This is a genomic window from Paenibacillus sp. IHB B 3415, from assembly GCF_000802655.2.
Taxonomy (GTDB): domain Bacteria; phylum Bacillota; class Bacilli; order Paenibacillales; family Paenibacillaceae; genus Paenibacillus_AQ; species Paenibacillus_AQ phytohabitans.
The window spans coordinates 1-115,343 of sequence record NZ_JUEI01000060.1 but is presented as its reverse complement, the minus strand read 5'-3'; the positions used below and the strand labels follow the sequence as shown (position 1 = coordinate 115,343).

Sequence of the window (115,343 nt, the reverse complement as noted above, 5' to 3'; positions counted from 1 at the left end):
CTGCGACAGCGGCTCGATAATATATTGGCTGATATAGGTAGAATCACAAATGGTCTCTATATAAAAGAGAGTAATGACAGCATCGTTCATCACGATATCCCGCTTAATGAAATCAAAACAGCCGCTTAGTATAGAGGAAAGCTCACTCACCTGTACGCTCATCCGGAATGAGCTGCTGGTCAACAATGTCAGCCTGATCCGCAAATTGCCCTGCTGTTCATTATCCAGATGCAGATCTTCTCAATGCTTGGCGTCCTTACTACCTTCGGGCCGGACCGGGCGGTCAATCTGCTGTTCCCCAAGCTGACACAGACCCAGATTATCAGCGCCTTCGGCTTCCTGGAGGCGGGTGAGCTATTCGTCATGCTGCAGGTGGTCGCCGGCTGGTTCATCCGTTATATCGTCTGCTTCTTTGCACTGATGGAGCTGATCCGGCTGTCGGGCCTCAAGATCCGGTTCAAGGAGCATTATGTCTGCGCGCTGACGATCATCTTCTCGTACCTGTTCTCGCGGGATTTGTTCGATATGTTCAAGCTGCTCGACTATCTGCTCTATATTCATCTGGCCAACTTCCTGGTCATTCCGCTGATCCTCTATAGTATTTATTATTTCAAAAAGACTCCAGCTCAAGGTTGATTGTCTCCAGTATTCTGCCAATCGTATTTGTATCAAAGAATAAGCCCACACCGGCCGGTTTCGGCTCAGCGGTAAGGTGATTGAAGCGGGCAAAATCCCCGTCCGGCGGGATATGGTACACCCGGGCCTCTTCATGCAGATCAGCCCAGGTCTCAAGCTTGGCCTGCTTGCTCAGATCGACTACATATACGAGCTTCCTGCCGAGATCCAGATACAGATAATCCCCATTCCTGCGCGGCGGCTTAGGCCATCCCGAGCGCAGCAGAACCGGACGGCTGAATTCCTCCTGGGACAGATGAATGCTAATGACTTCCATGGTGCCGGAATCCACAGCAAGCGTCAGATGCGGTGTGAATCCTGCCAGGAAACGCAGCATCAGGGAATCCTTAAGGGAATCCTCAAACTTCCAGCCCAGCGGGGCCAGCCCAAAGTCCTCCCCTGGCGGATCAAGATACAGCTTATGCAGCAGGGCTTGCAGCTTCTCTATTTCCGGCCCTTCACAGGGTTCAAGCTCCGCACGGTTAACGGAATAATTCACAATACTCCGCTTGCCGGCATCCCATACACCGATATCATGATGCCGGTACAAGTCTTCCATTAACGGCAGCGCTGCGGTGCCTGCAGCCCCGAAGAGTGCTTTGGACGCCGGCTTCAGCTTCTGCAGAACTATCCCACTTCCTCTGTCCGCAGCAGTGTACTGCAGAACCTTGTTGAAATGCGGGCTAACCTCTTCCAGCACCCGCTTCGCGGCTTCTTCATTGCGCATGGGGATCGTAATAGACATATTCTCCGTTAGCCAGGCACTGGCAGCTATGAAATATTGCGCGAGTGCAGTCATTTCAGCAGGCTGCTCCTGCGGCTCCATTCTGCGGATACGCTCCTGCTCCGTCACGCTGCTGAAATCGAAAGGCTCCAGCTCCGTGATATACTCAAGTCTCGTATGATTCTGAATCCAGTTAAACACAGACTTACCTCCTCTTAGCGAAAAGTCTCAGACATACATCTCTCAACCTCAGCTATATACTTCGCCTGCTCTTCATCCGGAATCATATGCCTGGACTGTGTAAATTCGACTACAGTGCAGCAGGGCACCAATGTGCGGTACTTCTCCATTACTTCATCTGATATATCGGATGGGATCATAGATTCAGGATTCCTGCCGACAAACAGCGTGACGGGAATTGCAAGCTGCGGCAGTTGTGCCGAGAAGTCCACTTCACGGGCTTCCCGCCCCATTCCCTGCAAAGCCTCCCGGCGGATATAGTTCAGAAGAGGCACCTGCTGATAGACAAGGCTGCTCCAGAACTCCACCGTTTCAAGAGACATGGCCCTGTGAACCGGCGGTTGATCAACCAGGATAAGGCCCCTCATCTGATCCTGATGCCTTAGGCTCCAGCCAAGAGAATAGGCAGCGCCCCGGGAGAAGCCGAGTACAATATAGTTTGTAAGACGGCTATGGTTAACTACAGCCTCAATATCGGATAAATGATCTTCCAGATCATAACCTGAATCCGGTGTAGAGCTTAAGCCGCGGCCGCGGAAGCTGAAAGCCACTACATGACCCGGTAAATGGCTGAGCAGCGGAATCGCCCGCTCCGCCGGCTCCCACAATCCGCTGACCACGAGCAGGGACGGCGCTTTAGCACCCGGCATCCCGCTCTCCAGCACATGCAATAAAGCAGTTCCATGATGAACAAAATAGCTTTTCATCGTTGTTCCCCCTGCTATGTATGATAAAACTCTTTTTTCTATAATTTCACATTTCGCTTAAACGTACAAGGAATCATATCTATTATTCTGTATAGTAAAAGGCACGCCCCGTATAGAACAGGGCGCGCCGGCCTTTTAGAAACGGGCTACAAAGAACTCACGGTTTGCAGGGATGAATTTCTGAGTACGCTGAACATTATCCGCGTCAATAATTCTAAGGGTGTAGCTGATAGTTGTCAGAGTGCTGATTGTGTTAAATTGGGCTACACCGAATTCATCAAACTGTGCGGTGGTAACCGTGCCTGAGCTTCTGGTCAACGTAGCGGTCCAGCCTTGCGTTTCATAAGGAACATTGTTGTTATTTACTGCGAGCACGATGAAATTGCTGAGAACCTGTTTGATCCGCCGTCTCTTGGGTCTTACTACCGCCGATGATTTTGCTTTTTTGGCCATGAGGAGACGTTTTGCCATGAGTGCTTTCTTCTCTGATTCTTTCAATTGCTTCACCACTTTCTGTTGGAATACAGTAGTAAATGCAACTGAAGAACCGGCTGACACGCGTTATTGCCTGGTATTCATAGAAATGTAGCACTGTCCTATATTAATAGATTCGTACCCACTGATCACCCGGCCGCATACTATGCTTCCATAGAGGTGATCACATTAATGACTGATAAGTTATGGGTTCAGCATCATGCCGCCAAGCTTAACCGTCCGCTGAAGCAAAAGATCCGCAAGTCCTATACATCCACCGTGAAACCGGCTGCCATTCCGGTCATTATACAGTTCAAGCATCCGCTGACTCCAGCCAGAATGAAAGCTCTGCAGAAGCATCTGGGGACACACGCTTTTCCTGTTAAACATCTGTTGCCCCTGCACCGCGCGGTTGCCTCACATATTACGCTGAAATGTCTGGAGCAGGTATGCTGCTGGAACGGGGTCCATAAGGTATATCTCGATGGCATCAAAAAAACTACCTTAAATATCGCTACTCCGTCCATTGGTGCCACCGCCGTTCAGCGTTCAAGAGGGCTTACCGGCAAAGGCATCAATATCGCTGTGCTCGATACCGGTGTGTATCCGCATCCCGATCTGACCCGGCCTGTGAACCGGATTATTGCCTTCAAGGATTATATCAATCACCGGAAGTGTCCGTATGACGATAATGGGCATGGCACACATATTACCGGCGATGCCGCAGGGAACGGCTGGTCCAGCAAAGGTAAATACAGAGGGCCGGCGCCCGAGGCAGGGATCGTCGGAATTAAGGTACTGGACAAAAACGGAGACGGTTATGACTCCACCATCATTAAAGCCATTGAATGGTGCATTGTCCGGCGCAAAAAGCTGAAGCTGCGCATCCTGTCCATGTCCTTCGGCGGACCGGTGAACCCTTCTGCCAAGGAAGATATTCTTGTCCAGGCGGTTGAGAAAGCCGTCAAAGCCGGACTCACTGTAGTTATCGCCGCAGGCAACAGCGGCCCCGGACGCAGAACGGTTGAGTCGCCCGGAATCAGTCCCTCCGCCATCACCGTCGGAGCCGTGAATGACCGCCGGACGGTGACGCAAAAGGACGACCGTATCGCCGTCTACTCCAGCCGCGGACCTGCTCCCGGCGGTAAGGTGAAGCCTGATCTTGTTGCCCCCGGCGATTCGGTGATCTCACTGCGCGCACCCGGCTCCCAGCTGGTCCGCGAACTGCCGGGAAATAAGGTTGGCAGGAAGTATTTCAAGCTGTCCGGCACCAGCATCTCCACACCGATCGTGTCCGGTGCAGTTGCGCAGCTGCTGCAGCTCCGCCCTTGCCTGACGCCCGGCCAGGTGAAGGCATTGCTGAAGCGGAACGCCTTCTCCCTTGGCCTGAAGCCCAATACTGCAGGCAGCGGCGAGATCGATGTGCGCTTCCTGAAGCGCTGCGCCTCTAAGCCTGCCGGCAAGTAGAAATAGCCCTTAAGCGTAATGGAAGCAGCCCGCTTCCGTTATGCTTAAGGGCATTTTTTATCCCAAAAAAACAGTGAATGGCCCGTAGTCAAACGGGATGTTGCTAAATGTTGTACGGATTACAACTCGAATGCAGAGTTACCTGAGAGTTTAGGAGAATTGTTGTACGAAATACAAGAATCGTCCCGTTAATTAGCTTGACGGAGAGGAATTGCTGTATTTCATACAACAATTCTGGATTTTCACACCATATTACAAAGGGAAAGTTGCATTTCGTGCAGGATTTTCGCGATCCGGGCCGGCATAGCGGGCAAAGTTATGTATGGAGCGCAAGCCGGGGAGATTCGGGGTAACCGTCCCTGCGAACAGATTCATAATAAGCCGTATCCAGAAAAGCCGACGTTCTTCAGCTCACACAGCCTTGTTAAGCATTTAATGCATCGGTATAATCCAGGCATATTTCAGCGATCCCCGGCCTATTCTCCACATTGAGCACTCTATCTCCGGCAACAGCTCATCTAATTTTCAAGCACCAGCAATTTCTGTCCGGCATTCCGCTGCAGGCTTCGTTATAATTGTGGATAATTCTATTAGCCAACTGGAGTGAAGGTCTATGATCAATATTCGCAAAGCTATGGCCGAAGATGCCGAACAACTGGCTGCGGTTATGAAAAGAACATTTGACCGGGAAATGCAGCGCTGGCTACCGGGGGAAGAGCTGCTGCTGGACAGCAATCTCCGCCCTCCTGGCTATGCTTCCATTGAGTTGCACCGGTATGCCATCAGAGAAGCCGATTATTATGTCATTGAAGACGGTGCGCAGATCATTGGCGGCGCAAATGTGCATGTTCTAGGCAGGCATGCCCGGGTGGACAAGATATTTATAGATCCCGTCCGCCAGGGCACCGGCTTAGGTTCTAAGACCCTGGTATTCCTGGAAGAGCAGTATCCTGAAGTGCGGGCATGGAAGCTGGAAACCTCAAGCAAACAGCTAAGCAACCACTATTTCTATGAAAAATCCGGGTATGTGCGAATCTACGAATCCCCGGATGAATACGGCTATGAAAAAATAACCGTATCTCTGGCAGCTCCAGAGGAGCAGGGAATCCGGTTTGAAGATCAGCAGCTCTCCGGAGCGGAATTTGAGAACTGTGCAATGGATAAGGCTGATTTCTACAACATGAATCTTGCGACGGCCAGCTTCAATAACAGCAATCTATACGGCAGCCTGTTTACAGACTGCAACCTGAGCGGTGCGAAATTCACGAATCTGAATCTGGGCAGCGTCCTGATTGCCGATTCCCGGTTAAGCGGCAGCGAAATTGCTCTGGTTGCATTGGATGGTGTGCATTTTCATGACACGAGTCTGGGGGCCTCTGGTAAGCCCGCTCAGTTCGAGCGCTGTGATCTGTCAGGAAGTCATTTCACCGGCTGCGATCTGTCCGGCGTGAATATCTCGCAATGTGAAATCTCCGGCCTGCGGATTAATGATATCCCTGTGGAGAAATTGCTGGAGGCTTATGCTCAAGTGGAGAAATTGAATTAAAGCTAGTCAGCTAGAATCCGAAAACCTCCACATTAGCGGGAATTAAGAGTTTCTGCACTATTGTAAGCAATGTGCGGCCAGAGCTCCCGCGCCCAAGCTAACAGTGCCTCGTCCTCCCCGTAGGTGCCGATGCACTGGAAGCCGAGCGGCATACTCCCGATCATTGCAGCCGGCAGACTGATTGACGGCGCACCGGCGAATCCCCAGATAGCCGGCATTCCTGCCCAGCCTGTATTGTTCTCCTCTACCTTGGGCGCCGTGCCTCCTTGGGCCGGCGACACCCACAGGTCGATGCCCTCCTGAGCCATAAGATCTTGCAGATCACGCCGCAAAAGCTTCTGCTGGCTGCGGCACTGCACCAGCTCCTCATCCGGAATCTGCCGGCCTCTAAGAATAGCCTCCTGAACCGGGAGGCCGTATTCTCCCCTATGCTCCGCGAACCAATGCTCATGCTCCCGCGCCAGCTCTCCCTGGATAAACCGAATCATGGCATCTCCATAGATGAATTCATCCTTCCAGGGCATATCCACGTGGCGGACTTGGTAACCCAGCTGTTCGAGTATCCCTATCTGAGCGATGAAGACAGCTTTTACTTCCGGACTCATTAACTCCATGTATACCCCGGCGGGAATGCCGAGGACCGGCTTGCGGGTAGATATAGCGGGAATGGCCTCCCAATCCGGTACAAGCAGAGCTGCGGCGGCCTCCATTCCAGGCAAATCTTGAGTGAAGAAGCCGATGGTGTCAAAAGAAGGCGAGAGCAGCAGCACCCCGTCCAGCGGAACCCGGCCATAGCTCGGCTTGAATCCGACCACGCCGCAGAAGGATGCAGGCGCGATCACCGAACGCAGCGTCTGGGTACCAACCGCCAGCGGGCAGATTCCCGCAGCAACCGCAGCGGCTGAACCTGCACTTGACCCGCCGGGAGTATGCGCGATGTTATGCGGATTACGCGTTGCAATAGGCCCGTTATAGGCAAATTCCTCGGTTACTGTCTTCCCGGCAATCAGCGCGCCGAGGAAGCGGAGTCTTAGGACCAAAGAGCCCTCTGGTCCGGTCAACAGATCCGCGGGTAGCTGCGAACCGGCCCGGGTAGGCAGTCCCTCCACATGCAGCAAGTCCTTAACCGCCACAGGAACGCCGAATAAAGCCGGTTTGCTGTCCGCTTCGCTGTAAGTATGCAGCAGCAGAGCTTTTTCCCGGCCAAGCCGTTGTTCAGCGTCCGCTTCAGGAACAAAAGCGCGGATCTGCGCCTCAAGCTGTCCGAACCGCTCCAGGTACAAATCAAGTGATTTCTCAAGCCGGACTTCTGGTTCACCCGTACCATTCATCATCTCTATCAGTGATGATCTGTTAAGCAGCATGATATCAGCTCCATGGAAGATTATGTATAACACCGTCTTAGTTACGCTTAACTTGCAGAATGGTAACAGGATTTTTGTGTGTTTTCTAAATACAATAAACCAAATAAAAAGCCTCCCTGGCAGATCCGGCACCGGGGTGGCTTTCGAATATTCGCTTATAAGGCTGCACTTGTTGAGGCTAACCGCTAACTTCTTACTGCTTATTTATCCCCGTCCTTCTTATACTCCTCCAGCTTCTGATTCAGCTGCTTGGCTTCCCTTTTGCCGTCGATGTGCATCATAGTGTACACCATGGCTTTAACCACCAGAATCACGATGACGAACGGCACCAGCACCCCTTTATCCATCAGCGGGCCGTCAGCGAACAGCCACAGCCAGAGTATAACCCTAATTTGTGTTTAAGCACAGGGATATATTGTCTGGAGATATAGACCTTTTCACCGTTTTGCAGCAGCGCCTCATATCTGCCGTAGAGCACCGGGCTGAGTGATTGGATTGTGGCAACATTCAGGATGGTCGATTTGGATGCTCTGAAAAAATCCCCATGCTCGTAATCCATCTCCAGCTCATACAGCTTCATCCGGGATTCGTACACCTTCTCGTGGCAATAAATGAACACCTTATGATCAACCGCCTCGAAGTAATACACATCCCGTGGACTAATGATATGCAGCTGCAAATCACTCATCCCGATCAGCTTTCTGGAGCTGGAGTTCACAGAGTAGATCAGCCTCAGCAAGGATTCATCCGGGTCGTTGCACCTTAGAATAATTCCAGGCTCACCGCCCTCCGGAACGTTCTCAATTGTATTTTTCATCGCCCATCGCCTCCTGCGCTTCTCCTTACAGTTACAGTATATTTTTGCAAAAAGACTTATACAATGGCCTTTGCTCAAGCTGCGCTGTGGCGCCTTTAAGCTGCATTTTCAGCAGGTCAGGATACTTGTATACAAAAAGAAACGGCAGCACCGTCCTTTGGATTAGGATAGTCCGCCGTTCAATCTCAGCTTCCGCTGCAATCGCTAGTGTGCCGCACAGAGAACGTACGCTATTGCGGTAATTTAGCCCATGTCTCGTTCAGCCACTGTGCAAACTTCTCTTTCTCTTCGAACTGCGGATAATGCGCCGACTGGTCGAACACCACGAACTCCTTCTGCGGCGCCTCCAGCTCATCCAGGTATTTACGCGCCTCGCTCACCGAGGTCATCAGATCATACTTCCCCATGACAAAATATACGGGGATATCCATGTGATCCACCAGCTCCGTAATATCATGCTCTGACAACTCTGGCTGCAGGTTAAGCTCCGAGATCGAATTCCCCTTGAAAAAGCGGACGGCATCCAGCAAATTATACTCCGTTCCGAACAATAAACCTTTGAAAAGATCGGTGATGTCGTCAATCTGTCTTACTGAACCGCTGTATTTGCTGATTTTGTCACGGGGACTGATCGCGTCTCCTGTTGTAACCGGTTCCCTCAAGTGCTCCAGTTCCTCCGCCTCTGCGTTATTGCCGGCAAGCCTCGCCTGATCGATCATGAATTGCAGACTTTCCAGCTCGCTGTTAACCCAATTGGCCGTCTGGCCAATCCCGATATAGGCACTGAACTTGTCCGGCGCCTTGCTTGCCGCCTGTGTTGCTATGTATGTACCGTAGGAGTGGCCGATCAGCAGCACTTTCTTCTGGCCAAACTCCTGCTCAAGATATTCTGTGAGGGCCAATAAGTCCTCCACCAATAACTCTGAAGTCAAATTCGAATAATCCTCGGAGAAATGATAGGACTTCCCGCTGCCCCTCTGATCATACTGGACGACCGTGAAATTCTGCTCCAGCAGATTCTGATATTTCCGTACATACGGAGTCTCCGGTACCCCTGGCCCGCCATGCACAAAAATCACCAGCGGATTGCTCCGGTCCTTCCCCCGTATCATCACTTCCTGCCTGGTGCCGTTAATCTCAATCTGCTGCAGGGTACTTACACTGTTGCTTCCTTTAATGCCTGGAGTCCATGTCGGGAAGACGAATCCCACTCCAATTAGCAAGACGATTAGCAGCAGGCCAATCATCAATATCCGCAAAGCGGTTCTCCGCTTACTTCTGTGTTTCTTCAATCTTGAATCCTCCTTAGTATTTACTAAGTCCTGATTTCCCACCTTATCACATCATTGGCAGATCAAGTATGATCCAAGTCGCTTTCTGGCCTGAATATGGGGAGGTATAATAACCGGTATAGGTCGTGAAGCACACGCCGCCGCAATAGAACGTTTGTCTGGAGCTAACCTTCCAGATGCGTTGTATTGCGGCGGCTTTTCTTGTATTCGGATCGGATTGGATCAACTCAAACTCGTGGGTCAAACTATTCGCAAGGGAGATACGGCAATGTCGAGATTTGAACAGCACTATGATGAATGGCTGCAGGAACAGATTCATGTGGAGACAGGTGCAATACGCTTGGAGCTGCTCCAAAAAGGCCTAGGACACGGAACCAGAGAATTTCTGCGCTCTGTCTGGTTTCCCGCTATCGGGAATTTCAATCATCTCTTTCCGGAATGGGAGGTCCGGGATTTCAATAACGGCTACCGCTATTTGGATCTGGCGTATATGCCCGGTGGAGCAAAAGGCGGAATCGAGATCCAGGGCTTCGGCCCTCATGCCAGAGATCTGGATTTCAGAAGATTCAAAGACCTGTGCAGACGGCATTGTCTACTCGCACTGGATGGCTGGACCTTTCTGCCGATCGCTTACCCGTCCATCACCGAAGAACCTCAGCTATGCCAGCAGCTGGTGCTCGCTTTTATTGGCGGATTCATAGCCACGGACGTATCAGCATCCTTATCCTGGCTGGAGGCAGAGACCGTCCGCCTGGCCCGGCGTATGCTGCGGCCGCTGACTCCGCTGGAGCTTGCCCGGCACCTCAAGATATGCGACCGTCAGTCCAGACGCATTCTTCATGATCTCGCTTACGCTGCAGATCCTGGATGTCGCGAGTGGTTCACATCGGGCTCGGGCTTACAAGCTTCGGCTGTAACGGCGGGAATCCCCCGCAAGCGCAGGAGAGTACCGCCAGCAATGGATACGACTAAGCAATGGGTACACCTAGGAGTAACTTGGAGTAACTAAGAGTAACTAGGAGTATATTGGAGTATATAGAGTATGTTGCAGTATGTAGAGTCGTAAGCAGTATGTAGCAGTATGTAGAGTATATAGGAGTAACTATTGAGTAACTTGGGGTATCTAGTAATGAGGTAACACTCGAGTAATAGGCAAGAAATTCCTGAGCCGCAATCAGATAACTGTTGAGCTGCACCACCCTTTAGGTACGCCCCTCCAATGAAGCGGACTGAGATGCGCTTATTTTGCTGAAAGCGGGGCTTTTCCACTAGCTCGCGGACTGAGATTCCTTTATTTGCTCCTGAATCACTCCAAAACACCCCTCAGAGCAGAAATAACGGATTTTCAGTCCGCGAACAACCTAAAAACGCCCATAAATTCAAAATAACGGAATCTCAGTCCGCGACTTTCGGCGGCTTTCCGCCACTGTGCAAATTCAACTACTATACTCTCTATATATGATTTTTAGCCCGACTGCGACGGCTAAGTGGCGCTGGATACCTGTCTCTGTCCCTGTCCCTGTCCCTGTCCCTGTCCGTGTCCCTGCCCCGCTGAACATTCTGGACTGTTTAAGTTATCATACAGTTGAGCCTGGGCTGCAAAAGACTCCCCCTATCCCCTAGGAGGAGAGTCCGCACTATTCTCCGTAATTTCATTCCCGTATTTTCATTCCCGCAATTTCATTTCCTGTGTTTCATTCTCCGCATTTTCATTCCCGTAATTTCATTCTCCGCATTTTCATTCCCGCATTTTCACCCGCGTTCTTTCTCCCAGATGGTCATCTCTGCCTCCAGCGCAAAGCCAATCCTCCGGTAAAAAGGCTGCATAGGACCCGTATAAGCTTTGACCATGCCCAGTGTCCTCAGGCGGTTCAGGCCTTCATATATCACGGCTCTGCCCAGCCCCTGTCTTCTGTAATTCACATGTGTTCCAACCGGTTCGAGCATGCCAATCCTATTCGCTTCATCCACAAAAATATTGCAGAAGGCCACGACCTCTCCCGCAGCGTTCACCAGCGACAGATCCAGCCCGGGGCGGTACCCCGGTGCTTCACGAAGTCCGCCATAATGCTGCAGCGTCTGCTCCGCTTTCTTCGTCCCTGCATAGTCAAAAGCCATAATATGCCCCTGCGCCTTCGCACGGTCACTGACTTCATCCCCGCAGCAAAGGGTGAAGCCATGGGGAAGGTCTGCCCGGAATTCCTGATCCAGCGCGACCGAAATGATATTATCACTTTCATTTCGCAGCAGCTTATATCCCCGGCTGCGCGCCATCGCTTCCAGCGCGGGCATGAATTTCGGAATGGCCAGCTTAGGGCTGTCCGGACTGGAACTCTTTTCTATGAATCCGAACATTTCGCCCAGTAACTCCTCCTGCGGCTCCAGCGTATCCAGCTGAAAATAGTAGTCTCCGTCACGGCAGACAACGGCGGCCAGCTCACCTGCCTCATCTTCCCACAGTCCTATATGCTGCTCCCAGCCGGGCAACATGCCCGCTCTCTTGTGAATAAAGAATATTTCAAACTCCCAGCGGGCAATGGACCAGCTGTTCGGCCGTTTCAGCCTGGAGTAGACCCGCGAAATATACTCCCGCACCTTCATCATATCTTGCGGAGTATAGGCTCTATATTCTGCTCTACCTGTTCTACCTGTTCTACCTGCCCTACCGGCTCTCCTATTCATTTCATCCTCCAGAGGCTCTGTCATTCCTTTATTCTACGGAACAGGCAGAGGACATTATATACCAAGCTCTTCTAGAATTGTTTTATCTCACAGCAAGAACCCGCAGATCAGCTCTGCGGGTTCTTGGAATATACGATTTTTCGGATGCTGTCTATGGATAATCCATATTGCTCACACAACTGGCTCATGTCTGCGCCTTCACGGAAGCATTTGCGTATCTCCCCGTTCCGGATCTTATAGTAACCGGCTGCACCGGAGCTTTCGCCCCATTTTCTGCGGCTGCTCGGACGGGTGGGGATATACAAGGCTTCCCCATGAATATATTGCTGAATTTCCTTCAGCAGGTGGTCTGGCAATAACGTTGCTGCATTTACACATTTCATCTTTGGCCCGCCTCCTTAAAATAAATTGATCTTTTAAGGGCAAAGCCTGTATGAATAACTGTACCTATCTGTTACTTCAGGCGAATACTATCCGCTCCATGCCAAGCTTTCGCCTTAGTTATTCCACAGGCTTTGCATGGAGCGTGCCGTTCACATAGTGGTTCATTCTATACATGGTCCTTCACCTCCCAGGGCAGCGCTGACTGCCACCGTATACAGTTACATTTTATGGATGCAGATCATTACTATTCTAAAATAATACTATCCGCAACACAACGTGGAAGTTTCATTGTCCTTTCACCCTAGAAATTAAATATAATTAAACTTTACTGTCTAAAAGTTGGTTTTTTGCGGGAGTCGATTATATAATGGGGTTTATATGGTAAAGAAAGGGTGCTGATAATCCAATGAAATTCTCAGAATACCGTTATGAACGTCCGGATGTGGAGCAATTTAAAGCCGATTTCACAACCTTGTTGAAAGGCCTGGAGAATGGCAGTTTGGAGGAGCAGAAGGCTGCGGTTGCCGCCATGAATGAGCTCCGCAGCAAATTTGGTACGATGGAGACCCTGGTCAGCGTCCGCCACTCGATTGATACCGAGGATGAGTTCTACAAGGCTGAACAGGATTACATGGACGAGATCGGTCCGGTGGTCCAGGAGTACATAACGGATTATTACAGAGCACTTGTAAATTCCAAGTACAGAGCCGAATTTGAACAGGAATGGGGAACGCAGCTGCTAAGCTTGGCCGAAATTTCCCTGCGTACCTTCAGCCCTGAAGTTATCGGAGACTTACAGCTTGAGAACAAGCTGTCCTCTGAATACGCCCAATTGATCGCCTCTGCCAAAATTAGTTTTGACGGTGAAGAGCGTACCCTGGCCCAGCTGATCCCTTATGATTCATCGACTGACCGTTCTGTGCGCCAGGGAGCTTTTGAAGCCAGATATGCCTTCATGTCAGAGCATGAACCGGAACTCGACCGGATTTATGATGAGCTCGTTAAGGTACGTGCCAGCATAGCTGCCAAGCTTGGATACAGCAGCTTTGTGGAGCTGGGGTATGAACGGATGATGCGTACGGATTACAATGCCGGGATGGTTGCTAATTTCCGCAAGCAGGTGCTTGAGAATATCGTTCCTCTTGCAACGAAGCTGAAACAGCGCCAGAAGGAGCGTCTGGGTCTGGATGAATTGAAATTTTACGATGAGGGCATTAGCTTCAATTCCGGGAATGCTACACCCAAGGGCGATCCTGACTGGATTGTGGCTAACGGAGCGAAGATGTACAAGGAGCTGTCACCGGAAACCGATGAGTTCTTCACCTTCATGCTGGACAATGGGCTGATGGATCTGGTCAGCAAGAAGGGCAAGCAATTCGGCGGTTACTGTACCTACTTCAGCGACTATCAGGCACCGTTTATTTTCTCCAACTTCAACGGAACCTCAGCGGATATTGATGTGCTGACCCATGAAGTGGGGCACGCCTTCCAGGTGTATTCCAGCCGCAACTCCGGTGTTCCGGAATATGCTTTCCCAACCTTTGAAGCCGCAGAAATCCACTCGATGAGTATGGAATTCTTCGCTTGGCCGTGGATGGACCAGTTCTTCGAACAGGATGCGGACAAATACCGCTTCAATCACCTGGCAGAAAGTCTGTTGTTTATTCCTTATGGTGTCTCTGTTGATGAGTTCCAGCATTTTGTCTATGAGCACCCGGAGGCGACTCCGGCTGAACGTAAGCAGGCCTGGCGGGAAATTGAGCAGAAATATCTGCCCCACCGCGATTATGACGGCAACGTCTATCTGGAGCAGGGCGGCTTCTGGCAAAAGCAGGCGCATATCTACCGTTCCCCGTTCTACTATATTGACTATACGCTGGCCCAGCTCTGCGCCTTCCAGTTCTGGAAACGCTCGAATGAGGATTTCAAATCCGCATGGTCGGATTATCTGCGCCTCTGCAAGGCTGGAGGAAGCCAGTCCTTCACGAAGCTGGTAGAGCTTGCCGGACTGATCTCACCGTTCGAGGACGGCTGCGTCAGCTCCGTCATCGGGGATATTGAGAGCTGGCTGAACAGCATTGATGATAAGGCGCTGTAAGTAGAGTACCTCCTATGGCAACAAGGCCACTGAACAATTAACTTCAGGTAGCCAAGCTATACCCCAAACCCCAAAAAGCACTCCCGGCCAGTACCAGCGGCGGAGTGCTTTTTGGATGTAATCTATGTATAACAGCTCTATTCCAGCGGCGGCTCCTGCAGGGCAAACAGAGTCTCCACCGGTTTGAAGTAGAGATGGCCGTCCGGCCATGGCTGGAAATGCAGATCCATCCGTGAGTCCGCCCACACTTCCGGAGTTCCGGATGTAGCCAGCTTCCCCAGTAGCACGGGTACCTCCACCACTGCCGGGAACTCCTGATAGCCGAACAGGAGGTTCTCATGTATACCGATCACCTCGTATTTCGGTCCATGGAAAGCCTGTTCCTCCTGCAGCTGATAGTGGTAATAGACATAGCTCGCTACCCTCTCCGGCTTCAGATGCGCCACTCTTCCGACCATCTGCTCAGGCTTGGTCTTGCGCCGCCAGTGCGCAGCATCCGCTGGTGCATTGAAGTGAAACACATCGATCAGCGGAATCCATTGGCGGGGCTGAGCTTCTCCCGGCCAGTCGGCCAGATACCGCGCCGCCTGCGGCAGCAGTTCTTCCGGCAGGATCGCTTCGTCCATACATTCATAGTAGAGGAATACATTGTGATTCCAGCAGAATCCCGCAGCCGTCATCAAGCGGCCCTCCCGGATCAGTCTTGCCGCTTCGCCGCCGGACCGCAAATAATCCTTGCCCGCTTCACCTGAATCCTTCAGGCATGCTCTTGCCATTACCCTGATCATACGTTTTGTTCAGCCTCCCATTCTGCCTGAAACCACTTATTTCTTCTTCTTTGCCTTACCCGCTGTCTGCTGCTGATTCTCTTCCACTCTGAATTTAACGATCCTCGTAATGAGTTCATACGGAAGCGGCTCTTGAATCGGAAATTGCACAGAGCCTTTGGCCCCTTTATATTTCGCAAGTTCCTGTTTGAACGCTTCAATTCCCTGTGGTGCCGGATAGAATCCAATGTGATTCTTGAATGCGGCGAAATGCACCAGGTTTTTATGCAGGAAGAAGGTCGGCATCTGATAGCTGATCTTCTCCTCTGCCTCTGGCGCTGCCTCCCGGATTACCTTGCGCAAGGTCTGCAGAATCTCCTGGACCTCTGGTGCATAAGCCGAAATATATTGATCGACAGATTCATAGGTGACTTTATTCTCTTCCATCGGGGCCCAACTCCTTTTAGTTCATACTCAAGTTCGTAAGCCATTGCAGGCAAAGCGGAATGAACGCTTCGTAATCCTTCAACGCTTGCAGCGTAGGCAGCACCTGGCTTGTCCCAAGCTCCCGCTCCGCTTCATCCGGGCCTTCCAGCCCCAGAGACCGCCGGATGCTGTAATCCAGCCAGCCTAGCTTCCCGTGGTAACCGCTGCTTAGCACCTCCGGCCAGGGGTCACGCGTCTCTCCACCATGATTACGGTAAGTCTGAATCAGCGTACAGAAAGCCTCCTTGCGGATGTGACCACTCTCAAAGTCTGACCAATAGAGTGCCACTTCAACCAGCTCCTGCGCCGGGTTGATCCAGCCCGCAGCCTCCCAGTCAATAATAACGGGCCGGCCGTCATGATCCCACAGCACATTCTTGGGGTCCAGATCCCGGTGGCTGATGATCCTGTTGCCATTAAGGATCGGCATAGCAGCATTCACCAGCTCCTCATAGCGGTAGAGCTTGTCCAGAGCAGCCATAAGGGAAGCGGACCATGGAAGAACCATCGCCTGACCCTGTATGGCATACCCTTTCCAATCAGTCTGCAATTGTTCCGCTGTGCTATCCCTATGGAGCTCATTATGGAGCGGAGAGAAGTCCGTGGCATGTATAGCCGCGAGAGCTTTCCCCATAGTGATGCAGTGCTCCAGGCCCGCGTTGCCTGCAGATATAGAGCGGCCTTGAATCCATGGAAACAGCAGATAATACTGCCCGTCCACTTCATGTACACAGCTCCCCTCATGCAGCAGAGCCGGGAGAGCATTTATTCCATGTCTGCTTGCCAGCTCCGCGGCCTTCTCGGCGGCTGTCAGGTTGTTCATCACTGATTCCCGGAGCATAATCTGCGGATTCAGCGCTTTCACTGCGTACTCTGCCTGATCCGTGGTCATCCGGTACATCCGGTGCAGGAACCCGCCGAAGATTTGCTCCGGCTCAGTGCGCAGTGACCCCAAGTTATATGTAGCACATAGCTTTTCAAAATTCAATTTATAATTCGTAAGCATCATCGTCAGTTAGTCCTTCCGGCATAAAAAATTAAATACTCATCCAAGTGGGCTCTCCAGTACTCCCCGTCATGTTTCCCTGCTCTTAAGTGATATTCAACCGGCACGCCCTTATCCTTAAGCAGTGTATATAATTGCTCTGCACCTTCATAGAACCGATAGCTGTCCTCTTCCCCGCAATCCAGGTATACTGCCAGACCCCTTAAATCCCTATCCTTCGCCAAAATAAGCGGATCACGTTCCTGCCGCTCCGCTTCTGTCGGATACAGGAATCTGATCAGGCCGTATTCACCGCCCACCGAAGACCAGTCATCCAGAAACAGTGCCGGGCTATGCCCGCCTGCCCTGCTGTAAACATCGCTGTGCAGCAGCGCGGCATGCAGGCTGACAAAGCCGCCCATTGAAATACCGCCAATATAGCGCGAATCCCGCTCAGCTAACGTGCAGAAATGCGAATCCACATAATTCACAACATCCTTCACCAGATAATCTTCATACATCCCGTTATAGGTCGTCAGGGGATCACCCGGATCATTTACTGCATATGTAGGAGAAGAATTCAGCCCATAGCTGTTATCCATCTGCGGGGAGACGATAATGAGCGGATTGATCTGACCGGTTTGGGCCAGCCTTTCTGCATTCAGATGCAGCCCGAGGCCAGCGATCATATCCGTTTCTTTGCCGCCGTAGCCGTGGATGAGATAGAGGACCGGATAACGCTGCTCCGTGCTGTAGCCTTCGGGCAGGTAGATACTGAGCCGCATCTCCTGATCCAGCGCCTCACTGTGAAACGTTAAATTTTGAATTCCGGGGGTCTGCAGCGGTGCTGCCGACGCAGTCCCTTCAGCTGCGGTTGCGGACGCTTCCGGGGAAGCTGTCTGGACGGCCGCTGAATCAGTACCGGAAGAACAACTCACAAGCGACATGCAGCATATTAGCATGATTAGCATCGTTAGCACCATTAGCTTAGACCTGGCATTTCCGCGGCTTTGCATAAATCGCCTCCAATATTCTATTTATTCCACCGTATAATAACGCTTACATTAAACATTATCATATCAATGAATGTATGTGGTATAACTATTCTGCCGGCTGGAGCTGGATCAAGCTGGAACCCAGTCCGCTTCAGCAAGAACATCCATTTTGAATAATATTATTTCTAATACAAGCACGTACAAGCATATACAAGCACGAAAGACCGCAGCTTCCGCGGTCTTTCGTCCCTATCTATAAACAATCTCCATTCGCATCCCGGTCTGAAGAGCAGGAAGGCAGTATGGACCTTAGGTTTTTTCGTCCCTATCTATAAACAATCTCCATTCGCATCCCGGTCTGAAGAGCAGGAAGGCAGTATGGACCTTAGAGTTAGCGCAAGGCTTCTCTAGTTAATCTTCGTGAGCAGCCACTTCTGGGCATCTGTTCCGTTGTCGGTCCATTGCTGCACTGCCGCACCATCCGCTGTAGAGGACGAGGAGACATCCATAGCCAGCCCGCTCGCTTTGGATATAAGCTTGTAGTAGCCGCCGCCTACATCGATGATGCTCCAGCGCTGGGCATTGCTGCCATTGTCATTAGCCTGCTGCAGCTGGACTCCGCTTGAAGTGGAGGCATTCGGAACATCCAGCACCTTCCCGCTATGCATCGCAGTAAGCTTGTAGAAGCCATCCCCTGTACTCTCCACTCTGAATTGCTGGTTGCTGGCAGTATAATTAGTCCACTGGTGCATTTTGGCCCCGTCTGCCGTGGAGACATCCTTCACATCCAGCACTTTGCCGCTTACTTTGGACATTAATGTGTATACTCCGCCGCTGACAATGCCGGTCGATGGAGCGCCTGCCTGATACACACGCACATAGTCAACCAGCATTTGTGCCGGGAAGCTGGTAGCACTGTTCGGTGCACCCGGCCAATTGCCGCCTACCGCAAGGTTCAGCAGCAGGAAGAACGGTTTCTGGAATTCCTCTGTATTGCCTGTTCCGTTCTCAATATAGAATTGATTGAACTGGTTGCCGTCAACGAACCACTTGATATATTTTGAATCCCACTCCACGCTGTACACATGATACTGGGAGAAATCCAGATTTCCGGACACCTGCCCATATTCGGCATGCCCGCCTGCATCCCAATGCACTGTACCGTTGACGAAGGCGTTATTATTCACCCGTTCCATAATATCCGTTTCCCCGGAGGCCGGCCAGCCGGCCGTGGTGATATTGGAGCCCAGCATCCAGAATGCAGGCCATAACCCCTGACCGGAAGGCAGCTTGATTCTGGCTTCTATTTTGCCGTAGGTGAAATTCTTGAGGCCCTGCGTCTTGATCCGTGCTGAGGTATAGTTCATGCCGCCATAGGATTCCTTCTGCGCTGTGATTACAAGGTTGCCGCCGGTAACCTGCAGATTCTGTGCCCGGTTCGTATAATATTGCAATTCATTGTTTCCCCAGCCGCCGCTGCCGGTGCCGGTCTCGGCAGTCCAGTTGGCGGTGTTCAGGGAAGAGCCGTCGAACTCATCGCTCCAGGCCAGATTCCAGGTTGAAGCTGCGCTGGAATTCCCCGTAGGCACCAGTGCGATCAAAAGCGTGAACAGCAGAAACAAACGTAAGACTTTTCCTCTTCTCAACATCGTTGTCCTCCTCTTTGCTATTCAAGGTTGCCCATCCTATTTCAATGCACGCGTACGTTCGTGCAGTTGAAACCTAACCCAACCGGTTTCGAAAATGGCATTTGAGAACGTCTTCATCCGCTACACCCCATATATATCGTTTTTACTCCCAATAAGAACTGTAATTTTGACAATTCAGCGAACCCGGCAGAAACGGAAGGAGGAGTGACCGCATGGAACCTATAATCTCTTATCTTTGCAGCAAAAGACCGCTTCCATAGAGGAGCGGCCTGTGCTTATCTTATGCTCTTACCTGTATTTCTACTCCATTCCGTGCTCTTCACGGATTTTGTACAAGCCCTGCAGCAGCAGCTCCGAAGGATCGCGGTTCAGCTGCAAATGCGTCAGCAACAGATGAAGCGGGATCGCGCATACGTTGTTCCCATCAGTGATTGCAGGGAATCCTGCTTCAAAGACCGGTCCGTGCTCCGGGTTAAAGGCCAGGCCTGCATGGACCTGCTCCGGTGCGAACTCTTCACGGACAGCGGCGATGCACATGGGTACCAGCACATTATCAACAACAGCCTTGGCTTCCTCTTCACTCGGAAGAGGTTTAGGCAAGGAGTTGCCTCCCTTGGTCTTCATCAATTCGTGGAAGAAGGAGGCCATCCAGATCTCCGGACTGCTTCCGGACTGGAATCTGCCGGCCAACTCACGAAGGAAGAACCCGCAGTAATAATCATCGTTGGCACTGTCCTTGACACGATACACAAACACCGGGCCGTAAGTATCCAAATTCAGAACCTGGCCTTCCACTTCACTGAAACTCATTTTTAGAGCTACAATGCCGTTATGAAAAACAGCCTTCAGCAGCTCGTTCCATTTCTCTTCGGTCATGACCTTCTCGGCAGCTTCTGCTTCCCCGTTTGTTGCCTCATTGGTTGTCTCATTGGCTGTCTCATTGGTTGTTTCATTTGTCATAATTATTTTCACCCCGCTTCCTATCATACCATCCTATTGAACAAGGTAACATATCATATCTCTCAACTCAAATGGAAAGCTCTGCTGGCTCAAATGTATGTCCCTAACCAAAAGTGCTATACTAAACAGATGGAGTCACCATTTCATTTCGTAGAAGGGAAGGACAAATATCCATGAATACGAAACAATTGGACAGAATTCACACAGGCAAGGGCTTTATAGCTGCTCTGGATCAGAGCGGGGGAAGCACACCCAAAGCGCTGCTGCAATACGGCATTAAGGAAGACCGCTACTCCGGTGATGAAGAGATGTACGCGATGGTCCACGGGATGAGAACACGTATTATTCAGAGTCCCGCATTTAATTCGGAGCATATCCTCGGCGCTATTCTTTTTGAGAACACGATGGACCGTTTCATAGACGGACAATTAACCGCCGATTATTTATGGGAACAGAAAGGCATCGTGCCTTTTTTGAAAATCGATCAGGGACTAGCCGAGCTGGAAAATGGGGTTCAGCTCATGAAGCCCATTCCCGGTCTTGATGACCTGCTGAAACGGGCGGTCAAGAGGAACATCTTCGGCACCAAGATGCGCTCAGTAATCCATGAAGCTAACGCGGAGGGTATCCGGCAAGTCGTAGAACAGCAGTTTGCTGTCGCGGAGCAAATCGCCGGTTACGGGCTGGTTCCGATTATCGAACCGGAAGTAGACATTCTCAGCCCGGACAAAGCAGAGTCCGAGCAGCTGCTGAAGCGCGAATTAGCCGCCCGGTTAGCTGCCCTTGAGGATGGCGTCAAGGTCATGCTGAAGCTGTCACTTCCGACTGAAGATAATCTGTACAGCGAACTCGCCGCAGATCCGCATGTAGTCCGCATCGTGGCATTATCCGGGGGCTATACCCAGGCAGAAGCGAATGAGAAGCTGGCCCGCCAGCATGGACTCATCGCCAGCTTCTCGCGCGCCTTGTCCCAGGGCCTCAGCGATCAGCAGAGTGACGATGAATTTAATAGCATACTTGCTGCGTCCACCCTTGCGATCTACGAGGCTTCCATAACTTGAAGCCTCCACCGCTCCGCCTTTTCTCTTAAGTTTCCCACCCAATCTATAGAGTTGCTTGATTAGCAGACGAAGACCCCCGGGCGGGGTCTCTTGGTTATATAAGCCAAACATAAGACCAACCCCAAAGCAGTAACCGCCCCATTGCTAAAGGTCCATCGGAACGGAATAATCTAAAATGTTGTAAGGATTGCAACTTTGAGCCTGCGATGCCTGGGGCTACGGGTGAATTGTTGTATGAAATACAGGAATTCTCCCGCTAAACCGCTTGGAGAAGGAGTAATGCTGTATTTCATACAACATATTCCATATTAGCGCCGGTTAGTGAAGAAAATGTTGTACTTTGTGCAGGATTTTGCGATCAACGAGAAGTTTCTCGCGGCAACAGCAGCTATACGTTCTTCAAACGAGCGGCTTCCGCCCGCACAATTGGCGCTACTTCAGTTCCGAAGAGGCGAATGGCCTCCATGACCTCCGCATGCGGCATGGAGCCGTGCGGCACATGCAGCAGGAACCGCGTAATCCCCACGTGCTGGTACAGGTGGATGATTTTGCGGGCAACCGTCTCCGGATCGCCAACATATAACGCTCCGTCAAAGCTGCTCGCCACATCATAATCCGCACGGTGATAAGGCGGCAGCCCCTTCTCCACAGCCCGGACATTCGTCCGCGCGTGAGTGGACGGGAAGAATTTCTCTAGCGCCAGCTCATTGCTCTTCGCGATGAAGCCATGGGAGTGCGAGGCAATCGGCAGCTGTGACACATCATGACCGGCCTTGGCCGCTGCTTCCTTGTACAGCCGTACATGCGTAGCATAATCCGAAGGATTCACATTGCCGATAATCGCCAGGGCAAACGGCAAGCCCAGTGTGCCGGCACGGACCGCAGACTCCGGACTTCCGGCACTCGCAATCCATACAGGCAGGGGATTCTGCTCCGGACGCGGGTAAATCCCCAGATTATGTATCGCTGGACGATGCTTCCCGCTCCAGGTCACCTTCTCCGACTCGCGGAGCTTCAGCAATAAATCCAGCTTCTCGTCAAACAGTGCTTCAAAATCCTTCAGATCATAGCCGAATAACGGAAACGACTCCACAAACGAGCCACGGCCTACCATTATCTCGGCACGGCCGTTCGAAATCCCGTCCAGTGTGGCGAAATCCTGAAATACACGCACCGGATCAGCTGAGGACAGAATCATGACTGCACTGGTCAGGCGGATTCTGTTCGTCAGCGGTGCAGCAGCAGCCATTAGAACCACAGGCGATGAAGCTGCAAAATCAGGCCGGTGATGCTCACCTACGCCGTATACATCCAGTCCCACCTGATCCGCGAGCACGATTTCCTCCACCACTTCACGCAGCCGCTGCGCGTGGCTCAGGGTCTCACCGGTATTCACATCAGGCGTTGTCTCGACAAAGGTGCTTATTCCAAGTTCCACTTGTTGTTCCTCCTAAAAGTTATGTTAGCATCTGCTCCATGGGAGTCCCCTTCGCAAAACTTGCTTCGAAAGCATACGCTTAGTCAGTAATCCTTATATTTTAAATCTAAATAGTTAAATATTCAAAAACTAAATTTCCGCGCGGCAAAAAACCGGAGTCCCCCGCCGCCTTGGGCTGCCTTGCTGATTAACCTAGGGCGAGTTCGGCATAACCGGCGGTCTGTAATAGCCTTCTGGAGATACATCACCGCTACTCTATAACCTGAAAACAGTCCCGGTTATATTAACCGGGACTGCAGAAGAATACGCCAATTACTTCACCAGTTCCTCCAGGCTGCCGAATAGATCCCGGACCGATTTCAGCTTCGACTCGTTGCCGACCACACAGAAGTAATTCTGCTGCGTCACCGTCTGAAGCAGGCCGGCATATTGCCTGATATCCCCTGAGGTTGTTGACAGAATTTCATTCCGTTCCTGCTGCAGGTCTGCACCGGTAATCTGCTCGAAATAATGCCGGTCCGCCTGCCGGCCCTGTGCGCCGGGACTCAGCGGCTGGTCTACCATCGCCAGCGTGCCGATGATCGCCTTCGTCATCTCTTCTTCATCTGCTGCAAATTCCCCAGCAAACAGATATGCCCGGTCATAAATCTCCAGCGTCTCCTGCAAATTCGGATCACGGTAAGAAGTAAACAGGAGCACACCGTCTCTGCGCAGAACGAGATTGCCGCCATAAGCTCCGCCCTTGACCCGGACAGCATTCCACAGGTAGGTCAGGCTGAGGATTCTTTTGAGCACCTGCAGCTTGCCGGAATAAGCAAACCCAAGCTTCGTGAAGTCATACCCTTTGACCACATACTGCACCTGGCTGGCAGACATGAACCCTTCGTTGCCCGCCTGGTCCTGCGCAGACAGCAGCGGCATGAACTGAACCTGCTGGTCCCGCAGGTCCAGCTGCGCCAGGTGTGCAGTGAATTCCGCATACGTATCCAGCGTTCCGGTTACGGACAGTGTTACATTCTGCGTATTGAACAGAACCCCGCAGATTCCCTTCAGAGTATCCGCCAGCTGATCAGCCTCCTGGTCAATCCGGCTGGCCAGCTCTTTGATGAAGCGGTAATAGGCCATACCGCCGAGCTGCTCCTCATACATACCTCTATCCGTGAAATAAGAGAGCACCCGGCCGGCTGCGATTTCATTGCCTTTCTGGTTCAGCATTGCTTCCATGCCGGAGGCTTCCCGGCGGACAATCTCCTGCAGCTTGGATAAATTATTCAAGTTGCTATTGTAGAGCAGCTCGTGCAGCAGCTTCAGGGAACCGCCAATGTTGCCCTGCATGACTTTGATGCGGGCGCTGAATTTGGGCTGGTAGCTTCCTTCGCCAGCTTTACCGGCCCCAAATATCTCATTCTGAAACCGGATGCCGCCGGTTGTGATCCCGATTTCACTGGTCAGCTCTTCAATGCTGTAGGCCGCAGTCTCCAGTTGCCCCAGCACCCTCCCCAGCAGTTCCAGATAAGGAATCTGTTCTGCCTCCAGAACCCGGGTGTCCCAATACAGCTTAATATAGGCGATGGTTCCCGCAGCCGCTTCATGATGCAGCACTCTGATTCCATCCAGCCTATGCTCCTGGGTGGGCACCCCGGGCGGAGCGCTGCGGTCAATGTCCTGAAGGGACAGCTTCGGAAGCTTCTGCAGATCCTCCGCGGCATCCGGACGGTTCTGCCGGGCCAGCAGCTTCTGCGTATTCAGCACCAGCTCTTCGAGCTGTACCGGCGTCAACGAGGCTTTATACTCAGCCAAACAGCTGCGGGCCGCCGCTTCCTTGTCTGCCGCAAGGGTCTGGGAAGGCTTCAGGACAACGACGCTGCAGTGGTCGCTATTCAGCAGGTAGGTCTCGATCAGCCGCTCAAAATACCGGTTTGCACTTTTTTCGCGGATAGCCGCAATTGCTGCTTCATACTCCAGATACGTGGACGGCAAGCCGTCATACAGCCAGGCCTTCATCACTTCCATATTATAAGTCAGGCCCTTCGGGTACTGGTTGAAGTCTGCTTCCCGCAGTTCAAATTCCTTGCTGTTCACCGCAGCCAGTACCAGCTTCTTATCCAGCCCGTCCGCGGCAAGGCGGCTTAACGTCGTTCTGACCAGATCCACGAAGGCCTCTTTGGCGGAGGGATTAGAATGGGTCAAGGCAATGCCAAGCATAGGCTGGACCATACTGTCGGAATAGAAAGAGACCACATCCTTGCCGAGTCCGCTCTCAAGCAAAGCCTGTTTCAGCGGAGCGGCGTTGCTGTCCATCAGCATGCTTTTCAGAATGGCAAAGGCCAGATTCAGCTCCCGGTCCTGGGAGGTTCCGATTACATAGTTCAAACTCACGTATGTCTTATCAGCGGCGGTTTCGGTCTCCAGAATGGGGTACTCCGCCGTAAGCCCGGTTATTCCTGTCGGCTGCTGCAGGGCAATCCCCGTATCGATATCCTTGCGGTTATACCGGCTGAGGTATTCCTCGTGGATTAATTGCAGCCTCGCTTCGATATTCAAGTCTCCATATAGATAGAAATAACTGTTGGACGGGTGGTAATAACGGCTGTGCGCCTCCAGGAACTGCTCATAGGTCAGCGCAGGGATATGTTCCGGGTCTCCGCCGGAGGAATGCCGGTATACCGTATCCGGGTAGAGCGACTTTTTGATCCGGTCGATTAATACCGTGACGGGTGAGGAATAAGAGCCCTTCATCTCGTTGTAGACGACACCCTTATAGATCAGCTCATCCCCGGAGCGCGGCAGCTCGTAATGCCAGCCCTCCTGCTCAAAAATCTCCCGCTGGCTGTAAATGTTCGGCTGGAACACGCTGTCCAGATAAACCTCCATTAAGTTGGCAAAGTCCTGTTCATTCCGGCTGGCCACCGGATACATCGTCTTGTCGCCAAAGGTAAAGGCGTTCAGAAATGTTTTCATCGAGCCCTTCAACAGCTCTACAAACGGTTCCTTTACCGGATATTTATCCGAGCCGCACAGGACCGAATGCTCCAGAATATGAAACACTCCCGTGCTGTCCGCAGGCGGAGTCCGAAAGCTGACACTGAACACCTTGTTATCATCCTGATTCTGTACGTATAGCAGCCGCGCGCCGCTCTGCTGATGCTCCATCGTATATACCGAGGATTCGATTTCCCTGATATACTCCTGATGCATGACTTGAAACCCGGAATAGACTTGGCCTGTGATTAAGCTGCTCATAGATTTCCCTCCTTGGTTCAGGGCTGGCCTGATGCCATGAGCTTATCATATCCGGGCTTTCGGGTTCCACTGGGGAATGTGCGGACACCTCTTTTACCGGAGCCATTCCTCCAAATGTGCTGCCACGAATTCATCATCCGTGAGATGGGGATAATCCCTGCTGACTCTGCTGATCTCCTCCAGCTGCCCGGGTGAGAGCTGCTCCTCCGGATTCAGGCACCATAAGCCCTCAAGCAGTCCCTGGCGGCGCAGCGCCTCATGAATGCCCGGAATACAGCCGTGAAATTGATGGGCCGGATCAAACAATGCCGCATTGCTGTCGGTCACCTCAATGCCAAGGGTCAGCCAGCTGGATGACAGGGTAGCCTCATTGCGGATTTTTCGGATCGTATCCAGAAGTTGAACCGCTTTGCTTGTCCAGACCGCCCAGTGACCGAGAAGCCCGCCGACAATTTTCTTCTCCATGGGTTCCCCGTTAACCTTGAAGCGGTAGGTGGTGAGCAGATCCGTGACGATATTATCGTCATTGCCAGTATAGAGAGCGATTTCGCTGCTGCGGCTGGACTCGATCACCGCCCGGACCACATCGAGGCTCTGATAACGGTTGAACGGTGCCATTTTGATCGCGATAACGCCTTCAATCTCTGCAAAGCTCCGCCAAAAGTCAACGCTTAAGATCCGGCCGCCCACGGAAGGCTGCAGATAGAAGCCGAAGACGGGAATCACATCCGCCACTCTCCTGGTGCGTTCCAGCAGCTGCTCCTCGCTCCAGTCCTGCAGTCCGCCCATGCTGAGAAGTCCCGCCTCATAGCCCAGACCTGCCGCGAGCTGCGCTTCCCGGACAGCCTGCTCCGTGTCTCCGCATATGCCTGCCACCTTCATGAAAGGACGGGTAAGGCCGGCACGCTCCACTTCTTCCGCAGCAAGCCTAAGCACCGGCTCCAGCAGCCCGATCCCGGGGTCCCTGATTTCGAACTGCGTGGAATGCACGGCCACAGCAACTCCGCCTGCCCCGGAGGCGATATAATAACGGGTCAATGCCCGCTGGCGGCGTTCATCCAGCTTGCGTTCTGCCGTCAGGGCCAGGGGATGTGCCGGAATCGCCAGACCTTCATGCAGCGCTTCATAGAGCTCCGGAGTTAACGGTTGTCTGCTCGCTCCCATTAATAGTTGCCCTCCCGTTCCTGAAAATGTGTCGGTTTGTTCCAGGTCTCGCTGCCGGAAGCCACCCAGTCCGCCACCCAATCGATCATCTGTGCCAGCGATACCCGGGGATACCCGAAGGAAGCCGCTGCTTTGGCAGCATTGCTCAGCAGGGCATCCGGGGCTTCTGCACCCGTGAAGACAGGCTCAGTTCCCAGCCTGCGGCCGATTTCCGTGGCCGCCCAGCGCAGAGATACCGTCTCCGGTCCGGTGATGTTCATGACATTCGGCGGTGAGCTGCAGCGGAGCAAGGCGCGCAGGGCAAGCTCATTGGCATCTCCCTGCCATATGACATTGGCGTGCCCCATCGTCAGATCGATGGGCCGCTGCTCCTTAACGGATCGGGCAAGCTCAAGCAGAACGCCATAGCGCAAATCTATGGCATAATTGAGCCGGTAGATGAACATCGGCGTATTGTTCTTATGCGAGAAATGCTCGAAGATCCGCTCCCGTCCCAGACAGGACTGTCCATACTCGCCGTTCGCATTCGGTGAGGTGCGTTCTGTTGCTCCGCCTTGGCCCACCGGCGTGAACGGGTAGACATTGCCTGTCGAGAAGACGACAATCCGCGAATCGCGGAAGCGCTCCGCCACACGCCCTGGCAGATAGGCGTTCATCATCCAGGTGAAATGCTCATTGCCTGTTGTGCCGAATTTATTGCCGGCCATGTACAGGATATTCTTCGTGTCAGGCAGTGCCCGCAGCGCGCTGTCGTCAGACAAATCCGCCGCGATCACCTCCACTCCGGCTTCAATTAATTCTTGCTTCAATGCCTCATTCGAGAAGCGGGAGACGCCAATCACCTTCTTGTCCAGTCCGGCCTCCCGGATGGCATTCACGGCCAGCCTGGCCAGGCTCGGACCCATTTTGCCGCCTACTCCGAGCAGCATGATATCCCCGTCGAGCCGGGCGAGCTCCTCCAGCAGTGCGGCAGACGGACGGGCCAGCCGGTCTTCCAGCCCCTGAACGGACTTTATCACAGCTTGCGTTGGCATTTGCATAAGATTTCTCCTTTAGGTGGGTAAGATTTATGGTTAGTCCTGCTTGGCTCCGTCCAGCAGCTCCCGGCGAAGCTCTGCCGGCAGCAGGAAATCGAAATCACAGCCCAGATTCGCCTGCAGCACCCGCTCATGGAACAGCAGGCCGTAGCCTCTGTCATAATGGGGCTCCGGCGCCTTCCACTCAGCCTGCCGCCGGGCCAGCTCCCCGTCCGGCACCTTCAGGACCAGCCTTCTCGCGGCAATATCCAGCTCAATTTCATCACCGTCCTGTACAAGCGCCAGCGTTCCTCCTACAGCCGCCTCCGGCGCCGCATGCACGATCAGGGCGCCGTAGGAGGTGCCGCTGATCCGTGCATCGGAGATGCGGACCATGTCTCTTATGCCGCGCACCAGCAGCTTCTGCGGAATCGGGATCTGCCCGATCTCCGGCATCGCGGGCGCACCTTTGGGGCCGGCGTTCTTGAGCACCAGTACACTGTGCTCATCCACCTCCAGCTCCGGGTCGTCGATCCGCAGCTGGAGGTCCGCCGGGCTCTCGAACACCACGGCGCGCCCGGTGTGCCGCTTCAGATGCGCTGATACCGCAGTCTGCTTAATCAGCGCGCCGTCCGGGGCCAGATTGCCGCGCAGCACGGCAATTCCGCCCTCTCTGTCCAGCGGCTCCGCCACGCTGCGGATCACATCCCGGTCCAGCGTGACCGCCTGGACCAGATTCTCCGTAACCGTCCGGCCGGTTACGGTCAGGCAGCCGCCGTGCAGCAGCGCCCTCTCTGTCCAGCGGCTCCGCCACGCTGCGGATCACATCCCGGTCCAGCGTGACCGCCTGGACCAGATTCTCCGTAACCGTCCGGCCGGTTACGGTCAGGCAGCCGCCGTGCAGCAGCGGCTCCAGCTCCTTCATCAGCGCAGGCACGCCGCCTGCTTCGAAATACTCCTCCATCTGATACTTGCCCGAAGGCCGCAAATTCAGAATGAACGGCGTCCGGCGGCTGATGTCATCGAATGTCTCCAGCGGCAGCTTCCGGCCCAGCCGCTGGGAAATCGCCACCAGATGGATGATGGCATTCGTGGAGCCGCCGCTGGCCATCGTGACCGTGATGGCATTCTCCATTGCCTCTGCCGTCATGATGTCGCGCGGGCGGATATCCCGCCGCACCAGCTCCACAATCTGCTTGCCGGTCCGCTCGGAGAGATGCCTGCGGCGGCTGTCCGGCGCGGGGATCGCCGCGCACCCCGGCAGCGCCATGCCAATGGCTTCGGCAATCGAGGCCATGGTGCTGGCTGTGCCCATCACCATGCAGTGCCCGTCGCTGCGGCAGATGGCGTCCTCCGCCACCGCCAGCTCCGCATCGGTGAGATTTCCCGCTTTATGCTCCAGCGTGAAGCCGTAGCAGTCGGTGCAGGCCCCCAGGCTGCGTCCGCCCAGGCGGCCGTTCAGCATCGGCCCGCCCGTGAGCACAATGGCCGGAATGTTCACACTTGCCGCTGCCATCAGCTGGGCAGGCACCGTCTTGTCACAGCCGCCGAGCAGCACCACCCCGTCTATGGGATGGCCCTTCATCATTTCCTCCGTGTCCATCGCCATCAGGTTGCGCAGCAGCATCGTTGTCGGCTTGACATAAGGCTCGCCGATCGAAATCGTCGGGAATTCCATCGGCACCCCGCCAGCCTGCCAGACCCCGCGCTTCACATAATCCACCAGCTCATTAAAGTGCGAATGGCACTTGTTCAGTTCACTGAAGGTATTGCAGATGCCGATGACCGGCTTCCGCAGATCCTCTTCTGTATATCCCATCGACTTTGTAAACGAACGGTGAATGAAGCCCCACAGATCTTTTTCCTGGAAATAGGCTTCACTCTTCAGTCTGCGTCCGGCAGCACCGCTCCCGGCACTGTCCGCCCGGCTGGTTTCCGTATGCTCCTCCATGCTCCATCTCCCTTTGGCTTCCAGCCTGCTGTTGTACAAATTAGACCAGCCCGAGGATTTCCGGTGTCGGCCGGTGAATAATGTCTTCAATGAAATCCTCCGCCACACGCGGCAGCTTGGTTCCCTCTACCGGATCGTTGATCCGGTACAAGGCATCCAGCATCTGCTGCGTACCGAAGAACGGATAGTCCGAACCGAACAGCAGCTTGTCCTGCACCCCGTATTCCGCAGCGGAGACCAGTGCATTATAGAATTGCCACGGACGGCTGCCGAGTGCAGACACGTCCATGTACAGGTTAGGATGCTTGCGCACCAGCGAGATGCATTCATCCACCCATGGGTGACCCATATGGGCTACGATCATTTTCAGCTTCGGAAAAGCCCTGGCAATTGGATCAAGCATCGCCGGGCGGGAAGCATCCAGATATCCCTCCGGGACAAAGGAGGTTCCCTGATGCCATAGAACCGGAACGTTCAGTTGCTCCGCCTTAGCATAGAGCGCCATATGCTTCGGATCCTCCGGATAAAAGTTCTGATAGATCGGGGCCAGCTTCAGTCCCTTCAGCCCCAGCTCACGGACAGCCGTTTCGAACTTGCCTACACAGTCCAGATCATTCGGATCTACGCTGGCAAAACCAAACAGCCTTCCCGGGTCCGTTCGGCAGTATTCCGCCACATATTCATTCGGCACCACCAGCCCGGTCGCAGACGCCGCCATCGCCAGTACTATGGCTCCCGAGAACCCTTCCAGGTTGCCCCGGTGCTGCTCCGGTGTAGCCTCAATATTCATATCCGGGCCCCAGGCGCGCTTGATCGCGGCATCCGTAGGTCCTGCCACCATTCCCGGTCCAAACAAATGAGTGTGTGAATCAAAAATCATCTCTGCACCTCCTTCAAGCTACAATTCACTTCCGTTAGCCAGATGTCCGCCATCTACACGGACCGTTTCCCCCGTCACATACGCTGCTTCGTCTGAGGCCAGGAAGAGAAACACGTTCGCCACCTCCTCTGGAGCCGCTGCCCGTTTCATCGGAGTATGCTCCGAATGGGACGGCAGTCCGCTTTCCTCGCGCAGCCTGCGGTCCAGCGGGGTATCCACGAAGCCCGGCGCCACTGCATTGACCCGGATACCATACGGAGCCAGCTCTACCGCCATAGACTCTGTCAGCAGGATAACGGCTGCCTTGGAAGCATTGTAATGGGCAAGCTCCGCGCTGGCCGATATTCCGTTTTTGGAGCTCATATTGATAATTGCACCGCCGCCGCCCTGGCCAATCATCTGCCTCGCGGCCAGCTGGCCAAGCCTGTACACCGCACGGACATTGATCTCGAAAACCGTATTCCAATGCTCCAAGGAAATATCGAGAAAGGATTCTCTATAGGCAATTCCTGCATTGTTCACAACGATGTCGATTCCGCCAAAATGTGCGAATGCCCTGGCCGCAGACGCCTCAAGCTGTGCCGGGTCCCGCAGATCGCAGACCTCCGCGCTCCAGCTTCCGCTGTAGTCTGCCAGTTCATCAGCGGCAGTGAGCAGCTCTGCTTCGCTGCGGTCCAGCAGAATCACGCGTGCCCCTTCCTCCAGGAAACGGCGGGCAATCGCCAGCCCGATACCCCGCCCTGCGCCTGTTACCAGCACTCTTTTTCCAGCCATCCTCATGTAGGCACCCCGCCTTCGTGGTTTAGAGCACTCCGTATTTATCATAGACCTGCCGCAGTGTGGAGCCCGCCAGCAGCTCATCGCGTGTATGATTCTCGCGTGTCGCCTTATCCGTCGCCAGTGCGAACACTTCATTAATAATGGCGCCCGGTATCACCACCACACCGTCACGGTCGCCAAAGATAATGTCGCCGGGCTGCACCAGCACACCTCCGCACAGCACGGGAATATCGTAGTCGATAACGATCCCGCGTCCCTGCGAATCCACCGGCTTGGTGCCGGTGGCGAAGACGGGAAAGCCCAGCTCCAGAATTTTGGCCGTATCCCGGATTAAGCCGTCCACAATGGCGCCCCGCCCGCCGCGCATCTTGGAGGCCGTTGACAGCAGCTCCCCCCAGAGGCCATTCTGCCTGGATTCATTCGTGCAGCCGATCACAATCTCTCCCGGCTTGACGCTGTCTACCGCTTCTATCTCCTTGGCGTAAGGGTCTTCCGGCAGATGGTGAATATCCACGGACAGAACGGTTTTGGCACGTCCAGCCACCACCCAGGAGGGATCGACCGGATTGATATTCTCGCGCATCACCTGATTGCGGTAGCCCAGCTGATCCAGCGTATCGGAGATTACCGCCGAATAGAGCGTTTCACACATCGTATCGAATAGTTTCTGTTCGTCCATTGTTCATCCCGCCTCTTTAATGTGGTTACATACATTCAAATCCTGGCGTTACCTGTGCAGCTTAACCGGTTGCCCGGCCTGTACGGACCGGTAGGCATTCAAGGCAACCTCCGCCGATCTGAGACCGTCCAGTCCGCTTACCGGTACCGGGGAGCCTTCCAGCAGCGCCTGCACGAATGCCTGCAGCATCAGTCCGTTCATATCGTCTCCCCAGAAAGACCAGCTGCCTTTGCCGGATGCTCTGCCATACACATTGTTCTTCTGATTGAAGGCATCGATGGAGATGACTCCCTCTGTCCCGATGATTTGCAGGGTCACATCCCCCCAGGTGGGGAATCCGGGATTACGCGACCAGCTCGGGTCCAGAACGCCGAACACGCCATTTGCAAAAGTGACATGCACCATGCCGGAATCATCAATCGTCCGCTTGTGCTCAGGATCGAATAAGGTTCCCGCATAGGCATAGACCTGCTCGACCGGTGAGCCGGTGAACCAGTTCATCAAATCCATCACATGAACTGTATGATCCAGCACAGCGCCACCGCCCGAAAGCGAAGGCTCGGCGAACCACGCCGGACCCGGGAATGAGCCTCTGTTGGTTCCTTTAAAAGCTACAATCTCTCCGATCTCCCCCCTGTCAAACGCCTCCTTAGCCCGGACCACCGGGGTCAGAAAGCGGCAGGGAAACGCGGTCATCAGCTGGACCCCCTTGGCTTCACAGCCTGCAATCATCCGCTCCATCTCCCCGGCAGAGAGGCCAAGCGGCTTCTCACAGAGAACATGCTTGCCTGCTTCAGCAGAGGCAAGGGTATGCTCCGCATGATGAACATTCTCCGAGCATATGATCACCGCATCTATCGACGCATCGGCCAGCAGTTCGCGGTAATCGCTGTAGTAAGGGATGGCATGGCGCCTGGCCAAATCCTCTGTCCGCTCCGGCACGGGATCAGCGATCCCGCCTACGTTCACCTCCGGCATCTGCTGAAGACAGGCCAGATAATCATAGGCATGAGCATGGGCGAAGCTGATCATTCCCACATTAAGACGTCTCATAGACTCCCTCCTTTGGCATCGAGCTTAACGGGAAGTCCGGTTGCCCCTGATCTCACGGCAGCTTCCGCCCAGCGTACAGCCTGAACGGCATCTTCTGCCGTGACCTTAGGCTCCGCACCGCTGGCAATGCACCTCAGGAAATGCTCCAGCTCTTCATAATAGGGGTCTTTCAGCAGCACACTTGCAGGGGTCTCCACGAACCCCGGAGCAGACCCCGAGGCAGCTGCCCGCCGGACATGCACACTCTCCCCGTCCGGTGTTCCGCCCGAGATAATGACGTCCGCACCGGCATATTCAAACGCTGTATGAAACGCGCCAGGATAACCCCAGAAAGCCTCCAGTTGGGCAAGGGTTCCGTTCCCGAAGCGGAAGGTCGCGGAAGCATAATTCATCGTCTCCCTCCGATGCTCGAAGGCATATACCTCCTCCGCTTCACCAAAGGTCCCGCGGATATAGTCGATATCGTGAATCATCAGATCCACAATCACGCCGCCGCTCAGCGCCGGGTCGCGGAACCATTCCTGAACCTGGCCGGGATGCGAGCCTGCTCTCTTGGCATGGTAGATGCCGCCCCCGCCTCCGCCATGCTGCCTGATCCCTTCCGCAAGCTGGCTGTAGGAGGGGAAGAAGCGGACCACATGTCCGACAAATAACCGGACACCTTTACCGTTACAGTATCGGACCGCCTCCTCGGCTTCCGTGGAAGTCAGCGCCAGCGGCTTCTCGCAGATCACATGTGCACCGTAGTCCGCTGCTAGCCGTACCATGGGCACATGCAGATAGGTGGGTACAGCTATACTGACCACCTCCGGTTTCTCCCGTTCGAGCATTTCCTGTGCCGTCAGATAAACATTCACCCCTGCCAGCCGCCCCAGTGCCTCTGCCGCTTCCGCGTTAATATCACATACCGCGATGAGCTGAGCCTCAGGCATGGACATATATCTGTCCGCATGAATGTTTCCCATACCGCCGCAGCCGATCACTGCTGTCTTGATCATTCCGTTTCTCCCCTTTCCGAATGTAACTCCTTATTACAAAAGAACAGCCTGTCCGTATCATCGGGTACGATTAAGCTCCTTACAGAAGCACGGTCTGCCCCGTTACCCTGCTCTCATTAGCCGCTTCAATAAAGCGGATCAGCTCCAGGGTCACCGCCGGGCTTACGGGCGGAGGCGCTCCAGCCGCCATCAACAGAAACTGCCTTAGCAGATTCTGATGGCCTGCTTCATAGTACCCGCCCAGCGCATTTACTGCTGTGCTGCCCCGTTCCCTGTGCAGCACAGCAGTGAAATCCGGGCCGCCCGTCCGGTTGCCGCGCAGGGTTCCGATCCGGCCGTCACTCCACTGCCCGACTGCCCATTCCTGGACTTCATTACTCAGCGCTTTCACTGAAATGCAGCCTCTGCCAAGCGCCGCGTACAGCATTTCTGCGGTATGAATGCCGTACCAGAATAACCCCGGCTGGGTCGGCTGCAGCTCGAACGGACCGCAGCAGTCCGCTCCTACAATGGAGCCTGCACTCTCATCCTTCAGCGCCGCATTCAGCGGACCGCCGAACCGGACCATCGAGCTGGAGAAAACGGGTGTCCCATAGCTTGCTGCAAGCTCCATGATGGCCCGGGCATCCGCGCTGGTGACCGCAAGCGGCTTGTCGATGAACACCGGCTTGCCGTAGGGTGCGAGCACCGCGAACTGTTCACGGTGTACTCTTCCGTCTACAGAAGTCAGCAGGACCGCATCTGCTCTCTCGGCTACTTCAGCAATGGAAGCCACCAGCTCGACACCGTAGTGCTCCTGCAGCTCCCTGCTGATCGCTTCCACCCTTGAGGCGCTTAACGGGAAATCCGCCGAGCCTCCGGCATACCCGCAAGTCAGCCTCCCGCCGGGTACATGCAGCGGATGGGACACATGGTTCAGCAGCGAAGCATAGATTCTGCTGTGGGAGGTATCCATGCCCACCATACCAATGTTCAGCTCTTTCAACTCTGCACCTCCGCCCGCGTAGACTGGGGTTAACTAGTACTTGCAGCAACTAATGTATTCCGTTCCAAATGGACATTCAGGGATAGTTGTATATAGTTGTATAATGTACAATTAAAAACACCGAAAAGAGAGGCTGGCCTCTTATAACTGCAGTCTGTACAACTAAAACTGCCCGAATGGGCGGGAACCAAGGTAGCGAGGCAGTTTAATTGCACGAAATACAACTAAACGGATTATTGGTTGTAAATCAGGCGATTTAGTTGTACAAAGTGCAATTAAGCCTACCGCATACCGTTTACCGCATACCGCTTGCCGTTTACCGTTTACCGTTTACAGCTTACCGTCTACCGCCTACCGTTTACTGCAAACGCCTAGGCATTTACCGTAATCGGGTCATGGGTTGCCGTAACTCCAAAGAATATTTGGCCCTCCGGCCGCTGCCCGTCCCCAGGTTTCTTGATCTAATCCGCTGTTCGCAGTGGAAATTCTCAGACAGCTTATGCTTCCGATGCTTGCTTTCCTATGGAAGGCTTTCTGGCGGACGCTACCTTCATACAGTTCCAGTTCCAAATTTCCCCTCCGCCGCTTTTCCCAGTCCGTATATTTTTAAGTTCAATCTATATAGCAGTTAATGAACGCCCCCTTGTGCCTGCGGACAATGTAGATTAACTGTGGTATGCACGTTCTCTTACGAAACGTTCCAGCAGCGCCATGTATGCTTTTCCAACCTCTTCAATGCTGTACACCGTTCTTGCCTTCTGCTCACCCAAGGTCATCAAGCGTTCCCGCAGGGCGTTCTGTTCGAGCAGCAGGGCCACACGCCGGACACATTCCTCTTCATTTCCGGAAGCATACAGCGATACACTCAGCTCATCGTCCAGCAGCTCAGGCAATGCTCCGACCTCCGGCACGACAACCGGACACCGGCAGGCCATCGCCTCCAGGACGGTCATCCCGAAGGATTCATTGCTGGTAGTACTGACATACACCCCGCCACCCCCGGCAACCGCTGAATAATAATGGTGCATCTCTTCATAATCCACTTTGGGCAGCCACTCAAAATGCCGGATTCCCAGCTCCTGCACTCTCGCCCGGAGTTTGCCGGTAATTTCTTCGGGAGCGGTGTAACCGCCGACAAGCAGGAACTGCAGGTCCGGAAATTGTGTATTCAGCCTGCCTGCTATGTTCATGAAGGACTCCCAGTTTTTATGCCGGTCCAGCTTGCCTACCCACAGAATGGTAGGCGGCCGCTCGCCGGAGAGGGGTTCGTATTTGAATAATTCCGTATCCAGGCAGTTGTTAATATGAAAAGCATCTGTAATCCCGATTCCCTCCAGCATTTCCTTCATATAAGCAGAGGGTGTGATGACAAAGTGAAAGGGCAGGGTATCCCTGGATTCAGCCAGTATCCGCAAGGGCTCTTCATAGGTGGTGTGCACCTCGTGAATGATCAGCTTCCGTTCTTCCGCCGGGCCCAGCGCTTCATACAGCTCATAGGTATCAATAGTGATGATTACGTCAAAGTCATGCACCTTAATGTAGCTCCTGATTTCATCAGGTGTTCCGAGGATACGGACATGCGCATAGCCTTCAAAAGCGCCGGCCCCGCCGTAGTCCTCTAGAAAAGCAAAATGCACCTCCGCACGGCCGCGCAGAAACTTAAGCCTGTTCGCCAGCTGCGTGGTGACTCCGCCCAGCAGGCAAAATTTGTAGAAATATAGGATTTTCATGATTCCTCCTGACTTGCCGTCAAGGCCTGCATCCGGTACAGTGCGGTTGCTCTGGCAAAAAACAGTCCGCCTTCGCCGTCCAACGTAAGCAGCCGGGCATCTCCGTCCAGCACCTCAAGCCTGCCCTGGCGCACATCATATTGGAACAGTGTGTTCATTGCGGTCCCGTACAATATGCCTTCCCTGTACAGCAGCTCGTTACCTCCCCGCCAGAAGTGGGTCATTCCTTCCCAATCCACCGGGCATACCCGAATCGTCCTTTCAGTCTCCAGCGTGAACGGATTAAACAGGAAGAGCAGCCCTGCAGTGAGTCCCCATACCTTGCCCTCATCATCCAGCGCCAGCGCCGGGATGGACTTTTCTCCCGGTACCGGAACACCCTCCCAAACCTTGCGGCGGCTGTTCACATCCCAGATCATCAGGGACGCTTCCATCCGCTCCGGGGCGATTCCGAGTCCTCCCCAGACAGAGCCTCCGGCGAACAATACGTCTTTGCCAGCGGCCAATGACACGATGCTCTGCTGCGGCAGCAGCCCCCTGAACACTTCCCGCGCCCCGGTTCCGGGATGCAGCAGGGTTAATGCACCTCCATGCCGGCCGTAGGATGGTACGGTTCCGATAGCCAGCTCTTCTCCCGCCCGGGTCCAGGCAAAAGCACGGTCCTGTTCTTCGCCTTGCAGGGAGAAAGCCAGCCTGGGATTACGTCCGGGATTCCATTCCCGTGACGGGTCATAGGCGAAGATATTCGCTTTGGGGTACACTCCCAGATACATAATGCCGCCGGCTTCCATCATGCCCTCAATCTGCCCGATCCCCCGGCGGGAAATGATTTCCGAGGTGGCCGGATCGTAACTGGCCAGTCCGCCGGCGAAATAACCGCCGGTATACAATTTCCCTTCCGGCCCCCAGGCCAGGGACTGCAGGTGAACCGGCTGCCCCTGCCCGCCGGCGAAATAACCGCCGGTATACAATTTCCCTTCCGGCCCCCAGGCCAGGGACTGCAGGTGAACCGGCTGCCCCTGCAGCATGAAATCCATGACCGTGTGCCGGTCATGCTCCGGATCATAGATCCAGCAGGTCCCGTTCCTGTGCACACCTGCCAGGCAGCTTCCCTGCGGATTCAGCGGATGGCCCTCCAGCCAGCCGTAGTCTCCTGCCGGTTCCGGCATGGCAAATGAAGTAGGGGTAAGAACGCCTGTTGCCAATGCATAACGCTGCAGAACATCATCCTTAATGAAATAGATATTCCCGTGACGGTCAGGCGGTGACACACTGAGTCCACTTACATGATCGATAGAATTCTCCCACTGGTGCAGCTTCAGATCATAGATATATAATCTAGAACTCGGTGTTATCCGAATTATCAGCTTCCCGTGTACAATATTCAGATCATACACTAGCTGCTCTGTGCGGCTCTCTTCCGGCAGGCTGATCTCAGTCCGTTCACCTGTCTCTGTGTCCAGTTCCACAATATGCGGACACCGGGTTCCGGCCCCCACGTACAGCTTGCCCTCCAAGGCTTGCATGCACCGGGCATATTGCTCTCCGTCCACCATGGCGCCGTAATCTCTGAACTGTCCCGTGGACGGATTATATTGAAAGACTTTGCCGCCGGGATAGCAGCCTCCATAGATGTTGCCTGCGTTGTCGGCGGCAAGCCGCCAGGTGTAGAACTCGCCTGGAATCATCTCCCCCAGGTTCTCGATGCCCTGTTCATGCGTAAATCTGTATAGCATCCCGCTGCCGCCGATGTAGATTCCGCTGGCCGCCGCAACCACTCCCCAGCAATGATCCGAGCCTTCCAGCGCATATTGCTGCACCGGCTGGGTGCCAGCAGGATCAAGTACAAACAGCATGCAGGGACTGCCGGAGGATACGGCATAGATCCGGTCCTGCCCCTGCCGCTTGCCATAGGCCGATGCCCATACCGCAAGTCCGTTCAGCGGCTCGCCGATCCGCAGCGCCTCCATTCTCATTGCCCCTCCCGGGCTTGGGCTGCAGCAGGCTCTGCTTCTTGAACACCGGTTACAGGATAGGCGAGCACTGCTCCCAGCAGCTCTGCCGGAGATTGTCCATACTGTAAGAACGCATCGGCTGAACGCTCCAGAGGGAACACCTTGCTGATCAGCGGTCCTACCTGAATATCACCCTCAGCGATCAGCCGGATGTATTCCGCCATGTTTCGTCCTTCGGTCCAGCGGACGTAGCCATAAGGATAATCAATCCCTTGCTTTTCATAGACAGGATCGTAACGGCCCGGACCGCCTGCTCTGGAGATCAGCACCTGCGCTTCCTTCCCGAACATCAGCTCCCGTGAGAAGTCCGCCTTCACATCTCCGACCAGCAGCACCTTCCCCTGGTTCCTCACCCATTCCAGCGCCTGATCGACAAGCCCGCCGGATTTGCCCCCGGCACAGATCATTACGGCATCCGCTCCCATTCCTGCCGTCAATTGTTCCAGATGCGAGCTGACCTGCTCCGGACTCACTGCAATGTGGCGGATGCCAAGGCGCTCGGCGATGCTGCAGCGCGCTTCAAGCAGATCATAGACGATGACCCGGCAGCCGGCTGCCCTGGCAATTTGCGCAATCAGCTGGCCGAGAATCCCTGCTCCAATCAGCACCAGCGTCTCGCCGAACTGCAGGTCAGCCTGCCTTACGGCATGCACTGCGATGGCTCCAAGACCCACCGTTGACGCTTCCACCGGACTGACATGCTCCGGAACCGGCACCATGAGATGCTGTGGCATCAGCAGCCATTCTGCGTGTTTCGCATAAGGCCCCCCGTAACAGGCCACCCGCTGACCAACTGGCCAATGCTCCATTCCCTGTCCACGGGAGCGGATGATCCCTGCCGCACTATATCCGAGAACTATCGGTTTCGGGCGGTGAGCACCATTCATCATCATTTCTGTTCCGGGGCTGATGGCCGAATATTCAGTCTCAACGAGCACGAATCCGTCCTCCAGCTCCGGAGCGGGAATCTCAGCCACGTTAATTTCACCATTCTGGGATAGTACCGCCTTCATATAGCCTCTCTCCTCCCGACTGCTTCGCGCAGATTACGGTGCGAATGTTGTTTTCTCTATTTATGCTCTGTTTCTGCTCTGTTTCTGCTCCCTTACCCGTTTACTCTTTCAGTGCTCCGATCATGACGCCTTTGACGAAATACTTCTGCAAAAACGGATAGATCATCAGAATAGGCACCGTTGCGATAATAATGGTTGCGAATTTGATAGATTCACTGATGCGGAACACCTCATCCTGCGTAACACCCGCCAGCATATTCTGCGCGGAGGACTGAATCAGAATTTCCCGCAAAATCAGCTGCAGCGGAAACAGATCACGGTCCTGCAAATAAATCATCGCTGAGAACCAGCTGTTCCAGTGTCCCACCGCATAGAACAGCGTCATTACCGCCAGTACAGGCATCGATAACGGCAGTACAATCCGCAGCAGAATGCGGAAGTCATGGGCACCGTCGATTTTGGCCGATTCCACGAGGCTCTCCGGTATGGACTGGAAGAAGGTCCGCATTACGATCAGGTTAAAAGCACTGACCGCGCCCGGCAGCAGCAGCGCCCATCTTGTATCGTACAGTCCGAGCTCACGCACATTCAGATAGGCCGGAATCAGCCCCCCGCTGAAGAACATCGTAAACACGATGAACGCCATGATCAGACTGCGCCCCTCCAGATTCCTTCTGGACAGCGGATAAGCGCCAAGGGTGGTTAGAACCAAATTGATAAAAGTGCCCGCGATGACATAAATGACCGTATTCCCGTAAGCCGTCCAGATCCGCTGGTCCTCAAAAACCAGCTTATAAGCATCCACATTGAAGCCCTTCGGCCAGAAGCTGATCTCGCCGGCGGCTATGGCATGCGCATCACTGAACGAGGATACCAGTACATACCACATGGGATACAGGAACAGGAAGGAACAGAAGATTAGGAACAGAACATTGCAGCTGTCAAATATCACTTCCGGAATGCTGCGTTTGATTACCACTGTCTTCCCCTCCTAAGAGTTTTGTTAGGATGACTTCACTGATTCGCTTCGTACAAAACTAGCTTCGGAAGCGTACGCCTGAGTTTAATGGAGCTATACTTCCTGTGTGAACAGCGCAATTAAACTTGCTTCGGAAGCATAGCCCTTCTCACCATAAGCTGCTCTCGGTGGTCTTCCTGCTGATCCGGTTCGCCAGCACCAGCAGCGTAAAGTTGATCACGGAGTTGAACAGTCCCACCGCCGCCGAGAAGCTGTAATCAGCTTCCATGACACCGCGCCTGTAGACAAAGGTGGAGATGACGTCTGCCGTGACGTAGGTTCCCGGATTATACAGCAATATAATTTTGTCCCAGCCCACATTCAGCAGGGTCCCGACATTCAGAATCAACAGGATCAGCACTGTGGGCAGAATTCCCGGCAGTGTTATGTGTGTAAGCTGCTTCCAGCGTCCCGCCCCGTCCACCACAGCAGCCTCATAGAGGCTCGGGTTAATGCCGGACAAGGCTGCCAGATAGATAATAGAGTTCCAGCCAAGGCTCTGCCACATGCCTGAACCGACATAAATGGTGCGGAACCACTCCGGCAGGATCAGAAACTGAATTGGCTCAGAGATGATTCCGATGCCGAGCAGCAGGCTGTTGATAATACCTCCAGGCTTCGTGAAGTCAATAATCATGCCGCAGATGACAATTAGTGAAACAAAATGCGGAAGATATGACACCGTCTGCAGGAAAGACTTCAGCTTTTTGATCCGCAGCTCATTAAGCAATAGGGCGAAGACCAGCGAAGCCGGAAAAATGAAAAGCAGCGAATAAAAGCTCATTAGGAAGGTGTTCTTCAGCAAACGGAAGAAATAATAGCTCTCAAAAAACTTCTCGAAATTTTTGAAGCCCACCCAGGGGCTGCCGGCAACACCTGCGAAAGGATTGAAATCTTTGAAGGCGATTATCGCCCCGTACATCGGTTTGTATTCAAAGATGAGGAAATACAGCACAGTGGGCAGCAGCATGAGATAGAGATAACGGTTAGCCATCATACGCTTCAGCGAAAGGGAACTCCGTTTCGTCTGCTGTTTCCTGCTTTTGGCCTTGATTGCATTTACGGGTACTGCCATAGGGGGCTCCTTTCCCGGACAGAGGCGAGGGTACCGGTTATCTTAGTGCCAGGAGGCTGCCGGAATTTCCGCAGCCCGCCTGGCTAAGACAACCCTGCTCCGCTTATTTTCCTTTAAAACGCTCATATGCAGCCTGGTACTGCTTCAGCACCTCGCCAATCCCCATTTGCTCCAGCTGCTTCATGACTTTGTCATAATCATCGAAGCTCTGGCGTCCCATAATCTGGGCATTGATCGTTTCAGCCACATAGGTCTGAATGTCAGCCATAAGTGGAACCACAATTTCATTTTCTTCAGCCGTGAATTGTACTGGCGGCAGCTTCGCGTCAAAGTCAATATAGTCCTTGTAAATTTCCAGCGGATTCTCCGTTTGTCCGTTCGCTTCACGGATCTGTTCGGCATAACGGGTATCGGCCACTGTAGCCCAGCTTCCGCCGCCGATGGTATGATTCAGCAGCTCCTGCGTATTGGTCAGCCCGTTCGTAGGATGAGTAACCTCTTCCTTATATACCGGCTCGCCGTTCACCAGATCATAAGATTTGCCTTCCACCCCGAAATTGTTCAGCAGAATGCCTTCTTCAGAATACTGGTAGTCCAGCCACTTCATCACTTCTTCGGGATGTGCAGTCTTCGAGGATACAGCAAGTCCATGGGCCGCAGCCTGCCAGCGGAAGGAGACATGGCGCTGATCACCGTTTGGCCCCTTTGGAGGAATGGCTGCTGCAATTTTGAAGGTGTCATGCTTGCCTTCCATCAGCGTTGTGAAGTTCCCCATGTAGGACCCCGACCAGCCGAACCAGGCACCAGCCACATCCGTGGTCACCTTCTCGGTCAGCGTCTGGAACGTCGTGTCCACCAGATAGTTCGGGTCCAGCAGCTGTTCTTCATATAGACGGTTCAGATAGGCAACAACATCCTTGAACCGCGGATCATTAGGCCCGAATTTCACTTCACCGTTATCAACGAAGAACCCGTATTCGACACCAAAGGCCGGCGCGAACAGCATCATAATGTTCTCCAGATTGACGGTGACGAGCGGAATTTCATCTTTTTTTCCGTTACCATTGGGATCCTGCTCCCTAAAGGCTTTAAGCATGTTATACCAGTCTTCTGTAGTTTGCGGCATCTGGAGTCCCAGCTTCTCCACCCAGTCACTGCGGACCTGAGGGAACATTTGGGTCAAATCCTGGGAATCGAGTACGAGGTTCGGCAGATAATAGATATGCCCTTCAGGCGAGGTGATTTGTCCCCGGATATCCGGGTGGTCATCGAGGAGCTTTTTGAAGTTTGGTGCGTATTGGTCAATCAGATCTTCCAGCGGAAGGAGCGCTCCCTGAGCGCCGTATTTGCCGGAGTCCGTCCCCCACAGATCGTTATAGATGACATCCGGAAGCTTGCCGGAGGACATCAGCAGACTGAATGCTTCTGCGCTGGCTTCTGTACTGTGCTGAAAGTTGATATGAATGTTGGTGTTCTCTTCCATTTGCTGAAAGGAATATTTCTCATTAAAATCGGTTCCCCGGAAATTACCCCCGCTTGGGGACCAAAGGGACAGCTCCAGCTTGTCCGCCACAATCGGCACCTGAAGGCCGCCAACGGACCGGCTTCCTTCTACAGGAGCAGCCGTTTCACTCTGAGTACCCGAAGAGGCCGATGGTTCAGCGGCGTTGCTTCCATTATTGTTTGACCCTCCACAGGCGGACACCAGTGTAACGAGCAGTGTCAGGACCGGCAACAGCAGAGCTAGCTTCCTTTTAGCAACATTCATAATTCAGCCCCCTATTAATAAGTAAAAGTAAGATAGTTCCTATGAGACATTTACTAACACACGATAAGGGAATCAACAGTACATCAACATTTCATTTTTACGGAATAGCCATCAGCGCCTTTCCTCTTGATTTTCTCCTTCAGCCTGTCCGTCTTTCAATAATTGTGACGTTTTCCTCATTCTTGACTTCTTTTTGATTCATATTGAAGCTGTTCAGATCTATACTTTTGCATTACTGATATACATCTGATGTATTTATTATATTTTCACCTTCCATTGAAGTCAATTAAATTTTGACTATTTATCAGCATTTATGTAATTATACATCACATTAATATTTCATCAATCGAATTTTTCCTCTTGATATTGTGAAAAAGCTAACATGATTTGATATGAAATGGCTCATGGTTTTCATTTCACGTTTTCTTTTTACACCTTTTCTAGTAGTAAACACAGCAAAAAAAGCGTAATAATAGCAGAATCCTGCTATCATCACGCTTAATCTCCGATCCAGAACCGCTGCAGCCGCACTCAGGTGGGCGTGTCCGTTGCCCTATCCGCCTTCGCCCTGTTTTCTTCTGCAATCAGCCGGCCCATTTCCTCATACATAGAGGTCTCATCAATCATTCTGGACCAATACGCATTCAAAAGCTTGCGGAAGCTTTGCAGTACAGCAATAGGAAGCCCCAGATCTCTGAGGTATGAAAATGTCGGAAATAGCTCTCTGTACATCAGATATCTCGAAGGACGGTTCAAATGATCATCTACGGCCATTTCAGCAATCCGTTTGCGTGCCGGAATACTGACCGAACGTTCGCGGATCATCCGTTGCGCCTCGGCCGAGGCCAGAAAGCTGACGAATTGCCGCGCAGCCTCTTTCTGCCGGGAATTCCCCACTACCGCCGCACCGATGGTGACGAGCAGTGTTTTTTGCGGGTCCCTGGCTTTGAGCGTAGGCAGCGGGGCCAAGTCATAGTCCAGGGATAGGTCCTTGAATTCGTTCAGATTGTAGTAGGTCGCCAGGATCATCGATACCTGCTCCTGGACAAACAGCGATATCGTTTCATCCTCATGATTGCCGGCCAGGTATTTGGGGAAGATCTGATGATTGTTCACCAGCCTGCTGTATATATCCAGACTATTGGCGGTCTCGGGACTCAGTGTGGGATGGTGTCCTCCGTCCTCCGTGATCCGGATTCCGCTCTGCAGCAGAAACACCGAATAGCGGTTCTCGGAGGCGGGTACAAAATACACGGCATGGCGCCCCCGTTTCTCCGACAGCTGCCGGGCCGACTCCATCAGATCATCCCAGGTCCAGTAACTGTCCGGTTCAGGCAGGTCAGCCTCACGGAAATGGGCTTTGTTATAGCAGAGCACCACCGGGGAGAAGGAAATCGGGTAAGCAAACAGCTGTCCCTCATGCAAAAAAGCTTCGCTGGTAATCGGATACAGTCCCGGATCGGGCTCCAGCGCCTCCAGCAGCTCTGCGGACCCGTTCTCGGCCATCTCCTGAAACTGGGTGCTGTTAAGGGACAACACATCCAGCATTCCGTTATTAATCAGCTCCAAGGCCGAATTCACATGATCGAAGTCATTCAAGGCGAGCGGCAGAACATGAATTCCGGGATGCAGCCGGTGGAATTCTGCTATGAGATCGTCCAGCTTGAAGTCCTTGGTCAGGGAAGAGCTGCAGCCGAAATGGATGCGGATCCGCTCCCTGACCGACTCCATTACCACGCTGCCTACACGGTCAATCTTCAGAATCAGACCTTCTTGTACAAGGACATCCAGTCCTCTGCGGACGGATTTGTTACTGAGCTCAAACTGTTTGGCCAGCAGGCTCTCGGCAGGAAGATACGCTCCCGGCTGCAGATTACCGCTAAGAATATCTGTGCGGAGCTTGCTTACCATATAATCCAGTCTTTCCCGGAAGGACTGACGTCCTGATTTATTATTCATGTATTATTCTCCCTGCACCACTTAAATTTACATCATCACCTTTTTATTGTGCTTCAACATTGAAAGGTTGTCAAACGCAAATCGGGCTGTTACGTCCACATAGTAGTATTCTAATTTAATAGTGAAGGTATAGACGTAATGCCTTTTTAGCGCATATTGTTCTCCTGCCTCACTGGAAAATACAAAAAACCGATCCAGCCGGATCGGAGTTTGAGTTGTTTCTTATGTTGTATCCCTAAACCTCACTTAACCTCTCAACCGCCTGCTGCTCATCCGCCAGGAAAAAAATATCTTTCCCGTTATTGCATTCATAGATGAAATCGCGCAGACTCCGGCTGGTATAGCCGCTGAAATCTCCTACCACTGCTGCCTTTACATGATAATTAATAAACTTCTGCAAAATCTCGCCGGCCAGCCGGGTCTTCAAATCAAAAAAGCTTTCGCTGAGCAGAGCTTTATGAAGGACAATCCGGTCACAATCCACTTCATACCGTACCGTTGCCATTAAATCCAGCGCATCCTGAACATCACTGACTAAGGTCTCGCTGCCGCTCACTACGGCTATCTTTCTTCCGCCATGTATTACTGTTGCTATATTCATCATCAGCCTCCGGTGAATAATTAATATCTATCATTGTACTACAACACATGCTTCAATTCTGTAAAGGCATTCGTTCGTCTGACTGTGTCCCGAATCTCCGCCTCTTCATCTCCCCACGTTAGCCAGTAATCGCGTATAATAGACACTACCAAAATTCACAGCAAAGGATCTGAAACGCATGAACCTGAGTATGAACTGGATTACGCTCAGAGTGCGCGATCTGGAGGCTTCCCTTGATTTCTATCACAGGATTCTGGGAATTCCGGTTGAGCGCAGATTTGAGAGCAGAGGAAGACAAATTGTCATGCTTGGCGCAGAAGGACAACCGAAGATCGAACTTATTCAGGGAAGTGACACGGCGTTGAAGCCGGAGTGCGGTGTTTCAGTAGGTTTCGAGGCAGGTTCACTGGACGAGGCTATGAAGGAGCTGAGTAACGAGGGAATTCCGGTTGCACGCGGACCCGTCTCGCCGAATCCGCATCTGCGGTTCTTTTATATTCTGGACCCGGACGGCTTCGAAGTACAGATTGCGGAGCACAGCTAATATGTCAGCAGAGCATCGGCTCTCCTGTTAATTGGAGAATCGCTGCTCTGCGTTTTTGGTCATTTGCAGCTTGTTGTTCTAATAACATTCGGCTCATCTACCCTACCGTTGGCACATTGTATTCGGTTTTTCGCATACATTCGGCTCGTCTACACTATCTTTGGCACATTGTATTCGGTTTTTCGCATACATTCGGCTCGTCTCCACTCTCGTTCTCTTAAGCCCCCTGATCAAGGCGTACGCACATTGTATTCGGTTTTTCGCATTCGGCTCATCTACACTATCTTTGGCACATTGTATTCGGTTTTTCGCATACATTCGGCTCGTCTACACTATCTTTGGCACATTGTATTCGGTTTTTCGCATACATTCGGCTCATCTACCCTACCGTTGACACATTGTATTCAGTTTTTCACATACATTTGGCTCATTTACCCTATCGTTGACACATTGTATTCGGTTTTTCGCATTCGGCTCATCTACACTATCTTTGGCACATTGTATTCGGTTTTTCGCATACATTCGGCTCGTCTCCACTCTCGTTCTCTTAAGCCCCCTGATCAAGGCGTACGAAGCAGCAGATTGTACCCCGCACATTGTATTCGGTTTTTCGCATTCGGCTCATCTACACTATCTTTGGCACATTGTATTCGGTTTTTCGCATACATTCGGCTCGTCTCCACTCTCGTTCTCTTAAGCCCCCTGATCAAGGCGTACGAAGCAGCAGATTGTACCCCGGGTCGGCGGCTTAAAACCGTTTCTAAAAAAATCTAGCGTCCCCAAGTTCAGGTTTGGGCCTACCAGTCGCCGAGTTCCATAGAGTGTCAGGCTCTTAGCAAGAAATGCACTTTCAGCCGAATCAAAGGGATTTATCCCTTAAATTTCCCCGTACAGCCTACTTCTGGAGATTCCAATATAAAAGAGCTGTCCCAAGCAGCCATTTCCTGGCTTTTGGGACAACCCTTTTTTGAAGATAAATAATATTTCTATTATTTCTCAAGCAGCAAAGACACTACCTTCGCACATTCCGCCCGATTCGCGAATGCCTGAGGCATGTAGAATCCGTAAGAATTACCTTCGAGGAAGCCGAGCGATTCAGCAGCACCAACTGCATCCGCTGCCCATCTGTCGATCTTGTCTGCATCGGCAAATGCTGTCAGTGAGACTAACGGCGTTGTAATTCCAGTGTGAATCTCGTAGGCTCTCATCAGAATCACCGCCATCTCTTGACGCGTAATCTGCGCTTCGGGTGCGAAATTCCCTCCAGTGTACCCCTTCACTAGTCCGGCTTCATAAGCCGCAGCAACCTCTCTTCCATACCACTTCGTAGTGTCTACATCACTAAATGGACTAGCGTCAGCATTCTTCACTCCGAGTGCGCGGACGAGCATTGAAACAAATTCGGCACGGGTCACTTCTCTCTTAGGTACGAAGGAGCTCTCACTAATGCCTTCGATAATATGCTTGGCGGCAACTTCCTTAATGACATTGTATGCCCAATACTTGCTGTCAACGTCTGCAAAGGTCTTGTCGTATTCCAGTACAGCATACTTGCTGAAGTGGTTTACTTGTGCGGTCATCCACTCTTGTTCTAGGGTTCCTCCAGCATATTCAAGCTTGCCATCGTCCGCGATATTGTAGACTCCGAGCAGCTGCGGATTTCCGTTGTCCCGGACCTTCAGGCGAAGTGTAACAGGTTCCGCGAATTGCGTCATTGGAGTCCTTGTCCCGTCCGGATTAACGATAGACAGATTGAAGTTATACACTTCTCCAGCCAGCTTCAGATCAGCGTCATTCTTGTTATTCGCCTGCTGTAATAGCACAGACTTGTCTTCAGAAGACAATGCGGTCCATCCAAAGGAAAGCATTCTACCCGAAAGGTTCTCTCCAGCCAACGCTTGGAGCGCCTTCAGAACCTGCCCTGGAATCTCTACAACTGCATCTTTAGCTTCCACTCTCAGTACGTTTGTCCCATTGATTGCTGCTGCATTCGCAGGGAGCCGTATTTCTTTAACGCCGTCCGCAATCGAAATTACAATTCGGCTCTCTGTATTCGCTTCCGGGTTAGCCAGGACTTTAATGTCCGGCTGCGGCGTTGGTTGCGGTGTCGCCTGCGGAGCTGTCCACACAGTATTGGAGTCAGGTGTTGCATTAGATACCGGACTTGCTGTTGGACTCGCTGTTGGAGTCGCTGTTGGACTCGCTATTGGACTTGCTGTTGGACTTGGCACAGGGGTTCCTGCCGGAGCCGGTGTAGGCTCACCTGGAACCTCAGGAGATGAACCGCTATTGCGCACAAATGTCACATCATCCAGGTAGCCGTAATGATTATCCGTATTGGTTTTAACTGTGAAGCCCAATAATGCAATTCCGTCATCTCCGACATGTACATGGTTCAGCGTTAACGTCCGGGGATTCTGCCAGGCGCTGCCTGAATATGTGATTGGGACAGAATAGGTCTGCCCCTCTGAAGCGATATACATGATGGAGCCGGATGCCGGTTCGCCTTTATCCCCGAACACTTTAGCTTGCAGCGTATAGGTCCCGGATTCAAGTCCTGAGAAGCCATGTGTAAGTGTGAAATCGATCGGCTTATCATCACCATAATCGAATCCGCCTGAAGCGCTGCTGTCTCCGAACGTCGAAGGCCTGGTTCCATTCAGATACCAATCGGCAATTGATCCGTTCACTGTGAGGTTCGACGTCTGAACCGCACCAGCTTTCTTAATAAGCTTGAAATCGTCAATATTTCCCCACTGCCCGCCGGAATATTTCAGATTAGCACCTATGCTGAGAGTTCCGTCTGTTACTTCAATCGTATCAATCGTTGGATTAGACCATTGCTGCCAGCCTGTATTTACAAAACTCTGCTTCTGATCTCCAGCATAAATCTCGGCGATCCCTTCGTCTCCACCACCCGAGACCCAGGCTGATAATTGATAGGTTCCATTCTCAAGCCCGTTGATCGTCTGGGATATTTGAATTTCAGCAGCCGGCGCACTCCAGTAATGCAATGCAGAGGAACCCGAATGTACGTCGGAATCTGTACTTACCGCGTCCGCATCACCCGTAATGGTCCAGGCATTTAATCCATCTTCGAACCCAGGGTTCTGGATGAAGCTTGCACTTGGCACTACAGTAATTTCAGCCGCATCTGTAAATCCGCCGTCGTAAGTAACCGCTGTTACTGTGGCCGTCCCGGCAGCAAGTCCGGAAACAGTCCCTTTATAGGGGTCTACTTTTACAATATTGGGATTAGAGCTTGTAAAGGTTACGCCTTTATAGGTTGCATTATCAGGACTGATCATTGCCTTTATGCTGCCGGTGCCCCCTACTTCAAGCGAATCCGTGTGCTTATCCAGAGTAAGTGATTGCACTGGATAACGGTTGATTTCAGCAGCCCCGTCAATAAATGCATCCATGGCAAAGGAAGGCGTACCATCCGGGTTCCACGCTGACAGCGGATATCCGAAATAAACCCCTTCAGGCGCCCAATAAAAAACACCTGTTCCCTGCCCGTCCGGCACCGCCTTCAATTGATTCTGAACAGCTACGAGCATGTTGTATACATTATCCGCGTTTCTGCTGACGTCCCCGCCAACCTCTACAATCATGACTTCCTTACCGTATTTTTCAGCAATCGCGTTCATGTTGGAGGATAGTTCATCAATGGAGGAAGTGAAGACCGAATCCGGATAATAGGATAGCCCAATGATGTCGTAATCACTGTCCTTAAGACCCGCTCCCACCAGACCGGCATAGAACGAATCCACACCACTATCTGCACCATTGGCTCTATGAATGATGATCTTAGCACCAGGGAAAACCGCTTTGGCCGCACCGGATCCGGCTTGAATTAACTGAACAAGATTAGCGGTATTGCTGTAGCTTCCAAGCGGATGCATCATTCCGTTATTAATCTCATTGCCAATTTGTACCCACTCCGGAGTTACGCCTGCTGTCTTCAATGCATTCATGACTTCAGAAGTATATTCCGATACATGTGCCTTTAACTGCTCCAGATTGTCATTGGCCCATGCTGCAGGTGTAACCTGTTTCCCGGGATCGGCCCAGGAATCACTATAGTGTAAATCAATCATAATCCTGAACCCGAGAGCGCTTACACGAGAAGCCAAAGCAACGACTTCTTCTGTACTGTTATGTCCATTGGAAGGATCATCCGACGGATTCACAAAAGCCCGCAAGCGTATCGAATCTATTCCATGATCCTTTAAGATCTGAAGAAGATCCTGCTCCGTGCCTTGATCATTGTAGAATTTATACCCCTGGGCTTCCATTTGGGGCAGCCAGCTGACGTCAGCACCTTTAGCGAATGAATTAGGAATGGATGAAGCGTTCACCTTCAAAGGTTGACCCAAGGCCGTCATAGACATCAGGATTGCGATTATAAGAAGTTTAGCAAGTATGCGTTGTCCTTTTTTCATCAAATTTCCTCCTTTATTAGTATTTCTCACAGCACTACACCCCATGAATAAGCGCTTTCATAAAAATAACCCTCTGATCTTCCTTCAGCTTCTCCCTTCCTCTCACCTTTCTCTGGATAGTATAGACCAACGCAATACCCGCAGATAATTAGGCAAAACAACGAAAACATATACATATTCAATTTTTTTCCTGTATTTTTAACGGATTTCTAATCTCCAGCTTGTTCCTTGTACTTCTCCAGACAGCAAAAAAACGGCATCTCTGCCGTTTCTTGTGTAATGGACTCTCAGGGGCTCGAACCCTGGACAAATAGATTAAGAGTCTACTGCTCTACCAACTGAGCTAAGAGTCCGTATGTGTCTATGTATTCTGATCTACAAGACGATAATCTCTAAGCTGTCAACGCCCGCTCTCCTTGTACTTCTCCAGACAGCAAAAAAACGGCATCTCTGCCGTTTCTTGTGTAATGGACTCTCAGGGGCTCGAACCCTGGACAAATAGATTAAGAGTCTACTGCTCTACCAACTGAGCTAAGAGTCCGTATGTGTCTATGTATTCTGATCTACAAGACGATAATCTCTAAGCTGTCAACGCCCGCTCAAAAGATACTTTCATAGTATACTTAATATAACTGCCCCTGTCAACAAATAATTATATTTCCTCTTGCTCAGCTGCTAACCGCTACAGTACAAAGCCCTGAAGCACCTTGTACTGTGCAGTTTATTTCATATTCAGCTTACCCTCGGACAATCTGTGAACTTACTCTACACACGGTTCTTCCGGATCATCACATAATAAATCGGGAGTCCGGCCAGCGTAATGCCGATCCCCACCAGCGAACGCAGCGGATCACTGATGATCGTGCTGGCCAGAATATAGATTCCGCCTCCCACGCCAAGTATCGGGGTGAACGGGTAGAGCCGCACGCGGTAGCGGCCTTGTTCATGCGGCATTTTCTTGCGCAGGATGAACACGCCGAACACACCCATCGTAAAGAAAATCCACAGGACAAACACCAGCAGGTCTGTCAGCGTATTAAAGGTACCGGAGAAAATGTAGATCACCGCCAGCACACTTTGAAAAATAAGCGCATTCGCCGGGGTCTGGAACTTCGGATGAATACTGCTGAGCACCCGGGAAAATGGAATCTGCCGCTTCTCCCCCATTGCCTGCGGCACCCGCGCAGCGGTCATCAGATACCCATTCAGTGCTCCTAATACGGAGACAATGATGCCTGCTGTAATAAAAGCTCCGCCGCCGCTGCCGAACAGCGCTTCTGCCGCATCTGCACCCGGAGTCTGGGAGGAAATAATCTGATCATAGGGCAGCGCTTTGAACACTGCAATGTTGAACAGTACATACACGGCAATTACAAAAATAACGCCGATCGAAATGACCTTTGGCAGCGTTTTGGCCGGATTGTTGATTTCACCCGCCATATTGGTCACGCTGATCCAGCCGTCATACGCCCAGAGTGTGCCCAGAACCGCCGCCCCGAAGCCCGCGCCTGCCGCTGATGCACTGATTCCTCCAAAGCCGGGAGCCAGATCCGAGAACAAACCTACGCCCACGATCCCCGCTACCGGAATCAGCTTACCCACAGTTGCCACAGTCTGGATGATTCCGCCGAACCTTGTGGCGATGACGTTCATCAGCAGAATGAAAGCCAGAATGCCCACGGCCAGCAGCTTCTGCTGCCAGTGATTCAGCGGCAGGAAGTAGCCGGAGTATGTGGCAAAAGCAATCGCCAGCGCGGCAACAGAAGCCGGATAGGAAATCACCGCCTGCACCCAGCCGAGCAGGTAGCCGAATACCCCGCCATACAATTCACTTAAATATGTATACAAACCTCCTGACTTCGGAATCGCGGCAGCAATTTCCGCCACGCTGAGCGCCGAAGCCAATGTAATAATCCCACCGACGCCCCAGGCCAGGATACTCATCCATGGAGTTCCCGCGTTATTCAGCACAATCCCGGGCTTCAGAAAGATCCCCGATCCGATAATCATCCCGACCACAAGGGCCAGGGCTTGCATGAAAGTGATACTTTTGGTTAACGGCTTCGAATTCATAATGTGATTCATTGTCCTTCCATTCTCAGGTTTTTATTTATCAAACGTCCTCCAGGCTAAGTTCAACTCTGCACGCCTCTATTCCCCAGAACAAATCTCTGATGAGGGTAATTGAATTCTTCCACCAGCTCCGCTTCGGTAAACCCGATTATTCTATACAATGAACGCGGGGCAATCCCCTTGCTGTCATTCTCCCTAAAGGTTATTACAGAGATATCCGTATCCTCCGGAAATAACGACAGCATCCGCTGAATCATAGCTTCAGCAATACCTTGTCTCCGGTGTTCAGGATGGACAGCCATACAGGAGAGGCACTTGGCATTATATGAAAATAACAGTAGTCCAACTACCTCATTGGCAAGCTTGGCACACACCGCAGTACGCCTGTTCATATTCTTAATTACCGTCTGCCTGTAGCCTGCCAGTAATTCATCCGTATCTATACCCGGAAAGTTATCGCGGACGATATCAATCATGTGCATCCAGGAATCGAGATCAGTTAATTCAGCTAACTCCACAGTGTATTGTCCCTTCATTCTACATCCCTCCAGAATGGCATTGTCGCATGGAATAATAAGAAATACCATTACAAAGTTAACAGGCCATGTGAAAATTACATGCAGCACAAAAAAAGGAGCGAATGAATCGCCCCTTCTCCCTGTATATTCTTATTGCGGAAGCAGCATGCGGAACAGCAGAGCCGCCATCTCCTGTTTGCTCAGCGCACGTTGTGAACCGTAGTCGGACATGCCGTAAGGCTCCGTAACCTCCGGTCCATGCAGCTTCCAGCTAACGATTGAACGGACAGCATCGGCAGCCCACTTCGACGTACCCGGTGCAAGCACGGCTGTAGAACCCGGTACCCTGATCCCTGTTGCTGTAAGCAGGCGGTAGACGATTGCCGCTGCTTCTTCGCGCAGAATCGGACGGTCCGGCTCGAACAACCCGTTGCCGGTTCCATTCAGCATGCCAGCCTCGACAGCAGCTTGAATATCCTGTTGGTATGGTGAATTACCGGTGTCCTTGAATAAGGACGGATTCGATGACTCCGGGATGCTCCATATCGTATTAAACGTATGGATGAACGCTCCGCGGGTAACTTTTTGCTCAGGCTCAAACGGCTCCGAAAGCTCCTCTGTCAAGAAGCCCAGTGACCGCAGGCTCAGAATATAGCCGGCATACGGATGATTGGCCGGCACATCCGGAAATCCGGCTGGATTCTCCGGGAGTTTGGAAGCGTAGCTATATAGATTGGAGTATTTCATATAGAGGATATGACCTTCATTATCCGCTTTGAAGGCCAGCGGATTCCCCTCCTCATCCACGAACAGCAGCTCGCCAATCTGCTTCAACTGATGACGGCTGAGCACATCACTCACCGTTAGGGTACCGTCTGCGTTTGCTTGAACTTTCGTCAGCAGTTTAATTCTTAGATCGGAGTACAAGCCCTCGAACCTGGCCAGTTCCTCCGCAGCCTGTATCTGATACCCCTTCGGTTCATACGGCGATTGTCCCTCTGCATAATAGTGATTCATAAATGCGGTGAACAGATCATTACGCAAATCCTGATTGGTATTGTATGAAACGAAGACTCCAGTACGCCGGTCAGGCAGAATCCACAGCAGAGAGCTATAACCTAGAATGTCTCCGCCTTTGGAGATCACCTTCTCCCCTTTCGTCCGGGCCGGGATTACAGGCGATTCAAAGCCATAGGTCGTATCCGGCAAATCGGGATGAATAACCATCCGGTAGGAAGACATCGCCTTAACCGATTCCCCGGACAGGATTACAGTACCGTCAGCAGCCTTGCCGCCATTCAGAAAAGCTTCCATGAATAGCGCCATATCAGATGCGGTTGATAACATGCTGCCTTCAGGCCACTCCGCCGGAGAGAAGCCGTATAGCGGTATAGCGCCGCCCTCCCCGTCATAGGAAGGTACGAGCCGGTCTGCCAATTCAGGAGTTACACTGAAGCTGCTTGAATTCATGCCAAGCGGCTTAAACAGATGGTTCTCCACATAGCTCCCGAAGGATTCTCCGCTTACCTGCTGCACGATATACCCCTGTAGTCTGGAAGCGAAATTATCGTACATGTAAGAGGCTCCCGGCTCGCGGACCACAGGAGGAAAGACATCATAGATGCTTTCCTTTAAAGAAACCGGCTTACGGGAAGTGTCGTACAGATAGCTGGCGTCGGCAGGTTCGCGTACTTCAAAACCTGTCGTATGCGTCAACAGATGTTCTACCGTTACCGGAGTATCATAAGGATTCATTAGTGTGTAGCCGTCCAGGTATTTTTCAATATTGTCCTGAAGTGAGATCTTCCCTTGATCGACCAGCTGCATAATGGCAGCTGCAGTGAACACCTTGGACACGGAGCCGATCCGGAACGTATCCCTGCTTGCATCTACCCCTGACTTCGCTGATTTGCCGGTTACCCCATATCCCTTAGAGACGAGGGTTTCCCCGTCCTGAACGACTGAGACCGCAGCAGCTCCGGCTTTCGCCTTAACATCCGCTCTGGCAAAAAAACCATCCAGAAACGCCTCGACTTCCTTCGCATCATGAGGGCCATTCTGTACATCTGCAGCGGCAGCGCTGCTGAGTTCGGCATGCAGTTTGATGGAGGCTGGACTCAATGAAGATTCCGGCTGCTGAGCATAGGCACTTCCTGCATTAACAAAACCCAGTATAAGCAGAGCGCTTAGAATGCCGGACTTGATACGGGTGTTATCCCTTTTGTTATTCCTTTTGATATTACCTTTTTTCAACTGCAGCCTCTCCCTAATGTCCTTAAATTTGGAGTTCCCAAGACGGAGTGAAGCGTCCGTTCCAGCCAACTCCTTCATTGTAGGGGTTCGGGCAAGCACTGTCGTGCGATTCGGCTGCGAATTAAGAGGTCTCATGTGACATTGTTGTCACTTGCAGGCTTCAAGCTCCGTAAGTCTCTCTTAAGAACTTCACAGATTGCTCAATGAATTCCTTCAGGACAACGGCATCAATATCGTCCAGCTTGTTTACGTATACACAGGCTTTGCCCGCCGTGTGCTTCCCCAGCCTCTGCAGCAGCTCTTCCCGCTGGTCATCACCCGTTGCAAAGTATAGGCTGATCTTCGCTTTTCTCGGCGAGAAGCCTACCAGCGGTGCATCCCCTTCATGCCCTGTTGCATACTTGTAGTGGTACGTTCCGAAACCAATAATGCTCGGGCCCCACATTTTCGCCGGATACCCCGTAGTTTCGCTGAAAATATCTAATAATTTATAAGCATCCTCACGTTTCCCCGGACTCTCTATTTGTTCAATAAACTGGGTGACGCTCTGCTCAGTCTCTTTCGTTTTCTGCTCGTACATAGGTGATTCACTCCTTTAATATATGTTCAACACGAACATTCCCCGCCATCCTGTCTCTCCCTGTTAATTTCCCACCACTATATCACATTCTTGTTATTCCAAAACAGCAGCTCACCAAGTCAAGTTTGGTTATAAACAAATTCCCCATTGCAACATCCAATCCCTGGAATATACTTAGATGTATCGTGCCAGCAGCCATTGCCATCCTGATTGGCATATGCTTGTCACAGTGAAAGCGCTTAGATATTTATTTGAGCCATACACGGCACTACTAAATTTTAAGGAGGCATAGTATGCTGCACACTCCAGGTAATACCGACTGTTCACCGGCAGAGGTAGGTTATGACGCTTCACGAATCGGTGTTTTGCACAGCCATTTCCAGAATCTGATTGATGACAAGAAGATCCAGGCTGCCTCTTACTGCGTATCCAGATACGGCAAGACATTCATGCATGGTGCCATAGGCCCCCGCTCGTACCGTGAGGACCGGACGGAACCGCTTTTACCGGCAACGGTCCATAATATCGCATCCATTACCAAAGCCATTACATCAGTAGCCATTGCTAAGCTTGTTGAGGACGGATTCATCCGCTTGGACATTCCTGTCGGGACAATTCTGGAGCCCTTTAACGTGGAGCCATTCAGCAAAATCGATATCTACAGCCTGCTGACCCATACCTCGGGCCTGTTTCCCGACTGTGCCGGCAGCATGATCCCCTACCATAAGTCTTACTGGCAGCTGATCGGCGAGTACTTCGACAAGTATAATCCTGAGGACGGTAAGCCCGACTGGATTTCAGCTGCACTGAGCTGCGGGGTTAATAAAAAGGTTGGCGAGGAGTGGCAATATTGCTCATTCGGCTTCTGTATCCTCGGTGAGATTATTAAGAAAATCACTGGCGTTACCGCCGAGCAGTACATAGAGGAGCAGATTCTGAAGCCGCTCGGAATGAAGGATACGATGTGGGAACCAACTCCGGAGCTGGCTGCACGCTTCATTATAAGAAACGAAAGAAAAGAAATGCGGCTCCATGACCTGATCCATGGTACTCAGCCAGAACTCTCTCCGGCAGAAAAGCTGTGGGAGACGGTGTCCAGTACCGGCGGAGGCCTGGTCTCTACACCCGCCGATCTCATCTTGTTCGCCAATATGCTGCTGGGCATGGGCACGCTGGGCGATACCCGGATTGTGGGCCGCAAGGCCGTCGAGAAGCTCACCACCCGCACCCTCTATGGCGTGCCCGATTACTGCTGGGGTAACAATGTCAAAGACCGGAGCTACGGGATTGGACTGGATATGAGACAAGGTCCTGCCTTCCTTTACTCTGAGGGCAGTTACTTTCATGAAGGTGCAGGTGCCTGCTGCATGGCTATCGACCCTGCAGAGCAGCTTGCTGCGGTATGGTTCGTGCCTTTCACTGACGATAACTGGTATGCGGAAGGGCTGTTCAATGTAACCAATATTATCTGGTCAGGACTGATCTAAATGAACCGCCTTAAGCATAACTGGCTTGTTTGCCGCTCGGTAGCGGAGGTGACCTATAAAGAGTGGAGTGCCTACCGTACCCATTCCCTGGTTTCCGTTATCGTCGGCCCTGTATATTTCATGGTGCAATATTTCATCTGGACAGCGGTATATGGCGGGCAAGCTACACTGGGGGGAATGGATCTCCACCAGATGATCCGCTATTTCGGGGCAACGGCGCTGATCGGTTATCTGATTATGGATTTTGCCGACTGGAACCTGTCCATGCTCGTGCGCACCGGCAAGTTTCTGACCTTTCATCTGCGGCCGGTTCATCACCGTTCCTTCGCCTTGTTCCAGAAGATCGGGCACCGCTTCCTGGGCTTCCTGTTTGAATTTGTGCCCTGCCTTTTCATTTTTATTTTTATATTCGGAATCGATATGCGGCCGGCAAGCCTCCCGTGGACACTATTGTCTGTGCTGCTTGCCTTTCTGATGAATTTCTATGTGAACTATATGATTGGCCTGACTTCGTTCTGGCTTGTGCAGTCAGCCGGAATACGCAGCGCGTTCATGCTGGTGTCGGCTATTTTCTCAGGGGCGCTCATTCCGCTCGCCTTCTTCCCGCACTGGCTGCAGGTCATCCAGTTCTTCCTGCCGTTCCAATACATCGCCTACATGCCGGCAATGGTGTTCACCGGGCATTATTCGCTCGGCGGCCTGGAGCTGTCCATTCCGCAGGCGGTAGGACTGCAGGCCGTGGCAGTGCTGGTTACTTTCGGACTTAACGAGGCTATCCGCCGCCAGGCCATGAAGCAATTCACGGCTGTCGGCGCGTGAATGCCCTGATGAAAGGACAATTCTCAACATGAAACGGTATCTGGAAGTGTATAAGCAGTGTATGTACTCCGCTGTTCAATCGGCTGCGGCCTACCGGATGAACTTCATCGTCAGCAGCCTGATCACGCTGGCCGGCAACATTCTCTTTCCGCTGGTGACCCTGCTGATCTACAGGGCAGGCACCAGCTTCCCGGGCTGGAGCCTGTATGAAGTGCTGCTGATCCAGTCTGTGTTCACCATGTCCAGCGGCCTCTCCAGCCTTGTCTTCGGCGGGGTTCTCTGGACCACCATGTCGCATGTTCGCGAGGGCAGCTTCGAGGTGATTCTGCTTAAACCGCTGAACCCGCTGTTTTTCATTGTGGCTACGACATTTTCTACCGAAAGTATCGGCCTGTTCCTGGGCGGTGTGGCGCTGTTCATCTTCTCGGCTGTGCATGTTGGCGCCATTTCGGCCTTATCCTGGCTGCAGTTCGCCGGGATGTTCATCGCCGGTTCGGCGGTCCTGGCCGGATTATCCCTGATGATGGCTGCGATGTCCTTCAAATGGGTAGGCAATTCGCGAATTTCCGAGCTTGCGGACAGCGTGCTGCAAGTCGGCAAATATCCGCTGCCGATATTCCCTCAGGCTGTGCAGGCCGTAGCCACGATGATCATTCCTGTGGGCATGGTAGGCTTCCTCCCGGCGTCCGCTTTACTGGGACGGGTGCAAGCGAGCGATTTCGCGGCGATTGTGCCCTGCTTTTTATTTATGGCAGCAGCCGTATGGGTGTACCGGCATATGATCAGATTGTACGAGGGGGTTGGCGGATAATGCCCGTTATAGATGTGAAGCATTTGACCAAGACATATACAACCTATAAGCGGGGCGCAGGCCTGGGCCAGACCCTGCGGAGCTTCTTTCAGCGCGAGGAGGTTGTGGTCAACGCCGTTAACGATATCAGCTTCGCCATTGAGCAGGGGGAAATCTGCGGTATTCTGGGTCCCAACGGGGCTGGCAAATCCACAGCGATCAAAATGCTCTGCGGCGCGCTCTACCCCACAAGTGGAGAAATTCAGGTGCTCGGGTATTCGCCGGCCCGGGACAGGAGACATTATGTCGGTCAGATCGGGGCCGTCTTCGGCCAGAAATCCCAGCTGATCTGGGATATCCCGCCCATTGACAGCTTCAACATGAACAAGGCGATCTACGGAATCAGCACTCCGGATTTCAAGAATCGTCTGGACGAGCTGACGGAGCTGCTGGATATTGCCCATGTCATCGAAAAGCCTACCCGCGTACTGTCTCTCGGTGAACGCATGAAATGCGAATTCGTCATGGCAATGCTCCACGGTCCGGAAATTCTGTTCCTCGATGAGCCGACTATTGGCCTGGATGTGATCGCCAAGGTCAAGATCCGCGAATTCATCCGCCAGATGAATCAGAAACAGAATATGACCTGTATCCTGACGACCCATGATCTTGAGGATGTGGAGGAGCTTGCCCACCGGGTAATTGTCATTAACCACGGAGACAAGGTATTTGATGATTCACTTCAGCAGTTGAAGCTGTTTCTGGGGGAGAAGAAGCGGGTGAGCTTTACTTTTGCAGAGTCTGCCAAGGACACTGTCTTCAGCAATGCCTATACCCGGGTGATCGAGCAGCCGTCTGATTTTCAGATTACGCTTGAAGTGGACACGGCACAGATATCCATCAGTGATTTTCTGGAGAATATCTCCCGGAAGCACCAGTTTTCCGACATCTCCGTCAAGGAACTGCCGATCCAGCAGGTGGTCATGAATATCTATGAGAATGCGAAAGCTTAATGTACAAAAGCAGAATGGGCCGTCACAGGGATGTGATCGGCCCATTCTGCTATATTCGGGACAAACCTCTTACTTCACAGCAGCCAGCTCGGACGCAGCTTCTCGGCCCCGTCCCGACCGCAATGAACTTTGCGAAGCCCGCCCATGACATCCATGCTGGGCACCGGCAACAGGTTATCGGAGCCAAATATGCTTAACGTGTTATATAAAGTAACATCAAAAATATTTTTTCTAATATTTATACATGATTAATGCATAATTATAGATTTATTTTACATAAAAGTAAAAATATCATTTTGACATTTATGATTTATGTCATATATAATTACATTGAATTTAAAATAAAAGGAGGTCACTTATGAATTTTATTCACAAAAGAAGTCTACGTCTCTTCACCGCCCTACTTGTTCTCTTCACCATGCTGTCATTCCCTTCCATCACGAAGGCCGCCGAAGTCAGCGTACCCGGGAAAATTATTCCTAATGTCGTAGTGGTAGGCGTCGGCGGAACGATCACCTCCACTTCGCCTTCCAGAGAACTGTTTCAGACTTACGGCACACCCAAGGTACCGATTAATGATATTATCCAAAGATTACAGCCCGAGCTATCCAAAGTAGCTAATGTCACCAGCACTGAGCTAAGCAACATCAGTTCGGCGCAAACCACCTCCAAGGACTTATATAACCTCACGATCGCTATCGATAAGGAACTGGCCAATCCGGCTGTTAATGCAGTAGTTGTTACTACCGGCACCAACATCATGGAAGAGCTGGCCTACTGGACCGATCTCACCGTCCGCAGTCCGAAGCCCGTTATCTTCACAGGGTCCATGAGACAATCCAATACCATCTCCTTCGACGGGGAAGCCAATCTGCTGAATGCTATCCGGCTGGCAGCAAGTCAGAAAACAGCCTACTATGGCACTGTTTTGATGATGAACGATGAATTTTTCGCCGCAAGAGAAGTCACCAAGACAGATGCCCTGCGTCTGGATACCTTTGACGGGGGCCGGTACGGTGCTCTGGGAACGGTAGACGAGAACCGGATTCGTGCCGTTCGTGCTCCAGCCCGCGTCAAGGATGCCGGAACGGATAAGTGGAAGACTCCATTTGATCTCAGCACGATCCAGCCAGAGGACCTGGCTAAGGTTGACGTTGTATACAGCTACACGGAAGCCTCCGCAACCCCCATCACTGCCTTGGCCGATGAAGGGGTTAAAGGGATTGTAACTGCGGGTCACGGTGCCGGCGGTATCTCCACCGCACAGCAAGCCGCCCGCACAGCGGCAATCGAGAAGGGCGTCCTGTTCGTCAGCGCGACTCGCGCGGGTTCAGGGGCGGTATATGACACTGGAGCCAAAGGAATCATAGGCGCAGGCGACCTGCTCCCGCAGAAAGCGAGAATCCTGCTTCAGCTCGGCCTCACCTTCTCCAAGGATCAGGAACAGATCCGTCAGTGGTTCTCTACGATCGGCATGCCGGATTTCGATATGAGCAAATAGTCGCCGGCAGTCTAAACGAATTTGCAAAAAACAGCCCTCCCCCCGTCAGAAGACGGAAGGAAGGGCTGTTTTTGTAGTGATTATTCTGCTGTGTGATCCACCGATGCCGCTTGGATATTGCCGAATGCCCAATACTGCGCAGGGACGTCGGACCATCGCGGTGCCGCGCTTGTCAGCGGAGTGATGCCCAGGGCACGGTTGACGATGGTTACGGCCTCCGCACGGGTTAACGTTTGGTTCGGACGGAAGGTTCCATCTTCGTAACCGGTGATCATGCCCGCTTTGGCCGTCATTTCAACGGCTGCCTGTGCCCAGTGGCCGGCAATATCGCTGAAGCTGACTGCATTCCCCTGACCGTTAGTAACCAGACGGGACAGAATGGTTGCCATTTCGGCTCTGGTGATCGTTTGGTTTGGTTTGAAGCTGCCGTCAGCGTAACCTTTCATAATACCGCTACTGCTCACCAGATTAATTGCATTTGTTGCCCAGTGGCCGGCAGCAATATCTGTGTAAGCAACGCCGGAAGTATTAGCTGACGGGTTAAAGGTACGGGCAATGATGCTGGCCATTTCTGCACGGGTAATGCTCTTGCCCGGCTGGAAGGTGCCGTCGGCGTAACCCGTCATATAAGCCTTCATTTGTACCGCAGGATCTTGTGCAAGAACAACTGTAAATGTACTGAATTTATTGACATTAAATTGAATTCCGGACTTGCCGGTTTGACCGAAGGGTACAATTTCGCCCTTAACCAGTTCTTTGGTGCCGTCGCTATGCTCAATGAAGACCGCCAGTGCCTTCAGCTGTTCTGCAGTTAAAGAAGTGTTGTTAATCGGCAACACCAGCGTCACCGGACGGCTCTGCAGGTTGGTGTCAATCGTTACCGGACGGCCTACCAGAGTGACCGCCCCACCGCCGGATAGACTTTGAACCTGTGCTTTTGCACGCGCTTCAGCATCTGCACTCTGCTGCTGCGTTTTTAAGGGTACCAGGTTGAAGTAAATATCTGTACCAAACCCAACCAGAGAGCTTCCCGGCACCTTCACTTCAGCATTAACCGTGAAGATGTCCAGACTGATTTGATTATCGGCAAATGCCTTGCTGGAAGCGGCTGGAATAGTCAGTCTAGTTTCCGCAACCTCATCATTGGCATCAGGAACGATGATTCTGGCAATATTGGAGCCAGCCGCCTTAAGCTCATTAATCGCTCTGAGCGCTTGATCCAAGGCGAACGTAATGACATCACTTTTCACACCATTAGCATCCTTCGTACGGCTAACGACAACGGAGGATACATTGGAGCCTTGGGTTGAGCCGTCCTCAACGTTTAGATTAATGGTTTCGGTCTGTGTGCCCGGTGTCGGTGTTGCTGCAGGAGCCGCTCCTCCGGAACCTCCAGAACCCGATGCGGGAGGATCTGTTGGCGTGACGGGTACAACAGGAACGGTTGAGAAGTTCCAGACGGTTTTATCCGCAATCCCCGCAAAGCTGTTCCCTGACTCATCAGTAAATGCACCCGGGTGAATCAATACATAATAGCTGCCGCCCTGCTTCAATAGACCGCCTGTATTAATGCTGACGGTAGCATTCGTAATGATGACAAGCGCCTGATTACCCGCTTTAATCGTCGTTACGATCATATCATCCGCCGCATTCACAATATCAATATTGGCATCCCCGGCTAATACATTCTCGTTAAAGGTCAATGAGAGCGCAGCGGATGCGGATACTTGGGTTGCATTGTCTGCAGGACTATAAGCTGTCACCAGCGGTGCTGCTGTATCAGGCCCGCTGGCTGTCACAAACCGCCAGGCTGTGATGCCTGCAATACCGGCAAAGCTGTTGCCTGCGTTATCTTTAAATGCGCCTTCTGTAATCCGGACAAAGTAGCTTGTACCATGCTCCAGATTGTCAGCCGGATTAATGGTTACAACATTATTCTGAATCGTTACGCTGTCTGAAGTGACGGGAATCGTCACTATCGGATGAATCTCATCTGTGCTTTTGAAAATCTCAATGCTGCCTTCCGCTTTCTTTACATTCTCGCTGAAGGTAAGAACCAGATTAGCGCCAAGAGCTACTTCCGTTGCCCAAGGCTCCGGCGAATACGTGCTCACTGTTGGTGAGATTCTATCTGGTACACCAGTTGTTGTAAAGTTCCATGCTCCGCTGCCGGTGATGCCAGCATAGCTGTTGCCTGAAGTATCTTTGAACACCCCGGTTCCAATCCGTACATAGTAACTTGTACTATACTTCAGATCGTCAGCCGGATTAATCGTCACTACATGATTCTGGGTGGTTACATTTCCGGAAGCAGCGGAAATTGTAGCTACCGGCGTATTATTCGCACTATTGTAGATCACAATGTCGCCTTCACCCGCCGTTACATTCTCACTGAAGGTAAGGGTAAGATTGGCGTCAATCCCTACTTCCGTTGCCCCAGGCTCAGGTGAAAACGCGGTTACTGTTGGCGCTGTCGTATCTGGTGCAGCAACTGTTGTAAACTGCCAGGTTGTGCTGTCAGAGATGCCTGCAAAGTAGTTGCCCGCTGTATCTGTGAATGCATCGTCCGTGATCTGAACAAAGTAACTTGTACCATACTCCAGATTGTCAGCCGGATTAACCGTCACTACATCATTCAGGATGGTCAGGTCACTGGCGGAAATCGTAGCTACCGACTTGTCAGACGCACTGTTGTAGATCACAATGCTGCCTTCACCCGCCGCTACATTCTCGCTGAAAGTAAGCACAAGATCGTTCTCAACCCCTACACCTGTTGCACCGTTAGCAGGTAAATACGCACTTACGGTTGGTGCAGCCGTATCCGGTTCACCGGTTGTTGTAAACCGCCAGGTTGTGCTGTTCGCGATGCCAGCATAATTGTTGCCGGCCGTATCTTTGAATGCCCCGGACCCGATCTTCACAAAGTAGCTTGTGCTGTAGTCCAGCTTATCCTCCGGATTGATCGTTACCACGTTGCCTTGGACCGTTACATTTTCGGAAGTGACAGGAATGGTCACAGCCAGGGTATTGCTATTCGCACTGTTATAAATCTCAATACTGCCTTCTGCTTTTGTTACATTCTCACTGAAGGTAAGGGTCAGGTTCGCGCCAGTGGCAACTTCCGTTGCTCTATCCTCAGGCGAATAAGAGCTCACCACCGGTGGTGTAGTATCCGGCGCCTCGGCTGTTGTAAACTGCCAGGCCCCGCTGTCCGTGATTCCGGCATAGTAGTTGCCTGTCTGATCTTTGAATGACCCGTCTCCAATCTTCACAAAGTAGCTTGTACTATATACTAAATCATCAGCAGGATTAATTGTTACCACATTATCAAGAATCGTTACATAGTCAGAATTAACTGGAATCACCACTACCGGAACAATGTCATCCGCGCTTTCGTAAATCTCAATGTTGCCGCTCTCCTTCGTTACATCCTCGCTGAATGTAAGCGTCAGATCCGCGTCAGTAGCTACTCCCGTTTCTCCCTTCTCAGGAGAATAAGTAGTTACAATTGGAGCTGTTTCATCCAGCTCGGCTACTGTCGTAAAGCTCCAGTCATCACCTTCAATCGCTACATTCCCACTTTCACTCTCGTTGTAGAACGTATCGCTGTCAATTGTGACTGCATATTTAGTCCCTTTATCCAAATCCTTTTCCGGATTAACCGTTACAGTATTATTCTGTACGGTTACCCTGATACTGTCGTCTACCGGGATGGTTTCAACCGGAGCTGACAGATCCGAAGCTTTGTAAATGTTAATATTTCCACTGGCTGCTGTCACCTTCTGATTGAAAGTCAGAACAAGCTCAGCATCGGTTGCTATATCTTTCTCAGCATTCTCAGGAGACTGACTTATAACCCGCGGAATGTTGAGAACCGGATAGGAAACAATCATCAAGCCGGGGTCACCGACTGCGATAAAACGATCTTGCCCGGCAATAAACCCGATGCCGTTAAGTTTCTTAGTCGTGCCTGTTGTCTCAGGGTGCCAAGTCTGGCTTGGATCAGCGGTGTAGTAGACATTCCCGCTGTCTCCCGCTGCCATAAATACTCCGCTTCCGGATGCAACTCCATTCAGATTCACTTGTCCGTCAATGGTTCTGGCCGACCATCTTGAGCTATCCGCAGAGATTACAACCGTTCCGGACGCGCCGACCGCCACGAATAAACCGCTGCCGTAGCTGATGCCGTTCAACAATTTACCGCCCGTTTTGGAATCTTCCGATTTCCACTCGGCTCCATTCGAAGAAGTTACGATGGTACCGCCAGCACCTACAGCCACGTATTTGCCGTTGCCATAGGTAATAGCATTTAAGTGATTCACGGTCTTACTGTCGGAGATCCTCGCCCAGTTGACTCCGTCTGAAGACACTACAATTTTCCCGCTATTGCCTACTGCAACAAAAAGGCCGCTGCCGTAAACAATACTATTAAGTGTAATCGTGTCCACCGAGGTTCCAGTTGTCCAACTAGTACCGTTGTTGCTGGAGGTCAGGATTTGGCCGTTCGAGCCGACCGTTACGAACTTGCTGTTGCCGTAAGCAGTGCCGTTAATAGCATTAGTAGTGCCGCTAGCAACCTTCGACCAGACCTTACCGTCGGTGGAAGTACCGATCAATCCATCCGTACCAACGGTAATATAGGTATTATTGGCGTAGGTTACCGTCTTCAGTGCACTGGAGGTGGGGGAGCTGAATTTTTCCCAGTTGCTCGTTCCGCCAGTACTCGCTGTCGCGAAAAATACAGTACCCTCTGAGCCAACGATAAAATAACCAAAATCGGTAGCCTTGATTTTCATCAGATTATCCGTAGTTCCAGCTACTGAAACTGAACTGCTCCAACCGCTCGTTCCGGTGGCTGAATAGACCAGCTTACCCGCATCGCCGGCAATAAAAAATCTGTTGTTTCTATAAGATACACTATTGAAATCCGACTTAATACTACTCGTTCCCTTTGTCCATGTGCCCAAAGCGTCCGGAGCGCTTAGGATCTCACCTGCAGCTCCGGCCGCAACAAACACATTGCCGCCATAGCCGATGCCGTTCAAATCATTAGTAGAACCGGAAGTCTGCGGCGTCCAGGCCAGCCCATCCGAAGAGTTAATAATTTCCCCGCCATCGCCAACAGCTACAAACTTGCTGTCACCATAAGCAATAGCGTTCAGATTCACACTAACGCCTGAGGTTGAAGCAGCCCAAGTGATTCCGCCATCGCTAGACGTAATTATTTTGCCTGAATCGCCGACTGCGACTAAACTGCTGCCGCTGTAAACAACTGCATTCAAGTTTTCAGATATGTTTTCAGATATGCCTGTAGTCTGAGTGGTCCAGGAAGCACCATCTGTAGACGTTATGACGGTTCCCTTGTCGCCTACAGCAACAAATTTGGCGTTGGCCCCTGAGCCTATATTTATAATATCGTTCAAGTCATTAACTACCCCTGAATTACGGATCGCCCAGGTCGTGTAGTTGCTGAACGTACCCACGCTTCCTCCTTCACCTACCACAACGACTGTATTTGCGCCTATAGTTACTCCCATTACTTTGTTGCCGCTTGGCAGCGGGCTTAGGTTCTCCCAGCTTACCGGAGCTGTATTCTCCGTACCCGCAGATGCGGGCAAAGCTCCTGTCACAAATAAACTGATTACGAGTAACAATGAGAAATACTTCTTCAATCTCCTGCTCATTAACAATGTATCGCTCCCCCTTATTCATTCATCATTTTCCGTCCGCTGTATAGCAAGCTTTGCTGCAGTTTGTATACGCTCCCTTAGCTCCCGCATTCTCCCTTCATCTTGCTTATCCGCGGACAAAAAACAATTAAATCTAAATAGAAATTTTCATATCTGCGGTCCATTCTATCAGACAGCTCTAAACAAACTCTTAACAATTCTCGACAAAAACCGCTTCATCAGGTCCTACATACGGGCAATCTCTCAAAAAAACGAAAAAATTCTGTTTTCCCCCAAAAAAATGTCTAAAACAAAAAAACGCAAGGAGCTTTTGCTCACATGCGCAATTTTTATCGTATATCAAATATCCCTGTTAAACGTAAGGCTGCAATTAGCTCCTATTTTTCATGTCTGCACCACTGGCTGCATCCATATTCTCCTCTCCGCGTCCGTACCGTTCCTGATAATAGCTGGGTGTACATCCGGCGTATTTCTTGAAGATTGCAATAAAATATTTGTAATCCTTATAGCCTACATCTGCTGCAATGGCATACACCTTATCCTCACCGCTGCGCAGCAGATCCATCGCTTTCTGGATGCGGTAACGGTTCAGGAAATCATTGAAGGTGTAGGTCGTTTCGCTTTTGAACTTCTGATTCAAATAGGTAGCACTAACGCCCAGGCTCTCCACCAGATCCTTGATCCCGATTTTCTCTGCATAATGCTCCTGGACATACCGGATCATCCTGGACACGTAACGGGAGGACTTGCCGGGAAGCTTAACGACGGATGCCTGGAGAGCTTCCCCGTTTCCGGCACCCGAGGTCAGCATTGCTGTGTATTGCCGCTTCATTTCCAGCTGGCTTTTGGCCCGCTCCAGTGCAGCTAATAACTGTTCCTGCTCCAGCGGCTTCAGCATATACTCGGTAACCCCCAGCCGGATGGCGTCCTTGGCCAGCCTGAATTCATCATAACCAGACAGGATGATATAGCTGCAATCCGCTTCCTCCACACTCTGCTCAATCATGGCAATCCCGTCCATCAGCGGCATATTGACATCAACGATTACGATATCGGGGCGCAGATCCGTAATCTGGCGGAGCCCTTCCTCACCGTTCTCCGCTTCACCCACAACCACGCAGCCGGCTCCCATCCAATCAAATGTAAAGCGCAGCCCTTTGCGGATCATCTCTTCATCCTCGACCAGCAGCACCTTGAACATCCGTCTCCTCCTTCCGGAATGGCAATCTAAATGTAACGGCTGTGCCGTCCCCCTGAGTGCTGTCAATCTGAATACCGTAACGTTCCCCATACATCAGCACAAGCCGCCGGTGCAGATTATGCAGGCCGATATGCGGGGCTCGGTTATCCTGCGACCTCATAATGGCACGCACTTCCTCCAGCCGGTCCCTGCTCATTCCTCCGGCATCGTCCCTTACCTCGATGATCAAATCCGTTCCGTCTACCCAGCCAACTACTGTAACCGCTACAGATTGGCGCTGGCGGTAGCCGTATTTGATCGTATTCTCAATTACCGGCTGCAGCATCAGTCTGGGGACAAGTGCCGTCCGGGCCGTTTGATCCACCTCTTCCCTGTAGTGGAGCCTGTCTTTGAAGCGTATCTGCTGCAGCTTCATGTAGCCTGCAATATACTCCAGATCATCCCCGAGCACGACATGGTCGCGCTCATTGCCTATACTGTAGCGCAGATGCCGGGATAGTGTAAGCACCATATCCTGGGCAAGCTTATTGTCCACGACAATGGCGTAACGGAGCGTCTCCAGTACATTGAATATAAAATGCGGATGAAACTGCGACTGCAAATGCTTCACTTCAATCACTCTGCGCAGATCGGACAGCTCGATGTTCTGGGTGACCAGCTCATTCAGACGCTGCAGCATTTGATTGTATTGGCTCGCCAGGGTCTCGAACTCATCACCCGTTCCTATGTATACATAGGAATCCATGTTGCCGGACTGGAGCTCTCTGACGGCATAGATCAGCTTGTCTATAGCCCTCGACTGGCGCGTAGAGATAATGCGGGCAGAATATTGAATGACAATCCAGAGCAGCACACTGGCCATTGCAAAAAATACCGCCAGAGACCAATAGGCGCTGCGATTCCCTTCAGCGGCACTTAAAGTATAAACACGCCATTGCGACAGCGGTATGTATGTTTCTTTACTGTAGTACTTTCCTTTATCAATCCATACGTATCCCTTAGAATCACTGGCCAGGCTGTATTTGTTCATCAGCCCCTGGGTCAGATTATTTGTAGTAGCAATGATGGTCCGGTAAGGGTCAGTTACCACGGCGATTTCGTTGTTCTGCACGAAGATCAGCTTCTGCAGATCCAGTTCGTACAGCTGATAGATCAGATAACCAAGCACAACTCCGCCGTCACGTATTTCTCTGGCGAACGTATAAGCTGTGTAGCGGTCATGCGAGAAGCGGATATGGTTAGTCTCGGCTAACTCCGCCAGGCCTTGATTATGCATCCGCCGGGCAATCGCCTGCAGTGCAAGATCAGAGGGTTCGGAGTTATAGTTGGCAGACGACGCCATGATATTTCCGTCCGCACTTATGATATACATGATGCTCTTCACCTGCTGGCGGTTATTGAAGTCATAGAACCGCTCAAATACCTCCGGGCCTTGAGCCCGTGATCCGGTAAAAGCAACAACAGAATCCAGCGTTGCTGCTTCATTCATTTCCTTAACGTAAGAGCTGTAGACTTCCTCCATCGCCGATTTGATTTTTTTACCCGCATCCGTTGTCTGGCTGATTAGCAGAAACCGCGAATTGATCATCATAAATATCAGGAACAGCACAAATAGAATGGAAATCGGCACAAGGGTGTGCAGCAGAAACAGCCTGCGCAGCGAATCCTTGAAGCTCCTTTTAGCCATTGTGCCTCCCCCTCTCATTAGTCCTACTATCATACACGGGCAACCGGAATCGGGATACCTTGCAAAATATCAGCAAAAGCCTGATAGACAAAAGCCGGTACCCGCTTACGCGGGACCGGTCTTCAATCACATGGTTACTTCTTTTTTACCGGAGAGCTTGAAGAACAGCAGCAGAGAAACCACAGTGATCGCCGTCAGCAGCGTCGATAAGGCAGCAGCAACCCCATAATTGCCGCGGATAACCTCTGTGTACACAGCAACTGTCATCGTCCGGGTATTCCCTGTATACAGAATAATGGAGGTGCTAAGCTCCGTAATAATGCTGATCCAGCTGATGATCGCCCCGGCGAATACACCGGAAATCATCATCGGCACGGTAATCTTGAAGAAGGTCCGCATGGTGGATGCCCCCAGACTGATCGCCGCCTCTTCAATACTGTCGTTCACCTGATGGAGCACGGCGGCACTGGAGCGGATCGTGTACGGCAGCCGCCGGATCACAAAAGCAGCAATCAGAATGACAGAAGTACCACTCAGTACCAGTGGTTCCTTATTGAAGGTAACCAGCAGCGCGATCCCCAGAATGGAGCCCGGTACAATGTAAGGCAGCATCGTGAAGGTATCCAGGACATGGACAACTGCTCCTTTGCGCTTTACCGTTACATATGCGATCAGTACCGCAGCCAGCGTAATAATGATAATCGTAATACTGGCCATCATGAAGGTGTTATAAATGGAATCTCCTACTTTGGAAAAGGCCGCGCGGTAGCTGTCCAGGGAGTAACCGTCGACGAATATTTTGCCCGAGGTCTTCAGGAAGGATGTATAAGCAACATAGACTTGAGGCATCAGGGCCAATAACGTGAACAGATATACGTAGGCATGTGCCGCCAGATTGGCGATTCCCTTCAGCTTTTTCGGTTCAATCGGGTTCAAGGCACTCATACTGTAGGATTTCCGGTTCGCAACGTACTTCTGCAGCAGAAACACGGTGATTGCGAACAATACTACAATTACACTGATCGCTGCAGCAAAGCCGTCATCTCCCCCAACCTCACTGATAAATTCATTGAAGATTAGCACAGGTACAGTTCGGTACCCTTCGCCAATCAGCATCGGTGTGCCGAAATCCGCGAACGCCCGCATGAAGACAAGCAATCCTCCAGCCAGCAGTGTCGGCGTAATCAGCGGCACAAGTATTTTCCACATTTTGCGCAGACCCGTACAATTCATGCTCTCCGCTGCTTCCATCAGGGAGTTGTCCACATTCTTCAGCGCCCCTGATACGTACATGAAGATGAGCGGAGACAGCTGGAGCGTCAGCACCAGCAGAATGCCGGAGAAGCCATATATGTCAGGCATGCTGAAGCCGAACACACTCGACATGAATTTAGTAATCACCCCGCTGCGTCCCAGCAGCAGAATCCAGGCATACGCGCCGATAAACGGAGCGGACATGGACGAGATTAAGATCAGAATGCGCACTGTAGCGCTGCCTTTGATTCTGGCAATGGTCATAATGTAGGCCAGCGGTCCGGCGACCAGGATAGACAGCAGCGTAACACTTACAGTCACCTTAATGCTGTTCCATACAGCGTTCATATAGTAGGCCTTGCTGAAAAATTTATGGAAGTAGGCAAGTGAGAACTCGCCGGTTGTCCCGTCAAAGAAGCTTTTAATCAGCAGCATGAATAGAGGCAAGGCCAGAAACACCAGATATCCGGCAAAAATAATGAAGGTAATCAGCGACCAGATGTCCCAGCGCTTCATGCGGCCGCTCATGAGCCTAGCCCCCGGTTCAGATTACGTTCACCGGTCGCATCATAGACATTGACCGTTCCCGGAAGTATAGCGAGAGTAACCTTCCGGCCAATATCCACCACTTCAGTGGAAGCCGACTGCTGGATGATTTCCACTTCCTGTCCATTCTCAAGCGCTACGACCAGATGCGTATTGAGTCCCAGAAAAACATTGTTCACTACAGTCCCGGCAAGGCCTGTGCCGTCCTCTGACAGCACAAACTCCTCCGGCCGGACTGAAATTTTAACCTCCGATGCTCCAGCAGACTTTAATTCTGCCGGCAGCCCCGGCACCGCCAGTAAGTAGCTGCTGCCAATACGAAGAACCGCATCGCCTTCAGCTCCATTCTCCAGCTTCGCCTCAATTACATTGGTCCGTCCGATGAATGTAGCGACGAACAGATTGGCGGGGCGCTGATAAATATCCCGTGGTGTTCCCACCTGCTGGATGATGCCGGACTTCATAACCGCGATCCGGTCGGATACTGCCATCGCCTCTTCCTGATCATGCGTTACGTATACCGTGGTAATTCCTACCTCGCGCTGAATCCGCTTAATGGCATTGCGCATATCCACTCGAAGCTGGGCATCCAGATTAGAGAGCGGCTCATCCATCAGCAGCACATCAGGATTAATAACGATGGCCCGCGCCAGCGCTACACGCTGCTGCTGGCCGCCTGACAAATTCTTAGGCATTCTGTTTTTGTACACCTCAATCTGCACCGTATCCAGAATCTCCTCCACTCTTCGCTGCAGCTCTCCTTTGCCCACTTTACGGTTCTGCAGCCCGAACGCAACATTCTCGGATACGCTTAAATGCGGAAAGATCGCATAATTCTGAAATACCATTCCGATATTCCGTTTGCCCGGTGGAACGTTATTCATCACTTTATCATTGAAGCCGAGATCCCCGCCTTCAATACTGTTAAAGCCGGCCACCATCCGCAGCAGTGTCGTCTTCCCGCAGCCTGAAGGACCCAAAAGGGTGAAGAACTCACCCTTTTGAATATCCAAAGACAGCTCGGGGATAACGGTAGTATCGCCATATTTTTTGACAATGTCCTTGAAGGATATCGCAACGCTCATGTTATTCACCCGCTTTCTCTCTGATTTACGGTTCTGGCCATGAATTATTCAGCAATATTGGTAAACAGCTCAGTATAACGCTCCACAATAGCTGCCTTATTCTCTGCAACGTAGGCTACGTCCTCATCAATCACCTTGATTTGGTCTATCGGTGTCATGAAGTCTCCGATCGCAGCATCGGTGCGAAGCGGACGGTTGGTCGTTTCTTGTCCTAGCGCATCCTGACCTTCTTTGGAGATCAGGAAGTCGATGAACTTGCGGGCGTTCTCCTGATTCGGAGAACCCTTAACAACGCCGGCTACCGCATCGAGGAACACCGTTCCCTCTTCCGGATATACCACCTTTACCGGCGCACCGTCTTTTACGTAGCTGACTGCCGGATCTTCGTAGGTTAACGCCACTACGTATTCACCATCAGCAACACTTTTGTGCGCTTTGCTGGACCCGCCTGCAATTTTCCCATCCAGATTCTCCAGCAGCTTGGCTACATAATCCCAGCCTGCATCAGAGGTATAATCTCCGCCCATAGCTCTAAGCATATTGGTCAACTGAGCGAACGCCGAGCTGGAGTTGGCCGGGTCCGCCATCGCGATCTTGCCCTTCAGCTCCGGATTGAGCAGATCCTCATAACCGTTAATTTCAATATCACCTGCCAGATTCGTGTTTACCAGCAGCACACTTCCGTCCGATACGTAAGAGGTCATGATGCCAGTCGTATTTGTGTGACCTTCTAATAGGTCCTTATCATTAGGTGAGACATATTCCTCGAACAAATCCGCATTATCGTTAAACAGTGCATACGCTCCGCCGAACATGACGTCGGCATACGGGTTTGTTTTCTCCGACTGAATCCGCTTGATCAGCTCGCCGCTGCCTGCCGATACCAGCTCCACTGTAATGCCTGTCTGCTTCTCGAATGCCGGGATAAGTGCATTAATCATCGCTTCACTGTTCGGTGTATAGACTACCAGTTTGTTCGAGCCGCCGCCTGACGCGCCTTCATCCGCTTTGTTTCCTCCGCATGCCGAGAGCACAACCACCATCATTGTCATAATAAGTGACACGCTTAACCACTTTTTCATTTCCTCTTCACCCCTTGTTTAGATATATGTCTATTTTATCAGCTTGAAATTTCATTAAAATCCTATTATTCGACAAAATCATCTAAAATGCACAACTAAAATGCATATATATGTTATATAACATAACATATAGACACATAAATTGGAGCTTCGGTTGCCTTTAATATTTTTTCCGCAGTTAATATCCTTAGACGCGGGAGACGGAACTCAAAAAACCCTGGAAGTAATCCCAGGGCTGATTGCAATTCATTTGTGTAGTCCAAAGAAGAAAATTTCAGGGAACATGCATTGCTCAACTACCTCAAAAAGAAATAGACCGCCCTAGTCCAAAGGATGCGGTCTATTTCTGCCCGTAGCACCTAAAAGCCTCCGCCCTTAAAAGCGGCTATTGCTCAGAGAGTCGTGTTGACGCACGGCTCTCTTTGCATTGTACGTATTTACTACCCAAACTATACCATGATTGAAACTAAATATAAAGTCAAGCGCTCATGTATCGTGTTCGTCCTCATATTCTTCTTCGTCTCCGAAACCTCCATATTGATTAGGCCTCTACTGTTTAGGGGTATGGAAAACTTCACTGATTATTTCCCCTTTCACGCCGGGAAACTTCATCTTCTCACCGATATCGGCAAACAGCTCGTAGCCTTTTTCAGAGCGTGTCCAGTTTTTGATATTATCATAGAAACCAAAGGCGTGATCCAGATCAAAATCAAAGGCTTCAATCGAAATTTCCGCCAGATCATACAATGAGTCTTCGGCAGCAATGGCTATATTACGGAACGGCCGTCCACGAACTACACCGTTCCTATCGCTTAAGGTTACTTTAAAAGCTTGGGCCTGATTATTCTTCATCGTTGTTCACCTCTATACTAAACTACTAAATTCATTGTAAATAATCAACCGTGCTCTCCCAAGATTCCCCATCTTCTGCTATGCTAATAGAAATCCCAGAAAGAAGCAGGAGGCGCGAACTTGAATGGATGCATTTCAATATGAGCTTACTTCAGAGACTACGATTAATCTGAAATATGAGTATGGAGGCGAGTACTTCACGTTCAGCCTGTACCGGGATGACAGAGGCTGGGTGCTTCACCCCTTTGACGGCATTCTGCTGAGGAATCCGGCAATGTGCTCTCTTGTCGCCCAAGAGCTGTTCAAGCACAAGCCTTTTCAGGTCATGCTGGCAAAAGAGGGAATTCTTTTCACCGATATACGTTCCACTGTTAACCTCGATAATGTGAACACTCCGGTTGCCGCGCGCAATGAGCGGGAGTCCTACGATAACCCGGCTGATGATCTGATGGAATTTGTTCAGCAGCACTCAGTGGAAGAGGTCATTGATTACGAATGTAGTCTTGTCGAGAACCGCATCTCCTTTTATAGAGAAATCCTGCAGCGGATGTTCATGGACAATCTGGGACCCTCGGATCCGGAGTTCCAAAAGGTACAGGATATTGTACGTATCTACGAACATTCATTAGACAGGTTATCCAGTCTGAACGGTCCGAATCCGGGCGCCGGAAGACGCGGCAGATTCTAAGCTCCTTTACGTATTCATTCAATTCTACTAATCTTCTGAAAGGCTGGTTCCAATGACCGTTGAACTGATAAAGGGACAAAAGTGCAACTTAACAAAAGATACGCCTCTCCTTACCCGTATCATCGTCGGAATGGGCTGGCACAATACGGGCTCTGCGGTTGAGGTTGATTTTTCCGCCTTTTTGCTTACGCCATCCCAGAGCGTCTCAAAAGATGAGGACCTTATTTTTTATGGCAACACTTCCACTCAGGACCAGTCTGTTAGTGTATTGCAGTCCGATAAAAAAGCCTACGCAGGGTTAACCGACAACACTCAAATCGCTGTCAGTCTGAGTCAGATTCCTGCAGAATACGAGCGGATTGCATTTGCACTAACGATTTATGAGGCTGAGAAGCGGCAGCATAGCTTCTCGCTGCTGGACGATGCATATTTACGGATCATCAACGCTGCTGATGGAACTGAGCTTCTCCGCTACAGACTGGGTAATGCGTTCACTGTAGAGACCGCGATTGTCGCCGGAGAAATCTACAGATACCAGAATGAATGGAAATTCAGCGCAGTGGGTTCCGGATATGCAGGCGGCTTAGCTGCTCTATGCCAAAGTTATGGGATTCGGATCAATGACATTCTGCCGTCTGTTCAGCCCGCCAGCCGGGTCGTTCAGCCGCAGCAGTCTCCCCTTATTCTCCCGGAGCTGAGGTCACGGCCGAAACCAGCGGGTAATTTGCCTCCTTCTTCACCAGCTTCACCTCCAGCATCGCCAGCATCACCTCCAGCCCCTCCATTAAATCCGGGTACCCTCCTGCTTAAGAAACGTGGGGAGCGGATCAATCTGCAGAAAGGGGCTGGATCACTAGGCGAGATTCTGATTAACCTGAACTGGGTGCAGACCCAATCATCCGGCTGGTTCGGCAGCAAAGGCATCGATCTTGATCTCGGTTGTCTGTTTGAATTAAAAAATGGGCTTAAAGGCTCTGTCCAGGCACTCGGTGAGTCCTTCGGCAGCTTGAACAGGCCGCCCTACATCTCCCTGGACGGGGATGACCGCACCGGCTCGATCGCCACAGGTGAGAATCTGCGGATTAACGGCCATTATCTTTCCGAGATCAGCCGGATTGTTGTCTTTGCCTTTATCTATGAGGGAATCACGAACTGGTCGCAGGCTGACGCCCGTGTGACTATCAGGCAGCAGAACGGACCTGATATCGAAGTCCGGCTGGATGAGCATAACAATAATAAGGGAATGTGTGCCATCGCCATGATTCGTAATCAGCAGGATGAGACCTTCAGCGTGGAGCGGCTCGTAGAATATTTCGCCGGACACGAGGAATTAGATCAGCACTATAACTGGAATCTGAGATGGGAAGCCGGGAGCAAATAGTGGGACTCGGTTGCGGACCTGAGAGTTCTTATTTCCTTGAAAAACCCTGTTTCGTATTTCTTACGGACACAGATGTACTTATTTGCTGATATTCGGGTGAAATATTGCCAGATGCCATGGGATAAGTACCGTACGGTCCGTTAGCTCGGCAAAATATGCTGATTATCAAAAATAAAGGCTGTGGTGTCCGCAAGCGACAGTCAGAAGTAGGAATTCAGAAAATCGTTGGTTAGTCGCGAAAGTAATTTTGGTAGAGTTTGTGCTCATCTGAGACCTTTGCTATGAATTCACTTTTCACTTCGCGTTATAATAGAAGACATAGGTTGTGAAGCACACGCCGCTTTTAATGCTCTCCCCCATCCGAGATTGATTTAAGGAAGGGGTGAGTATTAAGGCGGCTTTTTTGCGAGGGAAAATAGCACTCAAGGAGGATGTACAGCGATGCCGAGATTTGAACAACAGTATGAGGAATGGTTGAAAAACAATCTGGAGAATGAAAGTAACCACCGGCGAAAGGAGTTACTCGGTAAAGGATTAGGCCATGGAACGGTTGAGTTCCTCCGCACAGTATGGTTTCCGGCAATCGGGAATCTGGATCATTTGTTTCCGGAATGGGAAGTGCGCGACTTCAATAACGGGTACCGCTATTTGGATTTGGCTTATATGCCTGGAGGTGTAAAGGGCGGAATTGAGATTCAGGGCTATGGACCTCATGCCAGAGATCTTGATGTTAGATTGGATATCGCAAGCGGCGGGCAGCAGCGTAATCGTGCCTATCAGCTAAGAGTTTAACTAAGTAACAGGGGTGGGCAGCATGCTAAATTGCCAGATAATTTGATCTGTTCTTATAACGATCTTTAGGGAAGGAATGGTTGCCTGGCGTCATAACTAGGGAATGGTTTATAAATAATAGTGTTGTATGCAACAACAAATGGCACTATGTCGCTCCGGTCGTGGCAGGTAGAGGCGTGTGAGTGGGCGGGCAAGAGGTGCAGCAGCTTAATTTGTTGCTTGTAGCGGATGGCTGAGTGTTCCCCCGCTAACCAGGTAGATAGAACACTGGGGAGGCAAGCAGTACTGCAGTGATAAATATGATCTGAATTCCTATGCGCACCGGCAATTTCGGCACAGGCTTGCCGCCGATTGTCAACTTGTTGCGGGCGGCATAGATATTGGCGGGGAGCATTGCGATAAGAAGCAAAATGAGGCACACAGAAGCAGCTGGTGAGAAAGCGGGCAGAAGGATACCGATAGCTCCGGCAATTTCCAAGATCCCGGTAACCGTCACAATCCATTCTTTCTGCGGAAAACCAGGCGGCACCATTCCTACCAAATCAGACCGCCGCCGCCCCCAATGAGCAGAAGCACCCATTAGGAGCATTATGGATACTGCCCATTGAATGGAGGTATGCCAGTCATTCCAATAAGTCACGCCCAGGAGACCAACCACCCGAAACAACAAAAAGGATAAGATGAGCGCTATAAAAGGAACCATTTTATAATCCTCCCTTAACTTTATTTTTTTAGAATTCCAGCCATAAAGTCCGATACCTCTTTCGCTGCAACTGACTTAGATGATGGGCGCAGGGATGCCCGCACACGCAGACCCAGTGACAGCAGGACGAACAATTCCGCCGTCTCATCAGGGTTCACGTTTTCTTTGATCACCCCGTGCCTTTGACCCGTTGTAATCCACTGCCTGGAGACTGATACCGACCGCTCATGAAAATGCGCAAGGACTTCCGCTACAGCCGGTTCATTCTCCTTGCCCAGCAAGTATAGAAGAACCTTATTAGTCGCTTCATGGCTGTCTTCCAATCCTGCAAGGCTCCTGGAGATGGCCAGCATCGGCCCGTCGAATGTTTTGTTAAGGCTGCCTGCCACTTCTTCCTCAAAACGTTCATTCACGGCTTCAAGCCGCTCCTCCAGCACCCAGGCAAAAATCTCATCCTTACTCTTTACATAATGGAATATTGCACCCTTCGATAATTGCGATTGCTCCATGATATCCTTTAAGGTGATCGCATGGCAGCTTTTATCCCGCAACAATTCCTTGGTTGCATCCAGTAGTTGCCGGATGGTCTGCTTCCGGCGATCTGAGTTCTTCATGGCGATTCTCCTCCTTCGTTCTGCTTTGACTTTAATTTATCATGATTATACATACCGACCATCGGTTTGTAAATAGAAAAGGGGGCTCAGATACCCGAGACAAATAAAAAAGAACAGCAGCTCTGCCGTTCTTGGGGATAATCAAGCCATTCTACTCTCAGACCTAATCTGTATATCTCGCCATTATATATGTACTGTAATATTTGCCGTCTGACAGGATACGGTCCTTCTTCAGTATCCCTTCAACTTCAAAACCAAGGCTTTGGTACAAGCGGATAGCCTTCTCATTGGTTTCCAGAACGCCGCTTAGAATGATTTTGGTTATTCCGTTTGCGTCAGCCCAGGAAATGGACACCTGCAGAAGGTTTTTACCTACTCCGAAGCCCCAATATTGTTTCAAGACTCCTACCCCAAATTCCACCTTGTGCTTAAACCGCTGAAGATCATGTCCTTCACACCGGGAATAGCCAATGATTCTGCCGTCCGCTTCCGCAACCAGACATATATTCCGCGGATGGTTCGTATCCCTCTCAATAATTGTTTCAAATCCGGCTTCATCAATAAAAGCTTCTCCCGGCACCCGGTCCATATGCTCGGTCTCCCCGTCAACTTTAAGCCTTACCCCGGACAGAGACTTCGCATCTGCCTTAACTGCTGAACGGATCGTGTAGTTTAAACCTTTGACAAGGTATTCCTGATTATCAATGATCATGGAATTACTCCCTTCTTAAAGAATCAATGACTAGCCGCGAAGAGTACACTGCGTGGAAACTATCCTTGAGTAAAGGCTGGTGCACCCCAGCCCCTCTTCATCAAATCGCAATTTGAAAATGAATGGGCTATCCAATCGTGATCTATTCGTTAGTAATTTGTATCGTTTCATCGGTGATTGTTCTCCCATCGCTCCCTAATGCTTGGATGGCAATTCGATGATGCAATGACATCCCAGATATATTCCAGGTTAGATTCCAACCATCTTCTCCATTTATATCGTAACCGACAAGTTCTCTCTCTCCCCAAGCTTCTGTGCCCGTTGGGACCGCCCAAAAAAGAATCGTTTCAACGTTTGTAGCATTTACGGAAACATCCAGTTCGCCGCTGTTCTTCGGAACTATGTACCAACCATCTTTTTTGGGGAAATTAGTTTCAACATTCGATATTACAGGTGTAGTATCACCCGCCTGGGAAGAGATGCTCCCTTGATTTATAGAAAAGTCCCCGGAGGAACATGCTGTAAGAACGAAAACATAATTTTTGATATCCGTCTACAGCTATATATATGGTATGAAGAAACAACAAAAAAACGGCATCTCTGCCGTTTCTTCTGTGATGGACTCTCAGGGGCTCGAACCCTGGACAAATAGATTAAGAGTCTACTGCTCTACCAACTGAGCTAAGAGTCCGTAGTATGGTGGAGAATAGGGGGCTCGAACCCCTGACCTCATCGCTGCCAGCGATGCGCTCTCCCAGCTGAGCTAATTCCCCATACGCTTGATTTCGAATCACATTATGTATTCTGAAATCCATTTTGAGCGGTTCGCTCAAGTCGCTTTCAAGTTGTTATGTTTCGTAGGCGACTTCTATATAATACAGAAATTCAGCATCAGTGTCAACACATTTATAAAATTAATTAATTTCTGTGCAGAGGCGCTTCACACAGAGGCCAGCCTCACAATATCAAGGCTAGCCCCTTTATGCCAGGAATGGCACATTACCTCTTCACAAAGCCTCCTACAGCCCGTCCAGCTCCTCAGTCCCCTTAGAGAGCAGTCCCTTCAGTTCCTTCATAAACATGTTGATGTCCTTGAACTGGCGGTACACGGACGCGAAGCGAACGTAAGCTACCTCATCTACAGGATAGAGCTGCTCCATGACCAGCTCGCCGATCTGGCGGCTCTCGATCTCGGCCAGGGCGATGCCGCGCAGGCTTTTCTCAACCTCGGATACGATGACTTCCAGACGCTCTACAGAAACGGGACGCTTCTCACAGGCGCGGATGAGGCCACGGAGGATTTTGTCACGGCTGAACTCTTCGCGGCTGCCGTCTTTTTTGATGACGATCAGCGGGGTCTCTTCAATCATTTCAAAGGTGGTGAAACGGCGGCTGCACAGTTCGCATTCGCGCCTGCGGCGGATTGACTTATTCTCATTGGCTGGACGGGAGTCAAGCACTTTGGTATTGGTGTGATCACAGTAAGGGCATTTCATAAGCTTCATCACTTCCTCATAGTAAGAATGGGAATTTGTATCGTTTCATCGGTGATTGTTCTCCCATCGCTCCCTAATGCTTGGATGGCAATTCGATGATGCAATGACATCCCAGATATATTCCAGGTTAGATTCCAACCATCTTCTCCATTTATATCGTAACCGACAAGTTCTCTCTCTCCCCAAGCTTCTGTGCCCGTTGGGACCGCCCAAAAAAGAATCGTTTCAACGTTTGTAGCATTTACGGAAACATCCAGTTCGCCGCTGTTCTTCGGAACTATGTACCAACCATCTTTTTTGGGGAAATTAGTTTCAACATTCGATATTACAGGTGTAGTATCACCCGCCTGGGAAGAGATGCTCCCTTGATTTATAGAAAAGTCCCCGGAGGAACATGCTGTAAGAACGAAAACATAATTTTTGATATCCGTCTACAGCTATATATATGGTATGAAGAAACAACAAAAAAACGGCATCTCTGCCGTTTCTTCTGTGATGGACTCTCAGGGGCTCGAACCCTGGACAAATAGATTAAGAGTCTACTGCTCTACCAACTGAGCTAAGAGTCCGTAGTATGGTGGAGAATAGGGGGCTCGAACCCCTGACCTCATCGCTGCCAGCGATGCGCTCTGGCGTGATGGTCAGGGGCACTGCCCAAAAATCTAGTTTATTTTATTCAGTTGCTTTCTAATTTTTTGCATATGCCTCTTTCTCACAAGGCCCACAGACTCTTCCTTGTCAAATACTCTTTCAGCTCTCTTCACATATGAGATAAAATTCCCATCATCCTGACTCGATCCTTTTATAGAATATTTTAAATAAACATTTTTACAGCTGATTCTCTTGCCTGTTTTTGTGCGTCCATTATTTTTAACAATTGTATTTAATTTTCGGTACAATCTGTAGTAATATTTCGATACAGTTTTGTCCCTTAGAGTTACTTTCTCACCATCAAACGTAAAGCCTAAATAATTTATAATCTCTTTTCCATTTTCGACATTTATTAATACGTCCTCGTTACAGCTTTTAACCTTCCCGTTATTATAATCAAATACCTGTGTCTTTTCTGGCTCCAAGTACACATGGGGAACCAAGTTGATAACTGAATTAACGAATTGATATTGAGTTTTAAACACACCGAGATCCTCTTTTGGTAATACGATGATAAAATCATCACTATATCTCATATAAAGACCAGATCTTTCAGTGACGTAATCATTCAATTTTTTATCGAATTCTAACATATAGATATTAGATAGAACTGCACTAATTGCTGAACCTTGGGGAATACCGTAAGTGTTTTTGTTAGGCTTAACATTCTGTTTTTTTAATTCCTTAAACTTGACAGGCGAAAGAACCATCTTGGACTTATTAAGTTGTTGTATCCCCCTAACATTATTTTCAAAACCATTTGTCTTAAGTAAATGTTCTAATTTCCAAACAGAATATTTAGTTATATTTTTAAAAACAGCATAGTAGTCAGCTGGTAATTTTGAAACTCCCAATAAGTTACAAAGCATCTTTTTTAGATATGTATGGTCTAGGCTATCAAAAAATTTGGTGAAATCGCCTATAATTACATAACAACTCTTTGAGTTTTTAATAAAATCTATGGCTGCCTTGGCAAAATGAATATTATTCTTATGTAAATTATCGCGATAAGCTATAGATGAATGATTGATTCCATCCAATTCTACTCTTAAATTGTATTGTTGATTTAGCTTGAATCCATAGTATTGATAAATATAACGATCTAGATGTGCAGAATAACAAATCTCACGAGTCTTTACCTTTTTTCCAAAACTCTTATTATACTTTATAAAAGATAAAGTGTAGTGGATAAAAGGGTAAAACCCATGTTCCTTGACTTTGTCTGGATTACTAATGTAGTTCCACACTCTATCTAATGAAACTTTTGAATCAAAGTGAGCATATTTCCGACCTTTTTGATTCTTGTCTTTCCATTTTTTGATATCCACATTAACCCCCTAAAAAGCGTAATACCCGCCAGCATGGAGGGTAGCATCCCTTAACTGGCAGGTATAACTCAACTTGTATTCATTCTGTTATGATTGCCGTCCTGAATTCAACTACCCAAAATGTCGCCCTAATGATTAACTATGTTATAATAGTCAAGGAGGGGAGTCCAATAATCAATATAGTGTTGTGGCTAGCCACAATCCTGATTAGTGAACCGAGTTCAACTGTGGAAATATTCCTAAGAATACATGCCAGCCAGTTGACTACAATCTCCAACCCTTATGTCTAAAACATAAGGCCTACTAAGTATAACATATTATTATTTATCCATATAGTATAAGTTTCCATACCCTTTCCATACCCACATTTCGAAGGAGTTTCCGCTTGAGTTTTTTGGGCTGAGAGAATATATAATCACAAGATTATATTCTTATCTAAACATACATCCCCCCTTATATATCACTCAAAGATTTTAAGATCGAGCTCTCCATAGTGAATAACATCATTAAGAGCATCAGTAATAACGTTCTTGTTCTCAGTATATACGCTTTTCTCTAAGCGAAGGCCTCTCTGAGCATCTCCACGAAAGGAAAGCCAATTAAAGCTGCCGACTACAATAAACGACTTATCACATATTAAAACTTTTTCATGTGTTATTCCTATTTTTTTAAATAATAGATATCTACCATGTTTTTTACTTTTCATTTTATTTAACTTCTCAATAACTATCTTCTCATCACGTTTTTTCCTCTCATTTAGCTCTTGAGGGTATCCAAAAAGTATAAAAACCTTAACACCTCTTTGAAGGCTCTTATCAATTCTAGCCATAAGATCATCATCAAACGCATCAGGAGCCAACCAAGGTGAAACGATTACCACCCATTTTTTAGACACGTGCAAGCTTTTCTCCAATATGGGCCTATGCTCATAAGTTCTTAAAAGTCTTGTAGAGCTCTTTATTTTATCGATTTGATTCTTCATATTTTCAATTTCGAGAAGTAATTCTTGCCTAGCTGTTTTAGACAGAGTGGTTAATTTCGATTCTTGATCAACCTGACCCAATCTCATTTCAAATTTTTTCAACTCTGCTAAATTATTCTCAGCTTCATTTATAGTGCTTTCAGAAAGTTTTATAGTAGGTGTTGCATCAAGCACTATATTTTTTTCTTCTAAAGGAAGTATTCCTACATGTTCTTTTCTGTCTAACTCAGATAAAAAACCATCATATTCATGAGCACGGGTATCTCTATCAAAAACAACATATTTATAACTATCTGTTCTAGCTTCATAGTAAGTCAAAACCCTTAACTTAATAAACATTGCAAAACTCTTTTCAACTTCTGTTATCTCATGTAGTCTTCCTTTCGGTACAGAATATCCTTTATTATACATTTCCTTCAGAAAACTCTCTAATTTACTATGCTCTATTGTATCATCCGAAGGTAGTGGGATATCTTTATTAAAATATAAGGACGGTATACCCTGAGTTTTTATTACAGATCCCGGATAAAGTTGGGTGCTTTCAAGAGCATTGTATTGTCCAGTGATACCATTAATCGAAAAAGAAATCGATCTTTTCTCCGGCACATTCACCTTTATACCTTCAAGTGTTCCTATACCACGTTCTGTTAACTTAATGGATTGTTCTACATGATCAATTCTAATTAACTCATTTTTCAATAAAAATACAGCAGCATTCTTTATAATTTCTTCTTCTAATCCGAGCACTCCATAAATATGATCGATTTTTTCTAAACCACTATCTACTAACTTAAGAACAAACTCATCTACAACACTGATAGACAGTTCTTTTTGCATGAGAACATTTACACTTAATCTCCAAACTGGAAATGCTACTTCTGTGTAATGTATCAATTCGTGCTCCGAGAAAAGTGTTGAATATTTTTCTGCTAATTCTTCAATTCTCACTTATTAAACACCTCAATCGAACAATTTTTATAGTCAGTTTTTTGAATATGTTTAATTACTTCTGCAAAGGGATTCGCTACTTCATAGGTATTTGCATCACGTACCATATCTAAATCACCGACAATAAAGATTAATTTCCGTGCTCGCGATAACGCTACGTTCAATCTCCGGTAGTCTTTCAAAAAACCTATATCACGTTTTTTATTACTTCTAACAATGCTATAAAAGACAATATCTCTTTCTTGACCTTGAAAAGCATCTACCGAATCAACTTCGATACTTGTATTTTTCCACTTCTCTTTATCTTTGGGACTAACAATTTGTTCAATCAATAACTTCTGATCTGTGTAACCAGTTATAATTCCTATTGATATTTTTTCTCCACTACCATTTAACTCTTCTTCTATTTTAATACACTTTTCTAGAATTATTTTAGCTTCTAATTGATTTTGTTTACTTTTACTAGAGGGCAATGAACTCTCAAATCGCTCTTCTCTTGTGCTTGTTGAAATCCACACTACGCTTTTCCCCTTATATTCGCCTATTAAATGTAATAAATTCGTAGTTGATTCAGCATTTTGAACAGTTCCGTCATAAAAAACATCACTTATCAGTTGACCTATACCTGAATGCATTCGGTATTGTATGTCAAGAGTAGATTTAATAGAATCATTAGATCGGTTGAATATATCCTCAAATAAGCTAGTCTCAAGAAAAGATTTATTAATTTCAAATTTTTCCAAGTCGTCTTTTGTAAAATCAATGTCAACAATGGGTGGAAGTTGTTTATGGTCTCCGACCAATAAAATCTTTTTACCTCTTACTAACGGCACCAAAATTTCAGGTGGAGTTGCACGTCCCGCCTCATCCACGATTACCCAATCATATTCAGCTGACCATACGCCCGGAATGTTAGCCGTGCCTAAACATGTACTCGCAATAACCTGTGTTTCACTTGCACAGATAGCTTCGAATTCCCTTCCTCTTCCAAGCCTCTTAAGCCATTCTTGACGTATTACTTCTACTTGATCTAAACTTGCTAATGCTCTACGGTTACGCTCATGCTCTCTTTCAAATAATTGAATAGTTTTCAATAAATCAGTTGAATTAAATATTCGATCCCACTCAACTTTTGGGTTTAATATTTTGATATTTCTCAGATCATATAAAATTTCGGAAAAGATCTCCCTGTACTCAGATTCTCTTAATTCAAGTTCTTTCTGTATATTTTCAGTCATTTCTTTATTTATTGAGTCACTGTTATTACTCTCATACAATTTATACTTAAGCTTTTCCAATTCTCCGTTTAAATCCATCAATTCCGAATTTCGAGACTCCAAACCAGACAATTCATCTGCAATTTCTCCTAATTCTATCAAGTGATTGTTCTTACTAAAATTGAGCTTTTGGGTGAACTCACTACTTTTTTCAGTAGTTTTTTTTATCCAGTTATCAATGCTTTCTTCTAACTGAAAGTTAGTAAGTTTATCACCTATTTTATCTTTACGTCCAATTCTTAAAAATGAACAATTTTTTGTTAGCTTTATAGTTGCTTCTAAGGCGTTGTCAACCGCAGCATTTGATTGGGAGGTTAATAAAATTCTCACACTAGGATTTTGCCCTACTAATTGAGCAACAATCTCACTTATAACTTTTGTTTTTCCGGTTCCTGGTGGTCCTTGGATCAAATACAATTCTGCTCCTAACGTTGATGATATTGCTCTCTTTTTTGCAAGATCCAAATCCTTATCATAGTAAAAACCAATTGAATGTTCCGTAGTTCTTACCTTATTAGGATTTTCAATAATTTCTAATAGTTTTGGATTTTTTGAATCTCCATATTTCACAGAACGAAGGGCATCTTCCTGCCTTTTTAAAGCTGCATTAACTTGCTTATTATCCAAAGTAAGTTCACCATATTCTTTTATATCATCAGTAATGACTCCTCTTCCCAGAGAAACAATCATTTTCTTGCCATCTAAACCAACAACTGCGCCTACTTTAATTCTTTTATTCTCTTCAATAGAACTCATTAATATTGGTTGCTCTAAAAGCAAACTTGAATATTCTATTTCATTGTGTAGATCAACTTCTAAACTACTTTGATCTGCACTAACATCCCAAGTAGCATATTGAATAATTATTTCTTTCTCTAACAGATACTTTCTTTGAATTTTTAAAACATTCTCCCACTGCGAAAGGGTTCTCTTATGTTGGAGCTCTTTTTGCTTTTTTATTTCCATCGTTTTTTTCCATGTTAATATTTCATCCAAAAGTAATTCTAGATGATTATTCTTAGGTACGAGTGATTTCTTTGACACTGCTTTCCAGGTTACATTACATGCAAAAGAGTATTCCACATTACGGGCCATATCTATAACTGAAATTAAAAAAATGTTTTTAATCAAAAAGAATTGAGAATTTAAATCTTGGACCGCAACAATTTTATATTTTTGCATATACATAATCCATTCATTTTCTTGCTTACCTTTTTCTATATAAATCGCATTTAAATTGAACTCCTTATTAATCCAATCTTTTGTTTCACTCTCAGCTCCTATTTCAATCAGTTCCATTTGGGCTAACTTATTGGTGAAATTTTGAGTCGGCTGAACATATAAAATCGTAGTATTCTTGTGATATTTTTTAGCTAATCGCATTAATTCTCTTTTAAAGTGTAAAACTGATGGATATCTATCTTCCTTATTAAAGGAAACCATTTTGGAAATAATTTGTATATACTCCTCCTGTAAATCGCTTCCTAATAATTGTTTAATGAGGTCTTCGGAAGCATTCGGGGTTCTGCCTGATAACATACGAAAAAAAATAACTCCTAATGAATATATATCAGACTTTTGATCAGCATCCTGCAAATCGATTTGTTCAGGTGATGTATACGGAGGCGATCCAAAGCCTCTCACAGTTGCACCATCTTGGATAGCAGTTTTAATTTTTGAAATCCCAAAATCAACAATTTTCACTGAACCAGTAGAATCTATCATTATATTTGAAGGCTTCAAATCTCGATGAATAATATCCTTTGAATGTGCACTTGCCACAGCATCACAAATTTCTAACAGCAATTGTATGGTAATATTATCATCACTGGGATTTCGTAATTTTTCTTCTAAGGTATCACCTTCGATATATTCTAGCGAAATCCAATATTTCCTAGTGTCATCGTCGTACCCTGAGTCAAATATCTTAACTATGCTCGGATGCTCACAAAGAGTGAGTGCTTCGGTCTCCCTTTTAAAAAACGCCTGTAAAATTTCGTTGTCATTACCAGACAAAATCTTTAATGCTACTTTTTCATCATCTTCCGAATTTAGATCACGGCAAACCCATATTTCACTCTGGTTCCCTCCAGGAATTGCTCGAACAAGTCTAAATCTTTTAGAAAAAATATCTCCTTTTATCATAAAAATCCCCCTATCTAAAGAATAGTCAATTCAATGAATTTTTCTATTTTGATGTAGCCTTCCATCTCTTCAACCTATCATCCAAAGACAACCCATTTATCAACTTAATATTCAACCTATCTGCAGCCTCTTTCGCCGCCTTGGTGAAATTACTCGTTGTCACAATCCATGCATCATAACAGCCGTGAACCTGTTTGCCTGCCTTAAGACGCAATACAATATCATTTCCGACATCCTGCTTCCAGCGCTTGCACTGCACGGCGATTTTCTACCCCTCTTTGCCTTTGAGGATCAAATCTACTTCATGATCGCCGGAACCGCCAATGCGTTGTACGGTATAGCCTTGATCTATGTAATATAGCTCCATTAACCTCTCAAAATCCGTACCGGACAATGTCCTTACATCTGCTTTTAGTATCTGCGCATCTGTCAACTTCTTCATGGGTGTCTTAGCCGAAGTGTTGTGAGCGCTACTCTTAGCTTTGGTTGTACTAACTTGCCTCACTCCACTGGTACGGGTGGATTTATTGGCCTTCTTGTCCCTCCGCCGTTTACGCGTCCACATGCCGCTGAAAATTTCACCGAGAATAACGGAACCAAACAAGATTCCAAAGAAGAAGCCCCAATGTAAACCGGGAATGCTGAAGTAGATTCCCAAACCTCCCATAATAAATAGTCCCCGGAGGACAAATGCTACCTGTCTGCCTTCTGCATAATACGTTTTAGCCATAATTTTATTCACCTCATGCTGTAATAGAACAACTCAAGCAATTCAAAGGACTATCTACCCACAATTTCCGACAATAGAATTGATCATTCTTCTAAAATTTCTATATTCCGGTTAGTTTCTCTCTACTATATCATAAGTTTGGTGGAATTTGGTATGAAAAACAAGCCCACAGATAAGTCTGTGGGCCTACTAATCGTTGACTATAAGCTATAGTGATAAATTCATAGGCTTGTCGCTCTTGGATTACTTTATCTTCTTAAGATTGACTTCGTGAGTCAATACTTTACTTACCGGCTTAGCGACATCTTCAAACAGTTCAGCACCGTTATAGGTTACCCCTGCTGTACTCAGGAAAGAACCAATATCCAGCTTGAAAGAAAGCTTGATTACTTCACCTCCGGGGCCATCATACCCCGTGATCTTAATTTTAATCGCTGTATAGCAGCCATCACTATCGTAGCCGTAAATCCCTGTGTATTGAAAATACTTGGGATCGGAAGCCTCATATACCGCTTCCGTAACCGCCAGTTTGCCATAGACGGAATGGCTGACCGTCTCCGATTCATACACAGAAGTTTGAACGGTGGATACCTCCTCTGTGGCTAGACTGACCGGGTGGGTTATAAAAACCGTTAATTTAACCGATACGGATTTCTTGAAGTACAAAGAGTGGGCTACGCCTTCATATACATCTAAATTAAAAACATTGGGTTCACTGGGTTAAACTCAAAAATAGACAACCATCTGCAGTGAGCAAATGGTTGTCTATTAATGAAACTAGTTTTCCGCCTTAATTCTAGTGGGCGTATTCCTGACTAGTCCAACTAAGAGAAGTAGATGAAGGTCGGACTTATTCATATGATGTTCTGCCAAGGGTGGCAAAACTCCTTTATCGATAAGACGCTTTAAATGATGCCCTAATAATGCTCGATTATGTTGGGTTGAATGATGAATGTATTCAAACACTTTTGATATGCTATAAAACAGATTTTCAATGAATATCTCCGGGTGAAGTAACCTACCATTGGGTAAATCTTCAAATATCATATTCTGAAGATTCCAATAAATATCTTCAATAACAAGTGAAAGAGTTCTTAAGTATTCCTCACAAACTTCTTGTACATCGTTCGGGAAGTCTTTAGGCGCATAAAAAAGATCCAGCATTGTTGTAATCTCATAACTGTATCCACCACTACCTTCTCTACCTAATCTCTCCTGATTTTCTTGTTGAAGAATTAACAATTGTTGAACAGGATCATCGTTACGTTTAATCATTCTTTTTTGGAGTTGGAAATGCTCTTGTTTTTCTTCCTGTTCAATAAAACTAATTAGATTGTTTAAGAGCAGGTATCTTTTCTTTGTATAATCCAATATCTTCATAAGTGAGATAGAGAATCTGATAGGTAATGAACTTGGTTTATTGCTATACAAGTATACCGAATAATCACCATTGCCCACTCTATCGCTTGACCATGATGCAAAGTACTTCTCTCCGTCTTTGTTCTTTGTACCGTCTTTACTATCTAAGTTGACAGGATGGGCTGCGAAGCAGGCACGTATTTGCTTGAAAAATTTATCATCTGACACGTTCTGCTCAAATATCGACCTATCTTCCTTATACGGATACTGTCGTTCAAAAACCCTATACAACTGCTGAATCGCCTGTACAACAAGATCAAAAGCCATAAGCATTTGTATTACGTTTAGTGATCGAGCATCGTCGCTTTCGTGGTGTAGATCAATGTGTGGCAATCCGTATACAGCCACGTGTAGCCAATCTTTTGTGGAACAGATGATACTCCATCGGTCAGTACCTATATAATCCGCATATCGTTTGATTAGAAAATCATCATGCTTATCAATAGCTTTACTGAATAATTCGTATATAGATGAATCGAGGATCAAATCATTCAATTTGGAACCTCCTTTAAGCTCTTCTCGCCTCAATCCATTGCAAATGACGCAAAAAGTTCAGTACATCATCCAGCGATTGATAGATGCTATGATCCCTGACTCTCCTTCAAAATCGTCTACCCCACATAATGGAAATTAAAGGTGTGCCGTATCGAATCGCTGAGCACATCTATCTGCCAGCATGTACTCCCACAGATGGTCATTTACACACCGATAAACGCCTCGAAAACAACATATTGGAATGAATGGTTTGAGATTAATATGGATACAACTACCTTACTCACTTCTCCACATCATTTTAATTTATTATCAATCCAATTTAGCAAGTACTCTACTTGTCTTTCATTTTCTTCAGTATCATTAGTATTCAAATCGCTAATACTTCGACGATGGTCTGTCCGTTTAACATATTCCCTTATCGTATCTTCAATTTGGTCATATTCATATTTAATTTTATTGGCTTTATATAGTTTTTCACTATATTGAATTAACCTAAATTTCTCTGGAGAGTAACAAACAATGTTATCACCAGCTGATTGTACACTTTTAAAGTATAAACCCGTTTTATTAAATTTCATGAGCACATCCGAAATAAATTGGGTAATAAAATACTTATGCCTAATTTCATTATGTACAGGCTGAGTTATTTCCTCATACCAAATTTTCAATTCTAAATCTTCACCAAAATCACTTAAATTAATTAATTCGATATCTTCAAGGCATTCAAATTCACCAATGCTACATACTTGACCAACTTGCATATGGACTTCTGCAAAACAAGTCTCCAAGTTGGAAGCTAAGTATAGGTAGGAATTTCCTGCTCTATTAAATCTTCCACCTAATGTATAGATTGGGGGCAGCTTCAATCATTTTTCCATAATAGGGCAAAACAAATTTAGTATTAAAAGTACCTTTGGAACCTGAAATCGAAAAACTTCCTATTCTTCCCCGAAGAAATATCTCCCCTTTTTTTATGATTTTTTTAGAAAACTTCTTTTCTGATAAGAATTCTACGTAATTATCAATTATTCTTTCTGGATTGTATTCCTTCAAATGGCTTTCAAGTATACGAGATAACTCTTTTTTATACATAATATATTCAATAGAGTTCTCATTTTTTCCATCAAGATAATCTCTCAGTTTATATAAATAATTCATCACATAACCTACGCCCCTTATCTTTGAGAATTAAAACATATAGATTGACACTTTATCCTCATAAACAATGTTTAGGTAATTACTATATAAATTATCTTTTGAAAAAATTCTCCAACGGGAAACCTCCCCTGGAAGATTAAGAAACTCATATTCATTTTTCATTATGACTAAAGCATTTACACATTCAATAACAGAACCAAAAGGTGCTGCTGAAGCACTCAATATTCTCCCCTTCCAAGGTTGAAATGATATGTGCTTGATATCCCCGAATCTCTGTTGTTGTTGATGATACTTGACGCTGACAATTCCCTCATTTGTAGCCTTATAGATATAACCATCATAAACCCAACTAATTTGTCCAGAATAGTCTCTAAAAATTGTGTCCTCATTAATAATGTGGTTATACCTTATTTGTCCTCTATCCCAAAAATACCCTGCCAAATAGGATGGATATTTATTTGAGTTACTATAAATACTTGAATAGATCCAATTAGCCGATAATGAATGTTGTGTTGATAAATGATATAAATTGGGTTCAGTCTCTTTTATGTCCCAACTTTTCCAATTTTTCAGTTTCAAGATGTTGTACTCGAATAAACCTTCCTCACCTGCTGATAAAGCTATTCTCCCGTTTCTCCTAATAGAAAGTCTTAAAAAAGGAGTTCCACTTAATTGTCCATACTTAATGTTGCGATAATTTTCATTGAAGAGAGGGTATTCAAATAGCCCGTCATCCATCGTCATATACAAATTGTCGTTGTAAATATCAATATCACTCGGGAGGGTATCCATATCATGGATAGCATTAAATGATTCATACTTCATCAAGTCACTCATTGTGATCATAAGTCTATCCACGCCATTTGATATTTCTTTAATCTTTCTCCAATCAAATGATCTAAGGGTTCCGTCCATAGTCCATAAATAAAGAATATTATTATTTAGAATTGTATCCCAAAAATCTCCTTCGATATGTACTTCCTTTGGATTTAACATTATTCCATGCACCTCTGCATTCTTGACATCTGAGGTTTAGTGATAATTCCTTGCTTAAACCAATCGCGCAATATATTTGTCGGAACTTTATCTTTCATAATAGTATGATCCACAGGATATCCATGATATTCGTTAGTATTACCATCATCTTTAAATTTGGCAACTTGAAGTTCTTTTCTGTCAGGAAGTCTACCAATCCCCAACTTACCAAAGCTTCTCCTGACCCCATAAAAAATTGTCTTCTGACTACCACTATGCACCCAATTACTTCTGTGTGCATCGGTAAAACAATCGATTTCCTCTTTTATAGAGAAGCCAGTATCCCACACTGATTTATCTGTTGTTGGATTTCCTCTATGGTAATCGAGAGATTTATAGAAAATTTTGGTTTGTCCAATTGGATACGGCGTGTTTACAAGCCAACGTGTGTTCATTGAATACCACCTCCCATTTATACAGATTAATAGACTTTCATATTTTCTTTTATCAAGTCAAACTCAATATGAAAAATAAGGAGCGTATAATTCCATTCTACCTTTTTAGTTATACACCCATATGATATCCTATTTCTCATACAAATTACAGAAAATTCTTCCAATTTAAACATTCAAAAAGACCCCCGCTGACCGCAGGAGCCTCATCTCAACCAAACGCTCTAAATGTTGCTTAAAATCTTCACTATCACCTTATCAACATCCATCAGACCGCTAACCTCGACACCTATCGTACCAATAAACTAACTAATTCGCAGTTTGAAGTGAACCTTGACCCCGTCTCTATGGATCTCAATACCGCCAATGATTGTCCGAATCATCATTTGCTTCTGCTGGGCTGAAGCCTGTTTAAATACCTTGCGCAAGTTTGGAACGTACTGTTGCAATGTCTCCAGCTCATTCAGTTCAATGCATTAGCTTCTGCTTCACATCTAGCTTGCCCAATGTGACCCTCCAGTTCAGCAATTCTTTGACCAGTTTCCTCAATTAATTCACTTAAAAGCTCACTTGTAAACTTGCCGATTCCTTTGAGAGAATGCTTTACCTCAGCTTTATACTTCTTCATTTCTTCTTGGGCATCATCAAGCTCTTTATTCAATCGGTGAAGCCGGATTAGGTCCTGCTCAGATAGTATGTACTCGTTTTCTTCGGAGATAATAAGATCGAGATTTACCTCACTATAACTTTGCTTTCTTCTATCCGCTGAGCGTTCTTTATTCTTGCTTGCTTTGTCATGCTTTCTTCTTTGAACTTTTGTCCTTTTGCTTTCTATTTAATGAAGGTTACTGAATGTCCTTATCATGTTTGCAACCGTCCCCAATATATGTTTACGCCTCTGTCTTACTGTCGTAATATTTCAAAAAAAATTCGGCAGAAAAATACCCCTACTTCTAAGAAATAGGGGATTCAATTCATGGCTTGATATCACGTAGAACGTCACCAGCAACGTAAGCCAAGCTGGTATTACCAGCGGTATCCGAGTAAGCCATCATGACTTCTGGATCGACTTTCAACGTGTCGCCAGTTGTCCGACAAGGCCACCTTGCTGCTGACTGGCTTCAATGTCCGGGCATAGTAATCCCTGGCATACAATTGATACGTGTTTGGGAAGTTTCCGTTCTCGCTGTACGGAGAGGAAGCGCCTTGCGCTTCACTGCTGGCCCCGCCTTTTGTTACCGCTTCATATTCACGATTGGTCGACAGGCTGAATAGAGCCGTATCTGTAGGACGAGCTTGCTGGCGAATGTGCAGGTACCATGCTGTTGCTTCATGTACACTCATAAACGCAAAGTCGCGGCTAGTAGGGCTGGCATTATCCTTGACACTGATACCAACCAGCGTTTGGGCGAAAAAGACAATCTCATTCTTGCTGAACTTCTCCTGCATCATTTGGGCATAGGCTGTATAGGCATTGCCTTTAAGAATTCCTTTGTCCCGAATTAAGTCCATATATCCTTGGAACATCAAGCTGGATACAATCTGCGAATCCAGTTTGTCCCATTGGTCGTCGCTACCATGCTTTAAGATATAGTCCTCAAGCATATTTTTTAATGAATCACCAATGGTTGACGCCGACCCCTCGCCAGATAAGGAGCGATCTGGATTGCCCGGGTCCATCGCGACCAAGGTTTCCGCAATGACATGTTTGAAGTAGTTACCGTCCATAGCTTGGGTTGCATTATCCGCATACTCTAAGGTTCGTTGCAATATGGCGGCTTTGTCGACTCCCTTGGTACTGCCCGGGTAGAGGGGATTACTGCCATACAGGGTTGAACCGGTTCCAGCTTCTTCGAACGTAATGACCCCCGAGCCGTTCTTACGGAACAACTGATCGGATGTTTTGCTCGGAGCCATATAGAACATGTACGGCTCGTAGTTGAATTTAAAATCATCCTGCAGATCGGTGGCTGTCGATGATGCGGTCAATACCCCGGAACCGTTGCTTTTGACCTTGTTCGGAATAAAACCAAATTGCAGAATGGCTACCTTGTTCGAGGTTTGGAACGTTCCGGCAGCGGTGGCCGACCCACTGCTACCAGTTGCCGGTGGTGTACCGCCTACATTCGCACCGCCGCCATCGGCATACGCTGCAGATGGTAAAGAAGCGGATAAAATAGAACTACCGAGTGCGGCAATCAGTATAATACTCATCCAAGAATGGTTAGATGATGTTTTTTTATTTATCTTCCGGTATAACAGAAACAACCCGATGGACAGGAGCAGCATGAGAGTAAGGCCCAAAATATACAGCAGCATTGGGTCGCCGGTGTGCGGCGTTGTGGCAGTACCCCCGAATAAGACTCCGGCTCCTAATACGACTCGGGTCAGTTTGGATTGTTCGCCAATGACGATGGTATGAATGGTACCATTCTCCGTATCCTTAATCATGTATGAATTGCCGGGAACGACAGCGAGGGTTTGCGGCTTGGTCCCGGTGTAAACTTTCTTGGCGACCCCTGCTACATTCAGAAATGAGAAACTGAATTGCTCGCCATCTTTAGAGATTTCAAGTGTATACTGCGGATTGATCGTTAGCTTTAGCTCGGCTCGTTTATCTGTCGTTATGGAAATCTGCTGGGGTAGAGAGAATACCTTCGCATATGCAGACTCGGCCTCCAGCGTATACGTCCCTGCAGGAATACCGGAGAATACCGCCTGACTATCACTGACTGAATAAACTCGGGTAGTACCCTGCTTATCTGTTAATTTTAAGGTGAAGACCTTCCATGCTGTGCTGAGCTCGGGAATACCGGATACGTTAACCGTGACTTTGATCTCGCCGCTCTTTACCGAAGGTCCGGTATTCCAAACCACAGGTAGCACTGTGATGCCTTTAGCTGTTCCAGTTACCATCTCCGGGGAAGCTCCAGCTCGGTTGACTGCGGCGAAACACCTCCGGTAGTTGGGACAGCAGGAGAAACTAAGAACATCCATGTAAGCTTATCGGTGTCGAGCCAGACCAGACCTTGGTCGTCGGAAGTGGCTTGCAGTGTTCCTTTGTTCTCAAGCAATTCGATCTGGCCCCCGGTATTAGCAAGCTTGCCGCCCTGCCCATCCTGCAGTGCCAACGCGTTCTTGTTAGATGCTGCGCTGAGTGTCGCGCTCAGCGGACGGAGCATTGTAGCTGTCAGGTCTTGAATGATTTGTTCGTCCTGATCACCTTGCGTATAGGTAAAGGGGGCAATTGAAAAGCTGTAATGTGTGTTTTCCGTTACCTTATATTCGCGCTGAAAGGGATTGCCGTTGCCGTCTATACTCTGTTCACAAAACTGCAAGCTGTCTACCCCGGTTCCGGCTTTACGCAGGACTAACGCCAACTGATCTCCCAATCGATACCCCGGGTGGGCGAAGACCAGAGCGTACTTTCCTGCTGCGACTTGATAATTCTCGGCATTACCCGTTACCGTACTGATACGTGTGTTGGTGTCTGCCGACCACAATTCCAGCGTGAACGAAGGAATGTAGGCTTGTTCCTCCTTACCGGCTGGATAGTAGACTTCGACATGGATACCATCCGTGACCATGCGGTTGGACTTATCAATAGTTGGTAATGCAGTAGAAGTAGTGGAAATAGAGGATGCAGTGGGTTGAACTGTGCTTTCAGCCTCGGGAACAGGAGAAGTAGTCACCACCTCTAGGTTATTCAGAACCTCAGTTACAACTGGACTACCTACCTCGGAAGTAGTGGGAATAGTGGATGTAGACACTTCCGTAGACGGATTTGTTGCAAAACTATTGGGTTCAGTGGGCTGAACTACAGATTGCACGATTCCTTGGACGACTTCTGGACTTGAGCTGCTGGATAAAGCTCCGGCTGACCCTGAGAATAGAGATACACCTATTACACTGACAAGTAGTGCGGTGAACCATGTTTGCTTCATTACTGTTAACCTCCTTAAGTCTGGTTAATGACGATTGGTAAACGCTTGACGTTGAATGCTTTGATTTCTTCTTGTTTATAATCCGGCTTCCGGATAACTGTCGTTAAATTTTAAAATCCCTCGCCCAAAAACAAAAAAAGTCAGAGGATATACCCCTGACTTTTTCACTAAAAATAATAAATTCTATTTTTGCTTATTCAAATCTTTTCTCCAAATGTAGGCTGCGCAACGACCCGGGCATCACTCGGCCTTACATCTTGCAGTCCCGTTTTGGTGAATGTACCAGCCACAGTCTTACACCAAATATCACCAACTTGAACGTACATATCCGCATGACTGTTTCCAGCGAGAATGATTGTATTATAGCCCATAATATCAAAAACCAGTGACAGTACCTGAGCATCAGAATCACAGTCGCTGACCCCTCTAACCAGATTATCATAAGCAGATTTGGGCGATCCATCCCCCGGATTACTCTTACCTTCGGCTAAATCCCATGCAAGCAGCATTGTTTTATATACATGTTCAATCTTTTCCTTGCTGACCCCGGACTTTACCAATTCGCCAATATCTGCTTCTGCAAAGTATAGCTGAACGTTGCGTTCCGAGCGATCTGCCTTGTCACCTGACCACCGAACACCATCAATATACTCCGCATATTCCTTAGGCATTTCGTATTGTTCGAATTTACTTACGGCTGCCTGGGCAATCGCCATGATCTTATTGTACTCGTCGCTATTTTGACTACCGTACGTATGATCGCCATATTTCACGGTTATTCCGCCAATTACTTTTTGAACATCCTTCTGGCTATCTATGGTTACCGTATTGCTTGATTTATCATAATTGACATTTGCTCCAAGGGCTTCTGCTACAAAACGCAGGGGAACCATGGTCGTATTCTTGATTGTCTGCGCTTTGACCGCCAGCCGAATCTTGGCGAAATTCACATACCCGTAGCTATCGCCTAACGCCAGTGTGATGAAGGTATCCCATTTTGCCGCTGTAATGACCTGTCCGGCAGCATCAAAATTGATTTTACAACCCATGGCTTCAAATATACCGCGCATTGGGACCAATACTGTCCCTCCAGACATTACAGGAGCGAGCAACGGAATACGACTGCTTGACCCCATCCAGCATAACGATAATCTCATTACTTGCTATCGCTGCCTTTGCCGTTGTAATCTCGGATTGCGCGGTATTTTGATTTACTGCCGCTAATTTTACCGTTGATACCGTAGTGGTTAACCCAATCTTTTGTTTAATCCGCTGAATTTGGCCATTGATCGTATTTTCTTCACCCCGCAGGGTACTCAAGCCGTCTCCTCCATGAATTACGATCGCTTTTTCCGTGTCCAGAATGACCGTTCGCAGCTTGTCCATGTAGTTATATTCCGTGTTGCCCGACAGACGCTGCTCAATAGCAGTAAGACTGTTAGCAATAACTTCTAACCTTTGCAAGCTCCACCCCTGTTCGTTGAGTACCTGAACGGCTCTTCTTAAATTAAGAAGGTAGGCATCATCAGACTCAGTAATAGTTGTAGCAGAAGCAGCAATGGCTGGCGAAGGGCTTACCTGGTTCGCATAAGCAATTGGACACCCAAGCAGCCCTCCCAGCAGACTGGAGCTTAACAGCAGACCACCAATCACTAAGCTAAAGATTCGTGTGACAGCTTGACCCTTACCCGTATCTCGAGAATAGGTGGTCGTTCCGTAGATCTCTGTATTCTGTTCCTGTGACTTTAATCGTTTATTAACCATTGACGTTTCCTCCTTGGATACCATTATTAGTCCGTCAATGATATGAATAGCCTGCGATAAAATGTCACTACGGAAAAATAATTGTGGTGATAAATATATAATTGATGAAATAAAATAATGTTCCTATAGTTTGGAGTAAAAACACTTTGCTAAATTAATCATGATGCTGTACCGATGCTCCAGCTTCAAATTACTTCAGGAAAGTAACCCTCATTCCACCAAAATTTATAAAGTACTATAGCAATCGTTCTTTTGGATGGAATGGATCTCAAAAAACCATACCGAATTGCAAATATAAATTAAATACCCCTGCATTGATAATAAGGTAACACCTTACCAATATTCTTTGTTTGCACAGTAGCAAAATATCCTAATAATCTCGCTTCCTTTATTTGAAAAAAAACCGCAAAAAAAAGAACGGCATCTCTGCCGTTTCTTCTGTGATGGACTCTCAGGGGCTCGAACCCTGGACAAATAGATTAAGAGTCTACTGCTCTACCAACTGAGCTAAGAGTCCGTAGTATGGTGGAGAATAGGGGGCTCGAACCCCTGACCTCATCGCTGCCAGCGATGCGCTCTCCCAGCTGAGCTAATTCCCCATACGCTTGATTTCGAATCACATTATGTATTCTGAAATCCATTTTGAGCGGTTCGCTCAAGTCGCTTTCAAGTTGTTATGTTTCGTAGGCGACTTCTATATAATACAGAAATTCAGCATCAGTGTCAACACATTTATAAAATTAATTAATTTCTGTGCAGAGGCGCTTCACACAGAGGCCAGCCTCACAATATCAAGGCTAGCCCCTTTATGCCAGGAATGGCACATTACCTCTTCACAAAGCCTCCTACAGCCCGTCCAGCTCCTCAGTCCCCTTAGAGAGCAGTCCCTTCAGTTCCTTCATAAACATGTTGATGTCCTTGAACTGGCGGTACACGGACGCGAAGCGAACGTAAGCTACCTCATCTACAGGATAGAGCTGCTCCATGACCAGCTCGCCGATCTGGCGGCTCTCGATCTCGGCCAGGGCGATGCCGCGCAGGCTTTTCTCAACCTCGGATACGATGACTTCCAGACGCTCTACAGAAACGGGACGCTTCTCACAGGCGCGGATGAGGCCACGGAGGATTTTGTCACGGCTGAACTCTTCGCGGCTGCCGTCTTTTTTGATGACGATCAGCGGGGTCTCTTCAATCATTTCAAAGGTGGTGAAACGGCGGCTGCACAGTTCGCATTCGCGCCTGCGGCGGATTGACTTATTCTCATTGGCTGGACGGGAGTCAAGCACTTTGGTATTGGTGTGATCACAGTAAGGGCAATGATATGAATAGCCTGCGATAAAATGTCACTACGGAAAAATAATTGTGGTGATAAATATATAATTGATGAAATAAAATAATGTTCCTATAGTTTGGAGTAAAAACACTTTGCTAAATTAATCATGATGCTGTACCGATGCTCCAGCTTCAAATTACTTCAGGAAAGTAACCCTCATTCCACCAAAATTTATAAAGTACTATAGCAATCGTTCTTTTGGATGGAATGGATCTCAAAAAACCATACCGAATTGCAAATATAAATTAAATACCCCTGCATTGATAATAAGGTAACACCTTACCAATATTCTTTGTTTGCACAGTAGCAAAATATCCTAATAATCTCGCTTCCTTTATTTGAAAAAAAACCGCAAAAAAAAGAACGGCATCTCTGCCGTTTCTTCTGTGATGGACTCTCAGGGGCTCGAACCCTGGACAAATAGATTAAGAGTCTACTGCTCTACCAACTGAGCTAAGAGTCCGTAGTATGGTGGAGAATAGGGGGCTCGAACCCCTGACCTCATCGCTGCCAGCGATGCGCTCTCCCAGCTGAGCTAATTCCCCATACGCTTGATTTCGAATCACATTATGTATTCTGAAATCCATTTTGAGCGGTTCGCTCAAGTCGCTTTCAAGTTGTTATGTTTCGTAGGCGACTTCTATATAATACAGAAATTCAGCATCAGTGTCAACACATTTATAAAATTAATTAATTTCTGTGCAGAGGCGCTTCACACAGAGGCCAGCCTCACAATATCAAGGCTAGCCCCTTTATGCCAGGAATGGCACATTACCTCTTCACAAAGCCTCCTACAGCCCGTCCAGCTCCTCAGTCCCCTTAGAGAGCAGTCCCTTCAGTTCCTTCATAAACATGTTGATGTCCTTGAACTGGCGGTACACGGACGCGAAGCGAACGTAAGCTACCTCATCTACAGGATAGAGCTGCTCCATGACCAGCTCGCCGATCTGGCGGCTCTCGATCTCGGCCAGGGCGATGCCGCGCAGGCTTTTCTCAACCTCGGATACGATGACTTCCAGACGCTCTACAGAAACGGGACGCTTCTCACAGGCGCGGATGAGGCCACGGAGGATTTTGTCACGGCTGAACTCTTCGCGGCTGCCGTCTTTTTTGATGACGATCAGCGGGGTCTCTTCAATCATTTCAAAGGTGGTGAAACGGCGGCTGCACAGTTCGCATTCGCGCCTGCGGCGGATTGACTTATTCTCATTGGCTGGACGGGAGTCAAGCACTTTGGTATTGGTGTGATCACAGTAAGGGCATTTCATAAGCTTCATCACTTCCTCATAGTAAGAATGGGTATGCCCCGCTCCTGAATAACCAGGCTAAACGGGGCTTATGTTAATTTCCAGAAATCACCGTTTATTTGTTGTTATGAATATGGCAAGTCCGGCACATAATACAGTTACCAACCGATAGGAGGTGAACAGCAATGAGCCAAAACAACAGCTCCAATAACCTGGTAGCTCCAAATTCACGCGGTGCCTTGGAACAACTGAAATTCGAAGTTGCCCAAGAACTAGGTATCACCCTCTCCCCAGATGGATACCAAGGCAATAAAACTTCTTACGAAAACGGTTCGATCGGTGGTTACATCACTAAACGTCTTGTAACCCTGGCTGAACAGCAATTGGCAGGTCAATACAAATAATCTGTCTCCATAAGCTTGCCTAAAGAAGTATTGAACGGCCTCCGGGCCGTTTGATGCTTCTTTTTATGTCGGCACAAATGCAATATTTAAAGCAGAGCCTCAGAATTCACTGTAGAGCTCCGTGTATTGGTCATAATAATAAATGACGCGCTGTACATAATGACGGGTCTCGCCGAACGGGATATCCTTCACAGACGCTTCTGTTCCGTCCCACCGGCCTTCATCCAGCCAGCTCTGTACTTTGCCGGGTCCGGCATTATAGGCGGCTATAACCGCTGTCCGGTTGCCGTCAAACTGCCGCGAAAGCGTAGACAAATACCAGGTACCCAGTTCGATATTGGAAGATGGCTCTTCTTTTAGCCGCTCAAGCGACACATCGGGAAGCTTGGCCTTTTCCAGCGCCCACTTGGCGGTATCCGGCATCAGCTGCATCAGTCCGAGTGCACCCTTTTTGGATTCGCGTCCGGTCTTGAAATTGGTCTCAACCCGGATAATTGACGCCACCAGGAACGGGTCCATCTGATAAGTAAGGCTGTGTTTGCGGATCTCATCTTTATAATGTATCGGATAAAACCAAGACATCCAATTGGTGCCCAGGAACAGGATCGCTGTAAAGCCAATAAACAGCAGCAGCAGTACTCTTTTTTTGCGCAGCCACTTCATCATGAGAGGCCCAGCCTGTCCCACAGGCCAGCAACCTGCCGCTCCGTAGCTCCGGGATCACCGCTGTTGTCGATCACATAGTCGGCTTTCCTGCGCTTTAGTTCGATGTCCATCTGCGATTTCAGCCGGTTCTCGGCTTGTTCCAGCGTCATTCCGTTCCGCGCCATGAGCCTGGCCAGTTGGACTCTGCGGGGCACATATACCACAATAATCTGATCGAATAAATTGTCCAGCTGTGATTCATAGAGCAGCGGAATATCCACAATAACCAGCCGCTGCGGATCTTCCTGATCTAACGCATACATACAGTTCTTAATTTCTGTGCGGATCGCCGGATGCGTCAGATTGTTCAAGGTCTGAAGTGCTTCCGGATCCCGGAAAACCATCTCCCCCAGCCTCGCCCGGTCCAGTGTTCCGTCCGGCTGCAGAATCGTCTCTCCAAAAGCCTGTACAGCAGCGGCCAGCACCGGATGTCCGGGGAGCATAACCTCTCTGGCGATGACGTCGGCATCCACCAGAGCAGCTCCCTTGGCGACAAACAGTGCGGACACGGTGCTTTTTCCGGAGGCAATCCCTCCGGTTAAGCCCATAATCATGTACTCACCTCATAATAGCTTCATTATACCCATTGCAATCAATAATAACGCCGGCAGAACAGCCGCATGCTTCATCCAGTAGCTGCCTGACAATCTTAGCCCTGTCTTCATCCCCAGCAGCAGAAATGTTCCGCTGAACACAGCGATCATCAGCGAGGTTGACACCGGGCTGAACCCGAGCAGCGCAGCGCCGAGACCGGCACCAAAGGCATCCAGCGACAAAGCAATGCCCAGGACCATGGCTTCCATGGAGGAGATACTCCCGGAAGCATCCATATCAGCGGAAGACGGAGTGCGGAGGATCTGAATGACTACTCCCAGATGCCGGAGCTCCAGCGAGAATACAGCCGGCTTCAGCGGCTCAGCCTCTTCCTCAATCGCAGCGGCAGTAGCCGTCTCCAGCAAGGCTTGCCGGTCTGGCAGCCCGTCTCCGGCTCCCAGCTCAGCTTCCCCCTGTCCCTTCTCTTTCTGTGTCAGCATCTGGAACAGCGACCAGCAGCCCATCAAGACGAGAATAACCGCTCCGATACTGGAAGCGGCATGCGGCGAGACCACCTTGGCCAGCAGCACGCCGACCTGCATAGACACACAAATGACTACCCCCGAACAGAGCGAGATAATCATAATTGAGAGCAAAGGAATTTTCATTTTACGCAGTCCATATGTAATGCCTACACCAAATCCGTCCAAACTAAGAGCAAACGCAAGCAGCAGCAGTGACAACAATGGGCTCAGCACCCGCAATCCCTCCCGTGAAGAACCGGAACCTGGCGGCCTTGTTAGCCGGGTTCCGTTCGCCTTAATCAGCAATCTTCACACATTATATGGGCGGGACGGGCAGTGAGTGCCTGCCTTTTGATGAAGCATGGACAACACCGCTTAGAATTTCCTATAAATCCACTTCATAAGCCCGGCTGAATGCTTACCTTATCTGCACCGGTACAGGCTGGCAGCTCGGACAATAATGCGTGCCCCGGCCGCCGACAACACTTTTCTCAATTAACGTTCCGCAGGTAGCGCAAGGCTGATCCTTGCGTCCGTATATGCGGTGCTGATCCTGGTAATTCCCGCTTTCCCCCTGGCCGTTGACATACGACTTCACTGAGGAGCCTCCCGCATTCACCGCCTCTGTCAAGGTTGCAACGATCGCATGATGCAGCCTGGCCAGATGGTCCTCCGAGAGAGAGTTTGCGGTTTCTTCCGGATGAATACCGGCACGGTGCAGGGATTCATCCACATAAATATTGCCGATACCGACGATATATTCCTGATTCAGCAGCAGCGGCTTAATTTTGGTGCTTCTCTTCGAGACAATCTGCTTGAAACGCTCCAGGGTGAAATCTGCATCCAGCGGTTCCTGTCCCAGCTTGTTCAGCGGCTTCAGCAGCAGATCCTCACCCGGCTGGAACAAATGCATCGTTCCAAACTGGCGCACATCGGTATAACGCAGCTCCGTACCGTCGGTGAAATGGAAAATCACATGAGTATGCTTGTCCAGCGGCTCTCCCTCCCGGTACACCCCGTAACGGCCTTCCATCCGCAGATGGGAGACCATCACAAGTCCATCGAAGACGAACCGCAGGAACTTGCCTCTGCGCTCAACCGTTACTACGCTATGGCCTGCCAGCATATGGGCAAAAGCCTGAATATCATCCGGCCGCTGAATAATCCGCGGCAGCCGGACGGTGACATGCTCTATCTGCTTGCCTGCAATTAAATCATTAAGTGTTCTTCTGACTGTTTCGACTTCCGGCAGTTCCGGCATAATGGCTCACCTCCATTCCATTATACCGGATATCCAGCGGATGCGGGGAGCCTATTTCGCTTCATACCAGTTACTGCCAAAACTTACCTCTGCCTTCAATGGAACGGACAGCTTCAGCGCTCCGGCCATAACCTCCGGCAGCAACTGCTTCATCTGTTCCAGTTCATCTTCCGGCACCTCGAACACAAGCTCATCGTGCACCTGCAGCAGCATGCGGCTCTTCAGCCCGCGCTCGTACAGTGCCTTGTCCATGTGAACCATTGCCAGCTTGATAATATCGGCAGCCGTTCCCTGGATCGGCGTATTCATGGCGGTACGTTCGGCGAAAGAACGCAGATTGAAGTTCTTCGCATTGATCTCCGGCAAATAGCGGCGGCGCTCCAGCAAGGTAGTCACATACCCCTGCTTGCGGGCCTCGACCACGATATCATCCATATAGCGGCGGACACCCTTGAACACTTCGAAATACTGCTCAATGAACTGGGCCGCTTCCTTGCGCGGAATGTTCAGGTTCTGTGACAGGCCATAATCACTGATGCCATACACAATCCCGAAGTTAACCGCCTTGGCGGAACGGCGCATATTGCTGTCCACCATATCGGCTGTGACGCCGAATACATCCATCGCTGTCTTGGTATGAATATCCATGTCTTCTACAAAAGCTTCCTTCATCCGCTCATCGCCGGAGATATGCGCCAGTACCCGTAGCTCAATCTGCGAGTAATCCGCCGCCAGAATTGACCAGCCAGGTTCGGAAGGCACGAACACCTTACGGATCTTGCGGCCTTCCTCCAGCCGGATCGGAATATTCTGCAGGTTCGGGAACTGGCTGCTGAGTCGGCCCGTTGCGGCAATCGTCTGTCGGTAGAAGGTATGGACCTTGCCGGTCTCCGGCGAGATTTCCTTCAGCAGGCCTTCCACATAGGTGGATTGCAGCTTGGCAATGGAACGGTATTGCAGGATCAGGCGCACTGCGTCATGGTAAGGAGCCAGCTTCTCCAGCACCTCGGCATCGGTGGAATACCCGGTCTTCGTCTTCTTCACGACAGGCAGGCCGAGCTTCACAAACAGGATTTCCCCCAGCTGCTTCGGTGAATTGAGATTGAACTCGGTTCCGCAGATCGAATAGATTTCTCCAACCAGCCTGGAGATCTGTGCTTCGAATTCTTTACCGAGCTCTATGAGGTCATCTTTGTTAACCGCAATGCCCTGCTTCTCCATATCGGCAAGAATCCGCGAGAGCGGCATTTCCAGATCCTGAAACAGTCCGGTCATCGCGGTCTCTTCCAGCTCCTCCTGCTGCTTCTGCACGATGCCAAGCACAGTTGCGCTCTTGCGGGCTACGTGGTTTCCGAGAATCTCAAGCTCAGGTATTCTATATTTGGCCCCTTTGCCGAATACATCTTCATCCGGTGATAAGCGGGGCAGACCGTATTTGCTCGTGAGGTCATTCAGATTCTGGTTCGCTTCCGTCGGGTCAAGCAGATATGCGGCAAGCTGGACATCATTAGCAGCTCCGGCAAAAGCAATCCCCTGCCAATGCAGCGCCAGATCGGCACGGTGCAGGTCATACCCGCTCTTCGGCGCTTTGTCATCGCCGAGCCAGTCCCGGAGCGGCGCAGCGGCGGCGCTCTTCAGCAGGGCAAACGGCACGAAGTAGTGCTGCTCCGGCGAAGACAGCCCAAGACCAATAACCTCCGCACGGTGCGGATTCTCACCATTCGACTCCACATGCAGCGCCGAAATGCCCGGCAGCGCAGCAATCAGGTCAGCCAGTCCGGCTTCATCCACAATAGTGATATTAAGCGCTGCCGCTTCCACCGCTGCTGGATCTGAACTGCTGCCATCGGCCGTATGGGAATAGGCGCTCAGCGACAGGCGTTCGAGCAGGGATTTGAATTCGAGCTTAGCGAGTGCGGGGCCAGCCGTATCCGTATTGATACCGCTGAAGATCATGTCCTCCCAGGCATGCGCAAGCGGAACTTCGCGGTAGATCGTCGCCAGTTTCTTGCTCATGATGGCGCTGTCAGCATGCTCCTCCAGCTTTTCCTTCATTTTGCCCTTCAGCTCACCGGTTCCGGCCAGTACACCTTCTACCGATCCGAACTGCTGAAGCAGCTTAAGCGCTGTCTTCTCCCCTACTCCCGGCACACCGGGAATATTGTCGCTGGCATCGCCCATCAGCCCTTTCAGATCGATGATCTGCTCCGGGGTAAGATCATATTTGTCCCGGATCTGCTGCGGCCCGTACAGCTCTACTTCCGTAACGCCCTTACGGACCAGCGCGACGGTTGTATGCTCGGACGCCAGCTGCAGCATGTCCTTATCCCCGGACACAATCATCACCTCCCGCCCTGCGGCATCCGCCTCGCGGGAGATGGTGCCGATAATATCGTCGGCTTCATAGCCGCCGATCTCAAACTGCGGCACTCCTAATCCCTGCAGCAATTCCTTCAGCAGCGGGAACTGTTCGGACAATTCCGGCGGAGTCTTTTGGCGTCCGCCTTTATAGTCTTCATACCCTTCATGCCGGAAGGTAATCTTCCCGGCGTCAAAGGCCACAATCATATGACTCGGCTTATGCTCTTCAATCAAACGCAGAAGCATCGTCGTGAAACCGTACACCGCATTCGTCTGCTGTCCTGCTGTATTCGTCAGCGGCGGCATCGCGAAAAACGCCCGGTAAATGATATTATTTCCATCAATCAGTATCAGCTTGTCCACTATAGCACCTCGCCTTTATCTTGCTTACTTCTTATATAGTACCATATGCCCCGCACCAAGTTGAAACATAAGGATGATTGATTTTAGTGAAGCCTATTCATGAAGCCCGCCGGATTCACACGGGTCTGCAGCTTATGGCATCCTAAGCAGGATTTCCAATCAGACGGCGCTTTAAAACAAAAAAAGGCAAGCCTCCGGGGATGAAGGCTTGCTGTCGTGCCTTATGCTTTTATTGTTTATTGATTCAGATCCGGACGTTTGCCCGTTACAAGATAAACTACGCTCTCGCCAATGTTGGTCGCATGATCTGCGATACGCTCAATATAACGGCCAACCAGCGTAAGCAGCATCGCTTGATTAACCGACTCGGGCTTCTGAACCATGTAAGTGTACAGTTCATTAATCATTGCACTGTACAGCCCGTCGACCTGGTCGTCGTCCTGGGCCATTTTGTAGGCCAGATCCGTATTCTCATCCAGATAGGACTGAATTGCCTCTGAGATCATTACCGTAACAATCTCGGCCATCCGCGGAATATCCACAAGCGGTTTAATCAGCTGCTGCCCCTGAATCCGCATCGTTACCTTAGCCACATCCAGTGCCAGATCGCCCATACGTTCGAGGTCACTGGAGATTTTGAAGGCTACAATAATGCGGCGCAGATCCTTGGCTACCGGCTGCTGGGTGATGATCAGCCGTGAGCCGATCTCCATAATCCGGTCTTCCATCGCATTCAGCCGTAAATCGTTCTTAACAATTTCCTGTGCCCGCACGGTGTCCAGATTCTGCAAAGCGAGTACTGCACCTTCCAGCGCATCCGTAACATGCTCGCCCATCTGCTCCAGCAGATTGCGCAGCTCTTCCAGATCTTTATCGAATTCTTTTCTGCGAATCATATTGAAAACGATCCTCCTCAAAAACATATGGTCATATAGAGTGAACTTAAGAAACCGCCGTCCCTCTTCTTAAGTTCAGCTTATACCGCTGATTTCCTTCCGGGAACGGTTTCCTCTGCCGCTCAACCGAAGCGTCCGGATATATAATCTTCAGTGCGGGAGTCTTTGGGATTCGAGAACAGCAGTTCCGTATCCTGAGCCTCCACGATAACGCCGTTCAGGAAAAATACGGTGCGCCCCGACACCCGGGCGGCCTGATGCATATTATGCGTGACCATTACAATCGTATACTTATCCCGAAGCTCCTGTACCAGCTCCTCAATCTTCAGCGTGGACACCGGATCAAGTGCGGAGGTGGCCTCGTCCATCAGCAGAATATCCGGCTGTACGGCAAGGGCTCTGGCGATGCAGAGACGCTGCTGCTGGCCACCGGACAAGCTGAGGGCAGACTTCTTGAGGAAATCCTTCACTTCCTCCCAGAGTGCGGATTGGCGCAGGCTTTGCTCCACAATGACATCAAGCTCGGCTTTGCCCTTCACCCCGTGGAGGCGCGGACCATAAGCAACATTGTCATAAATCGACTTGGGAAAAGGATTGGGCTGCTGGAACACCATCCCTACCTGCTTGCGCAGACTTTCCACTTCAATCTCGTCGCTGTAAATATTTTTACCGCCGATGTTTACTGTTCCTTCAATACGCGTTCCGGGAATCATGTCGTTCATTCGGTTTAGGGTACGCAGCAGCGTGGACTTTCCGCAGCCGGAAGGACCGATAAAAGCGGTAACCTGTTTCTCCGGAATTTGCAGATCCACATTCTTCAGCGCGTGAAATGACTCATAGTAGAGATCAAGTTTCTCTATGTCAATGATGGATTTCATTAGTTTCTGTTGTCTCCTTCTCATCATCTTCGTTCCCCATGATAAGCTTTCAGTGTAAATAGAGCTCCAGAGAATTGTTAACGCTGTGTAAAATCAAAATTCAGCAGGACAGGTGTATCAGAAAAAGAACACCGCCATATCAAATGACTGGTGTTCTCTTCTTGTTCACGACCAGCTTATAGCCCACGCCGCGGATGGAATCAATATGCACGGATTCAGGATCAAGCTCAAGCTTCTTGCGCAGCGAGCTGACATGAACATCTACAGTACGCTGGCCGCCGATATAATCGAAACCCCAGACCGCATTCATCAGATCATCACGCGTCAGAACCACACCCGGCTTCCGGGCCAGATACAGCAGGACTTCAAACTCCTTGGGACGCAGATTAATACTCTGTCCGCCCAGCGAAACTTCATAACGTTCCGGGTAGATTTCCAGCTGTCCCAGGATAATGGTCGAAGCGGATACCGCCGTTTCCGGCGGGGCTTCCTCGGCAAGGCCGGATATCCGGCGCAGAACCGCGCTGACACGGGCCAGTAATTCGGAGACGCCAAACGGCTTAGTTATGTAATCATCGGCCCCGGATTTCAGGCCCCGGACTACATCTTCTTCGGCATTCTTTGCCGTCAGCACAATGACCGGTGTACGTATGCCCTGTCCACGCAATTTATCCAGAATGTCAATGCCGTTCATGCCGGGCAGCATAAGATCCAGTACGATTAAATCAAAAGGTTCTCTAGTCGCACGGTCGTATCCTGCCGTTCCATGATCCTCCACCGTCACTTCATAGCCTTCCTGTGTCAAATTATAAGACAGCAGCCGGGCCAGTGTCGGTTCGTCTTCAATGACAAGCAATCGTTGTGCCATAGGTTCCCCCGTCTTTTCATAGGTTATTAAATTTACAAAACTGCACACATGCACATCATAGCACCACAATGTTAACTTGGTGTAAAATTACGAATTTAATATTACCCCTTTGCCGGCATACAATCAAATCAGGACATACGCCCTATCCACAGGCTTAAGACGGATGTCCTATCAGAATCAAGTAGATGTACAGGTTACTCGTTCTCTTCCTGCAGCAGCGGCAATTCCAGGATAAAAGAGCTGCCGATGCCCAGATCGCTCTCTACCGTAATTGATCCTCGGTGCAGCTCTACCAGATGCTTCACGATGGACAAGCCCAGGCCGGTTCCGCCGGAGCTTCTGGAGCGGGCTTTGTCCACCCGGTAGAAGCGCTCGAAGATCCGCGGCAGATCCTTGCGCGGAATCCCCATGCCCGTATCGCTCACGGTAAAACGCACACTCTCCGTTCCGTCTGCCTTTTGAACGTTGACTACGGTGACCCTTACATTTCCCCCGTCCTGCGTGTAGTTAATCGCATTCGAGAGCAGATTCATGAAGATCTGGCGCAGCTTGTCTTCATCCCCCTCGATAAACAGCTCCGCAGGTACATCCGAGCTCAGGGTGATCTTCTTTTTCTCCGCCACCTTGCTGAGTGTTTCCAGCACAGAATCGAAGAACTCGATCAAATGAACCGGCGAGCAGTCCAGCTGGACGCGTTTGGATTCGATTTTGGACAATTCGAGAATATCTCCGATCAGACGGTTGAGCCGTTCATTCTCATCATAAATAATCTGCAGGAACGAACGTGCCGTCTTCTCATCCGTAACGCCTCCGCCGAGCAGGGTTTCGGCGAAGCCTTTTACCGCAGCTACCGGTGTCTTCAGCTCATGGGAGACATTCGCGACGAATTCGCTGCGCATTTTCTCCAGACGGCGGATTTCCGTCACCTCCTGAAGCAGGAACAGCATTCCGCGGGTGGAACCGTCCTGAATCATCGGCACACCGTCCAGGCGTACAATCCGCTCCACCGGATTATAGATAATACGCTCTTCATGGACCGGTTCATTACGGGATACGCCTTCTTCAATCAGCCGGGTCAGCTCATAATGATGTTTGATCTCTTTGTAGGAATGCCCGGTCATCTCGCTGTTCTTCACATCAAGAAGCCGCTCTGCCGCACGGTTGAGCAGGGCAATCTCCCCTTCAGCATTAATCATCACGATCCCGCCGGTCATGTTATCGAGTACGCTTTGCAGCAGATCCTCGTTGTCGCGGATGGTCTTCAATTGGGCTTGCAGACTGTCCGCCATGGCGTTGATCGCTGTTGCCAGCTGGCCGATCTCATCCTTGCGCTTCATTGGCACGCGGGCATCGTAATCCAGATCGGTGATACGCCTCGCGACTCTGGTAATCTGCTCTAGCGGTGAGGTCATGCTGGAGGCTACCTTATAGCTCACAAAAGTGGCCGCAATAAACAGCAGCACGAGTCCTCCGGCCATAATCATCCACGCCCGGTTCAGTCCTTCCGTCACTGCATCCAGTCCCATGGAGAGCCGGATATATCCGTCGAAGCCCTGGTCAGAAACTACCGCACCAGCTACATAGAGCATTTCCCGGTCCAGCGTATCACTGTAGCGGATTGCCCGGCCAATCCCTTCTTTTGCAGCGAGCAGCTCTTCTTCCCGGGTGGAGTGGTTGTCCATTTCTAGCGGATTGCGCTCCGAATCGCCAATCACCCGGCCTTCCCTCGTAATGAAGGTGATGCGCGATCCTGTCAGTGTGGATATCGTCCGTGCCTGGTCTGTATAATAATCCATGGCATCCGGACTGTTCATATCCTTGAACGTAAACGTGCCGGAGAGCAGATTTATTTCCCGGGACATGTTTTCTTCCAGTACGGAAATATGTGAGTCCTTAAACAGCTGGGCCATTGTAATGCCAGCCCCGGTCATGGATATCCCGATCAGGGCCATGAGTATGAATGTAAGCCGAACGCGGAACGGTTTCATCAGTAGTAGTCCTCTTCCTTATCATTGTGTCCTTGTGAACATCCTACCTCCATTTTCAGCAAAATACCAGTTCCGGCGGCGATTATCAACGGAGTGTAAAATGGGGGCTGTGCTGTTGAAGATCATAGTGTGTTTCGCTTAGGAGTAGGAGCAACGTTTGAACTTGCTGTGAACGCTACGCAAACGGACCGTTGTTCCGATCGCTGTTGTTCCCGGATTTTATTTATTCTCCTTAGCGGTGAAAATCCGTGAACAAAGGCGAACGCTATCGCTTCTCCACAATCAGTCCGTCCGCTCCGCTGTTTAAGAGGGGGAAGTTACGGGAAACCTGTAGACTCTTCAACCCCTCAACCCTCAACCCTCAACCCTTCAACCTTCAACCCTCAACCCTTAACCCTCAACCTTCATCCTTCAATCCTTCAATCCTTCAATCCTTCAATCCTTCAATCCTCAACCCTCAACCCTCAACCCTCAACCTTCAACCTTCAATCCTTCAATCCTTCAATCCTTCACTCCTTCAATCCTTCAATCCTTCAATCCTTCAATCCTTCAATCCTTCAATCCTTAAATCCTTCAATCCTTCAATCCTTCAATCCTTCAATCCTCAACCCTTCGACCTTCAACCTTCATCCCTTCATCCCCATCCTTCAATCCTTCAATCCTTCAATCCTTCAATCCTTCAATCCTTCAATCCTTCAATCCTTCAATCCTTCAATCCTCAACCCTTCGACCTTCAACCTTCATCCCTTCATCCCTTCATCCCTTCAATCCTCAACCCTCAACCCTCAACCCTCAACCCTCAACCCTCAACCCTCAACCCTTCAATCCTTCAATCCTCAACCATCAACCTCCAACCCTTAATCCTCCCCCCATAAAATAATAGAAGACAAGAAATCGCCCCTTTTAAATGGCTGGACCACACACCATTTAAAAGGAGCGATTCTTTTAACACACTTTATAGTCTATGGACCAATATTCTTCCTTTAACTGGTATTAATCAGCAACAAATACTAATGCAACCGCTTCTTGTAGCTCAAATCAGATAGATTTTTATAAAATCCTGCATAAAATACAACATTTTTCCCATTATATCGACCCAAAACCAAAATTGTTGTACCAAAGAGTCAATTTCATAATTCAGTTGGCTGAATAGCAAGACTTGGCCAAA

At 49.4% G+C, this 115,343-nt stretch carries 91 protein-coding genes, 9 tRNA genes and 3 pseudogenes (1 of these 103 running past the window's edge); 16 read left to right on the top strand and 87 right to left on the bottom strand.

Features of this window, described 5'->3' with window-relative positions; genetic code table 11:
• On the bottom strand, positions 1 to 162 hold the 5' portion of the coding sequence (locus QW71_RS24590; protein WP_152679850.1) for a spore germination protein. Its footprint begins 36 nt before the window's first position; only the first 162 of its 198 coding nucleotides appear in the window; the start codon lies at positions 160 to 162; the stop codon falls past the left edge of the window.
• Positions 163 to 243: 81 nt separating this feature from the next.
• Between QW71_RS24590 and QW71_RS24585 the strand changes: the two genes are divergently transcribed.
• On the top strand, positions 244 to 636 hold the full coding sequence (locus tag QW71_RS24585) for a hypothetical protein (protein ID WP_052770165.1): 393 nt from the start codon (positions 244 to 246) through the stop codon (positions 634 to 636).
• Here QW71_RS24585 and QW71_RS24580 read toward each other — a convergent pair.
• From QW71_RS24580 to QW71_RS37290, 3 genes are all read right to left on the bottom strand, one after another.
• Positions 611 to 1,600 carry a hypothetical protein gene (locus QW71_RS24580; RefSeq protein ID WP_039305178.1) on the bottom strand — a complete coding sequence of 330 codons (990 nt, stop codon included), beginning with the start codon at positions 1,598 to 1,600 and terminating at the stop codon, positions 611 to 613. The two genes, QW71_RS24585 and QW71_RS24580, sit on opposite strands and share 26 nt — an antisense overlap.
• A gap of 14 nt (positions 1,601 to 1,614) precedes the next feature.
• Entirely contained in the window at positions 1,615 to 2,346 is a 732-nt protein-coding gene (locus tag QW71_RS24575) for an alpha/beta fold hydrolase (protein WP_039305176.1), read from the bottom strand.
• A 135-nt stretch (positions 2,347 to 2,481) separates the two neighbouring features.
• Positions 2,482 to 2,817, bottom strand: a complete 336-nt coding sequence (locus tag QW71_RS37290; RefSeq protein WP_052770164.1) for a hypothetical protein — start codon at positions 2,815 to 2,817, stop codon at positions 2,482 to 2,484.
• Between the two features lie 195 nt (positions 2,818 to 3,012).
• Here QW71_RS37290 and QW71_RS24565 point away from each other — a divergent pair, with 195 nt between their 5' ends.
• A complete protein-coding gene (locus QW71_RS24565) occupies positions 3,013 to 4,287 on the top strand; it encodes a S8 family peptidase (protein ID WP_039305173.1) in 1,275 nt (424 codons plus the stop codon).
• Positions 4,288 to 4,900: 613 nt separating this feature from the next.
• Positions 4,901 to 5,833, top strand: coding sequence for a GNAT family N-acetyltransferase (locus tag QW71_RS24560; RefSeq protein ID WP_039305170.1), 933 nt, complete (start codon positions 4,901 to 4,903; stop codon positions 5,831 to 5,833).
• 32 nt (positions 5,834 to 5,865) lie between these two features.
• Here the strand turns inward: QW71_RS24560 and QW71_RS24555 are convergent, their stop codons facing one another.
• The 4 genes from QW71_RS24555 to QW71_RS24545 form a co-directional block, all read right to left on the bottom strand.
• Positions 5,866 to 7,197, bottom strand: a complete 1,332-nt coding sequence (locus QW71_RS24555; RefSeq protein WP_052770163.1) for an amidase — start codon at positions 7,195 to 7,197, stop codon at positions 5,866 to 5,868.
• A gap of 200 nt (positions 7,198 to 7,397) precedes the next feature.
• Complete coding sequence (locus tag QW71_RS40600) at positions 7,398 to 7,544, bottom strand: hypothetical protein (protein ID WP_160311839.1); 147 nt, start codon at positions 7,542 to 7,544, stop codon at positions 7,398 to 7,400.
• Positions 7,544 to 8,014 carry a LytTR family DNA-binding domain-containing protein gene (locus tag QW71_RS24550; RefSeq protein ID WP_047013951.1) on the bottom strand — a complete coding sequence of 157 codons (471 nt, stop codon included), beginning with the start codon at positions 8,012 to 8,014 and terminating at the stop codon, positions 7,544 to 7,546. The genes QW71_RS40600 and QW71_RS24550 overlap by 1 nt, the downstream gene beginning before the upstream one ends.
• A 230-nt stretch (positions 8,015 to 8,244) precedes the next feature.
• A complete protein-coding gene (locus QW71_RS24545; RefSeq protein WP_039305293.1) occupies positions 8,245 to 9,261 on the bottom strand; it encodes an alpha/beta fold hydrolase in 1,017 nt (338 codons plus the stop codon).
• Positions 9,262 to 9,574: 313 nt separating this feature from the next.
• On the opposite strand from QW71_RS24545, the pseudogene QW71_RS37285 reads away from it, so the two are divergent.
• A pseudogene (locus QW71_RS37285) lies at positions 9,575 to 10,223 on the top strand (transcriptional regulator).
• Between the two features lie 835 nt (positions 10,224 to 11,058).
• Here QW71_RS37285 and QW71_RS24535 read toward each other — a convergent pair.
• Both QW71_RS24535 and QW71_RS24530 read right to left on the bottom strand, forming a co-directional pair.
• Positions 11,059 to 11,988 carry a GNAT family N-acetyltransferase gene (locus QW71_RS24535; protein ID WP_160311838.1) on the bottom strand — a complete coding sequence of 310 codons (930 nt, stop codon included), beginning with the start codon at positions 11,986 to 11,988 and terminating at the stop codon, positions 11,059 to 11,061.
• Positions 11,989 to 12,095: 107 nt separating this feature from the next.
• Entirely contained in the window at positions 12,096 to 12,371 is a 276-nt protein-coding gene (locus tag QW71_RS24530; protein WP_039305165.1) for a CD3324 family protein, read from the bottom strand.
• A 407-nt stretch (positions 12,372 to 12,778) separates the two neighbouring features.
• On the opposite strand from QW71_RS24530, the gene QW71_RS24525 reads away from it, so the two are divergent.
• Entirely contained in the window at positions 12,779 to 14,470 is a 1,692-nt protein-coding gene (locus QW71_RS24525) for a M3 family oligoendopeptidase (RefSeq protein WP_039305162.1), read from the top strand.
• 137 nt (positions 14,471 to 14,607) lie between these two features.
• On the opposite strand, the gene QW71_RS24520 is transcribed toward QW71_RS24525, so the two are convergent.
• The 6 genes from QW71_RS24520 to QW71_RS24495 form a co-directional block, all read right to left on the bottom strand.
• Positions 14,608 to 15,258, bottom strand: coding sequence for a hypothetical protein (locus tag QW71_RS24520; protein WP_039305159.1), 651 nt, complete (start codon positions 15,256 to 15,258; stop codon positions 14,608 to 14,610).
• A 36-nt stretch (positions 15,259 to 15,294) separates the two neighbouring features.
• Complete coding sequence (locus tag QW71_RS24515) at positions 15,295 to 15,684, bottom strand: iron chaperone (RefSeq protein WP_039305157.1); 390 nt, start codon at positions 15,682 to 15,684, stop codon at positions 15,295 to 15,297.
• 16 nt (positions 15,685 to 15,700) lie between these two features.
• Positions 15,701 to 16,678: a phosphotransferase gene (locus QW71_RS24510; protein WP_160311837.1), complete on the bottom strand. Its 978-nt coding sequence runs from the start codon at positions 16,676 to 16,678 to the stop codon at positions 15,701 to 15,703.
• Between the two features lie 56 nt (positions 16,679 to 16,734).
• Positions 16,735 to 17,724, bottom strand: coding sequence for an esterase family protein (locus tag QW71_RS24505; protein WP_052770162.1), 990 nt, complete (start codon positions 17,722 to 17,724; stop codon positions 16,735 to 16,737).
• 386 nt (positions 17,725 to 18,110) lie between these two features.
• On the bottom strand, positions 18,111 to 19,352 hold the full coding sequence (locus tag QW71_RS24500; RefSeq protein ID WP_039305151.1) for an RICIN domain-containing protein: 1,242 nt from the start codon (positions 19,350 to 19,352) through the stop codon (positions 18,111 to 18,113).
• Between the two features lie 300 nt (positions 19,353 to 19,652).
• Positions 19,653 to 20,312 (bottom strand): hypothetical protein, encoded by a 660-nt coding sequence (locus QW71_RS24495; RefSeq protein WP_039305286.1) that lies wholly within the window; start codon positions 20,310 to 20,312, stop codon positions 19,653 to 19,655.
• A 173-nt stretch (positions 20,313 to 20,485) separates the two neighbouring features.
• Here QW71_RS24495 and QW71_RS24490 point away from each other — a divergent pair, with 173 nt between their 5' ends.
• Complete coding sequence (locus tag QW71_RS24490; protein WP_039305146.1) at positions 20,486 to 21,373, top strand: fructose bisphosphate aldolase; 888 nt, start codon at positions 20,486 to 20,488, stop codon at positions 21,371 to 21,373.
• Between the two features lie 388 nt (positions 21,374 to 21,761).
• On the opposite strand, the gene QW71_RS24485 is transcribed toward QW71_RS24490, so the two are convergent.
• From QW71_RS24485 to QW71_RS24390, 20 genes are all read right to left on the bottom strand, one after another.
• Positions 21,762 to 22,811 (bottom strand): Atu2307/SP_0267 family LLM class monooxygenase, encoded by a 1,050-nt coding sequence (locus tag QW71_RS24485; RefSeq protein ID WP_039305143.1) that lies wholly within the window; start codon positions 22,809 to 22,811, stop codon positions 21,762 to 21,764.
• Between the two features lie 312 nt (positions 22,812 to 23,123).
• Complete coding sequence (locus tag QW71_RS24480; protein WP_039305140.1) at positions 23,124 to 26,054, bottom strand: insulinase family protein; 2,931 nt, start codon at positions 26,052 to 26,054, stop codon at positions 23,124 to 23,126.
• A gap of 93 nt (positions 26,055 to 26,147) precedes the next feature.
• Entirely contained in the window at positions 26,148 to 27,218 is a 1,071-nt protein-coding gene (locus QW71_RS24475; RefSeq protein WP_039305137.1) for a dihydrodipicolinate synthase family protein, read from the bottom strand.
• Positions 27,218 to 28,234 carry an NAD(P)-dependent oxidoreductase gene (locus QW71_RS24470; protein WP_039305283.1) on the bottom strand — a complete coding sequence of 339 codons (1,017 nt, stop codon included), beginning with the start codon at positions 28,232 to 28,234 and terminating at the stop codon, positions 27,218 to 27,220. The genes QW71_RS24475 and QW71_RS24470 overlap by 1 nt, the downstream gene beginning before the upstream one ends.
• Positions 28,235 to 28,291: 57 nt before the next feature.
• The gene (locus tag QW71_RS41865; RefSeq protein ID WP_268794633.1) at positions 28,292 to 28,969 is read right to left on the bottom strand and encodes a dihydroxy-acid dehydratase; all 678 of its coding nucleotides are present in this window, start codon (positions 28,967 to 28,969) and stop codon (positions 28,292 to 28,294) included.
• Entirely contained in the window at positions 28,851 to 30,275 is a 1,425-nt protein-coding gene (locus QW71_RS41860; protein ID WP_268794632.1) for a dihydroxy-acid dehydratase, read from the bottom strand. Before QW71_RS41860 ends, QW71_RS41865 begins: the two co-directional genes overlap by 119 nt.
• Positions 30,226 to 31,065 carry an amidohydrolase family protein gene (locus QW71_RS24455; RefSeq protein WP_052770161.1) on the bottom strand — a complete coding sequence of 280 codons (840 nt, stop codon included), beginning with the start codon at positions 31,063 to 31,065 and terminating at the stop codon, positions 30,226 to 30,228. The genes QW71_RS41860 and QW71_RS24455 overlap by 50 nt, the downstream gene beginning before the upstream one ends.
• Positions 31,066 to 31,083: 18 nt before the next feature.
• Entirely contained in the window at positions 31,084 to 31,839 is a 756-nt protein-coding gene (locus QW71_RS24450) for an SDR family NAD(P)-dependent oxidoreductase (RefSeq protein ID WP_160311836.1), read from the bottom strand.
• Between the two features lie 28 nt (positions 31,840 to 31,867).
• Entirely contained in the window at positions 31,868 to 32,524 is a 657-nt protein-coding gene (locus QW71_RS24445; protein WP_039305128.1) for an RraA family protein, read from the bottom strand.
• A gap of 48 nt (positions 32,525 to 32,572) precedes the next feature.
• A complete protein-coding gene (locus QW71_RS24440; protein WP_039305126.1) occupies positions 32,573 to 33,577 on the bottom strand; it encodes a Gfo/Idh/MocA family protein in 1,005 nt (334 codons plus the stop codon).
• Entirely contained in the window at positions 33,574 to 34,575 is a 1,002-nt protein-coding gene (locus QW71_RS24435; protein ID WP_052770160.1) for a Gfo/Idh/MocA family protein, read from the bottom strand. Before QW71_RS24435 ends, QW71_RS24440 begins: the two co-directional genes overlap by 4 nt.
• A gap of 79 nt (positions 34,576 to 34,654) precedes the next feature.
• Positions 34,655 to 35,560, bottom strand: a complete 906-nt coding sequence (locus QW71_RS24430; protein ID WP_235441535.1) for a Gfo/Idh/MocA family protein — start codon at positions 35,558 to 35,560, stop codon at positions 34,655 to 34,657.
• A gap of 665 nt (positions 35,561 to 36,225) precedes the next feature.
• Positions 36,226 to 37,290 carry a glycosyltransferase family 4 protein gene (locus QW71_RS24425; RefSeq protein ID WP_039305123.1) on the bottom strand — a complete coding sequence of 355 codons (1,065 nt, stop codon included), beginning with the start codon at positions 37,288 to 37,290 and terminating at the stop codon, positions 36,226 to 36,228.
• Positions 37,287 to 39,266: a WD40 repeat domain-containing protein gene (locus QW71_RS24420; RefSeq protein ID WP_235441534.1), complete on the bottom strand. Its 1,980-nt coding sequence runs from the start codon at positions 39,264 to 39,266 to the stop codon at positions 37,287 to 37,289. The genes QW71_RS24425 and QW71_RS24420 overlap by 4 nt, the downstream gene beginning before the upstream one ends.
• Positions 39,263 to 40,318, bottom strand: a complete 1,056-nt coding sequence (locus QW71_RS24415) for a zinc-binding alcohol dehydrogenase (RefSeq protein WP_039305117.1) — start codon at positions 40,316 to 40,318, stop codon at positions 39,263 to 39,265. Before QW71_RS24415 ends, QW71_RS24420 begins: the two co-directional genes overlap by 4 nt.
• 100 nt (positions 40,319 to 40,418) lie before the next feature.
• Entirely contained in the window at positions 40,419 to 41,297 is an 879-nt protein-coding gene (locus QW71_RS24410) for a carbohydrate ABC transporter permease (protein ID WP_039305114.1), read from the bottom strand.
• Between the two features lie 148 nt (positions 41,298 to 41,445).
• Positions 41,446 to 42,411, bottom strand: a complete 966-nt coding sequence (locus tag QW71_RS24405; protein WP_039305112.1) for a sugar ABC transporter permease — start codon at positions 42,409 to 42,411, stop codon at positions 41,446 to 41,448.
• Positions 42,412 to 42,514: 103 nt separating this feature from the next.
• Positions 42,515 to 44,179, bottom strand: coding sequence for an extracellular solute-binding protein (locus QW71_RS24400; protein WP_039305109.1), 1,665 nt, complete (start codon positions 44,177 to 44,179; stop codon positions 42,515 to 42,517).
• Between the two features lie 531 nt (positions 44,180 to 44,710).
• A complete protein-coding gene (locus QW71_RS24395) occupies positions 44,711 to 46,138 on the bottom strand; it encodes an extracellular solute-binding protein (RefSeq protein WP_039305106.1) in 1,428 nt (475 codons plus the stop codon).
• 235 nt (positions 46,139 to 46,373) lie between these two features.
• The gene (locus QW71_RS24390) at positions 46,374 to 46,739 is read right to left on the bottom strand and encodes a DUF4180 domain-containing protein (RefSeq protein WP_039305103.1); all 366 of its coding nucleotides are present in this window, start codon (positions 46,737 to 46,739) and stop codon (positions 46,374 to 46,376) included.
• 178 nt (positions 46,740 to 46,917) lie between these two features.
• Between QW71_RS24390 and QW71_RS24385 the strand changes: the two genes are divergently transcribed.
• Positions 46,918 to 47,283: a VOC family protein gene (locus QW71_RS24385; RefSeq protein WP_052770159.1), complete on the top strand. Its 366-nt coding sequence runs from the start codon at positions 46,918 to 46,920 to the stop codon at positions 47,281 to 47,283.
• Positions 47,284 to 48,272: 989 nt separating this feature from the next.
• Here the strand turns inward: QW71_RS24385 and QW71_RS41855 are convergent.
• The 7 genes from QW71_RS41855 to QW71_RS24350 form a co-directional block, all read right to left on the bottom strand.
• The gene (locus QW71_RS41855; protein WP_063776467.1) at positions 48,273 to 51,728 is read right to left on the bottom strand and encodes a glycosyl hydrolase 53 family protein; all 3,456 of its coding nucleotides are present in this window, start codon (positions 51,726 to 51,728) and stop codon (positions 48,273 to 48,275) included.
• A gap of 280 nt (positions 51,729 to 52,008) precedes the next feature.
• Positions 52,009 to 52,081, bottom strand: a tRNA-Lys gene (locus tag QW71_RS24375).
• 115 nt (positions 52,082 to 52,196) lie between these two features.
• Positions 52,197 to 52,269: transfer RNA gene (locus QW71_RS24370), tRNA-Lys, on the bottom strand.
• A gap of 224 nt (positions 52,270 to 52,493) precedes the next feature.
• Positions 52,494 to 53,813 (bottom strand): APC family permease, encoded by a 1,320-nt coding sequence (locus tag QW71_RS24365; RefSeq protein WP_200905970.1) that lies wholly within the window; start codon positions 53,811 to 53,813, stop codon positions 52,494 to 52,496.
• 50 nt (positions 53,814 to 53,863) lie between these two features.
• A complete protein-coding gene (locus QW71_RS24360) occupies positions 53,864 to 54,337 on the bottom strand; it encodes a GNAT family N-acetyltransferase (protein WP_039305100.1) in 474 nt (157 codons plus the stop codon).
• Positions 54,338 to 54,469: 132 nt separating this feature from the next.
• On the bottom strand, positions 54,470 to 56,572 hold the full coding sequence (locus tag QW71_RS24355) for a serine hydrolase (RefSeq protein WP_052770158.1): 2,103 nt from the start codon (positions 56,570 to 56,572) through the stop codon (positions 54,470 to 54,472).
• A 160-nt stretch (positions 56,573 to 56,732) separates the two neighbouring features.
• Complete coding sequence (locus tag QW71_RS24350; RefSeq protein WP_039305097.1) at positions 56,733 to 57,152, bottom strand: DUF1801 domain-containing protein; 420 nt, start codon at positions 57,150 to 57,152, stop codon at positions 56,733 to 56,735.
• A gap of 293 nt (positions 57,153 to 57,445) precedes the next feature.
• Here QW71_RS24350 and QW71_RS24345 point away from each other — a divergent pair, with 293 nt between their 5' ends.
• From QW71_RS24345 to QW71_RS24320, 5 genes are all read left to right on the top strand, one after another.
• Positions 57,446 to 58,639, top strand: coding sequence for a serine hydrolase (locus QW71_RS24345; RefSeq protein WP_039305094.1), 1,194 nt, complete (start codon positions 57,446 to 57,448; stop codon positions 58,637 to 58,639).
• Positions 58,640 to 59,458 carry an ABC-2 family transporter protein gene (locus tag QW71_RS24340; protein WP_039305091.1) on the top strand — a complete coding sequence of 273 codons (819 nt, stop codon included), beginning with the start codon at positions 58,640 to 58,642 and terminating at the stop codon, positions 59,456 to 59,458.
• A gap of 28 nt (positions 59,459 to 59,486) precedes the next feature.
• Positions 59,487 to 60,269, top strand: a complete 783-nt coding sequence (locus tag QW71_RS24335; protein WP_047013950.1) for an ABC transporter permease — start codon at positions 59,487 to 59,489, stop codon at positions 60,267 to 60,269.
• Positions 60,269 to 61,261 carry an ATP-binding cassette domain-containing protein gene (locus QW71_RS24330; RefSeq protein WP_039305089.1) on the top strand — a complete coding sequence of 331 codons (993 nt, stop codon included), beginning with the start codon at positions 60,269 to 60,271 and terminating at the stop codon, positions 61,259 to 61,261. Before QW71_RS24335 ends, QW71_RS24330 begins: the two co-directional genes overlap by 1 nt.
• Positions 61,262 to 61,619: 358 nt before the next feature.
• Positions 61,620 to 62,762 (top strand): asparaginase, encoded by a 1,143-nt coding sequence (locus QW71_RS24320; protein WP_052770157.1) that lies wholly within the window; start codon positions 61,620 to 61,622, stop codon positions 62,760 to 62,762.
• Positions 62,763 to 62,842: 80 nt separating this feature from the next.
• Here the strand turns inward: QW71_RS24320 and QW71_RS38200 are convergent, their stop codons facing one another.
• From QW71_RS38200 to QW71_RS37280, 7 genes are all read right to left on the bottom strand, one after another.
• Complete coding sequence (locus tag QW71_RS38200; RefSeq protein WP_083442707.1) at positions 62,843 to 68,446, bottom strand: Ig-like domain-containing protein; 5,604 nt, start codon at positions 68,444 to 68,446, stop codon at positions 62,843 to 62,845.
• Positions 68,447 to 68,822: 376 nt separating this feature from the next.
• Entirely contained in the window at positions 68,823 to 69,653 is an 831-nt protein-coding gene (locus QW71_RS24310; RefSeq protein ID WP_039305083.1) for a response regulator, read from the bottom strand.
• On the bottom strand, positions 69,625 to 71,340 hold the full coding sequence (locus QW71_RS24305) for a histidine kinase (RefSeq protein WP_039305080.1): 1,716 nt from the start codon (positions 71,338 to 71,340) through the stop codon (positions 69,625 to 69,627). Before QW71_RS24305 ends, QW71_RS24310 begins: the two co-directional genes overlap by 29 nt.
• A 126-nt stretch (positions 71,341 to 71,466) precedes the next feature.
• The gene (locus QW71_RS24300) at positions 71,467 to 73,122 is read right to left on the bottom strand and encodes an iron ABC transporter permease (protein WP_039305077.1); all 1,656 of its coding nucleotides are present in this window, start codon (positions 73,120 to 73,122) and stop codon (positions 71,467 to 71,469) included.
• Positions 73,119 to 74,225, bottom strand: a complete 1,107-nt coding sequence (locus QW71_RS24295) for an ABC transporter ATP-binding protein (RefSeq protein ID WP_039305074.1) — start codon at positions 74,223 to 74,225, stop codon at positions 73,119 to 73,121. Before QW71_RS24295 ends, QW71_RS24300 begins: the two co-directional genes overlap by 4 nt.
• 44 nt (positions 74,226 to 74,269) lie before the next feature.
• Positions 74,270 to 75,307 carry an ABC transporter substrate-binding protein gene (locus tag QW71_RS24290; protein WP_039305071.1) on the bottom strand — a complete coding sequence of 346 codons (1,038 nt, stop codon included), beginning with the start codon at positions 75,305 to 75,307 and terminating at the stop codon, positions 74,270 to 74,272.
• 549 nt (positions 75,308 to 75,856) lie between these two features.
• Positions 75,857 to 76,159 carry a hypothetical protein gene (locus QW71_RS37280; protein ID WP_039305068.1) on the bottom strand — a complete coding sequence of 101 codons (303 nt, stop codon included), beginning with the start codon at positions 76,157 to 76,159 and terminating at the stop codon, positions 75,857 to 75,859.
• A 124-nt stretch (positions 76,160 to 76,283) separates the two neighbouring features.
• On the opposite strand from QW71_RS37280, the gene QW71_RS24280 reads away from it, so the two are divergent.
• From QW71_RS24280 to QW71_RS24270, 3 genes and pseudogenes are all read left to right on the top strand, one after another.
• Positions 76,284 to 76,847 carry a hypothetical protein gene (locus QW71_RS24280; RefSeq protein ID WP_039305065.1) on the top strand — a complete coding sequence of 188 codons (564 nt, stop codon included), beginning with the start codon at positions 76,284 to 76,286 and terminating at the stop codon, positions 76,845 to 76,847.
• Positions 76,848 to 76,899: 52 nt separating this feature from the next.
• Positions 76,900 to 78,228 (top strand): TerD family protein, encoded by a 1,329-nt coding sequence (locus QW71_RS24275; protein ID WP_039305062.1) that lies wholly within the window; start codon positions 76,900 to 76,902, stop codon positions 78,226 to 78,228.
• A gap of 441 nt (positions 78,229 to 78,669) precedes the next feature.
• Positions 78,670 to 78,963 (top strand): annotated as a pseudogene (locus QW71_RS24270) (transcriptional regulator); the annotation flags it as partial.
• 304 nt (positions 78,964 to 79,267) lie between these two features.
• Here QW71_RS24270 and QW71_RS24265 read toward each other — a convergent pair.
• The 28 genes and pseudogenes from QW71_RS24265 to nrdR (QW71_RS24130) all read right to left on the bottom strand — a co-directional run bounded on the left by QW71_RS24265 (position 79,268) and on the right by nrdR (QW71_RS24130) (position 103,414).
• Positions 79,268 to 79,723, bottom strand: a complete 456-nt coding sequence (locus QW71_RS24265; RefSeq protein ID WP_039305059.1) for a DoxX family protein — start codon at positions 79,721 to 79,723, stop codon at positions 79,268 to 79,270.
• 20 nt (positions 79,724 to 79,743) lie between these two features.
• Positions 79,744 to 80,337 (bottom strand): TetR/AcrR family transcriptional regulator, encoded by a 594-nt coding sequence (locus QW71_RS24260; protein WP_039305056.1) that lies wholly within the window; start codon positions 80,335 to 80,337, stop codon positions 79,744 to 79,746.
• Positions 80,338 to 80,500: 163 nt separating this feature from the next.
• Positions 80,501 to 81,049 (bottom strand): GNAT family N-acetyltransferase, encoded by a 549-nt coding sequence (locus tag QW71_RS24255; protein WP_039305053.1) that lies wholly within the window; start codon positions 81,047 to 81,049, stop codon positions 80,501 to 80,503.
• Positions 81,050 to 81,667: 618 nt separating this feature from the next.
• A tRNA-Lys gene (locus QW71_RS24250) sits at positions 81,668 to 81,740 on the bottom strand.
• Between the two features lie 6 nt (positions 81,741 to 81,746).
• Positions 81,747 to 81,822, bottom strand: a tRNA-Ala gene (locus QW71_RS24245).
• Between the two features lie 246 nt (positions 81,823 to 82,068).
• Positions 82,069 to 82,545, bottom strand: a complete 477-nt coding sequence (gene nrdR / locus QW71_RS24240; RefSeq protein ID WP_039305242.1) for a transcriptional regulator NrdR — start codon at positions 82,543 to 82,545, stop codon at positions 82,069 to 82,071.
• 496 nt (positions 82,546 to 83,041) lie between these two features.
• Positions 83,042 to 83,114 (bottom strand) — tRNA-Lys (locus tag QW71_RS24235).
• A 93-nt stretch (positions 83,115 to 83,207) separates the two neighbouring features.
• Positions 83,208 to 84,524, bottom strand: a complete 1,317-nt coding sequence (locus QW71_RS24230) for a reverse transcriptase/maturase family protein (RefSeq protein WP_039305049.1) — start codon at positions 84,522 to 84,524, stop codon at positions 83,208 to 83,210.
• Between the two features lie 460 nt (positions 84,525 to 84,984).
• Positions 84,985 to 86,454 carry a phospholipase D-like domain-containing protein gene (locus QW71_RS24225; protein ID WP_039305046.1) on the bottom strand — a complete coding sequence of 490 codons (1,470 nt, stop codon included), beginning with the start codon at positions 86,452 to 86,454 and terminating at the stop codon, positions 84,985 to 84,987.
• A complete protein-coding gene (locus QW71_RS24220) occupies positions 86,451 to 89,876 on the bottom strand; it encodes a serine/threonine-protein kinase (protein WP_039305042.1) in 3,426 nt (1,141 codons plus the stop codon). Before QW71_RS24220 ends, QW71_RS24225 begins: the two co-directional genes overlap by 4 nt.
• Positions 89,877 to 89,919: 43 nt before the next feature.
• Positions 89,920 to 90,441 (bottom strand): annotated as a pseudogene (locus QW71_RS41465) (restriction endonuclease).
• A gap of 408 nt (positions 90,442 to 90,849) precedes the next feature.
• Complete coding sequence (locus QW71_RS24210) at positions 90,850 to 91,272, bottom strand: hypothetical protein (RefSeq protein ID WP_152679847.1); 423 nt, start codon at positions 91,270 to 91,272, stop codon at positions 90,850 to 90,852.
• Positions 91,273 to 91,383: 111 nt separating this feature from the next.
• Positions 91,384 to 92,520 carry a hypothetical protein gene (locus QW71_RS24205; protein WP_039305039.1) on the bottom strand — a complete coding sequence of 379 codons (1,137 nt, stop codon included), beginning with the start codon at positions 92,518 to 92,520 and terminating at the stop codon, positions 91,384 to 91,386.
• 293 nt (positions 92,521 to 92,813) lie between these two features.
• On the bottom strand, positions 92,814 to 93,308 hold the full coding sequence (locus QW71_RS24200; protein WP_306766064.1) for a hypothetical protein: 495 nt from the start codon (positions 93,306 to 93,308) through the stop codon (positions 92,814 to 92,816).
• A 37-nt stretch (positions 93,309 to 93,345) separates the two neighbouring features.
• On the bottom strand, positions 93,346 to 93,681 hold the full coding sequence (locus QW71_RS24195; RefSeq protein ID WP_152679846.1) for a hypothetical protein: 336 nt from the start codon (positions 93,679 to 93,681) through the stop codon (positions 93,346 to 93,348).
• Positions 93,682 to 93,708: 27 nt separating this feature from the next.
• Positions 93,709 to 94,674 (bottom strand): hypothetical protein, encoded by a 966-nt coding sequence (locus QW71_RS24190; protein ID WP_039305033.1) that lies wholly within the window; start codon positions 94,672 to 94,674, stop codon positions 93,709 to 93,711.
• Complete coding sequence (locus tag QW71_RS24185; protein WP_039305031.1) at positions 94,674 to 95,108, bottom strand: hypothetical protein; 435 nt, start codon at positions 95,106 to 95,108, stop codon at positions 94,674 to 94,676. Before QW71_RS24185 ends, QW71_RS24190 begins: the two co-directional genes overlap by 1 nt.
• Before the next feature lie 460 nt (positions 95,109 to 95,568).
• Positions 95,569 to 95,766 (bottom strand): hypothetical protein, encoded by a 198-nt coding sequence (locus QW71_RS24180; protein WP_039305028.1) that lies wholly within the window; start codon positions 95,764 to 95,766, stop codon positions 95,569 to 95,571.
• 365 nt (positions 95,767 to 96,131) lie between these two features.
• Positions 96,132 to 98,021 (bottom strand): hypothetical protein, encoded by a 1,890-nt coding sequence (locus QW71_RS24175; protein WP_039305026.1) that lies wholly within the window; start codon positions 98,019 to 98,021, stop codon positions 96,132 to 96,134.
• On the bottom strand, positions 98,015 to 99,049 hold the full coding sequence (locus tag QW71_RS24170; RefSeq protein ID WP_039305023.1) for a hypothetical protein: 1,035 nt from the start codon (positions 99,047 to 99,049) through the stop codon (positions 98,015 to 98,017). Before QW71_RS24170 ends, QW71_RS24175 begins: the two co-directional genes overlap by 7 nt.
• Positions 99,050 to 99,246: 197 nt before the next feature.
• Positions 99,247 to 100,119 carry a copper amine oxidase N-terminal domain-containing protein gene (locus QW71_RS38195; protein WP_052770155.1) on the bottom strand — a complete coding sequence of 291 codons (873 nt, stop codon included), beginning with the start codon at positions 100,117 to 100,119 and terminating at the stop codon, positions 99,247 to 99,249.
• A complete protein-coding gene (locus QW71_RS24160; protein ID WP_039305019.1) occupies positions 100,103 to 100,813 on the bottom strand; it encodes a hypothetical protein in 711 nt (236 codons plus the stop codon). Before QW71_RS24160 ends, QW71_RS38195 begins: the two co-directional genes overlap by 17 nt.
• Before the next feature lie 444 nt (positions 100,814 to 101,257).
• A tRNA-Lys gene (locus tag QW71_RS24155) sits at positions 101,258 to 101,330 on the bottom strand.
• A 6-nt stretch (positions 101,331 to 101,336) separates the two neighbouring features.
• Positions 101,337 to 101,412, bottom strand: a tRNA-Ala gene (locus QW71_RS24150).
• Positions 101,413 to 101,658: 246 nt separating this feature from the next.
• On the bottom strand, positions 101,659 to 102,150 hold the full coding sequence (gene nrdR, locus QW71_RS37270) for a transcriptional regulator NrdR (RefSeq protein ID WP_047013949.1): 492 nt from the start codon (positions 102,148 to 102,150) through the stop codon (positions 101,659 to 101,661).
• 386 nt (positions 102,151 to 102,536) lie between these two features.
• A tRNA-Lys gene (locus QW71_RS24140) sits at positions 102,537 to 102,609 on the bottom strand.
• A gap of 6 nt (positions 102,610 to 102,615) precedes the next feature.
• Positions 102,616 to 102,691 (bottom strand) — tRNA-Ala (locus QW71_RS24135).
• 246 nt (positions 102,692 to 102,937) lie between these two features.
• The gene (nrdR, locus tag QW71_RS24130) at positions 102,938 to 103,414 is read right to left on the bottom strand and encodes a transcriptional regulator NrdR (RefSeq protein ID WP_039305242.1); all 477 of its coding nucleotides are present in this window, start codon (positions 103,412 to 103,414) and stop codon (positions 102,938 to 102,940) included.
• A gap of 164 nt (positions 103,415 to 103,578) precedes the next feature.
• On the opposite strand from nrdR (QW71_RS24130), the gene QW71_RS24125 reads away from it, so the two are divergent.
• Entirely contained in the window at positions 103,579 to 103,797 is a 219-nt protein-coding gene (locus QW71_RS24125) for an alpha/beta-type small acid-soluble spore protein (protein WP_039305013.1), read from the top strand.
• Between the two features lie 99 nt (positions 103,798 to 103,896).
• On the opposite strand, the gene QW71_RS24120 is transcribed toward QW71_RS24125, so the two are convergent.
• The 9 genes from QW71_RS24120 to pnpS form a co-directional block, all read right to left on the bottom strand.
• Positions 103,897 to 104,460: a lytic transglycosylase domain-containing protein gene (locus tag QW71_RS24120; protein WP_039305239.1), complete on the bottom strand. Its 564-nt coding sequence runs from the start codon at positions 104,458 to 104,460 to the stop codon at positions 103,897 to 103,899.
• On the bottom strand, positions 104,460 to 105,056 hold the full coding sequence (coaE, locus tag QW71_RS24115; RefSeq protein ID WP_039305008.1) for a dephospho-CoA kinase: 597 nt from the start codon (positions 105,054 to 105,056) through the stop codon (positions 104,460 to 104,462). Before coaE ends, QW71_RS24120 begins: the two co-directional genes overlap by 1 nt.
• Before the next feature lie 9 nt (positions 105,057 to 105,065).
• On the bottom strand, positions 105,066 to 105,794 hold the full coding sequence (locus QW71_RS24110; RefSeq protein ID WP_039305001.1) for a manganese efflux pump: 729 nt from the start codon (positions 105,792 to 105,794) through the stop codon (positions 105,066 to 105,068).
• A 184-nt stretch (positions 105,795 to 105,978) separates the two neighbouring features.
• Entirely contained in the window at positions 105,979 to 106,821 is an 843-nt protein-coding gene (mutM, locus tag QW71_RS24105) for a DNA-formamidopyrimidine glycosylase (RefSeq protein WP_039304998.1), read from the bottom strand.
• A gap of 51 nt (positions 106,822 to 106,872) precedes the next feature.
• Positions 106,873 to 109,545 (bottom strand): DNA polymerase I, encoded by a 2,673-nt coding sequence (polA, locus tag QW71_RS24100; protein WP_039304995.1) that lies wholly within the window; start codon positions 109,543 to 109,545, stop codon positions 106,873 to 106,875.
• Positions 109,546 to 109,781: 236 nt separating this feature from the next.
• The gene (phoU, locus tag QW71_RS24095) at positions 109,782 to 110,441 is read right to left on the bottom strand and encodes a phosphate signaling complex protein PhoU (RefSeq protein WP_039304983.1); all 660 of its coding nucleotides are present in this window, start codon (positions 110,439 to 110,441) and stop codon (positions 109,782 to 109,784) included.
• A 122-nt stretch (positions 110,442 to 110,563) separates the two neighbouring features.
• Complete coding sequence (gene pstB, locus QW71_RS24090; protein ID WP_039304980.1) at positions 110,564 to 111,319, bottom strand: phosphate ABC transporter ATP-binding protein PstB; 756 nt, start codon at positions 111,317 to 111,319, stop codon at positions 110,564 to 110,566.
• 139 nt (positions 111,320 to 111,458) lie between these two features.
• Positions 111,459 to 112,187, bottom strand: a complete 729-nt coding sequence (locus tag QW71_RS24085) for a response regulator transcription factor (protein ID WP_039304977.1) — start codon at positions 112,185 to 112,187, stop codon at positions 111,459 to 111,461.
• A gap of 194 nt (positions 112,188 to 112,381) precedes the next feature.
• Entirely contained in the window at positions 112,382 to 114,175 is a 1,794-nt protein-coding gene (gene pnpS / locus QW71_RS24080; RefSeq protein WP_039304974.1) for a two-component system histidine kinase PnpS, read from the bottom strand.
• Between the last annotated feature and the right edge of the window lie 1,168 nt (positions 114,176 to 115,343).

What these genes read in the sequence shown, in the direction of transcription:
- QW71_RS38200 (WP_083442707.1), bottom strand. Translation starts at nt 68,446, where the DNA reads ATGAGCAGGAGATTGAAGAAGTATTTCTCATTGTTACTCGTAATCAGT.
- QW71_RS24520 (WP_039305159.1), bottom strand. Translation starts at nt 15,258, where the DNA reads ATGATCAGGGTAATGGCAAGAGCATGCCTGAAGGATTCAGGTGAAGCG.
- QW71_RS24265 (WP_039305059.1), bottom strand. Translation starts at nt 79,723, where the DNA reads ATGGTTCCTTTTATAGCGCTCATCTTATCCTTTTTGTTGTTTCGGGTG.
- QW71_RS37280 (WP_039305068.1), bottom strand. Translation starts at nt 76,159, where the DNA reads ATGAAGAATAATCAGGCCCAAGCTTTTAAAGTAACCTTAAGCGATAGG.
- QW71_RS24450 (WP_160311836.1), bottom strand. Translation starts at nt 31,839, where the DNA reads ATGGCTGGAAAAAGAGTGCTGGTAACAGGCGCAGGGCGGGGTATCGGG.
- QW71_RS24500 (WP_039305151.1), bottom strand. Translation starts at nt 19,352, where the DNA reads ATGTTGAGAAGAGGAAAAGTCTTACGTTTGTTTCTGCTGTTCACGCTT.
- QW71_RS24420 (WP_235441534.1), bottom strand. Translation starts at nt 39,266, where the DNA reads ATGAGAATGGAGGCGCTGCGGATCGGCGAGCCGCTGAACGGACTTGCG.
- QW71_RS24415 (WP_039305117.1), bottom strand. Translation starts at nt 40,318, where the DNA reads ATGAAGGCGGTACTATCCCAGAATGGTGAAATTAACGTGGCTGAGATT.
- QW71_RS24125 (WP_039305013.1), top strand. Translation starts at nt 103,579, where the DNA reads ATGAGCCAAAACAACAGCTCCAATAACCTGGTAGCTCCAAATTCACGC.
- QW71_RS24335 (WP_047013950.1), top strand. Translation starts at nt 59,487, where the DNA reads ATGAAACGGTATCTGGAAGTGTATAAGCAGTGTATGTACTCCGCTGTT.
- QW71_RS24185 (WP_039305031.1), bottom strand. Translation starts at nt 95,108, where the DNA reads ATGAACACACGTTGGCTTGTAAACACGCCGTATCCAATTGGACAAACC.
- phoU (WP_039304983.1), bottom strand. Translation starts at nt 110,441, where the DNA reads ATGATTCGCAGAAAAGAATTCGATAAAGATCTGGAAGAGCTGCGCAAT.
- QW71_RS24190 (WP_039305033.1), bottom strand. Translation starts at nt 94,674, where the DNA reads ATGTTAAATCCAAAGGAAGTACATATCGAAGGAGATTTTTGGGATACA.
- QW71_RS24280 (WP_039305065.1), top strand. Translation starts at nt 76,284, where the DNA reads ATGGATGCATTTCAATATGAGCTTACTTCAGAGACTACGATTAATCTG.
- QW71_RS24545 (WP_039305293.1), bottom strand. Translation starts at nt 9,261, where the DNA reads ATGATTGGCCTGCTGCTAATCGTCTTGCTAATTGGAGTGGGATTCGTC.
- QW71_RS24575 (WP_039305176.1), bottom strand. Translation starts at nt 2,346, where the DNA reads ATGAAAAGCTATTTTGTTCATCATGGAACTGCTTTATTGCATGTGCTG.
- QW71_RS24385 (WP_052770159.1), top strand. Translation starts at nt 46,918, where the DNA reads ATGAACCTGAGTATGAACTGGATTACGCTCAGAGTGCGCGATCTGGAG.
- QW71_RS24560 (WP_039305170.1), top strand. Translation starts at nt 4,901, where the DNA reads ATGATCAATATTCGCAAAGCTATGGCCGAAGATGCCGAACAACTGGCT.
- QW71_RS24505 (WP_052770162.1), bottom strand. Translation starts at nt 17,724, where the DNA reads ATGCAAAGCCGCGGAAATGCCAGGTCTAAGCTAATGGTGCTAACGATG.
- QW71_RS24350 (WP_039305097.1), bottom strand. Translation starts at nt 57,152, where the DNA reads ATGTACGAGCAGAAAACGAAAGAGACTGAGCAGAGCGTCACCCAGTTT.
- QW71_RS24405 (WP_039305112.1), bottom strand. Translation starts at nt 42,411, where the DNA reads ATGGCAGTACCCGTAAATGCAATCAAGGCCAAAAGCAGGAAACAGCAG.
- pstB (WP_039304980.1), bottom strand. Translation starts at nt 111,319, where the DNA reads ATGAAATCCATCATTGACATAGAGAAACTTGATCTCTACTATGAGTCA.
- QW71_RS24300 (WP_039305077.1), bottom strand. Translation starts at nt 73,122, where the DNA reads ATGAGCGGCCGCATGAAGCGCTGGGACATCTGGTCGCTGATTACCTTC.
- QW71_RS24275 (WP_039305062.1), top strand. Translation starts at nt 76,900, where the DNA reads ATGACCGTTGAACTGATAAAGGGACAAAAGTGCAACTTAACAAAAGAT.
- QW71_RS24475 (WP_039305137.1), bottom strand. Translation starts at nt 27,218, where the DNA reads ATGGGAGCGAGCAGACAACCGTTAACTCCGGAGCTCTATGAAGCGCTG.
- QW71_RS24440 (WP_039305126.1), bottom strand. Translation starts at nt 33,577, where the DNA reads ATGAGACGTCTTAATGTGGGAATGATCAGCTTCGCCCATGCTCATGCC.
- QW71_RS24480 (WP_039305140.1), bottom strand. Translation starts at nt 26,054, where the DNA reads ATGAGCAGCTTAATCACAGGCCAAGTCTATTCCGGGTTTCAAGTCATG.
- QW71_RS24310 (WP_039305083.1), bottom strand. Translation starts at nt 69,653, where the DNA reads ATGTTCAAGGTGCTGCTGGTCGAGGATGAAGAGATGATCCGCAAAGGG.
- QW71_RS24170 (WP_039305023.1), bottom strand. Translation starts at nt 99,049, where the DNA reads ATGAAGCAAACATGGTTCACCGCACTACTTGTCAGTGTAATAGGTGTA.
- QW71_RS24490 (WP_039305146.1), top strand. Translation starts at nt 20,486, where the DNA reads ATGAATACGAAACAATTGGACAGAATTCACACAGGCAAGGGCTTTATA.
- QW71_RS24390 (WP_039305103.1), bottom strand. Translation starts at nt 46,739, where the DNA reads ATGAATATAGCAACAGTAATACATGGCGGAAGAAAGATAGCCGTAGTG.
- QW71_RS24515 (WP_039305157.1), bottom strand. Translation starts at nt 15,684, where the DNA reads ATGGAAGAGAATAAAGTCACCTATGAATCTGTCGATCAATATATTTCG.
- QW71_RS24175 (WP_039305026.1), bottom strand. Translation starts at nt 98,021, where the DNA reads ATGGTAACTGGAACAGCTAAAGGCATCACAGTGCTACCTGTGGTTTGG.
- QW71_RS24160 (WP_039305019.1), bottom strand. Translation starts at nt 100,813, where the DNA reads ATGGTTAATAAACGATTAAAGTCACAGGAACAGAATACAGAGATCTAC.
- QW71_RS24565 (WP_039305173.1), top strand. Translation starts at nt 3,013, where the DNA reads ATGACTGATAAGTTATGGGTTCAGCATCATGCCGCCAAGCTTAACCGT.
- pnpS (WP_039304974.1), bottom strand. Translation starts at nt 114,175, where the DNA reads ATGAAACCGTTCCGCGTTCGGCTTACATTCATACTCATGGCCCTGATC.
- QW71_RS24495 (WP_039305286.1), bottom strand. Translation starts at nt 20,312, where the DNA reads ATGACAAATGAAACAACCAATGAGACAGCCAATGAGACAACCAATGAG.
- QW71_RS37290 (WP_052770164.1), bottom strand. Translation starts at nt 2,817, where the DNA reads ATGGCAAAACGTCTCCTCATGGCCAAAAAAGCAAAATCATCGGCGGTA.
- QW71_RS24535 (WP_160311838.1), bottom strand. Translation starts at nt 11,988, where the DNA reads ATGAATAGGAGAGCCGGTAGGGCAGGTAGAACAGGTAGAACAGGTAGA.
- QW71_RS24305 (WP_039305080.1), bottom strand. Translation starts at nt 71,340, where the DNA reads ATGGCTAAAAGGAGCTTCAAGGATTCGCTGCGCAGGCTGTTTCTGCTG.
- QW71_RS24360 (WP_039305100.1), bottom strand. Translation starts at nt 54,337, where the DNA reads ATGAAGGGACAATACACTGTGGAGTTAGCTGAATTAACTGATCTCGAT.
- QW71_RS24445 (WP_039305128.1), bottom strand. Translation starts at nt 32,524, where the DNA reads ATGGACGAACAGAAACTATTCGATACGATGTGTGAAACGCTCTATTCG.
- QW71_RS24585 (WP_052770165.1), top strand. Translation starts at nt 244, where the DNA reads ATGCTTGGCGTCCTTACTACCTTCGGGCCGGACCGGGCGGTCAATCTG.
- QW71_RS38195 (WP_052770155.1), bottom strand. Translation starts at nt 100,119, where the DNA reads ATGCGCGGTATATTTGAAGCCATGGGTTGTAAAATCAATTTTGATGCT.
- nrdR (WP_039305242.1), bottom strand. Translation starts at nt 103,414, where the DNA reads ATGAAATGCCCTTACTGTGATCACACCAATACCAAAGTGCTTGACTCC.
- coaE (WP_039305008.1), bottom strand. Translation starts at nt 105,056, where the DNA reads ATGATTATGGGCTTAACCGGAGGGATTGCCTCCGGAAAAAGCACCGTG.
- QW71_RS24400 (WP_039305109.1), bottom strand. Translation starts at nt 44,179, where the DNA reads ATGAATGTTGCTAAAAGGAAGCTAGCTCTGCTGTTGCCGGTCCTGACA.
- QW71_RS24345 (WP_039305094.1), top strand. Translation starts at nt 57,446, where the DNA reads ATGCTGCACACTCCAGGTAATACCGACTGTTCACCGGCAGAGGTAGGT.
- QW71_RS24120 (WP_039305239.1), bottom strand. Translation starts at nt 104,460, where the DNA reads ATGAAGTGGCTGCGCAAAAAAAGAGTACTGCTGCTGCTGTTTATTGGC.
- QW71_RS24525 (WP_039305162.1), top strand. Translation starts at nt 12,779, where the DNA reads ATGAAATTCTCAGAATACCGTTATGAACGTCCGGATGTGGAGCAATTT.
- QW71_RS24255 (WP_039305053.1), bottom strand. Translation starts at nt 81,049, where the DNA reads ATGATCATTGATAATCAGGAATACCTTGTCAAAGGTTTAAACTACACG.
- nrdR (WP_039305242.1), bottom strand. Translation starts at nt 82,545, where the DNA reads ATGAAATGCCCTTACTGTGATCACACCAATACCAAAGTGCTTGACTCC.
- QW71_RS24365 (WP_200905970.1), bottom strand. Translation starts at nt 53,813, where the DNA reads ATGAATCACATTATGAATTCGAAGCCGTTAACCAAAAGTATCACTTTC.
- QW71_RS24340 (WP_039305091.1), top strand. Translation starts at nt 58,640, where the DNA reads ATGAACCGCCTTAAGCATAACTGGCTTGTTTGCCGCTCGGTAGCGGAG.
- QW71_RS24455 (WP_052770161.1), bottom strand. Translation starts at nt 31,065, where the DNA reads ATGATTTTTGATTCACACACTCATTTGTTTGGACCGGGAATGGTGGCA.
- QW71_RS24425 (WP_039305123.1), bottom strand. Translation starts at nt 37,290, where the DNA reads ATGAAAATCCTATATTTCTACAAATTTTGCCTGCTGGGCGGAGTCACC.
- QW71_RS24395 (WP_039305106.1), bottom strand. Translation starts at nt 46,138, where the DNA reads ATGAATAATAAATCAGGACGTCAGTCCTTCCGGGAAAGACTGGATTAT.
- QW71_RS24320 (WP_052770157.1), top strand. Translation starts at nt 61,620, where the DNA reads ATGAATTTTATTCACAAAAGAAGTCTACGTCTCTTCACCGCCCTACTT.
- QW71_RS24435 (WP_052770160.1), bottom strand. Translation starts at nt 34,575, where the DNA reads ATGATCAAGACAGCAGTGATCGGCTGCGGCGGTATGGGAAACATTCAT.
- QW71_RS24530 (WP_039305165.1), bottom strand. Translation starts at nt 12,371, where the DNA reads ATGAAATGTGTAAATGCAGCAACGTTATTGCCAGACCACCTGCTGAAG.
- QW71_RS24260 (WP_039305056.1), bottom strand. Translation starts at nt 80,337, where the DNA reads ATGAAGAACTCAGATCGCCGGAAGCAGACCATCCGGCAACTACTGGAT.
- QW71_RS24330 (WP_039305089.1), top strand. Translation starts at nt 60,269, where the DNA reads ATGCCCGTTATAGATGTGAAGCATTTGACCAAGACATATACAACCTAT.
- QW71_RS40600 (WP_160311839.1), bottom strand. Translation starts at nt 7,544, where the DNA reads ATGGATAAAGGGGTGCTGGTGCCGTTCGTCATCGTGATTCTGGTGGTT.
- mutM (WP_039304998.1), bottom strand. Translation starts at nt 106,821, where the DNA reads ATGCCGGAACTGCCGGAAGTCGAAACAGTCAGAAGAACACTTAATGAT.
- QW71_RS24290 (WP_039305071.1), bottom strand. Translation starts at nt 75,307, where the DNA reads ATGAAAAAGTGGTTAAGCGTGTCACTTATTATGACAATGATGGTGGTT.
- QW71_RS24550 (WP_047013951.1), bottom strand. Translation starts at nt 8,014, where the DNA reads ATGAAAAATACAATTGAGAACGTTCCGGAGGGCGGTGAGCCTGGAATT.
- QW71_RS41855 (WP_063776467.1), bottom strand. Translation starts at nt 51,728, where the DNA reads ATGAAAAAAGGACAACGCATACTTGCTAAACTTCTTATAATCGCAATC.
- QW71_RS24220 (WP_039305042.1), bottom strand. Translation starts at nt 89,876, where the DNA reads ATGATAAAAGGAGATATTTTTTCTAAAAGATTTAGACTTGTTCGAGCA.
- QW71_RS24085 (WP_039304977.1), bottom strand. Translation starts at nt 112,187, where the DNA reads ATGGCACAACGATTGCTTGTCATTGAAGACGAACCGACACTGGCCCGG.
- QW71_RS24555 (WP_052770163.1), bottom strand. Translation starts at nt 7,197, where the DNA reads ATGCTGCTTAACAGATCATCACTGATAGAGATGATGAATGGTACGGGT.
- QW71_RS24295 (WP_039305074.1), bottom strand. Translation starts at nt 74,225, where the DNA reads ATGAGCGTTGCGATATCCTTCAAGGACATTGTCAAAAAATATGGCGAT.